Annotated in this window: 88 protein-coding genes, 2 rRNA genes and 2 riboswitches (1 of these 92 running past the window's edge); of the genes, 35 read left to right on the plus strand and 55 right to left on the minus strand. The window is 65.6% G+C overall.

The genetic code is table 11. The annotated features are described in order from the left end of the window. Positions 1–30 precede the first annotated feature (30 nt). From EJI00_RS14455 to ahcY, 4 genes are all read right to left on the minus strand, one after another. Positions 31–627, minus strand: coding sequence for a septal ring lytic transglycosylase RlpA family protein (locus EJI00_RS14455; protein ID WP_126748206.1), 597 nt, complete (start codon positions 625–627; stop codon positions 31–33). 86 nt (positions 628–713) lie between these two features. Continuing rightward, positions 714–1,538, minus strand: coding sequence for a methylenetetrahydrofolate reductase [NAD(P)H] (gene metF / locus EJI00_RS14460; protein WP_126748207.1), 825 nt, complete (start codon positions 1,536–1,538; stop codon positions 714–716). A 10-nt stretch (positions 1,539–1,548) separates the two neighbouring features. Continuing rightward, a complete protein-coding gene (locus EJI00_RS14465) occupies positions 1,549–2,337 on the minus strand; it encodes a TlyA family RNA methyltransferase (protein WP_126748208.1) in 789 nt (262 codons plus the stop codon). After that, on the minus strand, positions 2,338–3,777 hold the full coding sequence (ahcY, locus tag EJI00_RS14470) for an adenosylhomocysteinase (protein ID WP_126748209.1): 1,440 nt from the start codon (positions 3,775–3,777) through the stop codon (positions 2,338–2,340). Between the two features lie 67 nt (positions 3,778–3,844). Continuing rightward, positions 3,845–3,913, minus strand: a riboswitch (S-adenosyl-L-homocysteine riboswitch). A gap of 237 nt (positions 3,914–4,150) precedes the next feature. Between ahcY and phaP the strand changes: the two genes are divergently transcribed. The 5 genes from phaP (at position 4,151) to EJI00_RS14495 (ending at position 11,723) form a co-directional block, all read left to right on the plus strand. Next, complete coding sequence (gene phaP / locus EJI00_RS14475; RefSeq protein ID WP_126748210.1) at positions 4,151–4,663, plus strand: TIGR01841 family phasin; 513 nt, start codon at positions 4,151–4,153, stop codon at positions 4,661–4,663. A gap of 228 nt (positions 4,664–4,891) precedes the next feature. Beyond that, entirely contained in the window at positions 4,892–6,880 is a 1,989-nt protein-coding gene (locus EJI00_RS14480; protein ID WP_126748211.1) for a serine protease, read from the plus strand. 83 nt (positions 6,881–6,963) lie between these two features. Next, complete coding sequence (locus EJI00_RS14485; RefSeq protein WP_126748212.1) at positions 6,964–9,144, plus strand: hypothetical protein; 2,181 nt, start codon at positions 6,964–6,966, stop codon at positions 9,142–9,144. A 100-nt stretch (positions 9,145–9,244) separates the two neighbouring features. Then, positions 9,245–10,879 (plus strand): peptide chain release factor 3, encoded by a 1,635-nt coding sequence (locus tag EJI00_RS14490; RefSeq protein WP_126748213.1) that lies wholly within the window; start codon positions 9,245–9,247, stop codon positions 10,877–10,879. Positions 10,880–10,886: 7 nt separating this feature from the next. After that, the gene (locus tag EJI00_RS14495) at positions 10,887–11,723 is read left to right on the plus strand and encodes an HAD-IIB family hydrolase (protein ID WP_126748214.1); all 837 of its coding nucleotides are present in this window, start codon (positions 10,887–10,889) and stop codon (positions 11,721–11,723) included. 20 nt (positions 11,724–11,743) lie between these two features. Here the strand turns inward: EJI00_RS14495 and EJI00_RS14500 are convergent, their stop codons facing one another. The 4 genes from EJI00_RS14500 to uvrA form a co-directional block, all read right to left on the minus strand. Next, positions 11,744–12,709, minus strand: coding sequence for a Bug family tripartite tricarboxylate transporter substrate binding protein (locus EJI00_RS14500; RefSeq protein ID WP_126748215.1), 966 nt, complete (start codon positions 12,707–12,709; stop codon positions 11,744–11,746). Between the two features lie 97 nt (positions 12,710–12,806). Next, positions 12,807–13,853, minus strand: a complete 1,047-nt coding sequence (locus EJI00_RS14505; RefSeq protein WP_126748216.1) for a histone deacetylase family protein — start codon at positions 13,851–13,853, stop codon at positions 12,807–12,809. Positions 13,854–13,860: 7 nt separating this feature from the next. Next, on the minus strand, positions 13,861–14,910 hold the full coding sequence (locus EJI00_RS14510) for an ornithine cyclodeaminase (RefSeq protein WP_126748217.1): 1,050 nt from the start codon (positions 14,908–14,910) through the stop codon (positions 13,861–13,863). 122 nt (positions 14,911–15,032) lie between these two features. After that, positions 15,033–20,882, minus strand: coding sequence for an excinuclease ABC subunit UvrA (gene uvrA, locus EJI00_RS14515; RefSeq protein WP_126748218.1), 5,850 nt, complete (start codon positions 20,880–20,882; stop codon positions 15,033–15,035). Positions 20,883–21,055: 173 nt separating this feature from the next. On the opposite strand from uvrA, the gene EJI00_RS14520 reads away from it, so the two are divergent. Beyond that, complete coding sequence (locus EJI00_RS14520) at positions 21,056–22,162, plus strand: ABC transporter substrate-binding protein (protein WP_126748219.1); 1,107 nt, start codon at positions 21,056–21,058, stop codon at positions 22,160–22,162. Positions 22,163–22,318: 156 nt separating this feature from the next. Next, positions 22,319–23,440, plus strand: a complete 1,122-nt coding sequence (locus tag EJI00_RS14525; protein ID WP_126748220.1) for an ABC transporter substrate-binding protein — start codon at positions 22,319–22,321, stop codon at positions 23,438–23,440. Positions 23,441–23,444: 4 nt separating this feature from the next. Here the strand turns inward: EJI00_RS14525 and EJI00_RS25095 are convergent, their stop codons facing one another. The 12 genes from EJI00_RS25095 to EJI00_RS14580 all read right to left on the minus strand — a co-directional run bounded on the left by EJI00_RS25095 (position 23,445) and on the right by EJI00_RS14580 (position 33,790). Further along, entirely contained in the window at positions 23,445–23,618 is a 174-nt protein-coding gene (locus tag EJI00_RS25095) for a hypothetical protein (protein WP_185868141.1), read from the minus strand. Between the two features lie 119 nt (positions 23,619–23,737). Then, on the minus strand, positions 23,738–25,432 hold the full coding sequence (locus EJI00_RS14530) for an MFS transporter (protein ID WP_126748221.1): 1,695 nt from the start codon (positions 25,430–25,432) through the stop codon (positions 23,738–23,740). 169 nt (positions 25,433–25,601) lie between these two features. Then, a complete protein-coding gene (locus EJI00_RS14535; protein ID WP_126748222.1) occupies positions 25,602–26,246 on the minus strand; it encodes a 2-hydroxychromene-2-carboxylate isomerase in 645 nt (214 codons plus the stop codon). Beyond that, complete coding sequence (locus tag EJI00_RS14540; protein ID WP_126748223.1) at positions 26,243–26,509, minus strand: DUF1289 domain-containing protein; 267 nt, start codon at positions 26,507–26,509, stop codon at positions 26,243–26,245. Before EJI00_RS14540 ends, EJI00_RS14535 begins: the two co-directional genes overlap by 4 nt. Further along, positions 26,506–26,994, minus strand: a complete 489-nt coding sequence (locus EJI00_RS14545; RefSeq protein ID WP_126748224.1) for a YbaK/EbsC family protein — start codon at positions 26,992–26,994, stop codon at positions 26,506–26,508. The genes EJI00_RS14540 and EJI00_RS14545 overlap by 4 nt, the downstream gene beginning before the upstream one ends. Positions 26,995–27,025: 31 nt before the next feature. Beyond that, complete coding sequence (locus EJI00_RS14550; protein WP_126748225.1) at positions 27,026–27,946, minus strand: hydroxymethylglutaryl-CoA lyase; 921 nt, start codon at positions 27,944–27,946, stop codon at positions 27,026–27,028. Positions 27,947–28,094: 148 nt separating this feature from the next. After that, a complete protein-coding gene (locus EJI00_RS14555) occupies positions 28,095–29,264 on the minus strand; it encodes an acyl-CoA dehydrogenase family protein (RefSeq protein ID WP_126748226.1) in 1,170 nt (389 codons plus the stop codon). Next, positions 29,261–30,484, minus strand: a complete 1,224-nt coding sequence (locus EJI00_RS14560; RefSeq protein WP_126748227.1) for a CaiB/BaiF CoA transferase family protein — start codon at positions 30,482–30,484, stop codon at positions 29,261–29,263. The genes EJI00_RS14555 and EJI00_RS14560 overlap by 4 nt, the downstream gene beginning before the upstream one ends. A gap of 121 nt (positions 30,485–30,605) precedes the next feature. After that, a complete protein-coding gene (locus EJI00_RS14565) occupies positions 30,606–31,616 on the minus strand; it encodes a Bug family tripartite tricarboxylate transporter substrate binding protein (RefSeq protein ID WP_126748228.1) in 1,011 nt (336 codons plus the stop codon). A 26-nt stretch (positions 31,617–31,642) separates the two neighbouring features. Continuing rightward, on the minus strand, positions 31,643–32,026 hold the full coding sequence (locus tag EJI00_RS14570) for a cupin domain-containing protein (protein ID WP_126748229.1): 384 nt from the start codon (positions 32,024–32,026) through the stop codon (positions 31,643–31,645). Between the two features lie 7 nt (positions 32,027–32,033). Next, a complete protein-coding gene (locus EJI00_RS14575; protein ID WP_126748230.1) occupies positions 32,034–32,771 on the minus strand; it encodes an IclR family transcriptional regulator in 738 nt (245 codons plus the stop codon). A 98-nt stretch (positions 32,772–32,869) separates the two neighbouring features. Further along, complete coding sequence (locus EJI00_RS14580; protein WP_126748231.1) at positions 32,870–33,790, minus strand: 2-hydroxyacid dehydrogenase; 921 nt, start codon at positions 33,788–33,790, stop codon at positions 32,870–32,872. A gap of 135 nt (positions 33,791–33,925) precedes the next feature. Between EJI00_RS14580 and EJI00_RS14585 the strand changes: the two genes are divergently transcribed. Next, entirely contained in the window at positions 33,926–34,240 is a 315-nt protein-coding gene (locus EJI00_RS14585) for an EthD family reductase (protein WP_126748232.1), read from the plus strand. 1 nt (position 34,241) lies between these two features. On the opposite strand, the gene EJI00_RS14590 is transcribed toward EJI00_RS14585, so the two are convergent. The 6 genes from EJI00_RS14590 to EJI00_RS14615 form a co-directional block, all read right to left on the minus strand. Continuing rightward, entirely contained in the window at positions 34,242–36,332 is a 2,091-nt protein-coding gene (locus EJI00_RS14590; RefSeq protein WP_126748233.1) for an acetyl/propionyl/methylcrotonyl-CoA carboxylase subunit alpha, read from the minus strand. After that, the gene (locus tag EJI00_RS14595; protein ID WP_126748234.1) at positions 36,325–36,996 is read right to left on the minus strand and encodes a DUF4126 domain-containing protein; all 672 of its coding nucleotides are present in this window, start codon (positions 36,994–36,996) and stop codon (positions 36,325–36,327) included. Before EJI00_RS14595 ends, EJI00_RS14590 begins: the two co-directional genes overlap by 8 nt. A 9-nt stretch (positions 36,997–37,005) precedes the next feature. Continuing rightward, complete coding sequence (locus EJI00_RS14600; RefSeq protein ID WP_126748235.1) at positions 37,006–37,797, minus strand: enoyl-CoA hydratase/isomerase family protein; 792 nt, start codon at positions 37,795–37,797, stop codon at positions 37,006–37,008. 354 nt (positions 37,798–38,151) lie between these two features. Beyond that, positions 38,152–39,777, minus strand: coding sequence for a carboxyl transferase domain-containing protein (locus EJI00_RS14605; RefSeq protein ID WP_126748236.1), 1,626 nt, complete (start codon positions 39,775–39,777; stop codon positions 38,152–38,154). Then, positions 39,774–41,456, minus strand: coding sequence for an AMP-binding protein (locus EJI00_RS14610; protein ID WP_126748237.1), 1,683 nt, complete (start codon positions 41,454–41,456; stop codon positions 39,774–39,776). Before EJI00_RS14610 ends, EJI00_RS14605 begins: the two co-directional genes overlap by 4 nt. Before the next feature lie 151 nt (positions 41,457–41,607). Continuing rightward, positions 41,608–42,780: an isovaleryl-CoA dehydrogenase gene (locus EJI00_RS14615; protein WP_126748238.1), complete on the minus strand. Its 1,173-nt coding sequence runs from the start codon at positions 42,778–42,780 to the stop codon at positions 41,608–41,610. A gap of 140 nt (positions 42,781–42,920) precedes the next feature. Here EJI00_RS14615 and EJI00_RS14620 point away from each other — a divergent pair, with 140 nt between their 5' ends. Continuing rightward, on the plus strand, positions 42,921–43,949 hold the full coding sequence (locus EJI00_RS14620) for an AraC family transcriptional regulator (protein ID WP_126748239.1): 1,029 nt from the start codon (positions 42,921–42,923) through the stop codon (positions 43,947–43,949). Positions 43,950–44,263: 314 nt separating this feature from the next. Here the strand turns inward: EJI00_RS14620 and EJI00_RS14625 are convergent, their stop codons facing one another. The 4 genes from EJI00_RS14625 to EJI00_RS14640 all read right to left on the minus strand — a co-directional run bounded on the left by EJI00_RS14625 (position 44,264) and on the right by EJI00_RS14640 (position 47,967). After that, positions 44,264–44,590: a thioredoxin family protein gene (locus EJI00_RS14625; RefSeq protein WP_126748240.1), complete on the minus strand. Its 327-nt coding sequence runs from the start codon at positions 44,588–44,590 to the stop codon at positions 44,264–44,266. Positions 44,591–44,684: 94 nt separating this feature from the next. Next, entirely contained in the window at positions 44,685–45,377 is a 693-nt protein-coding gene (locus EJI00_RS14630) for an HAD family hydrolase (RefSeq protein WP_126748241.1), read from the minus strand. Positions 45,378–45,432: 55 nt separating this feature from the next. After that, positions 45,433–47,319 carry a phosphomethylpyrimidine synthase ThiC gene (gene thiC, locus EJI00_RS14635; protein ID WP_126748242.1) on the minus strand — a complete coding sequence of 629 codons (1,887 nt, stop codon included), beginning with the start codon at positions 47,317–47,319 and terminating at the stop codon, positions 45,433–45,435. Positions 47,320–47,406: 87 nt separating this feature from the next. Continuing rightward, a riboswitch (TPP riboswitch) is annotated at positions 47,407–47,512 on the minus strand. A 26-nt stretch (positions 47,513–47,538) separates the two neighbouring features. Continuing rightward, complete coding sequence (locus tag EJI00_RS14640) at positions 47,539–47,967, minus strand: YchJ family protein (protein ID WP_126748243.1); 429 nt, start codon at positions 47,965–47,967, stop codon at positions 47,539–47,541. A gap of 133 nt (positions 47,968–48,100) precedes the next feature. On the opposite strand from EJI00_RS14640, the gene EJI00_RS14645 reads away from it, so the two are divergent. After that, positions 48,101–48,838 carry a helix-turn-helix transcriptional regulator gene (locus EJI00_RS14645; RefSeq protein WP_126748244.1) on the plus strand — a complete coding sequence of 246 codons (738 nt, stop codon included), beginning with the start codon at positions 48,101–48,103 and terminating at the stop codon, positions 48,836–48,838. A 16-nt stretch (positions 48,839–48,854) separates the two neighbouring features. Here the strand turns inward: EJI00_RS14645 and iaaH are convergent, their stop codons facing one another. The 9 genes from iaaH to EJI00_RS14690 form a co-directional block, all read right to left on the minus strand. Further along, positions 48,855–50,363 carry an indoleacetamide hydrolase gene (gene iaaH, locus EJI00_RS14650; RefSeq protein ID WP_221885042.1) on the minus strand — a complete coding sequence of 503 codons (1,509 nt, stop codon included), beginning with the start codon at positions 50,361–50,363 and terminating at the stop codon, positions 48,855–48,857. Positions 50,364–50,451: 88 nt separating this feature from the next. Then, positions 50,452–51,264, minus strand: coding sequence for a metallophosphoesterase (locus tag EJI00_RS14655; RefSeq protein ID WP_126748245.1), 813 nt, complete (start codon positions 51,262–51,264; stop codon positions 50,452–50,454). Continuing rightward, complete coding sequence (locus EJI00_RS14660) at positions 51,261–52,391, minus strand: acyl-CoA dehydrogenase family protein (protein ID WP_126748246.1); 1,131 nt, start codon at positions 52,389–52,391, stop codon at positions 51,261–51,263. The genes EJI00_RS14655 and EJI00_RS14660 overlap by 4 nt, the downstream gene beginning before the upstream one ends. Before the next feature lie 59 nt (positions 52,392–52,450). After that, the gene (locus EJI00_RS14665) at positions 52,451–52,978 is read right to left on the minus strand and encodes a hypothetical protein (RefSeq protein ID WP_126748247.1); all 528 of its coding nucleotides are present in this window, start codon (positions 52,976–52,978) and stop codon (positions 52,451–52,453) included. 61 nt (positions 52,979–53,039) lie between these two features. Then, positions 53,040–54,290 (minus strand): glutamate carboxypeptidase, encoded by a 1,251-nt coding sequence (locus EJI00_RS14670; protein WP_126748248.1) that lies wholly within the window; start codon positions 54,288–54,290, stop codon positions 53,040–53,042. Between the two features lie 81 nt (positions 54,291–54,371). Beyond that, positions 54,372–55,556, minus strand: a complete 1,185-nt coding sequence (locus tag EJI00_RS14675) for an acetyl-CoA C-acyltransferase (RefSeq protein WP_126748249.1) — start codon at positions 55,554–55,556, stop codon at positions 54,372–54,374. 51 nt (positions 55,557–55,607) lie between these two features. After that, on the minus strand, positions 55,608–57,428 hold the full coding sequence (gene aceK, locus EJI00_RS14680) for a bifunctional isocitrate dehydrogenase kinase/phosphatase (protein WP_126748250.1): 1,821 nt from the start codon (positions 57,426–57,428) through the stop codon (positions 55,608–55,610). A gap of 4 nt (positions 57,429–57,432) precedes the next feature. After that, positions 57,433–58,197 carry a carbonate dehydratase gene (gene can / locus EJI00_RS14685; RefSeq protein WP_126748251.1) on the minus strand — a complete coding sequence of 255 codons (765 nt, stop codon included), beginning with the start codon at positions 58,195–58,197 and terminating at the stop codon, positions 57,433–57,435. A 39-nt stretch (positions 58,198–58,236) separates the two neighbouring features. Next, complete coding sequence (locus EJI00_RS14690) at positions 58,237–58,644, minus strand: MerR family transcriptional regulator (protein WP_126748252.1); 408 nt, start codon at positions 58,642–58,644, stop codon at positions 58,237–58,239. Positions 58,645–58,764: 120 nt separating this feature from the next. On the opposite strand from EJI00_RS14690, the gene EJI00_RS14695 reads away from it, so the two are divergent. The 4 genes from EJI00_RS14695 (at position 58,765) to EJI00_RS14710 (ending at position 62,917) form a co-directional block, all read left to right on the plus strand. Further along, a complete protein-coding gene (locus EJI00_RS14695) occupies positions 58,765–59,835 on the plus strand; it encodes an MBL fold metallo-hydrolase (RefSeq protein WP_126748253.1) in 1,071 nt (356 codons plus the stop codon). A gap of 17 nt (positions 59,836–59,852) precedes the next feature. Further along, the gene (locus tag EJI00_RS14700; protein ID WP_126748254.1) at positions 59,853–61,163 is read left to right on the plus strand and encodes a leucine-rich repeat-containing protein kinase family protein; all 1,311 of its coding nucleotides are present in this window, start codon (positions 59,853–59,855) and stop codon (positions 61,161–61,163) included. Then, positions 61,160–62,071 carry a pseudouridine synthase gene (locus EJI00_RS14705; protein ID WP_126748255.1) on the plus strand — a complete coding sequence of 304 codons (912 nt, stop codon included), beginning with the start codon at positions 61,160–61,162 and terminating at the stop codon, positions 62,069–62,071. Before EJI00_RS14700 ends, EJI00_RS14705 begins: the two co-directional genes overlap by 4 nt. Before the next feature lie 75 nt (positions 62,072–62,146). Then, positions 62,147–62,917, plus strand: coding sequence for an SDR family oxidoreductase (locus EJI00_RS14710; RefSeq protein ID WP_126748256.1), 771 nt, complete (start codon positions 62,147–62,149; stop codon positions 62,915–62,917). A 29-nt stretch (positions 62,918–62,946) separates the two neighbouring features. On the opposite strand, the gene EJI00_RS14715 is transcribed toward EJI00_RS14710, so the two are convergent. From EJI00_RS14715 to EJI00_RS14725, 3 genes are read right to left on the minus strand one after another with little or no spacing between them, the layout of a single operon-like run. Beyond that, a complete protein-coding gene (locus EJI00_RS14715; protein ID WP_260590729.1) occupies positions 62,947–64,794 on the minus strand; it encodes an IlvD/Edd family dehydratase in 1,848 nt (615 codons plus the stop codon). Continuing rightward, the gene (denD, locus tag EJI00_RS14720) at positions 64,794–65,810 is read right to left on the minus strand and encodes a D-erythronate dehydrogenase (protein ID WP_126748257.1); all 1,017 of its coding nucleotides are present in this window, start codon (positions 65,808–65,810) and stop codon (positions 64,794–64,796) included. The genes EJI00_RS14715 and denD overlap by 1 nt, the downstream gene beginning before the upstream one ends. Beyond that, entirely contained in the window at positions 65,807–66,655 is an 849-nt protein-coding gene (locus tag EJI00_RS14725; RefSeq protein ID WP_126748258.1) for a FadR/GntR family transcriptional regulator, read from the minus strand. Before EJI00_RS14725 ends, denD begins: the two co-directional genes overlap by 4 nt. Positions 66,656–66,825: 170 nt before the next feature. Between EJI00_RS14725 and EJI00_RS14730 the strand changes: the two genes are divergently transcribed. From EJI00_RS14730 to EJI00_RS14745, 4 genes are read left to right on the plus strand one after another with little or no spacing between them, the layout of a single operon-like run. Then, the gene (locus EJI00_RS14730; RefSeq protein WP_126748259.1) at positions 66,826–67,899 is read left to right on the plus strand and encodes an ABC transporter ATP-binding protein; all 1,074 of its coding nucleotides are present in this window, start codon (positions 66,826–66,828) and stop codon (positions 67,897–67,899) included. Between the two features lie 44 nt (positions 67,900–67,943). Continuing rightward, positions 67,944–69,275: an ABC transporter substrate-binding protein gene (locus EJI00_RS14735; RefSeq protein ID WP_126748260.1), complete on the plus strand. Its 1,332-nt coding sequence runs from the start codon at positions 67,944–67,946 to the stop codon at positions 69,273–69,275. 27 nt (positions 69,276–69,302) lie between these two features. After that, positions 69,303–70,211 carry a carbohydrate ABC transporter permease gene (locus EJI00_RS14740; protein ID WP_126748261.1) on the plus strand — a complete coding sequence of 303 codons (909 nt, stop codon included), beginning with the start codon at positions 69,303–69,305 and terminating at the stop codon, positions 70,209–70,211. 10 nt (positions 70,212–70,221) lie between these two features. Continuing rightward, positions 70,222–71,097 carry a carbohydrate ABC transporter permease gene (locus EJI00_RS14745; RefSeq protein ID WP_126748262.1) on the plus strand — a complete coding sequence of 292 codons (876 nt, stop codon included), beginning with the start codon at positions 70,222–70,224 and terminating at the stop codon, positions 71,095–71,097. A 33-nt stretch (positions 71,098–71,130) separates the two neighbouring features. Here EJI00_RS14745 and EJI00_RS14750 read toward each other — a convergent pair whose 3' ends face one another. The 5 genes from EJI00_RS14750 to glyQ are packed head-to-tail and all read right to left on the minus strand — an operon-like array spanning position 71,131 to position 76,572. Beyond that, on the minus strand, positions 71,131–72,090 hold the full coding sequence (locus EJI00_RS14750; protein WP_126748324.1) for a YgjP-like metallopeptidase domain-containing protein: 960 nt from the start codon (positions 72,088–72,090) through the stop codon (positions 71,131–71,133). Positions 72,091–72,128: 38 nt separating this feature from the next. After that, positions 72,129–72,899 (minus strand): lysophospholipid acyltransferase family protein, encoded by a 771-nt coding sequence (locus EJI00_RS14755; RefSeq protein WP_126748263.1) that lies wholly within the window; start codon positions 72,897–72,899, stop codon positions 72,129–72,131. Further along, positions 72,899–73,477 (minus strand): D-glycero-beta-D-manno-heptose 1,7-bisphosphate 7-phosphatase, encoded by a 579-nt coding sequence (gene gmhB, locus EJI00_RS14760; RefSeq protein ID WP_126748264.1) that lies wholly within the window; start codon positions 73,475–73,477, stop codon positions 72,899–72,901. The genes EJI00_RS14755 and gmhB overlap by 1 nt, the downstream gene beginning before the upstream one ends. Before the next feature lie 29 nt (positions 73,478–73,506). After that, positions 73,507–75,663, minus strand: coding sequence for a glycine--tRNA ligase subunit beta (glyS, locus tag EJI00_RS14765; protein WP_126748265.1), 2,157 nt, complete (start codon positions 75,661–75,663; stop codon positions 73,507–73,509). A gap of 3 nt (positions 75,664–75,666) precedes the next feature. Next, a complete protein-coding gene (glyQ, locus tag EJI00_RS14770; protein WP_055808465.1) occupies positions 75,667–76,572 on the minus strand; it encodes a glycine--tRNA ligase subunit alpha in 906 nt (301 codons plus the stop codon). A gap of 234 nt (positions 76,573–76,806) precedes the next feature. Between glyQ and EJI00_RS14775 the strand changes: the two genes are divergently transcribed. The 3 genes from EJI00_RS14775 to EJI00_RS14785 are packed head-to-tail and all read left to right on the plus strand — an operon-like array spanning position 76,807 to position 79,425. Next, on the plus strand, positions 76,807–77,772 hold the full coding sequence (locus EJI00_RS14775; protein ID WP_126748266.1) for a diacylglycerol/lipid kinase family protein: 966 nt from the start codon (positions 76,807–76,809) through the stop codon (positions 77,770–77,772). Next, complete coding sequence (locus EJI00_RS14780; protein WP_126748267.1) at positions 77,769–78,593, plus strand: metallophosphoesterase family protein; 825 nt, start codon at positions 77,769–77,771, stop codon at positions 78,591–78,593. The genes EJI00_RS14775 and EJI00_RS14780 overlap by 4 nt, the downstream gene beginning before the upstream one ends. 10 nt (positions 78,594–78,603) lie before the next feature. Then, positions 78,604–79,425: a phosphatase PAP2 family protein gene (locus tag EJI00_RS14785; protein ID WP_126748268.1), complete on the plus strand. Its 822-nt coding sequence runs from the start codon at positions 78,604–78,606 to the stop codon at positions 79,423–79,425. A 118-nt stretch (positions 79,426–79,543) separates the two neighbouring features. Here the strand turns inward: EJI00_RS14785 and EJI00_RS14790 are convergent, their stop codons facing one another. After that, positions 79,544–80,614 (minus strand): asparaginase, encoded by a 1,071-nt coding sequence (locus EJI00_RS14790; protein WP_126748269.1) that lies wholly within the window; start codon positions 80,612–80,614, stop codon positions 79,544–79,546. Positions 80,615–80,763: 149 nt separating this feature from the next. On the opposite strand from EJI00_RS14790, the gene EJI00_RS14795 reads away from it, so the two are divergent. Next, positions 80,764–81,441, plus strand: a complete 678-nt coding sequence (locus EJI00_RS14795) for a TetR family transcriptional regulator C-terminal domain-containing protein (protein WP_185868143.1) — start codon at positions 80,764–80,766, stop codon at positions 81,439–81,441. Positions 81,442–81,464: 23 nt separating this feature from the next. On the opposite strand, the gene EJI00_RS14800 is transcribed toward EJI00_RS14795, so the two are convergent. Next, positions 81,465–82,406, minus strand: a complete 942-nt coding sequence (locus EJI00_RS14800) for a LysR family transcriptional regulator (protein WP_126748270.1) — start codon at positions 82,404–82,406, stop codon at positions 81,465–81,467. A 111-nt stretch (positions 82,407–82,517) separates the two neighbouring features. Between EJI00_RS14800 and EJI00_RS14805 the strand changes: the two genes are divergently transcribed. From EJI00_RS14805 to EJI00_RS14840, 8 genes are all read left to right on the plus strand, one after another. Then, on the plus strand, positions 82,518–83,741 hold the full coding sequence (locus tag EJI00_RS14805; RefSeq protein WP_126748271.1) for an MFS transporter: 1,224 nt from the start codon (positions 82,518–82,520) through the stop codon (positions 83,739–83,741). Between the two features lie 113 nt (positions 83,742–83,854). Next, complete coding sequence (locus EJI00_RS14810) at positions 83,855–84,442, plus strand: NAD(P)H-dependent oxidoreductase (protein WP_126748272.1); 588 nt, start codon at positions 83,855–83,857, stop codon at positions 84,440–84,442. Beyond that, positions 84,439–85,713 carry an amidohydrolase family protein gene (locus EJI00_RS14815; protein WP_126748273.1) on the plus strand — a complete coding sequence of 425 codons (1,275 nt, stop codon included), beginning with the start codon at positions 84,439–84,441 and terminating at the stop codon, positions 85,711–85,713. The genes EJI00_RS14810 and EJI00_RS14815 overlap by 4 nt, the downstream gene beginning before the upstream one ends. A gap of 17 nt (positions 85,714–85,730) precedes the next feature. After that, positions 85,731–86,594: a creatininase family protein gene (locus EJI00_RS14820; protein ID WP_126748274.1), complete on the plus strand. Its 864-nt coding sequence runs from the start codon at positions 85,731–85,733 to the stop codon at positions 86,592–86,594. A gap of 76 nt (positions 86,595–86,670) precedes the next feature. After that, positions 86,671–87,651 (plus strand): ABC transporter substrate-binding protein, encoded by a 981-nt coding sequence (locus EJI00_RS14825; protein WP_126748275.1) that lies wholly within the window; start codon positions 86,671–86,673, stop codon positions 87,649–87,651. A gap of 10 nt (positions 87,652–87,661) precedes the next feature. Further along, entirely contained in the window at positions 87,662–88,492 is an 831-nt protein-coding gene (locus EJI00_RS14830) for an ABC transporter ATP-binding protein (protein ID WP_126748276.1), read from the plus strand. After that, the gene (locus EJI00_RS14835) at positions 88,489–89,295 is read left to right on the plus strand and encodes an ABC transporter permease (protein ID WP_126748277.1); all 807 of its coding nucleotides are present in this window, start codon (positions 88,489–88,491) and stop codon (positions 89,293–89,295) included. The genes EJI00_RS14830 and EJI00_RS14835 overlap by 4 nt, the downstream gene beginning before the upstream one ends. Before the next feature lie 10 nt (positions 89,296–89,305). Beyond that, on the plus strand, positions 89,306–90,679 hold the full coding sequence (locus EJI00_RS14840; RefSeq protein ID WP_126748278.1) for an FAD-binding oxidoreductase: 1,374 nt from the start codon (positions 89,306–89,308) through the stop codon (positions 90,677–90,679). Positions 90,680–90,695: 16 nt separating this feature from the next. On the opposite strand, the gene lnt is transcribed toward EJI00_RS14840, so the two are convergent. The 4 genes from lnt to EJI00_RS14860 form a co-directional block, all read right to left on the minus strand. Beyond that, complete coding sequence (gene lnt, locus EJI00_RS14845) at positions 90,696–92,285, minus strand: apolipoprotein N-acyltransferase (protein ID WP_126748279.1); 1,590 nt, start codon at positions 92,283–92,285, stop codon at positions 90,696–90,698. Continuing rightward, a complete protein-coding gene (locus EJI00_RS14850) occupies positions 92,285–93,163 on the minus strand; it encodes an HlyC/CorC family transporter (RefSeq protein WP_126748280.1) in 879 nt (292 codons plus the stop codon). Before EJI00_RS14850 ends, lnt begins: the two co-directional genes overlap by 1 nt. A gap of 89 nt (positions 93,164–93,252) precedes the next feature. Further along, positions 93,253–93,981, minus strand: a complete 729-nt coding sequence (locus tag EJI00_RS14855; RefSeq protein WP_126748281.1) for a GNAT family N-acetyltransferase — start codon at positions 93,979–93,981, stop codon at positions 93,253–93,255. A gap of 109 nt (positions 93,982–94,090) precedes the next feature. Then, positions 94,091–94,564, minus strand: coding sequence for an Lrp/AsnC family transcriptional regulator (locus EJI00_RS14860; RefSeq protein ID WP_126748282.1), 474 nt, complete (start codon positions 94,562–94,564; stop codon positions 94,091–94,093). Between the two features lie 170 nt (positions 94,565–94,734). Here EJI00_RS14860 and hppD point away from each other — a divergent pair, with 170 nt between their 5' ends. The 5 genes from hppD to EJI00_RS14885 all read left to right on the plus strand — a co-directional run bounded on the left by hppD (position 94,735) and on the right by EJI00_RS14885 (position 100,359). Next, on the plus strand, positions 94,735–95,862 hold the full coding sequence (hppD, locus tag EJI00_RS14865) for a 4-hydroxyphenylpyruvate dioxygenase (protein WP_126748283.1): 1,128 nt from the start codon (positions 94,735–94,737) through the stop codon (positions 95,860–95,862). Positions 95,863–95,890: 28 nt separating this feature from the next. Then, complete coding sequence (locus EJI00_RS14870) at positions 95,891–96,685, plus strand: transporter substrate-binding domain-containing protein (RefSeq protein WP_126748284.1); 795 nt, start codon at positions 95,891–95,893, stop codon at positions 96,683–96,685. 16 nt (positions 96,686–96,701) lie between these two features. Then, positions 96,702–97,583 (plus strand): phenylalanine 4-monooxygenase, encoded by an 882-nt coding sequence (gene phhA / locus EJI00_RS14875; RefSeq protein WP_126748285.1) that lies wholly within the window; start codon positions 96,702–96,704, stop codon positions 97,581–97,583. A 154-nt stretch (positions 97,584–97,737) separates the two neighbouring features. Beyond that, positions 97,738–99,429 (plus strand): AMP-binding protein, encoded by a 1,692-nt coding sequence (locus EJI00_RS14880; protein ID WP_126748286.1) that lies wholly within the window; start codon positions 97,738–97,740, stop codon positions 99,427–99,429. Next, positions 99,430–100,359, plus strand: a complete 930-nt coding sequence (locus tag EJI00_RS14885; protein WP_126748287.1) for an MBL fold metallo-hydrolase — start codon at positions 99,430–99,432, stop codon at positions 100,357–100,359. 110 nt (positions 100,360–100,469) lie between these two features. Here EJI00_RS14885 and rrf read toward each other — a convergent pair. Together rrf and EJI00_RS14895 are read right to left on the minus strand one after the other, a co-directional pair. After that, positions 100,470–100,582, minus strand: a 5S ribosomal RNA gene (rrf, locus tag EJI00_RS14890). A 142-nt stretch (positions 100,583–100,724) separates the two neighbouring features. Then, a 23S ribosomal RNA gene (locus EJI00_RS14895) occupies positions 100,725–102,500 on the minus strand (it continues 1,098 nt past the right edge of the window).

The following is a 102,500-nucleotide window of genomic DNA, read 5'->3' on the forward strand; positions in this document are numbered from 1 at the left end:
GCGCCCTTCGCTTTCTTCTTTATCCGGTATTCAGCGCCGGCGGCGCGCCGGCACATTCACCTTGCGGCGCGGGGCCCCTGGTGCGGACGCCAGCGCTGGCTCGGCCGCCTCCACGTCGGCACCACCGCAGCGCATGCCGTCGCGATCGATGATCGTCAGTGCCACCTGCTTGATGCCGAGACCGATCATGCCGATGCGCTCGGCCGCGGCACGGCTCAGGTCGATGATGCGGCCCTGCGCATAGGGACCGCGGTCGGTAATGCGCACCAGCACTTCGCTGCCGGTGACCAGGCTGCGCACGCAGACGCGGGTGTTGAACGGCAAGGTCTTGTGGGCCGCCGTCATGGCCATCATGTCGAAGCGTTCGCCGCTCGCAGTCTTGCGCTGGTGAAACGGAATGCCGTACCAGGAAGCCCCGCCGCGTTCATAGATCTCGCGGGGACCACCGTCGCCGGGCACGCCGTCGTCGGGCCCCGACTCGCCGGGCCCGGGCGCCGCGAGGTCGTAACGGACCGAAGGCACGTTCGAGCGCGCCGGCGCGCCTGCGGGTACAGCCAACTGGCGCGGCAATGGCGAAAGCTCTGCGTCTTTCGGGTCAGCCGCCGCGCCTTCGGTGGCCGGGGGCATGGCACAGCCGGCCAGCGCGCAGGTTGCTGCGACAAGGGCCACTCGCAAGGCCCCGCGCAGCGAGCTTGCTGCTTCCGCGCGCCCCCTCAATCGAGACGCTCCAGCACAGCCAGTGTCGGCGCCGACTGGTTCATCGTGTAGAAGTGCAGCGCCTGCGCGCCGCCATCGCGCAGGCGGGCGCAGAGGTCGGCCACCACGTCGAGGCCAAAGGCCTTGATGGATGCCGTGTCGTCGCCGAAGCCCTGCAGCCGCAGGCGAATCCAGCGCGGAATCTCGGCGCCGCAGGCGTCGGAGAAGCGCATGAGCTGCGTCGAGCTGATGATCGGCATGATGCCCGGGACGATCGGTATGTTGAGCCCCAGCTTGCGGGCGTCGTCGACAAAGCGGAAGTACGCCTCGGGGCTGAAGAAATACTGCGTGATCGCCGAATCGGCGCCAGCCTTCACCTTGGCGGCGAAGGCCTGCAGGTCGGCCTCGGGCGAACGCGCCTGCGGATGCACCTCGGGGTAGCAGGCCACCTCGATGTGGAAGTCGCATCCGGTTTCTTCGCGAATGAAGGCCACGAGATCGCTCGCGTACAAGAATTCGCCGCCGATGCCGTAGCCGCTCGGCAGGTCGCCGCGCAGTGCGACGAGGCGCTTCACGCCCATGGCCTTGAGCTCGGCCAGCTGTTCGCGCACCGTGGCGCGCGTGGCGCCAATGCACGAGAAGTGGCTTGCGGCGTCCACGCCCTCTGACAGGATCTCCTGCACCGCACCGAACGTGCCCTGGTGCGTGGAGCCGCCCGCGCCATAGGTGACCGAGCAGAACTCGGGCTTGCACGCATACAGCTGCTGGCGCACGGCGCGCAGCTTGACCGCGCCTTCGGGCGTCTTGGTCGGAAAGAATTCGAAACTCAGAGGAAGGCGCACCTGCGTCTCCTTAAGAGCCGTTCGCGCGAGCAACGCGCACGGCGTGAATGAAAAACTCGCGGTTGCCGTCGCCGCCGGCAATGGGGCTGTCGAACCACTGCAGCACGCGAAGCTCGAGCGCTTCGCAGGCATCGCGCAGGCGCTTTTCGACCACCGCATACATCGACTCGTCGCGCACGATGCCGCCCTTGCCGACCTGCCCCGGCTGCAGTTCGAACTGCGGCTTGACCAGCACCAGCAGGTGCCCGTCGTCGGCCAGGAACGGCACCACGGCCGGCAGCACCAGCGTTTGCGAGATGAACGACAGGTCGCCGACGATGAGGTCGAAACGCAGTTCGGAAGGCTCTTCGCCTTCTTCTTGAAGGTCGTCCGGCGACAAGGCTCGCGCATTGACGCCTTCGATGGCGACCACGCGCTCGTCCTCGCGCAACCGCGCATGCAACTGCCCGTGGCCCACGTCGACGCCCACCACCTTCGCAGCGCCGCGCTGCAGCAGGCAATCGGTGAAGCCGCCGGTCGATTGGCCGACGTCGAGGCACAGCTTGCCCGATGGGTCCAGGCCGCTTGCGGCCAGCGCACCTTCGAGCTTGAGGCCGCCGCGGGACACGTAGCGGGCCTCGGCCGCGTCGTCGAGTTCGACTTCGGCCGATTCGGGCACTTCGTCGCGGTTCTTCACGACGGAGCGCCACGCGTCGCCCGTGCCAGCATCGCGCCAGCGCATGCCGCCGGCAATCAGCCGCACGGCCTGCGAGCGCGACGCGGCAAAGCCGCGTTCCACCAGCAATTGATCAGCGCGCATTCAGTACCGGTACGTGTCCGCCTTGTACGGACCCGCCTTGTTCACGCCGATGTAGGCGGCCTGTTCGTCCGTCAGTTCGGTGAGCATCGCGCCGACCTTCTTCAGGTGCAGGCGCGCAACCTTCTCGTCGAGGTGCTTGGGCAGCACGTAGACCTTGCCGGCCTGGTAGGCATCGGGCTTGGTGAAGAGCTCGATCTGCGCGATGGTCTGGTTGGCGAACGACGACGACATCACGAAGCTCGGGTGGCCCGTGCCGCAGCCCAGGTTCACGAGGCGGCCCTTGGCCAGCAGGATGATCTTCTTGCCGTCCGCGAAGGTGATGTGGTCGACCTGCGGCTTGATCTCTTCCCACTCGTACTTCTCGATCGACGCCACGTCGATCTCGTTGTCGAAGTGGCCGATGTTGCAGACGATCGCCTGGTCCTTCATGGCAACCATGTGCTCATGGCGGATCACGTCCTTGTTGCCCGTGGTGGTCACGAAGATGTCGGCCTTGTCGGCGGCATATTCCATGGTGACGACCTTGTAGCCTTCCATCGCAGCCTGCAGTGCGTTGATGGGGTCGATCTCGGTCACCCACACCTGGGCGCTCAGTGCGCGCAGCGCCTGGGCCGAGCCCTTGCCCACGTCACCGTAGCCGGCTACACACGCCACCTTGCCGGCGATCATCACATCGGTGGCGCGCTTGATGCCGTCCACCAGCGATTCGCGGCAGCCGTACAGGTTGTCGAACTTGCTCTTGGTGACCGAGTCGTTCACGTTGATGGCGCGGAACAGCAGCGTGCCCTTGGCGCTCATCTCGTTCAGGCGGTGCACGCCGGTCGTCGTTTCCTCGGTCACGCCGATGATCTCGGCCGACTTGCGGGTGTACCAGGTCGAATCGACAGCCAGCTTGGCCTTGATGGCCGCGTAGAGGATGCGTTCTTCCTCGCTGGTCGGGTTGGCGAGCACGCCCAGGTCCTTTTCGGCGCGCTGGCCCAGGTGCATCAGCAGCGTGGCGTCGCCGCCGTCGTCCAGGATCATGTTGGGGCCTTCGCCCTTCGAACCCTTGGGTCCGAAGTCGAAGATGGCATGCGTGTAGTCCCAGTAGTCCGTCAGCGACTCGCCCTTGATCGCGAACACCGGCGTGCCGGCGGCTGCAATGGCCGCGGCGGCGTGGTCCTGCGTCGAGAAGATGTTGCACGAAGCCCAGCGCACGGTGGCGCCGAGCGCTTGCAGCGTCTCGATCAGCACGGCGGTCTGGATCGTCATGTGCAGCGAGCCCGTGATGCGCGCGCCCTTGAGCGGCTGCGCCTTCGAGAACTCCTCGCGGATGGCCATCAGGCCGGGCATCTCGGTTTCCGCGATGCGGATTTCCTTGCGACCCCAGGCGGCCAGCGACAGATCGGCAATCGCCTGGTCGGCGGAGGAAACGGGGGTGGGCTTGAGAACAGCGCTCATGAGAACTCCAACAAAGCTAGTTTGAAAGGTGCCACTGCGTTCGGGGAAAAAGACTCACCGCGAGAACAGCGGGTGAGCGTGGTTGCGATGTAGTCCGAGCCTCACGCCTGACGGCGCTGCAACGCTCCTCGGAACCGGGGATTGTAAACGGGGTGGGGAGGCGAGCCAATCGCCCGGGCATCCCACATGCCGGAATGCTAGGGCGTGCACGCCTCTTTTGGGTTACCAGGCAAGACCAAGGGAAATCCCGCAGGCAAATTTGTTGCCGGACCCATCGCCCGCGAGGCCGGCCCGGCGTATCGTGCCGAGGGACTTCGCCGTCCGGCCGGTCCTTGCCATTCACCCGTTCACCCGACACAGGAGATACCGCACCATGGCCACAGCCAAGAAAGCCGCCGCGAAGAAGACCACGGCCAGCAGCAGCGACAACAGCAACGGGAGCACCAGGGCATCCGCCCCCGATGCCGCCGACATGCTGAATCCGCTGAAGAATCTCAAGGCCATGACCGATCGCCTGCAGGGGCTCAACCTGACCGGCGGGGCAAGCAAGCTGCTCGAAAGCGGCCAGAAGGATCTGCAAGCGCTGATGCAGGCCAACGAAAAGTCCTACCAGGGCCTGCAGACCGTGGTGCAGCGGCAGACCGAGATGATCAAGAGCGCCATCACCGAATGGCAGACGGCCGCCAAGGAAATGCCCGGCAAGGACCCGAAGGCCAACTTCGCCAAGCTCGACGAACTCGGCCGCCAGTCGTTCCAGCGCGCCATCGACGACATCAAGGAGCTGGCCAACCTGGCCGCCAAGTCGCAGGCCGATGCGTTCGAACTGGTGCGCCAGCGCATCCAGGCCAATGTGGACGAAGTGAGCAAGATGCTGCAGCGGAAGTAAGGCAAGCAGCGATGGGGCCGGGCGAAGTCGCCGCGCGCACAGCCGCCTCCCGCAAGACACATCACAGCGCTCCGCCGCGGCCGGACTGCTGTTGCATGAAATCCACCCGAGCCCGCAATTTCCATGCGCGTGTGAGTTTTCGCATACAACACCCTGCCGCATTTTCGGGCATACGCCAACATTCATTCAAAATGACGTGTCGAATAGCAACAAATCAGGGGGTAAGGAATGCGCACGAGTCTTGCATTGGGATGGAGCACGGTCTTTTTGTCAGCGCTACTGACGGCGTGCGGTGGATCGAGCGGCAGTGGCGCCGGCACCAGTGCTGTTCAGCTGCCGTCGAAATCGAGCAGCTCCGAAACAGCGCCCAAGGCCGAGCAACCAACGCAGACCCCCTCCAACGCCCCCCCCGTCCTCATCGAGCCCAGGATTCAGACCCCGGAGAGCGCGTCCGTCGACGTCAGCCCGTTCAAGGACCGCGTGCTCCATCGGGGTCCGGTGCCACAGCAGGTGGTACTGCCCGCGTTGCCCCCGGAGAGCACTTTCCCGCTGAAGGCCGCGCCAGCGATGTTTGGTGTTCCGGCCAAGATCGGTGTTGCCCGTCAGATCGCGCAGAGCGCCAGCGCCGAAGCAGTGGCTGCCATGACCAGTTGGACTCCCTCCGACCGTGGCGGGAACCTGGCCGCGTGGCGCATTGTTTCTCCGAAGGCCAAGGGCGTTCGTCTCGGCCTGCGCGTTGAACACCTTCCGCTGGGCACCCTGGTCCGTTTCTATAGTGATGCGGGCGAAAAGATGTATGAGGTGTCAGCGCACGAGATCGCCACGGTCATTCAACGCAATCTCGATGCGGGCGATTCGAGTGAAAACGCACGAATTTACTGGTCACCCAACATGGGCGGCGAGGCCCTCACGGTCGAGCTCGAAATCCCGCCGAACGCCGCGCCGGAATCGGTCAAGATCGCGCTTCCTATGCTGTCGCACGTGAATATCGACATTACCAATCGGGAATCGTTCGACAAGATCGGCGAAGCGGGCAGCTGTAATCGGGACGTGAGTTGCGAGTCTCAATACGATGCGCTCAGCAAGTCCGTCGCATTGATGGACTTCGTCAAGGATGGAAGCAATTACGTGTGTACCGGCACATTGCTCAACGACCGCATGTCGACGGGGACGCCGTATTTCTTGAGCGCCAACCACTGCATCTCCAGCCAGACGGTCGCGTCGACGCTCTACACCTTGTGGTTCTACAAATCCGCGAGTTGCAACAGCACGCAGGTCAGCCCCGCACTGGCGGCCATGACCTCCGGCGCCACGCTGCTGTACGCACAAGCCGATACCGACACGTCTTTCATGCGACTGAACTCCCAGCCTCCAGCGGGAGCGCTGTTCGCAGGATCCAGCCCATTCGGACCCGACCTCTTCAACGGCCTCTCGAACGACGTCTATGGCGTCCACCACCCTGAGGGTGACCTGCAAAAAATCAGCGAGGGCACATACGTCGGGACGGCGGCCTGCGATACCGACAGCTGCAGGCTTTCATCGAGCAGTGCCGCAAAGCACCTGGCAGTGAGGTGGTACCGGGGCGTCACAGAAAGCGGCAGCAGCGGGTCCGGCCTCTTTCGCAGGCTGAACGGCAAGGACTATCTTGTCGGGCAACTGCAAGGAGGCTCGGCATCCTGCAGCCGGCCCCTCAGCTACGACTTCTACGGACGTTTCGACATCCCCTTCCAAGCCGTGCTGCGGCAGTGGCTCGACGCCCCTTCGACGACCGTGCGTACAACCGTTTATCGCTTCTACAACACCCGGACCGGTGCGCACTTCTATACCGCCAACGTGCCAGAGCGTGATCTCGTAATTACGAAGCTGCCGGAATACAACTACGAAGGCCCCGCCTTTTTCGCATTCGGTGCTCAGGCCCCCGGGACCACGCCGGTGCACCGGTTCTACAACACGCGTAATGGCACGCACTTCTACACCATCGATGAGCAGGAGCGCGCCAACATCGTCGCCACGCTGCCGTGGTACCACTACGACCACGTGACCTGGTTCGCCAGCACCTCCGAAGGCAACGGAGCGCAGCCGATGTTTCGCTTCTACCATGCGCGCAATCAAACTCACTTCTACACGATGAATGCAAGTGAGCGCGACAGCATCCGGCAGAACCTTCCCGAATACGCCTACGAAGGGCCCCGATATTTCGCCTGGGGCAGCCCATGAGCTGACGCGGAGCCTGGCACCGTGTTGGCCCGCGCAATGGTGGAATGCGTGGAGTAGCAAGAAAACAGAGAACATCGGCCTCTATGCGAAGAAAATTAACCGGCTTTTGCGCCCTGCTGCTTTGCAGCCTCATGCTTGCAGGCTGCGGCGGGGGGACCGAAAACGCACCGAGCGGCTTCGGGGTGGCGGGTCTTTCGGCAAAGGCCGCAGTTCCCGGCGGGTCGGGATCTACCGATGGGAGCGCACTTGCAGCGACAGCCGCGCGCGCAGACGGCAAGGCCGATGAGCTTTTCCCGGCCAATCGCCCGCTCGCAAGAAGCCCCTTCGCGTTCGCACGAAACGGTCAGTTCCATGTCTATGCCGCCAACGGTTCGCGGAAACGCCTCGAACTTAACTTTGATACCAAGAGCTACACGGTAGCGGACAATTTGGGGCACGGCACCTCCGGTACGTTCAGCGAGGATGCGACGGAACCGGGGACTTACATCTTCGCGAACACGCGCATCACGAGCGTCGTCAACACGGCACGCTTTCGCATCACTGCCGATGCAATCGTTGGCGCCTTCCCATTCGAAAAGCCTTGGTCGAATCCGGCCAGCTATGAGGTAGTGCCATTCATCGGGGCACGCGCTTTCGTTACGAATCCGGCTGAGCTCGATGGTTCTTACAACCGATTTGGCATCAGTCACAACAGCAATGGCTTTTCGGACTCGCAGATCCTTGCCATGCGAATTTCGGGGCACGGCACTGTGCTGGAGATGTGCTTTAACAACATCATCTATGCGATCGATGCCTGCCCTACCGCCTCGAAGCGGACCTACACCGTCACAGCATCGCCCGATTCCGTGTGGACGGCAACCGGCACAACACCTGCCGATCTACTTCAGTTTCGAATGGCGCGCATCGACGGGGAGAACGTCTGGTTGTCGGGTGGTTATACCGACTCGGCGACCGATGTCCGCGTCTTTCGTGTCGGGCTGCGCAATACTCCGAATTGGCCAAAGATCAGGTACATCGGAGCTTCGACGGAAGGCAGTTGGGGATCCAATGTCTTCGACACTGCAACTTCTGTGCGAAGAGCAATTACGCCGGAAGGTGGCACCAGCGACGTCATTCTCCCATTCACATCCATAAGCGGGCCTCAGGGCATTCGAAGCCTGAACGCCGCGGGACCGAAGAAATATTTCGCCATGCAGAACGGCGTGCTCTCCGTTATCGTGGGATCACGAAATCCCGATACGCAGGGATATATCCAGGTCAACCTGTTCAAGGAAGCGTTGGATGTGCGCAGCGGACGCTACACCGTGTTCGCAACGAATGGCACCGAGCAGTTGCTGGACGTCGATTTCGATACCCGACGATACGCGATGACGGCGCCCGGCGGTGACACTGCGACCGGGCCGTTCACCGAGGATCCGAACGATCCCGGAACCTACATCTTTTCGAACGAGCGCATCACCACGTTCTCGAACACCGCACGTTTCAGGGTAACGACCGATGCCGTCGTCGGTGCATTTCCGTTCGCTATTTTCAAGTCGGCACCTGTAGCCTATGCAGCGCAGCCATTCATCGCCGCTCGATCCTTCGTGACCAATAAAAGCGAACTGGCTGGCCTCTATGACGTGCTGATTGCATCAGGAAGCTCCAACAATAGCGGGTATATGGGGGCTTACTGGCAGTTGCGTGTTAATGACTCAGGGACCATCGCAACTCAGTGCTCCGCTGGCACATCGCCCTGCCAGGCACCGGCCGCTTCCCCGATTTCCTATGACTATTCGATCGCCTCGGGTGCATCCCCAGGCATATGGCTGCTCATGTCGAGTAACGGAGCGCCAACATTCGCTGTTCGCGTTGCGAAGATCGGAAGCCGGAAGATTCTACTGGAGGCGAAAGAATTCCTCAATATCTCAACGGAGCCGAACGCCCCGCAGCCCGCTTGGCTACTGCTAACAGGATTTCGCCAGCCGGCTCCCGGAAGCGTTGATGCCTCCTGGCCCACACTGGCCATGCACAGCGTCTCCACAGCGTCCACCTTTGGTACCGCCCTCACTGACGCGAGCAGCTACACAACCCAATACGTTCAGCCAAATGGGGCATTAACCACCGTGGCATCAACACTTCAGTCCGACCCGACCAGCTCTCAAGTACGAGTGGGGACGGATGTCGGCGGCGCCAGGTTTTTGGTACTTCAGAACGGGGCTATGGCTCTCATGATGCCGATGGGCCCAGCTATCAATCATTTGCATATTGGCCTCGCCAACTGACTCAACCATTCCAGAATGCAAGAATTGGTAGCGATGTTTGAGTCCACGGAGGAACCTCCAGAATCCCAGTCTGCGAAAATCGCGGGTTCTTGGAGCCCCCGTGTCATCACCTTTTGTTGCCGAAACCCGCCGCCGTCGCACCTTTGCGATCATTTCCCACCCTGACGCCGGCAAGACCACGCTGACCGAGAAGCTGCTGCTTTTCTCCGGCGCGATCCAGATCGCCGGCTCGGTCAAGGCGCGCAAGGCCTCGCGCCATGCCACGTCCGACTGGATGGAAATCGAAAAGCAGCGCGGCATCTCGGTGGCCTCGTCGGTCATGCAGATGCTGTACCGCGACCACGTGATCAACCTGCTCGACACGCCCGGCCACAAGGACTTCTCGGAAGACACCTACCGCGTGCTCACCGCGGTCGACTCGGCCCTGATGGTGATCGACGCGGCCAACGGCGTGGAAGCGCAGACGCGCCGGCTGATCGAGGTTTGCCGCCAGCGCGACACGCCCATCATCACCTTCGTCAACAAGATGGACCGGGAAGTGCGCGAGCCGCTCGACATCCTCGATGAGGTGGAACGCGAGCTCGGCATGCCCTGCGTGCCGATGACCTGGCCGGTGGGCCAGGGCAAGAGCTTCCGCGGGATCATGAACCTGCGCACGCAGGCGATGACGGTGTTCGAGTCGGGCAGCGAGCGGCTGCCGCACGACTTCGAGACCATTGCGCTCTCGGAGCGCGACACGCTCACCCAGCGCTTCGGCGCCGATTTCGAATCCGCCATGGACAGCATGGAGCTGGCCACCGGCGCCTCGCCCACCTGGGACCGCGAGGCGTTCCTCGCCGGCAAGCAGACGCCCGTGTTCTTCGGCTCCGGCGTGAACAACTTCGGCGTGATGGAAGTGCTCGACGCGCTTGTCGACTTGGCACCGCCGCCGCAGTCGCGCACCAGCACCACCATGGTCAACCGCCAGCCGGTGGTGAAGGAGATCCAGCCCGAAGACAAGGACTTCGCGGGCGTGGTCTTCAAGGTGCAGGCCAACATGGACGCCAACCACCGCGACCGCATCGCCTTCGTGCGCATGGCCTCCGGCAAGTACACGCCGGGCATGAAGCTCAAGGTGCAGCGCACCGCCAAGGAGCTGCGCCCCACCAGCGTCGTCACCTTCATGAGCCAGCGCCGCGAGGCGGTCGAAGAAGCCTATGCGGGCGACATCGTGGGCTTTACCACCCACGGCGGCGTGCAGTTGGGCGACACCATCACCGACGGTGCGAGCCTGCAGTTCACCGGCTTGCCCTTCTTCGCGCCCGAACTCTTCATGACCGTGATCCTGAAGAACCCTCTGCGCACCAAGCAATTGCAGCAGGGCCTCGCCCAGCTCGGGGAGGAAGGTGCCATCCAGGTGTTCCGCCCCGAGATCGGCGGCCCGATGCTGCTCGGCGCGGTTGGCCAACTGCAGTTCGAAGTGGTGCAGCACCGGCTGAAGGCCGAGTACGACGCCGACGTGCGGCTAGAGGGTTGCCAGTACACCGGCGCACGCTGGATCACGGCCGACTCGCCGGCCGAACTGCGCGAGTTCGTCAACGCCTATCCGCAGCGGATGGCAAAGGACGCGGCCGATACGCTGGCCTTCCTGTGCACTTCGCCCTACGACGTGCGGCTGGCGCAGGAGCGCTTTCCGAAGATTCACTTCCATCCGCTGCGCGAGCACGCGGGGCTGGCGCTGCAGAGCGCGGGCTGAGCCGGGCATGCGCCAGCCGTCCTCCCCGCCGCCCTCCTCCACCCACCTGCTGCCACTGGCGCAATGGCCGGTGGCGGCGCGCGGCAACCTGATCGGCGTGTTCACCGACATCGACGACACGCTCACCACCGAAGGCGCCATCACGCCCGATGCACTGAAGGCACTGGCCGACCTGAAGGCGGCCGGCCTCCATGTCGTGGCGATCACCGGCCGTCCGGTCGGCTGGAGCGTGCCTTTCGTTTCGGCATGGCCGGTCGATTCCATCGTCGCGGAGAACGGCGCGGTCGCCTTGCTGCCCCCGCAGGAAGACAAGCTGCAGAAGCGCTACCAGCAGGACGCGGTAACCCGCGCTGCCAATTTCGACCGCATGCAGACCGTGCTGGCCCGTATCGAGCGCGAGATTCCAGGCGCCCGACGCGCTACCGATTCGCCAGGCCGCGAGACCGACATCGCCATCGACCACAGTGAGTTCACGCAGTTGAGCGACGAAACCATCGCACAGGTGGTGGCGCTGATGCGAAGCGAAGGCATGCACGCCACCGTGAGCAGCATCCACATCAACGGCTGGTACGGCGACAACGACAAGCTCGAAGGCGCACGCTGGATCGTGCGCGAGCTCTGGGGCCGCACGCTCGACGACGAGCTCGACCGCTGGGCCTATGTGGGCGATTCGACCAATGACCAGCTGATGTTCCGCATCTTTGCAAGCAGCATCGGCGTGGCGAACGTGGCGCGCTTCGTGCCGCAGCTGGAGCATCTGCCCCGCTACATGACCGAAAGCGAGCGCGGGGCGGGTTTCAGCGAAGCGGCGCGAGACGTACTGGCCAGCCGCACCGCCGGCTGACGGCAGCGGGCCGCCCGTCCTCAGTTCTTCGCCAGGCCCAGCTTCTCGATGACAGCCTTCTCCTTCACCACGGTCTCCTGCGCAAACTTGGTATAGGTTTCCGAGCTCATGTAGTTCGGCAGCATGTCGTAGCGGCCGAGCGAGGCCACGTAGCTCGGCTCTTCCATGGCCTGCTTGAACGCGTCGTGCAGCTTCTTCACCACCTCGGGCGGCGTGCCCTTGGGGGCGCCGATGCCGAACGGCGAGTTCTGCACCAGGTCGTAGCCCAGTTCCTTCAGCGTCGGCGCATCGGGGAACTTGGCCAGGCGCTTCTCGCCCCAGGTGTTCAGCACGCGCAGCTTGCCGGCCTCGACTTGCGGCGCAAAGCCGGTGCTGTCGGCGGCGGCCATGAGCTGGCCGCTGACCACCGCGAGCATCAGGTCGGCGCTGCCCTTGTAGGGCACGTGCTGCAGTTCGATGCCGGCCTTCTGCGCAATGATTTCGGTTGTGAGGTGCGGACTGGTCAGGTTGCCGGTGGAGCCGTAGGTGAGCTTGCCGGGGTTGGCCTTGGCGTAGGCGACGAAGTCGGCCCAGGTCTTGAAGGGGCTGCTGGCCGGCACCACGATGCCGAAGGCGTAACCCGTCACGTTGATGACGTAGCTGATGTCCTTGAGCGGATCCCAGTTGATCTTCGTGGTGTAGCCAAGGCGGAACACGCCAAGCGGAATCTGCGCGACCGTGTAGCCGTCGGGCTGCGAGGTTTGCAGCGCCTGCGCGGGCAGCGTGCCGCCGGCGCCGGGCTTGTTGTCGACGATGACGGGTTGGCCGAGGATCTTGCTCGCGTTGTCGGCCAGCTGGCGCATGGTGATGTCGGTCGGGCCGCCCGCCGGGAAGGCGATGACCAGCTTGATCGGCTTGCTGGGAAAGGCCTGGGCAAGCGCCGCCAGCGGAAAAGCAAGACCGCACGCGGCAAGCGTGGCGGCACAGAGAAGGGAACGGCGGGACATGGCGGAGGACTCCTGAAACTGAAATGAACCGCGCATTGGGCCTTGCCCCGCCGCCGCCCGCAATCGGGGCTCACCCGACTGCTGTCGCCGAGGTTCCTCAGCCGGCCGCCTGGCCGAATCCTTCGAGCACGTTCGCGGTGTTGATGCCCACTTCCGCGACCGCGTAGCCGCCTTCGAACACGAACACCGTGGGCAACCCCGCGCCAGCCAGGTCTTCGCCCATGCGCAGGTAGTCCTCGCTTTTCAGCTGGAACCCGGAGATCGGGTCACCCTCGAAGGTGTCGACGCCGAGCGACACCACGAGGGCACCCGCCTTCACTCTCGCGATGCCGTCGAGCGCCGACCTGAGTGCCGCGCGCCAGATGGAAAAATCGGTGCCGCGCGCGAGCGGCAGGTTGTGGTTGAAGCCCTCCCCTTCGCCCGCGCCGCGCTCGTCGGCATGGCCCAGGTAATACGGGTAGTCGGTGAGCGGGTCGCCGTGCAGGCTTGCAAAGTGAACATCGCTCCGCTCATAGAAGATGGCCTGCGTGCCGTTGCCATGGTGGTAGTCCACGTCGAGCACCGCAACGCGCTCCACATCGGCGTCGCGCAGCGCCTCCGCGGCGACGGCGGCATTGTTGACGAAGCAGTAGCCACCGAAGAAATCGGCGCCCGCATGGTGGCCCGGCGGCCGCGTGAGCGCAAAGGCGGAGCGCCGCCCGCCGATGACGCGCTGCGCTGCGGTCCATGCGCAGGCGGCGCCATGCCGCGCCGCGGCCCAGCTGCCGGCCGTGAGCGGCGTGCCAGCGTCGAACGAGAACAGGCCCAGGCGGGCCGGAAAGCTCTGGGGCAGCACATCGGTCCGCATGCCGCGCGTGGGCCAGTACGAAGGCAGCGCATCGCGCGAGGCATTGGCCGCGTCGAGCGCCACCCACTCCTCCCAGGCATGCGCAATGAAGTCCAGGTAGCGCGGCGCATGCACCTTGGCCAGCAGGGCTTCGTCGAAATCATCGGGCGCCTGCAGCGGGCCCAGGCCCCGGCGATCCAGTTCATGCTTTACGTGGTCGACGCGGTCGGGCACCTCGAAGCACGGCACCAGCTCGCCGCGGAACATCTCGACTTTGCCCTGGTGAAGCGCGTGCTGGTCGTTGTAGATGGTAAGCATGCCTCGATCATGCCGCACGCCGCAGCACCGCGCGGCGCCGGCCCGACGCGGTCAGGCCGAACAGATCCTTCGGGTCGTCCAGCTCGGGCACCAGCGCAATCTGCTGGCCCACACCCCGCTCGATGGCCAGCTGGTGGATGTAGCGCAGCGCGGTGTAGTCCTCGAGCGCGAAGCCGACCGAATCGAACACCGTGACCTGGTCGGCGGTTTCGCGGCCCGGCACGTCGCCGACAAGCACCTTCCAGAGTTCGTGCACCGGAAAGTCGGCCGGCAACTGCTGGATCTCGCCCTCGACGCGGGTCTGCGCCTCGTACTCGACGAACACGCGCGCGAGGCGCAGCACGTCGGGGTGCAGCTCGGTCTTGCCGGGCGAATCGCCGCCCACGGCGTTGATGTGCATGCCGGGCTCGATCATGTCGGGCGTGAGGACGGTGGCCTGCCCTTGAAATGCGGTGACGGTGGTGACGATGTCCGCGCCGCGCACGGCGTCCGCCACGGAGCGCGCGCGCACCACGTCCAGCGGTGTGCAGGCGGACAAGTGGCGCACCAGCTTGTCGGTTGCCTGGGGGTCGATGTCGAACACGCGCACTTCCTCGATGCCCAGCAGCGCATGAAAAGCCAGCGCCTGGAACTCGCTTTGCGAGCCGTTGCCGATCAGCGCCATGCTGCGCGAGCCAGTCGGCGCCAAGGCCTGCGCCGCCATGGCCGAAGTGGCGGCGGTGCGCAGCGCGGTGGTGAGCGTGAGTTCGGACAACAGCACCGGGTAGCCGGTGTCTACCTCGGCCAGCACCCCGAAAGCCATGACCGTGGGCAGCCCGACCGACGTGTTGTGCGGATGCCCGTTGACGTATTTGAAGGCGTAGGCGCCGTCGTCGGCCACGGGCATCAGCTCGATCACGCCGAGATGCGAATGGCTGGCCACGCGCGCTTTCTTGTCGAACTCGCGCCAGCGCAAGAAATCGTCGCGCAGCGCGTCGGCCAGCGCCTTGAGAAATTGCGGGACGCCGGTTTCGTCCACCAGGCGAACCAGGCTGTGAACATCGATGAAGCGGGTCATGACATGGCTCCTTGCGTAGCCCGGCACGGCGCGTCATCCCGTCACACGATTCACTCACTCCACCATGGCTGATTCAGGATGCGCCTGCGCCAGGGGTCGAGGCCATTGTGCGCCTGCTTGCGTCAACGTGCCAGCACTGGCGCCAAGGCCACGCCCGTGTGGGTACCCAGCCGCACCACCTCTTCCGGCGGCGCCGCGGCCACGATGCGCCCGCCGGCATTGCCGCCTTCCGGGCCCAGGTCGATGATCCAGTCGGCCTCGGCGATCAGGTCGAGATCGTGCTCGATCACCACCACGCTGTGGCCACCGTTCACCAGCCGGTGCAGCACGTGGATCAGCTTCTCGACGTCGGCCATGTGCAGGCCAACTGTCGGTTCGTCGAGCACGTAGAGCGTGTGTGGCGCCTTCTGCCCGCGGCGCGTGATGTCGTCGCGCACCTTGCTGAGCTCGGTCACCAGCTTGATGCGCTGCGCCTCGCCGCCCGAGAGCGTCGGCGAAGGCTGCCCCAGCGTGAGGTAGCCCAGGCCGACGTCTTTCAGCAGTTGCAGCGGATGGCTGATGTTGGGCATGGCGGCGAAGAACTCTACCGCCTCGTCCACTTCCATCTGCAGCACGTCGCCAATGCTCTTGCCGCGCCAGCTCACGGCCAGCGTCTCGGGGTTGAAGCGCGCGCCGTGGCACACCTCGCAAGGCACCTTCACGTCGGGCAGGAAGCTCATCTCGATGGTGCGCACACCCGCGCCCTCGCAGCCGGGGCAGCGGCCTTCGCCCGTGTTGAAGCTGAAGCGCGCCGGGCCGTAGCCGCGCGCCTTGGCCTCGAGCGTGTCGGCAAACAGCTTGCGGATGGTGTCCCAGAAGCCGATGTAGGTGGCCGGGCAGCTGCGTGGCGTCTTGCCGATGGGGGTCTGGTCGACCTCCAGCACGCGGTCGATGGTTTCGTAGCCCTCGACGCGATCGCAGCCGGACCACGCCGGGCGCTTGCCCGCGGCATCGGCGTCGCGCCCGGCCTTGGTCATGCGCTGGATCACGACCGCCTGCACGCTGGCCAGCAGCACGTCGCGCGCAAGCGTCGACTTGCCCGAGCCGCTCACGCCGGTGACCACCACCAGGCGGTGCAGCGGCAACGTGGCGGTCACGTCCTGCAGGTTGTGCAGGTCGGCGCCGTGCACGGTGAGCCAGTTGCCGCTGTCCTCCGCCTTCGGGTCCGGCGAGGGAATCAATCGGCGCGCCTGCAGCGGGTGCTTGATGGCGTCGCGCAGGTAGCGGCCGGTTTGCGAATCGCCCGCCGATTGGATGTCGGCCACCGAGCCTTCCGCCACGAGGCGGCCGCCCCGTTTGCCGGCGCTGGGGCCGATGTCGATGATGTGGTCGGCACGGCGGATGGTGTCTTCGTCGTGCTCCACCACCACCAGCGTGTTGCCCTTGTCGCCGAGCTTGTGCAGCGCGTCGAGCAAGATCTGGTTGTCGCGCGCATGCAGGCCGATGGTCGGCTCGTCGAGCACGTAGCACACGCCCTGCAGGTTGCTGCCGAGCTGCGCCGCGAGCCGAATGCGCTGCGCTTCGCCGCCGCTCAGCGTGGGGGCGCCGCGGTCGAGCGTGAGGTAGCCCAGGCCCACCTCTTCGAGAAATTCGAGCCGGCTCTTGATCTCGGGCACCAGGTCGCGCGCAATCTCGGCTTCGCGGCCTGTCAATGCGAGCCCTTCGAACCACTGCCGCACCTCGGTCACGCTCATGCGCGCGAGTTCGGTAATGCCGATGCCGCCCATGCCGTCCGCCAGCGATGCGCCGAAGCTCACCGCGCGCGCCGTGGCATTGAGCCGGGTGCCTTCGCAGGTGGGGCACGCCACGTCGGCCAGGTCTTCCACCTCGGGCTCCGCAAAGGTCTGCTCACGGCCCTTGTTGTCGTCGTCGCGAATCGAGTCGTCGAAGACCTTGCGCTGGTCCTTGCTGAGCTTGACGCCGGTGCCTACGCAGTCGGGGCACCAGCCGTGCTTGCTGTTGTAGCTGAACAGGCGCGGGTCGAGCTCGGCATAGCTGGTGCTGCAGATCGGGCAGGCGCGCAGCGTGGAGAACACGTTCACGCGGCCGATGCCGTGCGCCGATACGCCCGCCATCATCGCGGCCTTCAGGCCGTCGAGCTCGCTCAGCACGTGCACCACGCCCTTGCCGTGCTCGAGCGCCTTGGTCAGCGCCTCGCGCAGTTCGGTTTCCTTCGACGGCAGCACGTCGAGGCTGGCCACCGGCAATTCGATGCTGTGCTCCTTGAAGCGGTCGATGCGCGGAAAGCCCGTGGTCGGAAGAAACTCTCCGTCCACACGCAGGTGCGTAAAGCCGCGCGGACGGGCCCAGTCGGCGAGCTCGGTGTACACGCCCTTTCGGTTGCTCACCAGCGGCGCCAGCAGGCCGATGTGCTGGCCCTTGAAGTTGCGCATCAGCTGCGCCGCAATGCTGTCCGGCGTTTGCGGCTGCACCGCCGCGCCGTCGTGCGTGCAATGCTGGATGCCCAGCTTGACGTACAGCAGGCGCAAAAAGTGCCACACCTCGGTGGTGGTGCCCACCGTGCTCTTGCGGCCGCCGCGCGACAGGCGCTGCTCGATGGCCACCGTGGGCGGAATGCCGTACACCGCATCCACTTCAGGCCGGCCCGCGGGCTGCACGATGCTGCGTGCATAGGCGTTGAGCGATTCGAGATACCGCCGCTGCCCCTCGTTGAACAGAATGTCGAAGGCCAGTGTCGACTTGCCCGAGCCGCTGACGCCCGTCACCACGCTGAACTTGCCGCGCGGAATATTGACGCTGAGGTTCTTCAGGTTGTGCTCGCGCGCGTTGACGATCTCGATCGCGTTGCTGCCGGGTGCCGTCTTGGCATTGGCGACGTAGCGCCGCGCTGCACGCTCGGCCACCTTGTAGGCCTCGGGACCGACGGCCAGTTCATAGTCGGCCAGCGCCGCGCCAGTGAGCGAAGCGCGGTTCTCACGCAGCTGCTCCGGCGTGCCCTCAGCCACCACTCGGCCGCCGCCCTCGCCGCCTTCGGGGCCAAGGTCGATGCACCAGTCGCTCGCGCGGATCACGTCGAGGTTGTGCTCGATCACGATCAGCGAATGCCCCGCGTCCAGCAGCTTGCGCAGCGCGCGCATCAGGCGCGCAATGTCGTCGAAGTGCAGTCCGGTGGTCGGCTCGTCAAAGAGAAACAGCGTGCCCTTGCGCGCGACCGACTGCTTGCTGGCCGTGCCGTTCTTTGCCGCTTCCGCCAAAAAGCCCGCGAGCTTCAGGCGCTGCGCCTCGCCGCCGCTCAGCGTGGGCACGGGCTGGCCGAGCTTGACGTAGTCGAGCCCTACGTCGGAAATAGGCTGCAGCACGCGCAGCACGTCGCGGTCGGCCTCGAACACGGCGGCCGCTTCGGCCACGGTGAGCTCGAGCACGTCGGCCACGTTGTAGCTCTTGCCCCTGCGCTCGACCTTCACTTCGAGGATTTCAGGCCGGTAGCGCTTGCCGTCGCAATCGGGGCAGCGCAGGTACACGTCCGACAGGAACTGCATCTCGACGTGCTCGAAGCCCGAGCCCCCGCAGGTCGGGCAGCGCCCGTCGCCCGAGTTGAAGCTGAACTTGCTCGCGGTGTAGCCGCGCTGGCGCGAGAGCGCCGCGGTGGCGAAGATCTCGCGAATCGCGTCCCAAGCGCCCACGTAGCTCGCCGGGTTGGAGCGTGCCGTCTTGCCGATGGGCGACTGGTCGACAAAGACCACGTCGCCCAGGTGATCGGCGCCCAGCAGGCGGTCGTGCGCGCCGGGCGTTTCGGTGGCTTTGCCAAAGTGCCGCATGAGCGCGGGTGCCAGCACGTCCTGGATCAGCGTCGACTTGCCCGAGCCGCTGACGCCGGTCACGCACACCAGGCGCGCGAGCGGAAACTCGACCGCCACGTTCTGCAGGTTGTGCTCGCGCGCACCTTCGAGGATGAGGCGGTGCGTGTTCTCGCTCACGAGCCGCTTGAAGCCCATGCCGATTTTCTTGCGCCCGCCCAGGTACTGGCCGGTGAGCGTGTCGGCATCGCGCAGCTGGTCGGTGGTGCCGTCGAACACGATCTGCCCGCCGCGGATGCCGGGGCCGGGGCCCATGTCGATCACGCGGTCGGCCGCCAGCATCACGGCCGGGTCATGCTCGACCACCACCAGCGTGTTGCCGGCATCGCGCAGGCGCAGCATGGCCTCGGTGATGCGGTTCATGTCGCGCGGATGCAGGCCGATGCTGGGCTCGTCGAGCACGAACAGCGTGTTGACCAGCGAGGTGCCGAGCGCGGTGGTGAGGTTGATGCGCTGCACCTCGCCGCCCGAGAGCGTGCGGCTCTGGCGGTCGAGCGTGAGGTAGCCGATGCCCACGTCGTGCAGGTAGCGCAGGCGTGTGGTGATTTCTTCGAAGAGGAGCTTGAGGGCCTGGGCTTCGCCCTGCCTTGCACCTTCCCCCGCTGGGGGAAGGTGGGGATGGGGGCTCCCGGCCTCCACCACCGCCACAGCTTTTGCAGAGGCCGCGTGCCCCCACCCCAGCCCTCCCCCAGCGGGGGAGGGAGCCAAACCCATGCGGTCGAAAAACTTGCGCAACCGCTCGATCGGCAGCAGCATCAGGTCATGCAGGCACAACCCCGGCAGCGCTTCGAGCTGCGCACGCGTCCACTTGGCGCCGGTCGGCATGAATCGCTTGGCGGGATCGAGCACCGCGTCGGCGTCTTCCTTGCTGCCGATGCGCCACAGCAGGCTGTCGAGCTTGAGCCGGGCGCCGCTGCAGACCGGGCACGGCGTGTAGCTGCGGTATTTCGACAAGAGCACGCGAATGTGCATCTTGTAGGCCTTGCTCTCCAGGTAGCCGAAGAAGCGGCGCACGCCGTACCACTGCTTGTTCCAGTTGCCTTCCTTGTAGTTGGGCGTGCCCTCGATCACCCAGTGCTTCTGCTCGTCGGTGAGCTTGTTCCAGGGCGTGTCGCGCGGAATGCCGGCCGCCTCGGCGTGGCGCATGAGGTCGTCCTGCGCTTCTTTCCAGGCGGGCGTCTGAATGGTCTTGATCGCGCCGGCGCGCAGCGTGAGCTTGTCGTTCGGAATCACCAGGCCCAGATCGACGCCGATCACCCGGCCGAAGCCGCGGCAGGTGTCGCAGGCGCCCACGGCCGAGTTGAACGAGAACATCGACGGGATCGGGTCGGTGTAGCGAATGTCGCTTTCGGGGCAGTGAAGGCCGGTGGAGAACTTCCATACGTCCGTCGGCGCGCTCTCATCCGCGCCCGTGGCATGCACGGTGACACGCCCGCTGCCGCGCTTGAGCGCCACTTCGATGGCTTCGACCACGCGCGAACGTTCGGCGCTCGAAATGCGGAAGCGGTCGGCCACCACATCGAGCATCTTGCGCGGCCCCGTGGGCGTGGCCACTTCGCGCTCCGCCTGCACGCGCGTGAAGCCGCTGGCCGACAGCCACTGCGTGACTTCGTCTGCCGTGGTGCCCGCGGGCAACTCGACCGGAAAGGTGACCACCAGACGCGGATCGCCCGCCGCAGCCGCCCGTTCGGCAATCTGCGCATAGATGCTGTCCGGCGAATCGTGGCGCACAGGCAACGCGGTTTCGCGGTCGAACAGCTGGGCCGCGCGCGCGTAGAGCAGCTTCAGGTGGTCGTTGAGCTCGGTCATGGTGCCGACCGTGGAGCGCGAGGAGCGCACCGGGTTGGTCTGGTCGATGGCGATGGCGGGCGGCACGCCCTCCACCTTGTCGACCGCCGGCTTGTCCATGCGGTCCAGGAACTGGCGCGCATAGGCGGAGAAGGTCTCCACATAGCGCCGCTGGCCTTCGGCATAGAGGGTGTCGAACACGAGGCTCGACTTGCCCGAGCCGCTGGGCCCGGTGACCACGGTCATCTCGCCTGTGCGGATGTCGAGGTCGAGGTTCTGGAGGTTGTGCTGGCGCGCGCCGCGAATCCGGATGGAGCCCTGTGTCATGAGTGCCTTGGGGGTGGGGCAAACATTCTAGGGAGTGGCTGGTGACGAATTCGTGCACTCCGCCACATGGACTCTGCCCGTGCAGGGGTTTATACGGATTCAGTCGAAGACACTTTGAGTAACAAATAGACGATTTTATTTACGTTTACTCGAACACCTCCGGACGACCACCCATGAAGACGCTGCACGCGCTTTGCGCCGCCCTCCTGACGATGGCCGCTACGGCCGCTTCGGCCCAGATCCTGATCGGCCAGACGACCGGCGTGACCGGCTCGGTGGCTGCCAGCGTGAACGAAGCCCTGGGCGGCGCCCAGCTGGTGATCGACGCCGCCAACGCCCAAGGCGGCATTCACGGCGAGAAGATCGAGATCCTCCGCATGGACGACGCCTTCGACGTGAAGCGCGCCAGCGAGAACGCCCGCGTGCTGATCGAAGACAAGAAGGTGCTGGCGCTGTTCCTGAGCCGCGGCACTCCGCACTCGCAGGCCATCGTGCCGTGGCTCGACAAGCACGGCGTGCCGCTCATCGCACCCTCCACCGGCGCCATGGCGCTGCACAAGCCGGTTCTCAAGCATGTGTTCAACGTGCGCGCCACCTACCAGCGCGAAGCAGAGAAGGCGGTTCAGCACCTGCTCACCACCGGCCTTGCGCGCATTGCGGTGGTCTACGTGACCGACTCCTTCGGCCAGGACGCGCTCGAAGGCGCAATGACCGGCTTTACCAAGGCCCAGGCCAAGCCCATCGTCACCGTGCCGGCCGACCGCGAGAAGCCCGACTACAAGTCCATCGTGCCGGCCATCAAGGACGCCAATGCACAGGCGGTGCTGTGGATCGGCTCGGGCACTGCGGTGGTCGAGGGCATCAAGGCGCTGCGCGCGTCCGGCTCCTTCGCGCAGGTGGTCACCTTGTCGAACAACGCCTCGTCGGGTTTCATCAAGCAGTTGGGCGATACGAGCAAGGGTGTGATCGTGACCCAAGTGTTTCCCAACGAGCGCTCCATCAGCTACCCGATGGTCAAGGAAGCCATGGCGCTTGCGCAGGCCAAGGGCCAGACAGAACTCTCGCCCGCGGCGCTCGAGGGCTTTGCGTCAGCCAAGGTGCTGGTGGAGGCACTGCGCCGCGCCGGGCCCAAGCCCACGCGCGCCAAGGTGCTTGCGGCGCTTGAAACCCTGCGCGCCTATGATCTCGGCGGCCTGGAGGTGAGCTATTCGCCGCAGGACCATTCGGGCATCGACTTCGCCGACCTGGCCATCATCAGCGACGGCCGCTTCAAGCGGTAAACCGCGCCCGCGCGAGCCACGTTGTTGCGGAGCTCCCTGCCCGTTCCATAGGAAACTATGGTTTGACAGGGTTTCCACGAGCGAGTGAACGCCACTCGCTGCAACACATTGCGCATCTTCCGACGGAAGCATCCGCTTCGCGTAAAGGCTCGTTCGATGAAGATGTACAGGTTCCGCGCCGCCGCGCTTTTCTTGGGCGTGGCCTTGGCCATGGCGGTCTCCGGCGCATCGGCGCAGATCGTCATCGGCCAGTCGGCCGACCTGTCGGGCCCGGCGGCGGTGGGCGTGAAGGAAACGATCATGGGCTCGCAGCTGGTCATCGACCATGTGAACGCCCAGGGCGGTGTCCACGGCCAGCAGATCGAGGTGATCCGGCTGGACGACGGCCTGGACCCCAAGCGCTCGCTCGAGAACACCCGCATCCTCATAGAGGACAAGAAGGTGCTGGCGCTGCTGCTCAACCGGGGCACGCCCAACACCCTTGCCGTCATTCCCCTGCTCGACCAACACGGCGTGGCGCTGGTCGGCCCTTCGACCGGCGCCATGGCGCTGCACAAGCCGCTGCAGAAAAACGTATTCAACGTGCGCTCGACCTACCAGCGCGAGGCCGAAACGGCGGTGCAGCACCTGTACACCACGGGCATCCAGCGCATTGCCGTGGTGCAGGCCGACGACTCGTTCGGCAGGGACGCAATGGAAGGCGCGAGCCGGGGCTTCGAGCGGGCCGGGCTGGCGCCGGCCGTGCTCGCGCTGGCCGACCGCAGCAAGCCCGACTACGCGGCGATCGTGCCGCAGCTCATCAGGGCCAACGCGCAGGCAGTGCTGTGGATAGGCTCCGGCACCGCGGTGACCGATGGCGTGAAGGCGCTGCGTGCCGCGGGCTCGGCGGCGCAGATCATCACGCTGTCGAACAACGCGGCGTCAGGCTTCATCAAGGAACTCGGCTCCGCCAGCACCGGCGTGATCGTGACGCAGGTGCTGCCCTACGAGCGCGCGCTCGGCCATCCGCTGGTGAAGGAAGCGATGGCGCTCGCGCAGGCCCGGGGCCAGACCGAGCTGTCGCCGGCATTCCTCGAAGGCTTTGTGGCCACCAAGGTGCTGGTGGAAGCCCTGCGCCGCACCGGCCCCAGGCCGACCCGCGCCAGGCTGATCGCCACGCTCAACCGCTTTCGCTACGACGTGGGCGGCAAGCTCGACGTGAGCTACTCGCCGCAGGACCACACAGGCATCGACTACGTCGACCTGTCGATCGTCAGCGAAGGCCGCTTCAAGCGGTAGCGGCTTACTTGGCGGGCGCAACAGGCGCTGCGGGGGCCGCCGGGGTAGCGGGCGCGGGCTCGTGCGTCACATCGCCGCCGTGCTTCTCGCCGGACATGTCGATCTTGTCACCGCCCTTCGAAATCACGTAAAGGGCAATAGCGGCAAAGATGACGAAGCCGACAACGAGTTTCCACATGGGTTCAATCTCCTGATGGGGGTTCAATGGGTTCAAGAAAAAGGCCTCATGCCGACGGCATGAAGCCCCTTTGTTGAACGGAGGGCCGGCTTGCGCCCTCCTGTCGAACATGCCTCGCGTCAGTCGTTCGCGTAGATATCCACGTCCTTCGTCTCGCGGATGAAGAGCATGCCGATCACCAGCGTCATTGCTGCAATGATGATCGGGTACCAGAGGCCGTTGTACATGTTGCCGGTGGTCGCCACGATCGCGAAGGCGGTGGTCGGCAGCAGGCCGCCGAACCAGCCGTTGCCGATGTGGTACGGCAGGCTCATCGAGGTGTAGCGGATGCGCGTGGGGAACAGCTCGACCAGCATGGCGGCAATGGGGCCGTACACCATGGTGACCAGCAGCACCAGCCAGAACAGCAGCGCCACGACCATCAGCTTGTTCATCTTGGCGGGGTCGGCCTTGGCCGGATAGCCCGCCACCTTGAGGTCGTCGGCCACGGCCTTCTTGAAGGCTGCGATTTCCTTGGCGGACGATTCGTCGAACTTCAGGTTGACCACGTTGCCGACCGGCGCCTCGATGGTCTTGGTGCCGATCTTGACCACGGCCTTGGAGCCGGGGGCGCCTTCGACGTTGTCGTAGCTCACCGAGTTCTGCACCAGGTAGCGCTTGGCAATGTCGCAAGAGCTCCTGAAGTCGATTTCGCGTGCCACCGGATTGCCCTGGAACGAGCACGACTTCGGATCGGCCGTCACCGTGACGCCGGCGGTCGCTTGCGCGCGGGCCAGGTCGGGGTTGGCATATTCCGTGATCATCTTGAAGACCGGGAAGTAGGTCACCACGGCCAGCAGGCAGCCCGCCATGATGATCGGCTTGCGGCCGATCTTGTCGGACAGCGTACCGAACACCACGAAGAACGGCGTGCCCAGCAGCAGCGAGGCGGCGATCATCAGGTTGGCGGTGGTGCCGTCGACCTTCAGTTGCTGCGTCAGGAAGAACAGCGCGTAGAACTGGCCCGTGTACCAGACCACGGCCTGGCCGGCGGTCAGGCCGACGAGCGCCAGGATCACGATCTTGAGGTTTTTCCATTGGCCGAACGATTCGGACAGCGGCGCCTTCGAGGTCTTGCCCTCGGCCTTCATCTTCTGGAAGGCGGGCGACTCGGAAAGCGACAGGCGGATCCACACCGAGATGCCGAGCAGTGCGATCGACACCAGGAAGGGAATGCGCCAGCCCCAGTCGCCGAACGCCTGTTCTCCGAGCCAGGTGCGCACGCCCAGGATGACCAGCAGGCTCAGGAACAGGCCGAGCGTTGCAGTGGTCTGGATCCACGAGGTGTAGGCGCCGCGCTTGCCGTGCGGCGAGTGCTCGGCCACGTAGGTGGCGGCACCGCCGTACTCGCCGCCGAGCGCAAGGCCCTGCAGCATGCGCAGCGCAATCAGGATCACCGGCGCGGCAACGCCGATGGTCGCGTAGCTGGGCAGCAGGCCGACGATGAAGGTCGACAGGCCCATGATCAGGATGGTGACCAGGAAGGTGTACTTGCGCCCGATCATGTCGCCCAGGCGGCCGAACACGATGGCGCCGAACGGCCGCACCAGGAAGCCCGCGGCAAATGCCAGAAGCGCAAAGATGAAGGCGGCGCCCGCATCGAGGCCGCTGAAGAACTGCTTCGCGATGATCGCGGCCAGCGAACCGTAAAGGTAGAAGTCGTACCACTCGAACACCGTGCCAAGGGAGGAAGCGAAGATGACCTTCTTTTCCTCCGCGGACATGGGCCGGGGGGCCGGATGCGGCATCCCCTTCGAATCCAGTGTTGCTGCCATTTGCGTCGTCTCCTGTGTATGCGTTCGTTCAGCCCCGGCAATCGGGACCGTGGGGCATTCTTGGAGGCGCGACTGACCCGAGCCTTTCGCGAAACTGAACCGACGCTTACGGATTAAGGTGAAACCCGCAGGGCTCGTTTCAGGTTGTAAGAAATCGGGAAACCACTAGTCAGTTTTTGCTGCTGCGCAGCATCGAAGGCCGCTGGTCGGCGCCGGCCCATTGCGGCCCTTCGAACCACGTGTCGCCGCCCAGGTAGGCACGCAGCATCGCAAGCCCGTCGAAGCCCCAGAACAGGCGACCGTCCACCACATAGGCGGGCGTGCCGAACACGCCGGCCTGCAGTGCTTCGTCGGTGTTGCGCTTGAGCAGGGCCTTGTTCTCGTCGCTGTTCATGTCGCGCTTGAGCTGCAGTTGCGCAGCCAGCGCGGCCAGCCGCGTGGCATCCCCGGCCTCTTCTCCGCCGCGCCACACGATGCGAAGGATCGTCTCGGCCGTGAGGCGGCTGATGCTGCCGTCCTCCGAAGTCGAGACCGCAAGCCGCAGGTGCGGGAGCGGGTTGTAGGGGTGCGACGCCGGCATCTCGATGTGGATGCCGTTCGCATGGCCGAGCCAGAGCACATGCCGGTAGGTCCAGGCACGCTTGGCTGGAATCTCCGCGGGGCCGAGCTGGCCGTGGTGCTTGAGCAGGGCGCCGAGCAGCACGGGTTTGTAGGCCACGCTGTAGCTCAGGCCTTCGAGCGCCTCTGGCAGGTGCTCGAACGCAAGGTGCGCGTAGGGCGAGATGAAGTCGAGATAAAAGTCGATGTGCTTCATGCGTGCTTGTCTCCAAATGCCTCGGGGATGCGCCAGATGCCGGCGCGCGCCCGCAACTCTATGGCACGCCACACGCCGCGCCGCGCTGCGTCGTCCATCTTGCTCCAGGCCGCAATCTCGGAAATGGTGCGCAGGCACCCTTCGCAAAAGCCGCTCTGGCGGTCCATGCGGCAAACCGAGGTGCAAGGCGAAGGCGCATCGCCCGCCGAGCGCTGTACGGCGGTGGCGCGCTCGGCCAGCAGTTCCGCAGCGTCGAAGTTCACACCACGTCCGCCACCGGCGCACCGGTGAGCTTCTCGAGGTCTTGCGGGCGCAGTTGGAACACCGCATGCGGGTGCCCGGCCGCCGCCCATATCTCCTCGAACCGGAACAGCTCGCGGTCGATCAGGACCACCGGCTTCGTCGCATGCCCTACCGGTGAGACCCCGCCGATGGTGAAGCCGGTGCGCGCCTTCACGAACTCTGCGTCGGCGCGGCCGGTCTTGCCGATGAGTGCGTCGACCTTCTTCTCGTCGACACGCTTGTCGCCCGAGGTGATGACCAGCACCGCCGCGTCGTCGCTCTTGCGCCGGAAGATGATGCTCTTGGCGATCTGCCCGACCAGGATGCCGAGCGCGTCGGCCGCCTGCTGCGCGGTGCGGCAGGCATCGTCGAGCATGCGCGGCGAATGAGGGTGGCCCGCGTCCTGCAGCACGCGCGAAACGCGCTGCACGCCTTCGGGCAGCGAATGAAGTTCAGCGCCGCACATCAGATGGCCTCCACGCTTTTAGTTGCTCTCATCAACCGGCCCTCTTGGTACGTATCGCCTTCGACGCCCGCGAATTCGGTTCGCGCCCCAGCGCCTCGCTGATGTACACGCCCGCGTCGATCAGCTTGTCCAGTTCGATGCCGGTCTCGATGCCCATGCCGTGCAGCATGTACACCACGTCTTCGGTCGCCACGTTGCCCGTCGCACCCTTGGCGTAGGGGCAGCCGCCCAGCCCGGCGGAGGACGACTGGAAGTTCCAGACTCCCAGCTCCAGCGAGGCCAGCGTGTTGACCAGCGCCTGGCCATAGGTGTCGTGGAAGTGGCCCGAGATGTGGTCCACGCCGAAATGCGCCAGCGTGGCCTCGATGGCAGCCCGCACCTTGCGCGGCGTGCCCACGCCGATGGTGTCGGCCACGTCCACGCGCTGCACGCCGATGTCCTTCATCAGCTTCGCCAGCATGCCCACGCGCTCGGGGGCAACCTCGCCTTCGTACGGGCAGCCCACCGTGCACGACATGGCGCCGCGCACGTCGATGCCCTTCTCGCGAGCCGCGGCCACCACCGGCGCAAAACGCTCGATGCTCTCGGCAATCGAGCAGTTGATGTTCTTCTGGCTGAAGGCCTCGCTCGCGGCGCCGAACACCACGATCTCGTCGGGCCACTCTTCGCGCGGCGCGGCAATGGCGGCCTCGAAGCCCTTCATATTGGGCGTGAGCACCGAGTAGCGCACGCCCGGTTTGCGCTTTATGCCATGCATCACCTCGGCGTTGTCGGCCATCTGCGGCACCCACTTGGGGCTCACGAAGCTCGTGACCTCGATCTCCTTCAGGCCGGCGTCCTGCAGGCGATGCACGAGCCCGATCTTGACTTCAGCCGAGACCGGCTGCTTCTCGTTCTGCAGTCCGTCGCGCGGACCGACGTCGACGATCTTGACCTTGGCGGGGAGTTTCATGGCGTGTCTCTGGAGTTCGCAGGAAGAAGAAAAATAGGCCGTCCGTCGATTGTCGGCCACCTGCGTCCGCCGTGCTCGGCCGGGCTGTTGCGCGGGGTTGCAATGCCCGCCACCGGCGTTGCAAATCGCGCCAGCGCAGCAACATCGCTCAATACGACTTGGGCAGGCCGAGCGCCTTTTCCGCGATGAAGTTCAGGATCATCTGCGGGCTCACCGGCGCAATGCGCGGAATGTAGCTCTCGCGCAGCAGCCGCTCGACATGGTATTCCTTCGCATAGCCCATGCCGCCCAATGTGAGGACGGCGTTCTGGCAGGCATCGTGCGCCGCTTCGGCCGCCAGGTACTTGGCGGCATTGGCCTCGATGCCGCAGGGCTCGCCCGCGTCGTACAGCGTGGCGGCCTTGAACACCATCAGGTCGGCGGCCTCGAGGTTGGCCCAGGCGCGCGCGAGCGGATGCGCCACGCCCTGGTTCTGGCCGATGGGCCGGCCGAACACGACGCGCTCCTGAGCGTACTGCGAGGCGATGCGCAATGCGGCGCGGCCAATGCCGATGGCCTCGGCCGCAATCAGGATGCGCTCGGGGTTGAGCCCGTGCAGGATGTACTCGAAGCCGCGGCCTTCCTCGCCGATGCGGTCTTCTTCCGGCACTTCGAGCCCGTCGATGAAGAGCATGTTCGAGTCGACCGCCGCGCGTCCGAGCTTGTGTATCTCGCGCACCTCGACCTTGCTGCGGTCGAGCGGCGTGTAGAACAGCGTGAGGCCTTGCGTGGGCTTCTTCACCTGGTCGACGGGCGTGGTGCGCGTGAGGATCAGCATGCGATCGGCCACCTGGGCGGTCGATATCCAGATCTTTCGGCCGTGCAGCAGATAGCTGCCGTTGGGCTGGCGCACCGCCTGCGTCTTGAGGCTGGTGGTGTCGAGCCCCGCGTCGGGCTCGGTCACGGCGAAGCAGGCCTTCTCGGTGCCGGCGATCAGCGGCGGCAAGAAGCGCTGGCGCTGCGCCTCGCTGCCGAACACCACCACGGGGTTGAGTCCGAAGATGTTCATGTGCACGGACGACGCCCCCGACATGCCCGCACCCGACGCGCTGATGGCGCGCATCATCAGCGCGGCTTCGGTAATGCCGAGGCCCGCGCCGCCCTGCGCCTCGGGCATGGCGATGCCGAGCCAACCGCTGTCGGCGACAGCGCGATGGAACTCGTGCGGGAACGCGGCCCGGTCGTCGTGGTCGCGCCAGTAGTCGGCGGGAAAGTCTTCGCAGAGGCGCTCGATGGCCGCCACCAGCGAGCGCTGGTCTTCGTTCAGGGAAAAGTTCATTCGCTGTCCTTCGTGGGTTCCGGCTGCAGCGTGACGCCGCGCGCGAGCATCCGGTCGATCTCTTCGCTTGCATAGCCGGCTTCGCGCAGCAGCTCGACACTCTGTTCGCCGATGCGCGGCGCTGGCCGGCGAATGGCGGCGGGCGTGGCGCTGTAGCGGCCGACCGGCGCGAGCGTGCGGATGCGGCCCTCGCTCGGATGGTCGAGTTCCGGAAAGAAACCGACTGCGCGCAGGTGCGGGTCGTCCAGCAGGCTCTCGGTGCTGTGCAGGCGCGCGACCGGGATGTCGGCTGCTCCGAGCACCACCATCCATTCGTCGCTGCCACGCGTGGCCATCACCTCGGCCACGAACGCGTAGACCGCACCGATATTTGCCGCGCGCGCCGTGTGCGTGCCGAACATCGGCGAGTCGCGCAGCTCGGGCCGGCCGATCACATCGAAGAAGGCCTGCCAGTGCTTGTCGTTGTAGATCAGCACGCTCAGGTAGCCATCGGCCGTGGCGTAGGGCTTGCGGTGCGGCGCGAGCAGGCGCGCATAGCCGGTCGGGCCGAGCGGCGGCTCGAAGCTGTGGCCGCCCAGATGGTCGCCCATCACGAACTGCGAGAGCGCCTCGAACATCGGCACTTCCACCGCCTGGCCCTGGCCGGTGCGCTGCGCATGCAGCACGGCAGCCAGCAGCGCGATGGCTGCCTGCAGGCCCACGGCGCGGTCGGCCAGCGTGACCGGGGCGTAGCGTGGTGCGCCGCCGCTTTGCTGCGCAAAGAGCGAGGCAACGCCGGCCGCGCCCTGGATCAGGTCGTCGTACGCGGGCTTGCCGGCATACGGGCCTTCTTCGCCGTAGCCGAACGCGCCGAGATAGACGATCTTCGGATTGGCCGCAGCCACCGCTTCGTAGCCGAGCCCGAGCCGCGCCATCGCCTGCGGCCGTGTGTTGTAGATGAGCGCATCGCAACCCGCCGCGAGCCGCAGGCAGGCCTCGCGGCCTTCGGGCTGCTTGAGGTCGAGCACGATCGAGCGCTTGTTGCGGTTGAGGTGCAGCGCCATCGCGCCCATGCCGGCGTGGCGCATCGGGCCGACCGCGCGCAGGTTGTCGCCTGAGGGCGGCTCGACCTTGACGATGTCCGCGCCCAGGTCGCCGAGCGTCTGCGTGGCGTACGGCCCCATCACCACCGCCGTGAGGTCGAGGATGCGGATGCCGTCGAGAGGTCCCGTGGTGTTCATGTCTTTGCTCCTTCCCCTTCCGGGGGAAGGTTGGGATGGGGGCAGGCAGAGCGCTCGATGGATGTGCCGCGTGCCCCCACCCCTGCCCTCTCCCAGCGGGGTAGGGAGAAATACAGATTGCTCATTCGGGTTGAATGCCGGCGGCCTGGATCAGCTTCTTCCACTTGCCCAACTCGGACACAGTGAACGCCCCCAACTCCTCCGGCGTGCTGCCGAACGCATCGAAGCCCAGCTTCGCGACGCGTTCGCGGAACACCGCGCCGTTCGCCATCTCCGCCAGCGCCTTGTTGAGCTTCAGCACAATGTCGCGCGGCGTTCCGGCCGGCGCGAACACGCCGTTCCACGAGGTGATGTCGAAGCCCTTGAGCTCGGGCGTGTCGGCCAGCGGCGGCAGCTCCGGGAAGAGCTTGGTGCGCTCCTGCGTCGTGACCGCAATCGCGCGCATCTTGCCGGCCTTCACCGTGGCAAGCCCCGCGGCAAGGTCCACCACCATCATCGACACCTGCCCGCCGATCAGGTCGGCGATGGCGGGCGGCGTGCTCTTGTAGGGCACGTGCAGCATCGGCACGCCGCTCATGCGCGACAACGTGGCGCCGCTCACGATGCCGGTGCTGTTGCCGCTCGCATAGGTCAGCTTGCCCGGGTTGGCCCGACCCCAGGCCAGCAGCTCGGCCACGCTTTTCACCGGCAGGTCGTTGTTGACCACCAGCATGAACGGCAGGTTGCCCATGCGGCTCACGGGCGCGAAGTCCTTCACCGGGTCATAGGGCAGCGACTTCATCAGGCTCGGGTTGGCCGAGTGCGTGGTGTTGGTCGTCATGAAGAGCGTGTAGCCGTCGGGCGGCGCCTTGGCCACGAACTCGGCGGCAATCACGCCGTTGGCGCCCGCGCGGTTGTCGACGATGACCGAGGTCTTCAGTGCCTCGCCCAGCATCTGCGCAGTGATGCGCGCCACCGCGTCGGTGCCGCTGCCGGCCGCGAAGGGCACGATCAGCTTGATGGGCTGCTTCGGATAGCCCTCTTGTGCAAGGGCCCACGGCACCGCGCCGGCCAGGCCCGCTGCGGCACTGATGGAAATGAAACGGCGGCGGCTTGCCACCGCGACTGTTTCTGTCGCGTTCTTCGTCTGCATGGTTTTTGTCTCCGGGTGGTTGTCGTTCAGGGCCGGATCACGCGCTCCGGCGACTCTTCATACGGCGGGCTGTAGATGACCAGCACGCGCACCGGCTCGTCGCTCACCACCGTGAAGGTGTGCATTGCATCTGCCGGAAAAAAGCAGCTGTCGCCGGGGTGCAGCTCCTGCCGTTGGCCGTCGACCTCGGCGACCGCACGGCCTTCGAGCATGTAGCAGACCTGCTCGATGCCGGGGTGGGCGTGGGGCAGCGCGCCCTTGCCTTTCTGGATATGCCCCACCAGCACCTCGAGCTGCTTCGCGCCGACGGTCTCGGGGCCGATGAGCCGCTTGTTGAGCGTGCCGGTGTGGTTGGCCGGGTGGTAGCCGGCAATCTCGCTTTCGCGGACGAAGTAGCGTGGGGAGGTCATTGGTTTTTCAGCCTTTGTGTTCGATGGCCAGGCAGGCGGCGCGCAGCATGGCGGCCACGTCGTCGATGCGGGGCTCCAGCCGGTAGCGTGGGCCCGCCACCGAGATGGCGTAGGCCTCGCCGCCGATGCGCAGCGGCCATGCAAGGCCGACCAGATCGGGAATGCTTTCGCCGAGGTTGCCGTACCAGCCGCGTACGGGCGAGCGTTCGAGCTCCTGTTCGATGGCTTCGGCGGTGATCAGCGTGGCGTCGGTCAGCGGCGCCAGCCGGGTGGCTTCGAGCAGCTTGCGGCGCGCCTCGGGCGCGAGCGTGGACAGCAGCGCGCGGCCCATCGAGTTGGCATAGGCCGGGCGGGTTTCGCCCGACTCGGCGGAGTAGCGAATGCTCTGCGGCGCGCTCAGCACTTCGAGGTAGACGACCGTGTTCGGGTCGCGGAACCTGCCGAACAGCACGGTTTCGCGCGCGCCGTCGCGCAGCTCTTCGAGGGCGGGCCGCACGCGGTCGAGCACCGGGTCGTGCGCCGCGATGATCTGCGCCATGGCGAGCAGCCGGCCGGTCGGGTAGTAGCCCTGGCGGCGGCCGGTTTCGTACATGTAGCCCTGCTCTTCGAGCGTGCGGATGAGCCCGAGGCAGCTGGACACGGGCATTTCGAGCAGGCGCGCCATTTCGGACAGCGCCAGCGGCTGCTTCTCCCGGGCGAAGAGCTCGACGATCTCGATCACGCGAAAAGCAGTTTTCACAACCATGAAGGAATTTTCGCGTATGTGAAAAACTAAAGCGTCAGGGTTTGCCCCTTGCTGCGCCTCCTTTCAGCGTAATCGTCGGTAACGCATGCCGTTCGTTGTCAGTAGCCCCGGACCGGGTCGACCACACCGCTGACCGGCAGGCCCTGCTCCATGGCCCGGATCTTTCCGGCGATCTGGGCGATGGACTCCTCGCGCAGCGTGCGCGCCGAGCCGTGCGGCGTCACCGTGATCTTCGGATGGCGCCAGAAGGCGTGGTCGGCCGGCAGCGGCTCGACCTGGAACACGTCGAGCGTGGCGCCCGCCAGCTGGCCCGCATCGAGCATCGGGATCAGGTCGTCTTCGACCAGGTGCGCGCCGCGCGCAATGCTGATGAGATAGCCGCCCGGCCGCAGCTTGCCGAGCGTGTTGCGGTTGAGAATGCCGCGCGTGGCATCGGTCAGCGGCAGCAGGTTGACCAGCACGCGTGTGGACGACAGGAACTCGTCGAACTGCGCCTCGCCGCTGAACACCTTCACGCCGTCGATGGCCTTGGGCGAACGGCTCCAGCCCAGCACCGGAAACTCGAACTGCGCCACGGCCTTGGCAACCCTCTCACCCAGCACGCCCAGGCCCATGATGCCGACCGGAAAATCGCGCCGCAGCCGCGGCTTGCGGTAGCTCCAGCGTCCTTCGCGCGCATCGGCTTCATACACGTCGAATTCGCGGAAGTGCCGGATCAGCGTGTGGCACACGTACTCGGCCATCTGCACCGACATGCCGGCATCGTCGAGCCGCACGATGCGCGTCTGCGGCGGCACCTTCAGCTTGAGCAGCGCATCCACGCCCGCGCCGATGTTGAAGAGGCCATGGAGTTGGGGTTGTTCGTCGAGCAGTTGCTGCGACGGCGCCCACACCACGGCATGGTCGGCCTGGGCGGCACCCGGCTGCCAGGTCTCGATCTGCGCTCCGGGCAACTCGGCCTTGAGGCCTTCGATCCACGGGTCGGGGCGGTTGTCGGTGAGAGAGACGATGATTTTCATGGCTCAATCTTAGAGGGGCCGTCAGAGGGGCCGCCTTGCCGGGGCCATGACCATTGGCCGCTTGTGGCGCCCCAGGGCTTCTTCTATGCTGGTGCGCGACCGCCGAAGACATCGAAACACCAGGAGACCGAAGCAATGATCAAAGTCAGCGTGATGTACCCCTACACCGAGGGCGCCCGATTCGACCACGCCTACTACCGCGACACGCACATGCCGCTTCTGAAGGCCCGCATGGGAGACGCCTGCAAGTCGTACACCATCGACAAAGGGTTGGCCGGCGGCGCACCCGGTACGCCGCCGACCTATGTCGGCATGTGCCATGTGTTCTGCGAATCGACCGAAGCTTTTCAGGCCGCCTTCGGCCCGCACGCCAAGGAAATCCTCGGCGACATCAGGAACTACACCGACATCGCGCCGGTGATGCAGATCAGCGAAGTAGTGGTGGGCTGACTCAAGCCGCTGCCGCGGCCATTCGCAACAACTCGTCGCCTTCGGCCACCTGCTCGCCGGGGGAGAACATCAGCTCTTCCACGGTGCCGTCGGCCGGCGCGGCGATGGTGTGCTCCATCTTCATGGCCTCCATCACCGCAAGCGGCTGGCCGCGGCTGACCTTGTCGCCCGCCTTGACCGCGAACGACACGACCTTGCCGGGCATCGGTGCAGTGAGCCGGCCGCCTTCGGCATGGGTGTCGCCGGCATGGGCCAGCCGGTCGATGGTAGTGATCTTCGTCGCGCCCTTCGAGGCGAACACATGGGCCGTCGCGCCGTCCAGATGCACGTCGAGAGTCTGCCGCGTGCCCGCGAACTCGACTTCGAACTCGCCCGACGGGAACTGGCCCACGACCAGCGGGCCTTGCGCGCCCCCGGCTTCGAGCCAGAGGCTGCCGTCGCGCTTGTAGGTCAGCAAGGCCGCCTGCTCGGCGCCGCGAAACTCGAAGTCGAAGTGGCGCCGGTACTCGCCCATCGCGCGCCAGCCGTCCCGCCGCTCGAACGGATCGGGTGCGCCAGCCGGACGTTCGGTGATCAGCGTGCGGGTGATGGCGGCGGCAGCGGCCAGCGGCAGGCCCAGCGCCTCGCGGTCGAACAGCACGGCGCGTTCGCGCTCGATCAGCGCGGTGTCGAGGTTCGCCTTCGAGAACGACTCGGTCGCGAGAATGCCGCGCAGGAACTGCACGTTGGTCGAAACGCCCACGATCTGCACCTGCGCCAGCGCGGCATCGAGCCGCGCCAGCGCTTCGTCGCGCGTGCTGCCGTGCACGATGAGCTTGGCGATCATCGAGTCGTAGAACGGCGAGATCTCTCCGCCCTCTCGCACGCCGTCGTCGATGCGCACGCGGCTGCGCTGGAAAGCGGTGGCCTGCGGCTTTCGGTACACGCGCAGCGTGCCGGTGGCGGGCAGAAAGTTGTTGTCGGGGTTCTCGGCGCAAATGCGCGCTTCGATCGCGTGGCCATGGACCTGCAGCTCCTGCTGCTTGGCCGGCAGCGGCTCGCCCGAGGCCACGCGCAATTGCCACTCCACCAGATCGAGGCCGGTGATGGCCTCGGTCACCGGGTGCTCGACTTGCAGGCGCGTGTTCATCTCCATGAAGAAGAAGTTCATCTCGGGTTGGCCTGCCCCCACGCTCGGCACTGACGTGTCCTCGCTGCCCCCCGTGGGGGCGCTCGCTTGCTTGGGGCGGCCCGGCGCGGCGCTCGGCTCACGCTGCTCGACGATGAACTCGACCGTGCCCGCGCCCACGTAGTTCACGGCGCGCGCCGCAGCCACGGCGGCCTCGCCCATCTGCTTGCGCATCGCCTCGGTCATGCCGGGGGCTGGCGCTTCCTCGAGCACCTTCTGGTGCCGGCGCTGCACCGAGCAGTCACGCTCGAACAGGTAGACGTAGTTGCCGTGCGTGTCGCCAAACACCTGGATCTCGATGTGCCGCGGGCGTTGCACATACTTTTCGATCAGCACCGCATCGTCGCCGAAGCTGTTGATCGCCTCGCGCTGGCACGAAGCGAGCGCCGCCGCAAAGTCTTCCGCCTTGTCGACCGCGCGCATGCCCTTGCCGCCGCCGCCCGCGCTGGCCTTGATGAGCACCGGGTAGCCGATGCGGTCGGCCTCGCGCTGCAGCAGCGCCGGCTCCTGATCATGGCCGTGGTAGCCGGGCACGAGCGGCACGCCGGCCTTTTCCATCAGCTGCTTCGACTCCGCCTTCAGGCCCATCGCCTTGATTGCCGAGGGCGGCGGGCCGATGAAGACAAGCCCTGCATCAGCGCAGGCCTGCGCGAATTCTTCGTTCTCGCTCAGGAAGCCGTAGCCGGGGTGCACCGCTTCGGCGCCCGTGGCCTTGGCGGCCTCGAGGATCTTCTGCCAGCGCAGGTAGCTGTCTTTTGGCGCGCTGCCGCCCAGGTGCACCGACTCGTCGCAGGCGCGCACGTGGTTGGCATGCGCGTCGGCATCGGAGTACACGGCCACGGTACGGATCGCCATGCGACGGGCAGTAGCCGCCACGCGGCACGCGATCTCGCCACGGTTGGCGATCAGGATCTTCTTAAACATTCGGAGTGTCTCCCGGAGGATTCTTTTTCAGTTGAAATGCAGGCGTGACGCCCGGATCGGGTCGGCCGCTGAAGATGCGGGCCACGCGGCTGAACAATGCCTTCAGAAAGCGCCAGCTCTTGCGGATGAGCCACACGCTGAGCACAAGCACCAGCACAAAAATCACCAGGAAGACCAGCGGATGCGCCACCGCCAGCCACAGGCCGGCCGGCACCATGCTGTCTTCGACCAGCGAAGCGCCCACATTGGAAAACGGCTCGGGCGATGTATTGATGGCCGCGCGCGTGGTGGCCTTGGCCGCATGTGCGGTGGCCGCAAAGCCGCCGCCGAGCAGCGCCGCAACCACGGCCATGGCACCATGGTCGGCGCCGAACACGCTGGCCGCGAGTGCCGCGCCGGCCGGAATGCGAATGGCGGTGTGCACCACATCCCAGAGCGAATCAAGACCGGGGATCTTGTCGGCGAAGAACTCGATGACCACCATGAAGCCGCTCGCCGCAATGACGACCGGATGCGCGAGCATCTGCAGCCCGCCGGGCAGCGGCACCCAACCGAAGTAGCCGGCCAGCCCGGTGAGCAGCACGACCAGGTACAGCCGCACGCCGCTGGCCCAGCCGATAGCGGCGGCCAGGGCAAGCAGTTGGGGCATGTCGAGCGCGTTCATGGCGTGCGCTCAGCGGCCGAGCCAGGACGGCTTGCGTTTCTGCAGGAAGGCCTGCACGCCTTCACGGCCTTCGTCGCTTGCGCGGATGTCGGCGATGCCTTCGACCGTCTTGGCGATCAGCGCGTCGTCGATCTCGCGCCCGTCTACGTCGGCGATCAGCTGCTTGCAGGCGCGCACCGCGGCAGGGCTGGCACCGGTGAGCGCCTTCACGAGCTCGTCGACCTTGGCATCGAGCGCGTCGGCGCCCGCAACCACTTCGTGCACAAAGCCGATGCGATGTGCCTCGGCGGCGGTGAAGCGCTCGGCCGTCAGAAAGTAGCGCTGCGATGCGCGCGTGCCCATGGCGCGCAGCACATACGGGCTGATGGTCGCGGGCACGAGGCCGATCTTCACTTCGCTCAGGCAGTACCAGGCGGTATCCACGCTCACCGCCATATCGCAGGCCGCGACCAGCCCCATGCCGCCCGCATACACATCGCCCTGCACGCGCGCGATGGTGGGCTTGGGGCATTCGGCAATGGTGCGCAGCATGGTGGCCAGCTTGCCCGCGTCGGCGATGTTCTCGTCGCGCGTGTAGTCGGCCATGCGGCGCATCCAGTTGAGATTCGCGCCGGCGCAAAAAGCAGGGCCGTTTGCGCCGAGAACGATGGCCTTGACCTGCGGCTGGGTGCCGGCTTCGGTGAAGGCCTGCGTCAGTTCGGCGATGACGATGTCGTCGAAGGCGTTGCGTGCGTCGGGCTGGTCTAGCCAGATGCGCGCTACTGTGTCCTGGACTTCCAGTTTCAGTTTGGTGAAGGTCATGTCATTCGTCCGTGGTGCTGATGCGTAGTTCGCAGTGCTTTCGGGGCGTGTGCAAAGGCCACCGGGTACTCCCCTCCGCGAATGTCCCCCGGGGCTGCGCCCCTCCTCCTTTATTTCGCTGCGTGGAGCACCCGATGCCCTGTGCACTGGGGCACGCTCGTGGTGCACCGCTGATCAACGACTGCTCCTTACAACGCACCCGCTGGCGGGGTGCCTTGCGCAGCGAAATAAAGGAGGAGGCCGCAGGCCGGGGGACATTCGCGGAGAAAGGTACCCCGTCGGCGGGTGAGCGCCCTGAACGCCCCGAAACGCGACGCCCATACAGCCCAAAAGCAAATAAAGGATGAGCCACGGCTACATCCGGAAAATGCCGAACTTGGGCTCCGGAATCGGAGCATTGCGCGCAGCAGCAAGACCCAAAGCCAGCACCCGCCGCGTATCCGCCGGATCGATGATTCCGTCGTCCCACAGCCGCGCTGTTGCGTAGTACGGATGGCCCTGGTCTTCGTACTGCTGGCGAATCGGCGCCTTGAAGGCTTCTTCCTCTTCCTTGCTCCAGCTGCCGCCCTTCAACTCGATGCCGTCGCGCTTCACCGTGGCCAGCACGCTCGCGGCCTGCTCGCCGCCCATCACGCTGATGCGCGCGTTGGGCCACATCCAGAGAAAGCGCGGGCTGTAGGCACGGCCGCACATGCCGTAGTTGCCGGCGCCAAAGCTGCCGCCGATGATGATGGTGAACTTGGGCACGTTGGCCGTGGCCACCGCCGTCACCATCTTGGCGCCATGGCGCGCAATGCCTTCGTTTTCGTATTTGCGCCCCACCATGAAGCCCGTAATGTTCTGCAGGAACACCAGCGGAATCTTGCGGTGGCAGCACAGCTCGATGAAGTGCGCGCCCTTTTGCGCCGACTCGCTGAACAGGATGCCGTTGTTGGCGATGATGCCCACGGGCATTCCCTCGATCTCCGCAAAGCCGCAGACCAGCGTGGCACCGAAGCGGGCCTTGAACTCGTGGAACTCGCTGCCGTCGACGATGCGCGCGATGATCTCGCGCACGTCGAAGGGCTTGCGCGTGTCGGTCGGAATCACGCCGTAGAGCTCTTCGCGCGGGAACGCGGGTTCGCGCACGGCGGCCTTCTCGGCGCCTTCGGTGGCCGTCTTCGCATTGAGGTTGGCCACCGCCGCGCGCGCAAGCGCCAGCGCGTGCAGATCGTTCTGCGCCAGGTGGTCGACCACGCCCGAGAGCCGCGTGTGCACGTCGCCGCCGCCCAGGTCTTCGGCCGTGACGACCTCGCCCGTGGCCGCCTTCACGAGCGGCGGGCCGCCCAGGAAAATGGTGCCCTGGTTCTTCACGATGATCGATTCGTCGCTCATCGCCGGCACGTACGCGCCGCCCGCCGTGCACGAACCCATGACCACCGCGATCTGCGGAATACCCTGGGCGCTCATGTTGGCCTGGTTGTAGAAGATGCGGCCGAAGTGGTCGCGGTCCGGAAACACCTCGTCCTGGTTCGGCAGGTTGGCGCCGCCCGAGTCGACCAGGTAGATGCAGGGCAGGCGGTTCTGCTCGGCGATTTCCTGGGCACGCAAGTGCTTCTTCACCGTCATCGGGTAGTACGTGCCGCCCTTCACCGTCGCGTCGTTGCACACGATCATGCAGTCGACGCCGTTCACGCGGCCGATGCCTGCGATAAGGCCGGCGCCGGGTGCCGATTCGGCCCCCTTGGCGTCGAGGTACATCGCATGCGCAGCCAACGGCGCAATCTCGAGGAACGGTGTGCCCGGGTCGAGCAGCTCAGCCACGCGGTCGCGCGGCAGCAGCTTGCCGCGCGCCGTGTGCTTGGCGCGCGCGGCCTCGCCGCCGCCCTGCTCCACTTTTGCGAACTGCGCGTGCAGGTCGTCGACCAGTGCGCGCATCGCCGCGGCGTTGGCCTGGAAGTCGGCGGAGCGCGCATTCAATTTCGTTTCGAGTTTGCTCATGCTGTCTTTTCTTGCGTGAGACCGAGCTGCTCGGTCATGGCTTCACGGATCTTGAATTTCTGGATCTTGCCGGTCACCGTCATCGGAAACTCGGTGACGAACTGGATGTATTTCGGCACCTTGTAGTGCGCGATCTGGCCCTTGCAGAAATCGCGGATCTCGGTGTCGGTTGCGCTCTGGCCGGGCTTGACGATGATCCAGGCGCAGAGCTCTTCGCCGTACTTCCTGTCGGGCAGCCCAACCACCTGCACGTCCTGCACCTTCGGGTGGCGGTACAGAAACTCCTCGATCTCGCGCGGGTAGATGTTCTCGCCGCCGCGGATCACCAGGTCCTTGATGCGGCCGACGATGTTGACGTAGCCCTCGGCGTCCATGGTGGCCAGGTCGCCGGTGTGCATCCAGTGCTCGGCGTCGATGGCTTCGCGTGTCTTGGGCTCGTCTTCCCAGTAGCCGTGCATCACCGAGTAGCCGCGCGTGCACAGCTCACCCGACTGGCCGGTCGGCACGATGGCGCCGGTCTCGGGGTCGACGATCTTCACCTCGATGTGCGGCTGCACGGTGCCCACGGTCGACACGCGCTTGTCCAGCGGCGTGTCGGTGCTGCTCTGGCAGCTCACCGGGCTGGTCTCGGTCATGCCGTAGGCAATGGTGATTTCGCTCAGGTGCATTTCGTTCACCACGCGCTTCATCACCTCGATGGGACACGGCGAGCCGGCCATGATGCCGGTGCGCAGCGTGGAAAGGTCGAACTCCTTGAAGCGCGGATGGTCGAGCTCGGCAATGAACATCGTGGGCACGCCGTGCAGCCCGGTGCACTTCTCGGCCTGCACGGTCTCCAGCACCGTGAGCGGATCGAACCCGTCGTTCGGGTACACGATGGCCGAGCCATGCGTGAGGCAGGCCAGGTTGCCGAGCACCATGCCAAAGCAGTGATAGAGCGGCACCGGAATGCACAGCTTGTCGGCGGGCGAGAGCTTCATGCACTCGCCGATGAAAAAGCCGTTGTTCAGGATGTTGCGGTGCGTGAGCGTTGCGCCCTTGGGAAAGCCCGTGGTGCCGCTGGTGAACTGGATGTTGATCGGGTCGGTGGCTTTCAGCGTCTTCTGCACCTGCGCCACGCGCGGGTCGGCTGCATTGCCGCTTGCCAGCAACTTGCTGAAGCGCTGCATGCCGGGCTCTTCCACATCGGCTGCCGCGTTGCCGTCGATCCAGAAGGTGTGCTGCAGCTGCGGCAGGCGCTTGGCGCCCAGTTCGCGCAGCATGCCGAGGTAGTCGCTGGTCTTGAACCGCGCCATGGTCACCAGCACTTTGCAGCCGACCTTGTTGAGCGCGTACTCGAGCTCTGAAGTGCGGTAGGCCGGATTGATGTTGACAAGGATCAGGCCGGCCTTGGCGGTTGCGATCTGCATCAGCACCCAAGGCGCGTTGTTGTGCGACCAGATGCCCACCCGGTCGCCTGCGGCGAGGCCCAGGTTCAGCAGCGCGCTCGCCAGCTTGTTCGATTCAGCCTGCAGTTCGCGGTAGGTGAAGCGCAGGCCTTCGTGGCGGCTGATGAGGGCGTCGCGATCGGGTTGCCTCGCGACCATGCCGTCGAAGAAGTCGCCGATGGTTTGTTCGATGAGGGGGACGTCGGTGGCGCCCTTGCCGTAACTCTCGGTCAGCGCAGCAGTCATGCTCATTGTCCTTCCTTGTCTCCGTTTTGCCTTGCTCCTTCCCCTTCCGGGGGAAGGTTGGGATGGGGGCGAGCGGCGCTTGTTCGGTGCAGTGCTTCATCGAACGCCGCTTGCCCCCACCCCTGCCCTCCCCCAGAGGGGGAGGGAGAAAAACATCCTAGGCCGTTTCCGCGAACAGCTCACGCCCGATCAACATCCTTCGGATCTCGCTCGTCCCCGCGCCAATCTCGTACAGCTTGGCATCGCGCCACAGCCGCTCGACCGGAAACTCCTTGGTGTAGCCCATGCCGCCCAGCGCCTGGATCGCCTCGCCGGCCATCCAGGTCGCCTTTTCGGCCGAATAGAGAATGGCGCCGGCCGCGTCCTTGCGGAAGGTGCGCGCATGGTCGTTGCGGTCGCAGGCCTTGCCCACGGCGTACACATAGGCGCGCGTGGCCTGCCAGGTCGAATACATGTCCGCGAGCTTGCCCTGCATCAGCTGAAACTCGCCGATGCTCTGGCCGAACTGCTTGCGCTCGTGAATGAAGGGCAGCACCGCATCCATGCACGCGGCCATGATGCCCAGCGGGCCGCCCGAGAGCACGGCACGCTCGTAGTCGAGGCCGCTCATCAGCACCTTCGCGCCCATGCCTTCGCCGCCGAGCACGTTCTCTTCCGGCACTTCGCAGTTGTCGAAGAACAGCGGATAGGTGTTGGAGCCGCGCATGCCGAGCTTGTCGAGCTTGCTGCCGGCCGAAAAGCCCGTGAAGCTCTTCTCGACGATGAAGGCCGTCATGCCGCGCGCGCCCATCTCGGGTTCGGTCTTGGCGTAGATCACCAGCGTGTCGGCGTCGCCGCCATTGGTGATCCACATCTTGCCGCCGTTGAGCACGTAGTAGCCGTTCTTCTTCTCGGCCTTGAGCTTCATGCTCACCACGTCGGAGCCGGCGTTGGGCTCGCTCATGGCCAGCGCGCCGACATGCTCGCCGCTCACCAGCTTGGGCAGGTACTTCTTCTTCTGCGCGTCGCTGCCGTTGCGGTGGATCTGGTTCACGCACAGGTTGGAGTGCGCGCCGTACGAGAGGCCTACCGAAGCCGAGGCGCGCGAGACTTCTTCCATGGCCACGATGTGCGCCAGGTAGCCCAGCTCGGTGCCGCCGAATTCTTCCTTCACGGTCATGCCGTGCAGGCCGAGTTCGCCGAGCTTTTGCCACAGGTCGTGCGGAAACAGGTTGTCGCGGTCGATGTCGGCGGCGCGCGGCGCGATTTCGTTCGCGGCAAAGTCCTGGATGGCGCTGCGCAGCGAGTCGATGTCCTCGCCCAGGTCGAAGTTCAGGCCGGGATCGTGCATATGTCTTGTCTCCTCTGAGGGGTCGGCGCGCAGAGCTACCCACGCGGATTGGCGCTTGGAAGAAACACAGCTTACGCCTCGCCGCGCCGCAATTGGCGCCACAATGGTTGCAAATTGCGCCACGCACTGCTCGCCCGACCATGACCTCGCCCGCCTTCCTGAAACCCGCCCGAGCGGTCACGCCCATGGCCTTTGTGAGAGCCATCGTGAAGGGCTATGAGCGCTACGGCATCGACCCGGCGGAGGCCCTGAAAGCGGCACAGATCACGCCGCGCGAACTGGCGCGGCCGGGCGCGCGGGTCACTGCGGCGCAGTTCGAGGCATTGTCGGAACACGCCATGCAGGAGCTGGACGACGAGGCGCTGGGCTGGTTCTCGCGGCGCCTGCCCTGGGGCAGCTACGGCATGCTGTGCCGCGCATCGCTGAGCTCGCCCGACCTGGGCGTGGCCATCAAGCGCTGGTGCCGCCACCACCGGTTGCTGACCGAGGACATCGGTCTTGCGCTCGAGGTGGCGGGTGGCGTGGCCACGCTGCGCATTACCGAGAAGCGCCCGCTCGACGAGGCGTTTCGCGAGTTCTGCCTGGTGACCAGCCTGCGCTTCATGCATGGCTACATGTGCTGGGCCATCGACTCGCGCATTTCGCTGCGCAACGCCACCTTTCCGTTCGCGGCGCCGCCGCACCGAGACGCCTACGCGCCGATGTTCACGCCAGAGGTACGCTTCGAAGCGCCGCAGGCCACCATCAGCTTCGACGAGCGATATCTCGCCCTGCCCCTGCAGCGTGACGAGCGAGCACTGCGCGCCATGCTCAAGCGTGCGCTGCCGCTCACCATCCTTCAGTACCGTCGCGACCGCCTGCTGGGGCAGCGGGTGCGCGAGCTGCTGCGTTCGCGCGCCGGCGAAGCCACCACGGCGGAGGCGCTGGCCACGCTGCTGAACGTATCGGGCCGCACGCTGCACCGGCAACTGCACGAAGAAGGGACATCGCTGCAGGTGCTGAAGAACGAAGTACGCCACGAGATGGCGGTGGAGCAGCTGCGCCGGACCAATCGGCCGATCAAGCAAGTGGCGCTGTCGGTGGGGTTTCGCAACGAGAAGAGTTTTTCGCGTGCGTTCCTGCAGTGGACCGGGCACGCGCCGCGTGACTTTCGGGCGCTGGGGTTGTAGTTTATTTTTGCTGCTGTTCGGGGCGCTGCTGTTCAGGGCTTGTGCAGAGGCCACCGGGTACTCCCCTCCGCGAATGTCCCCCGCCTTCGGCTCCTCCTTTATTTCGCTGCGCGGAGCACCCGATGCCCTGTGCACATGGACGCGCTGCTGGTGTTCCGCTGATCAACGACCACTCTGTGCAACGCACCCGCTGGCGGGGTGCCTTGCGCAGCGAAATAAAGGAGGAGGGGCGCAGCCCCGGGGGACATTCGCGGAGTAAGGTACCCCGTCGGCGGGTGCGCCGCCCCGAAAGAAGCAGTGCTAAAACCGAGCAATCACCCCGGCTGAGCAATCAAAGCCAGCGCATCCGAAATCGACTGGCTGTCTTCCGGACGCACCAGCTTCGCGACTTCCTTGCCATCGCGCATGAACACCAGCGTGGGCCACAGCCGCACGTTGAACGAGCGCCCCAAGGGACGGCCGCTGCCATCCTCTACCTTGATGCGCGGGATGTCCGGATACTTGGCAAAAGCTTCTGCGATATTGGGCTGCGCGGCCTTGCAGATGCCGCACCAGTTAGTACCGAACTCGACCACCGCGGGGCCTTTCAGGGCATCGATTTCGGCGCGGGCCGGTTGCTCGGTCTTGTATTCGGAAGTCATGGCGATCTGGCTCCTTTCTTGGGTTGCTTGGTCCATTGCACCAAAATTTTGCGGGCTTGCTTGCGGCAGGGGCTTGGGTTAGCCGGCTGGTTTTTCAGGCGGGCTGCATGCCATGCGCCGCAAGCAGCGCCGGCAGCTCCCGCATGTCGCTGAACACCTGCAGCGCGCCCACACTGCGCAGCGCCTCGGGTCCGCTATGGCCTGATTCGCCGGTGCTGTAGCCGAACACCGTGGCGCCTGCGGCCACGCCGGCCATGGCGCCTGTGACGGTGTCTTCGACCACCGCGCAGCGCTTCGGATCGACACCCAGAGCCTCGGCGGCGGCAAGGTACACATCGGGGTGCGGCTTGGAGCGCGGCGTCTCGTGGCCGCTGAAGATGCGGCCCTGGAAGCAATCCAGCAGGCCCACCTTCGCCAGTTGAAGCTCGACCTTGTGGCGGTCGGCACCCGAGGCGCACGCGATGCGGCCCTTGAGCCTTGCATGAATTTCGCGGATGGCTGCGGGAGCGTGGGGAATGGCTACCAAGTCCCGTTCGAGGGCTTCGTTGCGGCGGGCCCTGAATGCCCTGAGCCACTCCTCGGTAATCCGGACGCCGGTCTTGGATTCGATGAGGTCCGTTTCGTCCTTCACGGCCTTGCCGGTGAAGGTGTTCATCGACTCTTCGGTGGTCAGATGCCAACCGAGTTCGCCGAGCATTTCGGCAAGCACGCGGTTGGTGATGGGTTCGGAGTCGACGAGAACGCCGTCGCAGTCGAAGAGGACTGCGGCGAAGGGAAATGGGGTCATTGCGCTGAAGGGGTTTCGGGGAGAGCCCCCATGGTAGCAACGACCCCGCGCACGCTCAGGCCACCGGCCGTATGGGGATGTAGATCTCCCCGCCACCCGCCATGAACTCCTTCGACTTTTCCTCCATGCCCTCGGCCATTGCTTCGGCCTCGGCCACGCCTTTCTTGGCGGCGTACTCCCGCACTTCCTGCGTGATCTTCATGGAGCAGAACTTCGGCCCGCACATCGAACAGAAGTGCGCCACCTTGCTCGAATCCTTGGGCAGGGTCTCGTCGTGGAATTCGCGCGCCGTGTCGGGGTCGAGCCCCAGGTTGAACTGGTCCTGCCAGCGGAATTCGAAGCGTGCCTTGCTGAGCGCATCGTCGCGCGAGCGTGCTCCGGGGTGTCCCTTGGCCACGTCCGCCGCATGCGCAGCGATCTTGTAGGCAATGATCCCCTGCTTCACGTCATCGCGGTCGGGCAGGCCCAGGTGCTCCTTCGGCGTCACGTAGCAGAGCATTGCGGTGCCGGCCCAGCCGATCATCGCGGCGCCGATGGCGCTCGCGATATGGTCGTAGCCCGGCGCAATGTCGATGGTCAGCGGCCCGAGCGTGTAGAACGGGGCCTCGTGGCAGTGCTTGATCTGCTCGTCCATGTTGGCCTGGATCATGTGCATCGGCACGTGGCCCGGCCCTTCGATCATGGTCTGCACGTCGTGCTTCCATGCGACTTGCGTCAGCTCGCCCAGCGTGCGCAGCTCGGCAAACTGCGCTTCGTCGTTCGCATCCGCACCCGATCCCGGGCGCAGCCCGTCGCCGAGCGAAAAGCTCACGTCGTACGCCTTCATGATGTCGCAGATGTCCTCGAAGCGCTCGTAGAGAAAACTCTCCTTGTGGTGCGCGATGCACCACTTGGCCATGATCGAGCCGCCGCGCGAGACGATGCCCGTCATGCGGTCGGCCGTCAGGTGGATGAACGGCAGGCGCACGCCGGCGTGGATCGTGAAGTAGTCGATGCCCTGCTCGGCCTGCTCGATCAGCGTGTCGCGGAAGATCTCCCAGGTCAGGTCTTCGGCCACGCCGCCCACCTTCTCCAGCGCCTGGTAGATCGGCACGGTGCCGATGGGCACCGGGCTGTTGCGCACGATCCAGTCGCGCGTGGTGTGGATGTTCTTGCCGGTCGAAAGATCCATCACGTTGTCGGCACCCCAGCGAATCGCCCACACCAGCTTTTCGACTTCTTCCTCGATGCTCGAAGTGACGGCCGAGTTGCCGATGTTGGCGTTGATCTTCACCTTGAAGTTGCGGCCGATGGCCATCGGCTCGACCTCGGGGTGATTGATGTTGGCCGGAATGATTGCGCGGCCGCGTGCCACTTCGTCGCGCACGAACTCGGGCGTGATGATGCGCGGAATGCTCGCGCCCATGGGGTTGCCGGCCACGCGCTTCGCGCGCTCCTCGTTGGCCAAGTACTCGGCCATCCACTCGCGCTTGCCGTTCTCGCGCAGGGCCACGTATTCCATCTCGGGCGTGACGATGCCGCGGCGTGCGTAGTGCATCTGCGTGACATTGGCACCCGACTTCGCGCGGCGCGGCGTGCGCTGCAACGCCGAGGCGCCGGCGCGCAGTTCGGCCAGGCGCTGGGCATCGTGGTCGTGCGCGTGCTTGAGGCCCTCATCGAGCGCCTGGTGCGAGCGGCCTTCGTAGCTTTCGGTGTCGTTGCGCTCGACGATCCAGGCGCCGCGCACGCCGGGCAGGCCCCGACGCACGTCGATCTCGACCTTGGCATCGGTGTACGGCCCCGAGGTGTCGTAGAGCGACACGGTCTCGCCGTTGGTGAGCAGCACGTCGCGCACCGGCACGTTCAGGTCGGGCCGGCTGCCCGGAATCAGGCACTTGTGCGAAGCGGGAAAGGGCTCGCGCGTGAGCGAGAGCAGGGAGGTGAACTTGTCGGGGGCATTCATGCGGGGCACTCCTTGTTGAGGGAAAGGGTGCTCCGCAATCGCTCGGTGGACTTTGGGCCGCCACGGTGGGTAGGTGGCGGGACCGGAGTCAGGGAGTGCAGCTCTTCTTACGCCGGTATGACCCGGATCAAGTTCGCGGGTCGGCAGCTTTGCCATCTCAGCACGCCACATGCGTGCACCCCGGAGCGAGGCCGATTGTGCGAGCCTCGGCCCGCCGAGTCAACCAGGAGTCTGCAAGTCGCCTTCGAGGTAGAACCAGCGATCGCCCTCGCGCACGAAGCGGCTGCGCTCGTGCAGCCGCGTGGCGGTGCCGGTGCTGCTGCGCTGCCGGGCGACGAATTCGACCTCGGCATGGTCGGCGTCGAGCACCGATCGCGAGCGGATGTCGAGCCCCAGCCATTTCACGCCCGGCTCGAACTCGATCGAGGCCGGCCGCTTCGACGGATGCCAGGTGGCGAGCAGGTAAGGCCCCCGCTCCAGCACGAAGGCCGTGTAGCGCGAACGCATCAGCGATTCGGCGTCCGGCGCGGGCATGCCCTCGAAATCTTCGAGGTAGCGGCCGCAGCACAGGGCATAGCCGATGGGCTTGTCTCGACGGTCCGTGCGGCCGCAGGGGCAAGGTCCGGTGGTGGGAACGGTGGCACTCATGAAGACCTCTATTGGAACACCTCGCGGGCCTCCCCTCGATGGGGCAACCCCGGGGCCGCCCCGGAGATCCACCCTTGGCGCGCCGCTTGCTAAACGTTAGCCTTACTTCGGCACACGAAAGAGCGAGGCGGCGATGTACCTGACAGGTTCCGAACAGCAGGCGCTGCGCGGCGTTTTCACGCTGCTGGCGGAAGACCGAGGCGAAGGCGACATTCGCGAGCGCCTTGGCTGGGCGCTGCTCGACCTGCTGCACGCGGACCAGTTCGCCTCTTTCGTGTGGAATGCCGAAAGCGGCCGATTCGACGGCCGCGTGGCGCTGAACATGGACCCCGCCAACCTCGACCGCTACGGTGAATGGCACCAGCACCACGACCCGATCACCTTCGTGCTGCAGTCGCACCGCCGCGCCACCCGCGTGACCGACGTGATGCCGCAGCGCGAACTGATGCGCACGGCGTTCTTTACCGACTTTCTTTCGCGCGACGGACTGCACTGGGGCATGAACCTGCATGCCTTCGAGGGCAGCCGCGCCTTGGGCGACCTGCGCATCTGGCGGCGCAAGGGCCGCGGCGATTTCGGCGACCACGAGAAGGCGCTGCTCGACCTGATCGAGCCCGCGTTCATCGGTGCGCTGCAGCGTGCGCAACGCACGGCGGCTGCCGTGCCGATGCCCGCCGCCGATACGGCGTGGCGCGCATTGAGCACGCGGGAGCAAGAAGTCGCGCGGGCCGTGTGCGAAGGCCTGACCGACAAGGAAATTGCGCGCCGCATGGCGGTGAGCGTGCCGACGGTGCGCACCTACCTGCGGCGCATTTTCGACAAGCTCGGCATCGAGCGCCGGTCGGCGCTGGCCGGTTTGGCTCAGCGCTGATACGGCCGGAGGCGCCCTACTTCGACTTCGGGGCCGGCAGCCGGCCCAGCACGCCTTCGACTGCAAGCCCCACGGCGAGCAGCTTGCGATCGCTGCCGGCGGGTCCGTCGAGTTCCAACCCCACAGGCAGCCCGCTGGTTGCGCCAAGGCCCGAGGGCAGCTGAATGCCCGGAATACCGGCGTTGCTGCCGGGGTCGGTGTTCTGGATCAGCGCGCCGAAGTTCTCGGGGCTGCTGGCCTCGGGCCCGGCGGCCAGCGCCACGCGCGGCACCGTCGGAAACACGAGTGCGTCGAGCCTGTTCTTCGCGAAGGTGTCGCGATAGAGCTTCTGCAATGCGGGCCGCGCGACACGCATCGCGTGGTCGTAGGCCGGCTTCGCGTCGACCACGCCGTTCGGCGCGGGCAGCTTGCGCGGGATCACGAAAGCTTCGAAGGTGCCCTTGACGTCGGGGCTTGCGATGCCGGCCGTCAGTTGCGCGATGTCGATGCCGGTGCGGTACTTCGCGAGGTAGGCCACCATGTCGTCGTGCGCCTCGTAGAGCGCCACCGGAAAGCCGATGGCGCCATTGAGTTCCATGAGCCTGGGCATCTCCACGTCCACCAGCGTGACGCCCGCAGCGCGCAGCTTGGCCAGCGCTGCGTCGGTCGCGGCGCGCGTGTCGGCGTCGAGGTTGGCGTAGAAAGCCGGCACCACGCCGAGCCGCACGCGCTTCAGGTCGGCAGGCTTCAGCGGGGCGCCACCTGCAATCACGCGGTCGAGCAGCGCGACATCGGCCATCGACTGCGCCATCGGTCCGGCGGTGTCGCGGGTGTGCGAGATCGGCGCGATGCCCCGCTGCGAGTAGCGGCCCATGCTGGGACGCAGCGAAGCGCAGCCGTTGAATGCGCACGGAATACGCACCGAGCCGCCCGTGTCGGTGCCCAGGGCCGCGGGCGCCATGCGCGCGCCGAGCGCCGCGCCGTTGCCCGACGACGAACCGCCCGCCACGCGGCTCGCGTCGTAGGCGTTGCGCACCCCCACCTCGGGTCCGCTCTGGAACGCGGGGTTGTAGCCGGTGACCCCAAAGGCCAGCTCGTGCATGTTCGTCTTGCCGAGGATGACGGCCCCCGCCGCCCGAAGCTTGGCCACCACCGGCGCATCGGCGGTGGGCACGAAGCCCTTGAGCGCAGGCGAACCGGCCGTGGCGGGCAGGCCCCGCACCTGGATGTTGTCCTTGATGACCACCGGCAGGCCGGCCAGCGGCTTGCAGGCGCCCCCGCGCTTGCGCAAGGCATCGGCGGCGCGCGCGGCCTTCAGCGCCCCGGCTTCGTCGAGGGTGATGAAGGCGTTGAGGTTCGCCCTCTCCTTGGCCTGCGCGAGGTAGGCCGTCACGAGTTGCTCGCTGGTCAGGGTGCCGGCGCAAAGCTGCTGCACGGCATCGCTCGCGGTCAGCGTGGCAACGTCAGCGGCGGCGGGCTGCGCCAGTGCGGATGCACCGAGGCACAGCAGGGCCACGGCGAGGGAAATGGATTTTAAAAAGGGCATGGCAAGAACCTCCGACGAAGAGGCCGCCATGCTGCGCCGCTGTCACCGTTCTGTCTGTCATCGAAACCGATGACACCGCATGAATGTCTTACTGGAACATCACCCACTCGGGCCGCATGTTGAAGCGCACCGGAAGAATGCTCACGCCCAGACCGCTGGTCACGTACATGCGCTTGTCCTTGTGCGCGATCCAGCCATAGGCCCACTCACGCGGCGCGCGCCCCGGCACCACCAGGGCGCCGTAGCCCGGCACACTGATCTGCCCGCCGTGCGTGTGCGCGGCCACCACCAAGCCTCGAGTGCGCGGCATGGTCGCGAAGCTGAAGGGGTCGTGCATCATGACCAGCGTGGCGGCGCCCTTCGGCACGCCGGCCAACGCCTTGTCCGGCTGCGAGTGGCCCGTCGAGTCGTCGCCGATGCCGACCACCCAGATGTCATGATCCGGCAGGCGTACCGATGCGTTTTCGAGCACGCGGATGCCCTGTGCAGACAAGGCCCGCGCCGTGCGTTCTCCGTCGTGCCACCAGTCGTGGTTGCCGAGCACCGCGTACACGCCCTGCGGCGCTTTCAGGCGGCCCAGCACGGCGGCCATCTCCTCGATGGACAGGTCTTCGTCGCCACCCGAACCCGCAAGAAAGTCGCCGGGCAGCAGGATCACGTCGGGCTGCGCGGCGTTGATCTGGTCGACGATGCGCGCGGCGCGCTCCACGCTGGTAATGCGCCATGCCGAGCGCGTGGTGAGATGCCAATCGCCCGCCATGGCCACCTTGAGTCCGGCGGGCGCCTGCCATTGCGCCGAACTCAGCGGCTCGACGGCTACGGTCCAGGCGGCCAGCGCCAGCAGCAGGACCGCCGCCGCGATCCGGAACACCGGCGGCCGGCGGCGCGTGCCGGAGCTCACGCCAGCGCGCGTTGAATGAGCAGCTTCTGGATGTCGGACGTGCCTTCGTAGATCTGACACACCCGCACGTCGCGGTAGATGCGCTCGAGCGGAAAGTCGTTCACATAGCCGTAGCCGCCCAGCGTCTGGATGGCGGCGCTGCACACACGCTCGGCCATTTCGCTGGCGAACAGCTTGGCCATGGCGGCCTCCTTCAGGCAGGGGCGGCCGGCGTCGCGCAGGCTCGCGGCGTGCCAGATCAATTGGCGGGCGGCTTCGAGCTGCGTGGCGCATTCGGCCAAGCGAAAGCCCACGGCCTGCTGTTCGAAGATCGAACCGCCAAAGGCCTGACGCTCCTTGGCGTAGGCCAGCGCCACGTCGAACGCGCTGCGCGCCATGCCCACGCTCTGCGCCGCAATGCCGATGCGACCACCTTCGAGCGCACCCAGCGCAATCTTGTAGCCCTCGCCCTCCGCACCGATCAGGTTTTCCGCCGGAATGCGGCAGCCGTCGAAATTGATCTGCGCGGTGTCGCTGCTGTGCTGGCCGAGCTTGTCCTCGAGACGCGCGACGCTGTAGCCGGGCGCATCGGTGGGCACGATGAAGGCGCTCATGCCGCGCTTTCCGGCACCCTTGTCGGTCACCGCAATCACGATGGCGACCTGGCCGTTCTTGCCGCTGGTGATGAACTGCTTCACGCCGTCGATCACATAGGTATCGCCATCCTTGCGCGCCGTGGTGCGCAGGCTCGACGCATCGCTGCCGGCCTGCGGTTCGGTCAGGCAAAAGGCACCGAGCATCTGCCCTTGCGCCAACGGTTCGAGCCACTTCTTCTTCTGCTGCGCGTTGCCGTAGCGCATGAGGATGGCGTTGACCGGGCAGTTGGTCACGCTGATGGCCGTGCTGGTGCCGCCGTCGCCGGCCGCAATTTCTTCGAGCACCAGCGCGAGCGTGAGGTAGTCGAGGCCCGCGCCGCCATGCTCTTCCGGCACGCAGATGCCGTAGGCACCCAGCGCCGCAAGGCCCTGGTGCGCTTCCTTCGGAAAGCTGTGCTCGCGGTCCCACTTCGGGGCGTTGGGCCAGAGTTCGGCCTGTGAGAAATCGCGCACCGCGTCGCGGATGGCTTCCTGGTCGGGGGTAAGCAGCATGAGTGTTTCCGAGCTGTTCGGTCGTTGGATTGTTGTCTGATGGCTCTACCGCAGGCTCTTCAACGGCGGCTCTGTCCTTCGATTGGCTGAGCGACTTGTGCTGCGTAGCCAGGCGAAAGACACGGCGGCTGGATCTGCCAATCTCCAGACGCCAAGACCTTCATCACTTCTGTCAGTCGAGTTCGCGAAAAGCGCTCGGCGCGAGCATCCAGGTCGGGGAAAGCCCATCGCATGCTCGAAAGAACGCTGCTGCTTATTTCCAGCGGCGCCATTGCGGCGTTCTTCTCGGTGCGCTGAATTGAAGTGATCGCATCGGGGCGCGCAGCCAGCATTGGGGCCAACTCATCGAGAAAGCCGCCACAACGAATGACCTGCGCCCTGTAGATCATGACGAGGTCCGATTCGACTTGAGGGATAGTGTCGATAGGGATCGCACTCCATTGAACAGAACCGCGAACCTTGTCGAGCAGCAGGGTTCCCAGCACATGAACAGAAATCTCACCGAGTTGCAGATTCGCCTTAGGTTGTTCGGCCAAAGCGCGCGCACATCCGAACGCCATCAGACCTAGTGCGGTGGACAACAACATCAGCCGATCAGTCCAACGGATGGATGCGCGAAGGCGCTTGCTCCTCATCATTCGACAGCCGTTACTTGCCGGCGCCCAAGTCCATGATGAGCCGCGCCGCCATGTACAGGCGCCGTGGAATGGCGCTGATGTCCACGTATTCGGCCTTGTCGCTGTGATAGTCGAAACCCGGCAGGCCCAGGCTTTCGATCACCGGCTTGCCCGAAAGCGCCGCGTAGGCCGCATCGGTGCCGCCGCCGGTGCGTTCTTCAACGCCCAGCGTGCCGCCGGCTTCCTTGTAGAAAGCTACGGCCTTCTCGACCAGCTTCTTGCCGCCCTCGCCTGCATTGAAGGCCGGGCGGCCGCGGGTGACCAGCACCTTGACGTCGGATTCGGGCAGCTTCTTTTGCTGCGCCTTTTCTTCCAGCGTCTTCAAGGCGGCTTCGAAGTCTTCGTTTTGCGCATAACGCACGTCGGCATTCAGCGTGGCGCTGGCGGGGATGATGTTCGACACGCTGCCGGCCTTGGCGATGGTCCAGTTGAAGCGCAGGTGCTTGGCCTTGTCGTCGATGCTCATGGTGCGCAGCACCAGGTCGGACGCCTCCACGAGCGCGTTCACGCCCAGGTCTGGCGCGGCGCCGGCATGCGAGGCCTTGCCGGTGATGTTGACCTGCACGTAGGCAATGCCCGAGGTACCCAGCGAAAGCTTTTCGTCGCCGGCCGAGGTGGGTTCGAACGAAAGCACGTAGTCGGCCTGCTTGGCTTCTTCCTGGATCAGGTCGCGCGAGCCGAAGGAGCCTTTTTCCTCGTCGGTGTTGAAGAGCACGGTGATGGTGCCGTAGTCGCGCACGCCGTAGTCCTTGAGCAGCTTCAGCGTGTGCAGGATGACGGCGTTGCCGCCCTTGTCGTCGGCAATGCCCGGGCCGTAGGCCTTGTTGCCCTCGATGCGGAAAGGCGCCTTCGCGAGCGTGCCCTTGAGGTAGACGGTGTCTATGTGCGACATCAGCAGCAGGTTCTTGCCGCCCCGGCCCTTGATCTTGCCGACGATGTTGTCGCCCACCGCGAGCCCGGCCGACTTGCTGCGCGTGACGGTGAAGCCGAGGTTCTTGAGTTCGGCCTCGAGGTAGTTGCCCGCGGCCGCAATGCCTTCGGCATCGCCGGTGCCGGTTTCGATGTTGACGAGCTGCTCCAGCGTCTTGAGCACCGCGGGCTGCGCATCGGTCGCGGCCTGGAAGAGCACGTTGTCGCGTTTCTGCGCCCAGCCGGCGGCGGGCGCAAGAAAGGCGCCGGCGAGCAAGGCCGTCATGACGGTACGTTGGATGGATGGGCGCATGAAGAACTCCTGGCGTCTGCGATATTTTGAAGAAGAACCACGAGGCGCGCCGGCAAGGGGCGCTTGTGGCGGTCGTTTTTATCAGAGCAATTCGAGTGCCACGGCGGTGCCTTCGCCGCCGCCGATGCACAGCGTGGCCACGCCGCGCTTCTTGCCGCGCGCCTTCAGCGCATGAATGAGCGTGACCATGATGCGCGCGCCGCTGGCGCCGATGGGGTGACCCAGCGCGCAGGCACCGCCGTTCACGTTGACGATCTCGTGCGACACGTCGAGCTCATGCATCAGCGCCATTGGCACGACGGCGAAAGCTTCGTTCACTTCCCACAGGTCGACGTCTTTCACGCTCCAGCCGGTCTTCTTGAACAGCTTGGCCACGGCGCCCACCGGCGCGGTGGAGAACCACTCGGGCTGCTGCGCATGCGTGGCATGGCCGACGATGCGCGCGATGGGCCTGGCGCCGATCTTCTTCGCATGCGATTCGGTCATCATCACCAGCGCCGCAGCGCCGTCGTTGATCGACGAACTCGATGCGGCGGTGATGGTGCCGTTCTCTTTCTTGAACGCGGGCTTGAGCGTGGCGATCTTGTCGAGCTTGACCTTGCCCGGGCCCTCGTCGATGGAAATGACGGTGTCGCCGCCGCGCCCCTTCACGGTGACGGGCGTGATCTCGTCCTTGAACGCGCCGGACTCGGTGGCCGCCTTGGCGCGCTGCACGCTGGCAATGGCAAAGGCGTCTTGCTGCTCGCGCGTGAACTTGTACTTGGCGGCGCAGTCTTCGCCGAAGGTGCCCATCGAGCGGCCCGGCTGGTAGGCGTCTTCGAGGCCGTCGAGCATCATGTGGTCATAGATCTTGTCGTGGCCCATGCGGTAGCCGCCGCGGCCCTTGAGCATGAGATAGGGCGCGTTGGTCATGCTTTCCATGCCGCCGGCCACCATTACCTCGTGCGTGCCGGCCAGCAGCAGGTCGTGTGCGAGCATGGCGGCCTTCATGGCCGAGCCGCACATCTTGCTGAGCGTGACCGCGCCCGCGCTGTCGGGCAAGCCGCCCTTGTAGGCCGCCTGGCGCGCCGGCGCCTGGCCTTGCCCGGCCATGAGGCAGTTGCCGAACAGCACTTCGCCGACGCTCTCGGTCGCAATGCCCGCGCGCTCGACGGCAGCCTTGATGGCGGCGCCGCCGAGGTCGTGCGCGGAGAGGGAAGAGAAGTCGCCCTGGAAGCTGCCCATGGGGGTGCGGGCGGCGCCGACGATGACGATGGATTCGGACATGGTGATCTCCTTCGGAAAGTTGAAAGGTGTCGCGGTGGACCGGGGTCTCAATCAAAAATGCGTCGCGTGCCCGTCGTGCGGAAAGCGCTGCGCTTCTTCGTACGGGAACACATCGAGCATTTGCCCGGCCTGGATGCGTTCCTTGTGGTGCTGCCAGAAGGCGGCGTCGAGCAGGTCGGCGTGGTGCGCCATGAAGGCTTCGCGCACCGCGTCGTTGCCGAGCAAAAAGGGGCCGAAGGTTTCGGGAAACACGTCCTTCGGGCCGACCGAATACCAGACCTCGCCGCTCATCTCGTCTTCCTCGTTGCGCGCCGCGGGCACCTTGCGGAACTGGCAATCGGTGATGTATTCGATTTCGTCGTAGTCGTAGAACACGACCTTGCCTCCGCGCGTGACGCCGAAGTTCTTCCACAGCATGTCGCCGGGAAAGATGTTGGCCGCCACCATGTCCTTGATGGCGTTGCCGTATTCGACGACCGCGTGCTCCAGCTGCTCCTTCGCGCGCTTGGCATGGGCCGGGCTTTCCGGGTTGGCCAGCGTGTCGAAGGCTTCCTGCAGGAAGATGTTGAGCGGAATCATGCGGCGCTCGATGTAGACGTGCTTGAGCACCAGCTCCATCTCCCCGTTGCCGTCGCGGTCGGCAATCTCGAGCTGGCTGGGCGCGAACTTCCGGATTTCCTCGATCAGCTCGGGCTCGAAGCGGTCGAGCGGAAAACCCACGTCGCTGTACTCCAGCGTGTCGGCCATGCGGCCCACGCGGTCGTGCTGTTTCACGAGCAGGTACTTGCCCTTGATCTGCTCGCGGGTGGTGTCCTTCTGCGGCGGATAGAAATCCTTGATGACCTTAAACACGAACGGGAACGAAGGCAGGTCGAACACCAGCATGACCATGCCCTTGATGCCCGGCGCAATGCGGAAGCGGTCGCTCGAATAGTTGAGGTGTGAAAGAAAGTCGCGGTAGAACAGCGTCTTGCCCTGCTTTGCAAGGCCCAGCGCGTTGTAGATTTCGGCGCGCGGCTTGCGCGGCATGAGCGAGCGCAGGAACTGCACGCAGGCCGAGGGCACTTCCATGTCGACCATGAAGTAGGCGCGCGCAAAGCTGAAGAGCATCTGCAGGTCGTCTTCGCCGAAGAGCGCCGCATCCACATAGAACTTGCCATGCCTGTCGTGCAAGATGGGCAGCGAGAACGGCAGCTCGACAAAGCCGTTCATGATCTTGCCGACCACGTAGGCGCCCTTGTTGCGGTAGAACAGCCCCGACAGCACCTGGATCTGGAAGTTGGCGCGCAGCTTCACCTGGTGAAAGCGCCCCATGATCGCGTGCGCCACGCGCTCGGCATCGCGCCGCTTGTTGGCGAATGTGCCCTGCAGCGCATAGTCATCGAGCATCTGCTCGATGGTGTCGGCCAGCGTGTCGTGCGAGGGGTAGTAGGGCCGATAAGTGGGCGCGCCGCGCGGCTCGATGTACTCGGTGCTGATGGCCGGCCGAACGAAGATGAAGTCGTTCTGGAAATAGGCGCGGTGCAGGATCTTCGTCGTGACCGAGTTGAAGAAACTCTCGGCCAGTTCAGGCTGGTGGTGGTCCACCAGGAGGCCGATGAAGTGCAGCTTGATCTGGTGCCACACCTCCATCGGCTGGTCGCCGGCCTTGTATTCTTTCTCGAGCCGGGCCACGGCCTCGTTCACGCGCAGGTCGTAGAACTCGATGCGCTCCCGCTGGGCGCGCTGCTGGCCGTGCCAGTCGGCCGTTTCGAAGCGGTGCTTGGCGCGCGCCGATTCAGCGCGGAACAGGCTGTAGTGGCGATTGAATCCATCGATCATCGCCTTGGCGATGTCGTAAGCCAGCGGCGAATCGAGGCGCTGCGGAAACATGGCTTCAGCCGGTTTTCGCGCCGCTGCCTTCCCCGGGCTGGACGAGCGGGAGGGCTTCGGTGGCTTCGGTCCCGTCGGCACCGGCCTGTGCGGACGGCGAGGCGCCCAGCGGCTTGCTCCATTTGTAGCGGATGCGCTGCACCGCCGCCTTGTACACCGCGTCCAGCGGCTTGGCGCCGTCCACGTTCAGGCCCAGGTCCTGCAGCAGGCCGTCGTGCACGCCGAAGGTCCAGCCGTGGATCTCGACCTTCTGGCCGCGGCCCCAGGCATCGACCATGACGGTGCTGACCGCCACGTTGACCACCTGCTCGGCCACGTTGAGTTCGCACAGCGCGTCGACACGCACCTCTTCGGGCAGGCTGTCGAGCATCACGGCGTGGCGGTCGCGCACGTCCTGGATGTGGCGGATCCAGTTGTCGGCCAGGCCGATGCGCTTGCCGCTGAGCGCCGCCTTGACGCCCGCGCAGCCGTAGTGGCCCACCACCATGATGTGCTCGACCTTCAGGTGCTCGACCGCGAATTGAATCGCCGAGAGCGCGTTCAGGTCGGAATGCACCACGATGTTGGCGACATTGCGGTGCACGAACACCTCGCCGGGCTCCAGGCCGGTGATCTGGTTGGCGGGCACGCGGCTGTCGGAACAGCCGATCCACATGTAGCGCGGCGTCTGCTGCTTCACCAGGCTGGTGAAGAAGCCGGGCCGGTCGCGTTCCATTTGTGCGGACCAGGCACGGTTGTGGGCGAACAGGTCATCAAGATTGTCGGACATGGGCATGATTGTCGATGAGTGGTGATTCGGTGCGGTATTTCAGGCCGTCTTGGCCGTTTTGGCCGTCCTTTGGGCTTTGGCCAGTGCCGCGCGGCCCTTTTTCTCGTGCTCGCGCACTTCGGCCAGGTTGGCCTGCAGTTCGGCGAGCTGCTCTTCCAGCTGGGCGCGGTGCGCGCCCAGCACGCCGAGAAACTTCTGCAGCTGCGCCACGGTGTCGCGCGGGCTGTCGTACATGTCGAGGATGTCCTTGGCCTCGGTCAGGCTCAGGCCAAGGCGCTTGGCCCGCAATGTGAGCGTGAGCCGCGCCCGGTCGCGCGCGCTGTAGATGCGCTGCATGCCGGCCCGCTCCGGTGTGAGCAGCCCCATGTCTTCATAGAAGCGGATGGCGCGCGTCGTGAGGTCGAACTCCTTCGCGAGCTGGCTGATGGTGAAGGTCGGCGCAGGCATGTGGCTGAAATCGGTCGAAAAGCCGTCTGGAGGGGCGTTGCGATGGCGACAGCAGGTTTGCCCCGGTCTCCCTACAATGATGCCCTTAACCCATGACGTTTACGTAAACGTCAATCTTACATGAACCTCCTCGAACGCGAACTCCACTACCCCTTGGGCGACACCCTGCCCGCCCCCGGCGAAGTACTGGAAGTCGCGCCGGGCGTGCGCTGGATCCGCATGCGGCTGCCATTCGCGCTCGACCACATCAACCTCTGGCTGCTGCGCGACAGCCTCGACGGGGTCGAGGGCTGGACGGTAGTCGACTGCTGCATTGCGCATGACGAAGCCCGTGCGCAGTGGGAACGCGTGTTCGAAACGCAACTGCAGGGCCTGCCGGTCCTGCGCGTGATCGTCACGCACATGCACCCCGACCACATCGGCCTGGCCGACTGGCTGTGCAAGCGCTGGAGCGCGCCGCTGTGGATCAGCTCGACCGACTACCACGTGGCCCGCGTGCTCACCTCCGCCGGCGACACGCTGGCCGGCGGCGACGCGGCGGCCAACTTCTTTGCGTCGCACGGCCTGACCGACCCGGAGGCCGTGGCCAAGATTCGCGCCCGCACCAACTACTACGCCAACATGGTGCCTTCGGTGCCCGAGCGCTTCACGCGCATGATGGACGGCGACACGGTATCGATCAACGGCCACGCCTGGCGCTGCATCAGCGGCTACGGCCATGCGCCCGAACACATTGCCCTCTACTGCGACGAACTGAAGCTGCTGCTGGGCGGCGACATGATGCTGCCGCGCATTTCCACCAACGTGAGCGTGCACTCGGGCGAGCCGGAAGCCAACTCGCTGCGGCTTTTCCTGGACAGCATCGACAAGTTCAAGGCGTTGCCGGCCGACACGCTGGGCCTGCCTTCGCATGGCAAGCCGTTCACCGGCATTCACCGCCGTGTGGACCAGTTGCAGGAGCACCACCGCGACCGCCTGGCCGAACTGCTCGAAGCCTGCACCGCCCGCCCGCTGACCGCCGCCGAGGGCCTGCCCATCCTGTTCAAGCGCGAACTCGACCTGCACCAGATGACCTTTGCCATGGGCGAGACCGTGGCGCACCTGCACCTGCTGTGGTTCTCGGGCCAGCTCAGGCGCGAACTGGGGTCGGACGGCATCTACCGCTTCGGAGCCCGCAGCGCCGCAGCGTAGGGATTTAGACTCGCCGGATGGACACGCTGGCTGAGCTGCGCGCCGGCCGGCTGGCTGGCGCCAAACGAATCGATCTCTCGTGCGGACTCACGGAGTTTCCGCGCGAAATTTATGACCTGGCGGATTCGCTCGAGGTCTTGAACCTTTCGGGCAACGCGCTCGATGCGCTGCCCGACGATCTTGGCCGGCTGCACCGCCTGCGCGTGCTGTTCTGCTCCGACAACCGCTTCACGCAGTTGCCCGAATCGATCGGCCGATGCCAGGAACTGGAGATGGTCGGCTTCAAGGCCAACCGCATCCGCACCGTGCCCACCGCGGCGCTGCAATTGCCCTTGTTGCGCTGGCTGATCCTGACGGACAACCAGGTCGAGACGATGCCCGAGTCGGTCGGCCAATGCACGCGAATGCAGAAGCTCATGCTCGCCGGCAATCGACTGTGCGCGCTGCCGGAATCTCTGGCGGCCTGCAGCGAGCTCGAGATGCTGCGCACCTCCGCCAATCGCTTCGATGTGCTGCCCGAGTTGGTGTTTTCGCTGCCGCGACTTTCGTGGCTGGCAGGCGCTGGCAATCCTTACGATGCACGAGTCGAAGATGCCGCCATTGCCGCGCAATCGGTGCCGCGCGTCCACTGGCGCGAACTGGCACTGGGCGAAAAGCTCGGCGAAGGCGCCTCGGGGGTGATCTACCAGGCGACGCTCGGCACGACGTCGAAGCCCGTGGCCGTCAAGCTGTTCAAGGGCGCGGTGACGAGCGACGGCTGGCCGCACAGCGAAATGGCTGCGAGTATCGCAGCCGGCGTGCATCCGACATTGATTGCCGCGCAAAGCCGTATCGACGGTCACCCGGAAGGCACCGAAGGCCTCGTCATGGCGCTGGTGGATCCATCTTTCCGCACGCTCGCGGGCCCGCCCAGCCTGGCTTCGTGCACGCGCGACGTCTATGCGGCCGATGCGCAATGGACTTCCGGCGTGGCTCTGGGCATTGCGCGCGACATTGCTTCGGCCATGCGGCATCTGCATGCGCGCTGCATTCTTCATGGCGACCTCTACGCGCACAACATCCTGTGGAGGGCGCAGGGCGGCGGGTTGCTTGGCGACTTTGGCGCGGCGTGGATGACGGACGCGCTCGATCCGGTGCAGATCGAAGCCTTGCAACGGCTGGAGATGCGCGCCTTTGGCTGCCTGCTGGAAGAGCTGCTCGACCGCTGCAGCGATGCCCCGCCCGAGGCCATGATGGCATTGAAAGACCGCTGCATGCAGCCCGACATTGCCGCGCGGCCGTCGTTCGCCGAGGCGCTGTCGCTGCTCCAGGGCGAGCTCTCGCAATGACGAGCCCGCGCTTGCCGCTGCCCACGCGCGATGGGGTCGGCCCGAGCTGCGTCGGCCTGCCGCAAGGCCACTGGCCCACCATCGTCGATTTTTTGATCGCACGCTTTCCGGCGATCTCGCGCGAGACGTGGATGGCCCGCATCGAGGCCGGTGACGTGATCGACGAGCACGGCGTGCCCGTGACCGCGCAGCGCCGCTACCAGGCGCCGCTGCGCGTGTACTACTACCGCACGCTCGACGCTGAGGTGCGCATTCCGTTCGACGAGCAGGTGCTGTTCCAGGACGACCAGCTCGTGGTGGTGGACAAGCCGCCCTTCCTGCCCGTGACGCCCACCGGCAAGTACCTGCAGGAAAGCCTGCTGGTGCGGCTCAAGCGCAAGCTGAAGCTCGACGACCTGGTGCCGCTGCACCGCATCGACCGCAGCACGGCGGGGCTGGTGCTCTTTTCGATACGCCCCGAAACCCGCGGCGCCTACCAGGCCATGTTTCCCGAGCGGCGCATCGCCAAGCACTACGAGGCAGTGGTGCCGTGGCAGCCGGGCGTGTCGTCGGTGCCCGGCACTTACCGCAGCCGGCTGGTCGACGATGAGCATTTCATGCGCGTGAAAGAAGAAGCCGGCGAGCCCAATTCGGAAACGCGCATCGCCGTGGAAGAGGCGGCCGACGGCTACGCGCTGCTGAAGCTTTCGCCGGTGACCGGCCGCAAGCACCAGTTGCGGGTGCACTGCATGGCGCTGGGCATGCCGATCGTCAACGACCCGATCTACCCCACACTCCTGCCGCCCGACAGCGACGACTTCGACAAGCCCTTGCAGCTGCTGGCCAAGTCGGTGGCGTTTCAAGACCCCGTGAGCGGCGAATTGCGCAGCTTCACGAGCCCCCGGAGCCTGGCCCTGCCGCCAAGGTGACGCGCTGCGCGCACGCGGCGCACTAAGCTCGTTTCCTGAAATCTTTCGTCATTTCATTCAGGAGACACCTGCACCATGGACACCACCCAACTCTTCTCGCTGAAGGGCCGCAGCGCCTTGATCACCGGCGGCTCGCGCGGCATCGGCCGCATGATCGCCGAGGGCTTTCTGGCCCAGGGCGCGCGCGTGTACATCTCAGCCCGCAAGGCCGCGCCCTGCGATCAGACGGCCAAGGAGCTTTCGGCCTTCGGGCAATGCGTATCTTTGCCGGCCGACGTGTCGACGCTGGAAGGTGCGCAGGCGCTGGTCGATGCGTATGCCAAGCATGAAGACTCGCTCGACATCCTGGTCAACAACGCCGGCGCGGCCTGGGGCGCACCGTACGACGAGTTTCCCGAGAGCGGCTGGGACAAGGTGGTGGACCTGAACCTGAAAACACCCTTCTTCCTGACCAAGGCGCTGACGCCGATGCTCAAGAAGGCTGCGACCGATCACCTGGCGAAGGTGATCAACATCGCGTCCATCGACGGCATCTCGGTGAACCCGCAGGAAACGTATTCGTATGCGGCCAGCAAGGCCGGGCTGATCCAGCTGACGCGGCGCATGGCACTGCGCCTTGCGCAAGACCGGATCGTGGTGAGCGCGATCGCGCCGGGCGCGTTCGCTTCCGACATGAACAAGGACGCGCGCGACCACGGCGACGAGGTCAAGGGCCGCATTCCCGCGGGCCGCATCGGCACGCCGGAAGACATGGCCGGCGCCGCCATCTATCTTGCCTCGCGCGCCGGCGACTACGTGATGGGTTCCACGCTGGTGGTCGACGGCGGCGTGACGCACGCGCGCTGAGCGCCTGAAGCGCCCACGCGGCGGCCACCTCAGTGGTTGTCGCGCGGCACGCCGAAGGTGGCGTGGATCTTCTGGTACTTCACCGCGGGCTTGAGCACCATGCCCTCGGAGAGCTCGTCGACCACCGCACGCTGGATCTCCTGCCACGGCGTCTGGCTCGGCGGGTACGGGTAGCCGCCCGAGGCCTCGAGCTTCTGGCGGCGCTTGGCCAGTTCTTCGTCGGACACCAGCATGTTGGCCGTGCGCTTCTTCAGGTCGATGCGCACGCGGTCCCCCGTCTTCAAGAGCGCCAGCGCACCGCCGGTCGCGGCCTCGGGCGAGGCGTTCAGGATCGACGGCGAGCCCGACGTGCCCGACTGCCGCCCGTCGCCGATGCAAGGCAGCGCGGTGATGCCCTTCTTCAGCAGGTAGGCCGGCGCGCGCATATTCACGACCTCGGCCGCACCGGGGTAGCCCACCGGCCCCACGCCGCGCATGAACAGGATGCTGTGCGCATCGATCTTCATCTTCGGATCGTCGATGCGACGATGGTAGTCCTCGGGCCCGTCGAACACCACGGCCGTGCCTTCGAAGGCCATCGGGTCGGCCGGGTTCTCCAGGTAGCGGCTGTGAAACTCGGGCGTGATCACGCTGGTCTTCATGATCGCGGAGTCGAACAGGTTGCCGCTGAAGTCGAGGAAGCCCGCGTTCTTCATCATCGGCTTGGCGTACGGGAAGATCACCCTGCGGTCTTCGGTGAACCGGCCTTCGCAGTTCTCGATGATGCTCTTGCCGTTGGCCGTGAGCGCCGGCTGGATCTTCCCCTTGGCGATCAGCTCGGCCACCACGGCGGGCACGCCGCCTGCGCGGTAGTAGTCCTCGCCCAGGTACTCACCGGCCGGCTGCAGGTTGACCAGCAGCGGCACCTTGTAGCCGTGCTTTTCCCAGTCGCCGGTGGTCAGCGGCACGCCGATGTGGCGCGCGATGGCGTTCAGGTGGATGGGCGCATTGGTCGAGCCGCCGATGGCCGAGTTCACGACGATCGCGTTCTCGAAGGCCGCGCGCGTCATGATGTCCGAGGGCTTCAGGTCTTCGCGCACCATCTCCACGATGCGCTTGCCGGTCATGTAGGCCATCTCCTGGCGGTCGCGGTAGGGCGCGGGAATGGCCGCGCTGCCGGGCAGCGTCATGCCCAGTGCCTCGGTCAGCGAGTTCATCGTGGAGGCCGTGCCCATGGTGTTGCAGTGCCCGGTCGACGGGGCCGACGAAGCCACGAGCCGCAGGAAGCCGGGCTCGTCGATCTCGCCCGCGGCCAGCAGCTCGCGCGCCTTCCAGACGATGGTGCCCGAGCCCGTGCGCTCGCCCTTGTACCAGCCGTTGAGCATGGGGCCGGAGTTGAGCGCGATGGCCGGAATGTCGACCGTGGCCGCGGCCATCAGCTGCGCCGGCGTGGTCTTGTCGCAGCCGGTGGTCAGCACCACGCCGTCCAGCGGATAGCCGTACAGGATCTCGACGAGCGAGAGGTACTGCAGGTTGCGGTCCAGCGAGGCAGTCGGGCGCTTGCAGGTCTCCTGGATCGGATGGATCGGAAACTCGAAGGCGATGCCGCCCGCATCCCTGATGCCCTCGCGCACGCGCTCGGCCAACACCAGGTGGTGGCGGTTGCAGGGCGCGATGTCGGAGCCCGTCTGCGCGATGCCGATGATCGGGCGGCCCGACTGCAGCTCCTCGAAGCCCAGGCCGAAATTCATCGTGCGCTCCAGGTAGAGCGCGGTCATGTCGGTATTGGCGGGGTTGTCGAACCAGGCCTGCGAACGCAGCTTCAAGGCGCCCGCGGGCTTCTTCGGGGTGCTCTTCGGCGCAGGGTTTTTCGGCGTGGTGCTTTTCTTCGTGCCCATCAGGACATTCCCTTCAGTGTTTCGGCCGCGTTCGGAAGCGCGGCGCAATCGGCGATGTACTGGCGAATGATGTCGGCGAAATTGTCGTGCGGATGCAATCCGAGCCGTGCGGCCCGCTCGGCCGTGGCGCCGCCGGGCCAGTTGGCCACGATGCCGGCGATGCGCTCGTCGCGCTCGAAGCGCACCAGCGCGCGCACCTTCGGCCCGGCCACTTCCTCGAGCGCATCGAGCATGTCGCTCACGCGCACGTTGAGCGCCGGCAGGTTGAGCGCGGCGCGGCCGCCGAAGGCCTCGCGGCTGGCCTCGTAGACGGCGATCAGGCCCTCCACCGTGCGGGCCGGCGAGGTCATCGGGTGCGACACGTCGGGCGACACCGGGCAGACCGATTCCACACCCGCCAGCGGCTCGCGGATGATGCCGCTGAAGAACGACGAGGCGGCGCCGTTGGGGCGGCCCGGCCGCACGGTCACGGTCATCAGCCGTGCTGCGCGGCCGTCGATGTAGCCCTTGCGCGTGTAGTCGGCAACGAGGTGCTCGCAGACCAGCTTCTGCGTGCCGTAGGAGGTCTGCGGCAGCGGCAGCGTGTCGTCGGCCACCAGGGCGGGGAGCGGCACCGAAGGATCCGGGCCGAACACCGCGACCGAGCTGGAGAACACCAGCCGCGCCACCTTGCCGCCCGCTCCGACGTTGGCGCGAAGGGCATCGAGCAACGCACGCGTGCTGTCGAGATTGGAGCGCAGGCCCAGTTCGAAGTCGGCTTCGCATTCGCCCGAAACGGCCGACGCCAGATGGAACACGCCGTCGAAGGCCTCGGTCTTCAGCGCCTCGGCCTGCGCGAGCAGCGGGCCGGTGCGGGCCTCCACGCGCGCATCGGCCAGCAGGTCGGCCGGCGGCGGCGCGATGTCGGTCAGCACCATGCGTTCGATGCGCTGGCCCGCCAGCGTGCCGCGCGCCAGCAGTGCGCGCGCAAGGCGGGCGCCGACAAAGCCGCCGCCTCCGGTGATCAACAGTTTCATGATTTTTTCCTCTTGGTCCTTTGGGTGGTCACGGTAGTCACGGTTGCTTCGGTGGTGCGTTTCGCGCGGGTGGCGGTGGCCGGCATGGCGGCTCGCGGCGCGGCGCGGCGGCGCTGACCGGTGATGACGCCGCCTTCGATCAGGCGCTGCTCGCCACGGATCAGATGCTGGGTCGCATGACGGCGCGCCGCCACCGGGTCGCGCGCCGCAATGGCTTCGACGATGGCGCGGTGCTCGCTCTGCACTGCCTCCATGAAGTCGAGCCGCCGCGCTTCGTTGCCGCGCGTGATGCGCATGCCCTCGCGCAGGTACTGCTCCAGGAAGCCGAGCAGCAGGCGGAACTGCGGATTGCCGGTCGCTTCGCCGATCACGCGGTGGAAGGCGAGGTCTTCGGCCACGCCGTCTTGCCCGGCCGCGGCGGCTGCGTCGATGGCCTTGAGGGCGCGACGCAGCGCCGCGATCTGGCTGCGGCTCGCGCGCTGCGCCGCCAGCGCGGCGATCTCGCCTTCGAGCACGCGCCGCACCTCGACCACATGAACGACCGACTGCACAGACTCGAGCACCGCGGGGTCAAAAGCCAGCGGACGGTTCAGCGGCGCCTGCGCGACGAAACAGCCCAAGCCCTGCCGCGAGCTGACCAGCGCCTGCGACTTGAGCTGGTGCACGGCTTCGCGCACCACGGTGCGCGATACCCCGTGCGAGGCCGCGAGTTGCTGTTCGGTGGGGAGCCGGTCACCGGGGCGCAGCGCGCCGGAAGCGATCTGCGCGGCCAGCCGCGAAGCGAGCCGGTCAGACAGGCGGTCCGTGACCAGAAGAAAGGATTCTGAGAGGGCGGGAGCCTGCACGGCAGCGGAAAAGTGGAGCACGGTTATCGGGTCATCATACAAGTCAACCGGGATTTTCTCGTACCGGTTTGCCCTGATACCGGTTTCAAAAACCAGTGCCGATACTGCCCGGGCTGCGACGCGGAGGTCTCCGCGCCGCTCCCTTCCCGCGATTTGACAGGACTCCTTGCATGGCCAGTGTCACGATTCAGGCGGTCAAGAAGCGATTCGGCGAAGTCGCCATCCTTCACGGGGTGGACATCGACATTGCCGACGGTTCGTTCACGGTGCTGGTGGGCCCCTCGGGCTGCGGCAAGTCGACCTTGCTGCGCATGATCGCGGGGCTGGAAGAAATTCACGGCGGCGAGATCCGCATCGGCGATCGCCGCGTGAACGACTTGCCGCCCAAGGAACGCGACATCGCGATGGTGTTCCAGAACTACGCGCTCTATCCGCACATGACGGTGCGCGACAACATGGCCTTCGCCCTCGCGCTCGCGAAGATGGACAGGGCTGCCATCGACGCCAAGGTGCAGCGCGCGGCGGAAATCCTGGCGCTCAAGCCGCTGCTCGAACGCTATCCGCGGCAGCTCTCGGGCGGCCAGCGCCAGCGCGTGGCGATGGGCCGCGCCATCGTGCGCGATCCGCAGGTGTTCCTGTTCGACGAGCCGCTGTCCAACCTCGACGCCAAGCTGCGCGTGGCGATGCGCAGCGAGATCAAGGAGTTGCACCAGCGGCTGAAGACCACCTCCATCTACGTCACGCACGACCAGATCGAAGCCATGACCATGGGCGACAAGATCGTGGTGATGCGCGACGGCCGCATCGAACAGACCGGCAGTCCGCTGGACCTGTACGACCACCCGGCCAACCAGTTCGTTGCGGGCTTCATCGGCTCGCCGGCCATGAACTTCCTGCCCGGCACGCTGCGGCGCACGGGCGGCACGGCGCATGTCGAACTGCCCGACGGCACCCGGCTCGATGCGCCCATTCATGCAGGCGGCACCGATGGACAGCCCGTGGTGTACGGCACGCGCCCCGAGCACCTGTCGCTGAGCGACAGCGGCGGCATTCCGTCGCGCGTGGTGGTGATGGAGCCCACCGGCATGGACACCTTCGTCGCGTGCCGCCACGAGGGCGCCGAGCTCTCGGCCGTGTTCCGCGAGCGCTACGACTTCGCACCCGGCAGCACCATCCATCTCTTGCCCGACCTCGAACGCGCGCACCTGTTCGATGCCGAAAGCGGCCTGCGCCTGGCCGCCTGATTTTTTGGTTCACACCGGTCCGTTCACAACGAAGGAGACAGCTCATGAGTGATTTCAATCGCCGCAGGTTTCTCGAGAGTTCGGCCGGCGTTGCCGCCGCCGCGACCGTCGGCACGGGCAGCGCGCTTTTCGCGCCTTTTGCACAGGCGCAGCAGACCATGACCTTCAAGCCCGAGAAGGGCGCCAAGCTGCGCGTGCTGCGCTGGAGCCGCTTCGTGCAGGGCGACATCGATGCCTACATGGCCAACGTCAAGAAGTTCACCGAAACCACCGGCGTGGAAGTGCGCGTGGACAACGAAGGCTGGGAAGACGTGCGCCCCAAAGCCGCCGTGGCCGCCAACACCGGCGCGGGCCCGGACATCATTCTGTCGACCAACGACGACGCCAACCTCTACCCCGACAAGCTGCTCGACGTGACCGACCTGGCCGAATACCTCGGCAAGAAATACGGCGGCTGGTACCCCGCTGGCGAGGCCTTCATGCGGCCCGACGGCAAGAAGTGGCTGGGCCTGCCGCTGGGCGCCTCGGGCTCGCTCATCGTGTATCGCGAGAGCATGGTGAAGGCCGCAGGCTTCGCGACCTTTCCCAAGACCACCGACGAGTTCCTGAAGCTCTACAAGGCGCTGAAGGAAAAGGGTACGCCCGGCGGCATGGCGCTGGGCAACGCGACCGGCGACAGCACCTGGTGCAACTGGCTCATCTGGTCGCACGGCGGCAAGCTGGTCGACAAGACCAACAAGGTGGTGATCGACAGCCCCGAGACGCTCAAGGCGCTGGAGTACGCCAAGGAGCTGTATGCCAACTTCATCCCCGGCACGCTCTCGTGGCTGGACCCGAACAACAACAAGGCCTTTCTCGACGGGCAGATCAGCGTCACCAACAACGGCATCTCGATCTACTACGCGGCCAAGAATTCGGCCGACCCCAAGGTCAAGGAAATGGCCGCGGACATCAACCACGCGGTGTTCCCCATCGGCCCGGTGGGCGTGCCGACGGAGTCGCACCTGTTCTTCAACCAGATGGTCATGAAGTACACGAAATTCCCGCAGGCGGCCAAGGAGTTCCTGCGCTTCATGATGGAGAAGGAACAATTCGATCCGTGGCTGCAAGGCGGTGGCGGCTACGTGGCGCAGCCCCTGCGCTTCTACGAGAACAGCGCGATCTGGAGCTCGGACCCGAAGAACCTGCCGTACCGCGATTCGGTGAAGAACCTGCGCCCGGGCGGCTACGACGGCAAGCTGGGCTACGCCTCGGCCGGCGCGGCGGCGGACTTCATCGTTCCGAACATGGTGGCCGAAGCAGCGAGCGGATCGAAGACGCCCAAGGAAGCGGCCGAGCGCGCGCAGAAGCGCGCCGAGCGGTACTACAAGGTCTGATTCTTCCACCTCCAAGCCGTCCATCCCATGACACTTTTGGCCAGGTTCCAGAACAGCCGCAACGCCCTCGGGCTCGCGTTCATGCTGCCCGCGGCGGTGTTGCTGCTGCTGTTCCTGACCTACCCGCTGGGGCTGGGCACCTACTTGGGCTTCACCGATGCCAAGGTGGGCCGCTCGGGGGAGTGGATCGGCCTGGAGAACTACGAGTACCTGTGGGGCGATGCCGTGACGCGGCTCGCCCTCTTCAACACGCTCTTCTACACGGCGGTGGCGAGCGTGCTGAAGTTCTTCCTGGGCCTGTGGCTCGCGATCTTGTTGAACCGCAACATCCGCTTCAAGACCTTCTTCCGCGCGGTCATTCTGCTGCCCTACATCGTGCCCACCGCGCTCTCGGCGATCGCGTTCTGGTGGATCTACGACTCGCAGTTCTCCATCATCAGCTGGGCGCTGGTGAAGATGGGGCTGATCGACCAGTACATCGACTTCCTCGGCTCGCCGTGGAATGCGCGCATCGCGGTGATCATCGCCAACGTATGGCGCGGCGTGCCCTTCGTGGCGATCACGCTGCTCGCCGGGCTGCAGACGATCTCGCCCTCCTACTACGAAGCCTCCGCCATCGACGGCGCGACGCCGTGGCAGCAGTTCCGCCACGTGACGATGCCGCTGCTCACGCCGATCATCGCGGTGGTCATGACCTTCTCGGTGCTGTTCACCTTCACCGACTTCCAGCTCATCTACGTCATCACCCGCGGCGGCCCGCTGAATGCCACGCACCTGATGGCCACGCTGTCGTTCCAGCGCGCGATTTCGGGCGGTGCGCTCGGCGAAGGCGCGGCCATTGCCATCGCGATGGTGCCGTTCCTGCTGGCCTGCGTGATGTTCAGCTTCTTCGGCCTGCAGCGCCGCGCCTGGCAACAGGGCGGATCTGACAAATGAAAGAACTTCCATGAGCAATGCAGGCCAGGTCGACACCGTCGGCATGAGCTACCTCGACACGATCCCTCGCAAGCTGGTGACCGTGTACCTGCCGCTGCTGGTCTTCTTGATCGTGCTGCTGTTCCCGTTCTACTGGATGGCCATCACCTCGGTGAAGCCCGATGCCGAGCTGCTCTCGCGCGAAGGCAATCCGTTCTGGGTGATCAACCCGACGCTCTCGCACTTCCACAAGCTGCTGTTCGGGACCTCGTACCCGCAGTGGCTGTGGAACACGGTGCTGGTGTCGGTGGTGTCGACCTTCGTGTCGCTCGCTGCCTCGGTGTTCGCGGCGTACGCCATCGAGCGGCTGCGCTTCAGGGGATCGAAGCACGTCGGGCTTTCGATTTTCCTCGCGTACATGGTGCCGCCGTCGATCCTGTTCATTCCGCTCGCGAACGTGGTCTTCAACCTCGGACTTTTCGACACACGCTGGGCGCTCATCCTCACGTATCCGACCTTTCTCATTCCCTTCTGCACGTGGCTGCTGATGGGCTACTTCCGCTCGATTCCCGCCGAACTCGAAGAGTGCGCGCTCATCGACGGCGCGAGCCGCTGGCAGATTCTCGTGAAGATCGTGCTGCCGCTGGCGGTGCCCGGACTTATCTCCGCGGGCATCTTCGCGTTCACGCTGTCATGGAACGAGTTCATCTACGCACTCACGTTCGTCTCGTCGTCGGAAGTGAAGACGCTGCCGGTCGGCGTGGTGACGGAGCTGGTGCAAGGCGACGTGTACCAGTGGGGGCCGCTGATGGCGGGCGCGCTGCTCGGCTCGCTGCCGGTGGCGTTCATCTACTCGTTCTTCGTCGAGTACTACGTCTCGGGAATGACCGGGTCGGTGAAGGAATAGCGCGGCACGCCAGCCAGCCGGTCCGGCAGCCAGTCAGTTCCAGCGAGGAACCGCTTCGTCTTTCAGCTGCTGGCGCAGCAGGCCGTAGTCGGGTACCACGCTCTCGACGGTTTCCCAGAAGCGCTGCGAATGGTCCATCACCCGCAGGTGTGCCAACTCATGCGCGACGACGTAGTCGATCACCGGCAAGCGGAAATGAATGAGCCGCCAGTTGAGGCGAATCGAACCGTCCGCGCTCGCGCTGCCCCAGCGCGTGGCCGCATTCGAGAGCGAGAGCTTCTGCCAGCGCACGCCGAGCCGCGGCGCGAAGTGGTCGAGCCGATCAATGAACAGTTTGCGCGCCTGCCGCATCAGCCACGCCTGCGCGGCATCGCGGATCTGCGAAGGCCCGGCGTTCTGCGCCACGGCCAAGCGCAGGATGCGCGGGCCGCCCATCGCATCGGCCTCATCGAGCGTGCCTCCGACACTTGCGAAGCCATGCTTCGGGTCGAGCCGGATCACGACCGGCTCGCCCATGAAAGGAAACTCCGCCCCGTCTTTCCAGTCGATGCGCGTAGCCTCCACGCGTGCGTGGCGTTGCCGCGTTTCGAGCAGCTTGCGAATGATCCAGTCGGCTTTTTCCTGAATGGCGGCATCGACGTCGCGCAGCGTGACCCAGCGCGGCGCGCGCACCGACAGCCCTTCGGCGCCGACCACGAATCCGATGGTCTTGCGCTTGCCGCGCTTGAACTCGTAGGCCACCCGCGCCGAACCCAGCACCGTTTCGCGCGTGGCGAGGGGATGCGCGAAGCTCGCGAGCGTCAGGGTGTCGCGCAGCGGAACCGCGGGCAGCGCGGGGCCGGCGCTATTGGCTTGCGGCTGCACATCGGTCACCGGAGGCGCAGCCATGGGCGTCACCATCGGCGGTGCCGCCTTCTTCTTGACTCTTCCCGGTTTGCGCTCGGGCGGCTTGGCCGGCGCAAACTCGTTGCCCAGCCCTTCGAACAGGTCCATCGTGAACTGAAGCAGTCCCCGCATCTCGGGCTTTCTCTTCAGTGCACTTCTGGCGCCGCCTGCAGCGGCGGGCTGTCGCGATAAGCCTCGGGGTCGAGGCGGCGCATCTCCGATTCGATCCAGGCCTCGACTTCGCGCATCAGCTCATCGGGCTTGCGGCCGACGCTGGGAATGGCCGGGCCGATCGACACATCGACCACGCCGGGGCGCTTGATGAACGCCTTGCGCGGCCACACCTTGGCCGAGGTGACGGCGACGGGAATCACCGGCACGCCGGTCTCGCATGCGAGCCGCGTGCCGCCGCTCTTGTAGGTGCCCTTCTGGCCGCGCGGAATGCGGGTGCCTTCGGGAAACATGATGATCCAGATGCCCTGCGCAAGCAGCTTGCGGCCCTGGTTCACGACCTTGTTGAACGCCTGTGCGCGCTGGCTGCGGTCGATATGAATCATGTCGAGCCGAGCCATGGCCCAGCCGAAGAAGGGCACGTAGATCAGCTCTTTCTTGAACACGAAGGCCAGCGGATGCGGCATCAGCGTGGGCATGAGGAAGGTCTCGAAGGTCGACTGGTGCTTCACCAGCAGGATCGCGCCGGCAAGCTTGTCGGTCGGCAGGTTTTCCATGCCGGTGACGCGGGTCTTGATGCCCAGCAGCACGCGCGCCCCGCCGATGGCCCAGCTGAGCCACTGCACCGCCATCCAGTAGAGCGGAATGCCGCGTTTCCAGAGCGAGCTGACGCACATGATGATGCCCCAGGGCACCACGGTGACGAGCATCCACAGTGCATGGACAACGGAACGGAAAAACGCCATCAGACAGCCACCTGCAGTGCGGCCTGCGCTTCGCGCGCAAGCAAGAAGTCGACAAAGGCGGCGAGGTTCTCGTGAACCATGGTGTTCGCCGGGTATTCGGGGGGCAGCGGGTCGACGCCGATGCAGGCGGCCCCCATGCCCGTGAGCAAGAGATGCGGCTCGCAGCCCGCGGCGGCGCCCGCCTGCAGGTCGCGCAGGCTGTCGCCCGCGGTCGGCACGCCCTGCAGATCGATGCCGTAGCGGTCGCCGATCTGCAGGAACAGGCCCGGCTTCGGCTTGCGGCAGTCGCAGTCCTCGTCGGGGCTGTGCGGGCAATAGAACACGGCATCGACCTTGCCGCCCACGGCCGCGAGCATCTTGTGCATCTTGGCGTGCATGGCGTTGAGCGACGCCATGTCGAACAGGCCGCGGCCCAGGCCCGACTGGTTGGACGCAATCACCACGTGCCAACCCGCATGGTTGAGCTTGGCCACGGCTTCGAGCGCACCGGGCAGCGGCGTCCACTCGATGTCGCTCTTGACGAAGTCTTCGCGGTGCACGTTGATCGTGCCGTTGCGGTCGAGGATGACGAGTTTCATGGCGTTGGCAAAAAAGCCCGTGCTTCGCTTCAGACTGCCAACCGTTCGAGTTGCGCCACGCGGTTCATCGCGGCGTGCAACGACATCAGCAAGCCCAGCCGGTTGAGGCGCAGATCGGCCTGTTCGGCGTTGACCATCACGCCGTCGAAGAAGGCATCGACCGGCTCGCGCAACGCAGCCAATGTCTGCAGCGACGCGGTGTAGTCGCCGGCCTCGAACTGGGCGTTTGCGGCGGGCACCACTTCGGCCATGGCGGCATGCAGCGCCTTCTCGGCGGGCTCCTGCAGCAGCAGTTCGCTGACGTGCGCGTCGGCCTCGGGCGCCTTCTTGAGGATGTTACCGATGCGCTTGTTGGCTGCGGCCAGCGCGGCGGCCGCCGGCAATGCTGCAAAGGCGCGCACTGCCGCCAGCAGCTTGGGCACCTCGCCCAGGCGCTGCGGGCGCGGTGCCAGCACGGCGTCGACTTCTTGCGCACTGGCGCCCTGCTCGCGCAGGCTGCCGGCAAGACGGTCGAGAATGAAGTCTTGCAGCGCGACCGTGGCCTTGCCGCTGTCGAAGCCTTCGATGTCCTTGAACTGCGCGGCGGCGTCCTGCAGCAGCGCGTCGAGCCCCAGCGGCAGGTCTTCCTCGATCAGCATGCGGATCACGCCCAGCGCATGGCGGCGCAGCGCGAACGGATCGCGGTCGCCCGTCGGCAGGTTGCCGATGCCGAACATGCCGACCAGCGTCTCGAGCTTGTCGGCCAGCGCAACCACCAGGCCGACGGTGTTGCGCGGCAGTTCGTCGCCGGCAAAGCGCGGCTTGTAGTGGTCTTCGATGGCGTCGGCCACTTCGGCGGACAAGCCGTCGTGCAGTGCGTAGTAGCGGCCCATCGTGCCCTGCAGTTCCGGGAACTCGCCGACCATGTCGGTCACGAGGTCGGCCTTGGCAAGCTGCGCCGCCTGCACCGCGTGCGCGGTGAGCGTGGCATCTGCCGATTGCTCCGCTTGCGCCAGTTGCGCCGCAATGCCGCGCGCAATGCGCATCACACGCTGCACGCGCTCGCCCTGCGTGCCCAGCTTGTTGTGATAGACCACCTTGCCGAGCGATTCGACGCGCGAGGCCAGTGATTTCTTGCGGTCCTGGTCGAAGAAGAACTTGGCGTCGGCCAGGCGTGGGCGCACCACGCGCTCGTTGCCGCCGACCACCGCGCTCGCATCCTCGGGGCTGATGTTGCTGACCACCAAAAACTTGTTGGTGAGCCTATTCGACGCGTCGAGCAGCGGAAAGTACTTCTGGTTGGCCTTCATCGTGAGGATGAGGCACTCCTGCGGCACTTCGAGAAACTCGCGCTCGAAGCTGCACACCAGCACATTGGGCCGCTCGACCAACGCCGTCACTTCGTCGAGCAGCGCGTCGTCATGAATGGGCACCGTGCCGCCGCCCACCCGCACGGCCGCGGCCGCGAGCTGGCGCGCAATTTCGGTGCGGCGGGCCTCGAAGCTCGCGATGACCGCGCCGTCGTCCTGCATCTGCAGCGCGTAGCTGTTGGCATCGCGCAGCACCACCGGGTCGACCGCCGCCTCGAAGCGGTGGCCGTGCGTTTCGCGGCCCGCATGCAGGCCCAGCACCTCGACGGGCACCACAGCGTCGCCATGCAGCGCCACCAAGCCGTGCGCGGGGCGCACGAAGCTCACGCTGCTCCAGCCCGGCAGCTCGCAGCCGCTTTCGAGCTGGTAGCTCATCACCTTGGGGATCGGCAGCTTGGCAATGGATTCGGCCAGCGCCTTCTGCAGGCCTTCGGTCAGCGTGGCGCCCTTGGCGGTGCTTTCGTAGAACAGGACTTCGGCCTTGCCGTCCGCCGCGCGCTTCAGGCCGGGCACGGCCGAGGCATCGGCGCCAAGGGCGGCCAGCCGCTTGAGCAGCGCGGGCGTGGGCCGGCCCGAGGCATCGAGCCCCACGGCCACGGGCATGAGCTTTTGCGACACGGCCTTGTCGGCGGCGCGCTCGGCCACGTGCGTGAGGTGCGCGGCCAGGCGGCGCGGCGATGCGTAGGCAGTGAGCACCGAGCCCGGCTCGGCGAGCCCCTGCGCCACGAGCTGGTCGCGCAGGCCGTTGGCGAAGGCATCGCCGAGTTTCTTCAACGCTTTGGGGGGCAGCTCTTCAACGAAGAGTTCGACCAACAGATTCTTTTGCACGCTCGTCATCGCTCAAGCCGCCTTCTTCGTGATTTGTGCAACCCACTCGCGCGGCGCCATCGGGAAACCGAGCCGCTCGCGGCTCTCGTAGTAGCTCTGCGCCACGCTGCGCGCAAGGTTGCGGATGCGGCCGATGTAGGCCGCGCGCTCCGTCACGCTGATGGCGCCGCGCGCGTCGAGCAGGTTGAAGCTGTGCGCGGCCTTGAGCACCTGCTCGTAGGCCGGCAGCGCGAGCTGCTCCGTCATGAGGTGCTTGGCCTGCTTTTCATGCGCATTGAAGGCGGTGAACAGGAATTCGGCGTCGCTGTGCTCGAAGTTGTAGGTCGACTGCTCGACCTCGTTCTGCTTGTACACGTCGCCGTAGCTCAGGCCTTCGGTCCACGTGAGGTTGTAGACGTTGTCCACGCCCTGCAGGTACATGGCCAGGCGCTCCAGGCCGTAGGTGATTTCGCCGGTGATGGGCTTGCAGTCGATGCCGCCTACTTGCTGGAAGTAGGTGAACTGCGTCACTTCCATGCCGTTGAGCCACACCTCCCAGCCCAGGCCCCAGGCGCCGAGCGTGGGGTTCTCCCAGTCGTCTTCCACAAAGCGGATGTCGTTCTTCTTCAGGTCGAAGCCCAGTGCCTCCAGGCTGCCGAGGTACAGCTCGAGGATGTTGCTGGGTGCCGGCTTGAGCACCACCTGGTACTGGTAGTAGTGCTGCAGGCGGTTGGGGTTCTCGCCGTAGCGGCCGTCCTTGGGGCGACGGCTGGGCTGCACGTAGGCGGCCTTCCAGGGTTCGGGGCCGAGCGCCCGCAGGAAGGTGGCGGTGTGCGAGGTGCCCGCGCCCACTTCCATGTCGTACGGTTGCAGCAGCGCGCAGCCCTTGTCGGCCCAGTACGACTGCAGTTTGAGAATGATTTGCTGGAAGGTCAACATGAAGCTGGCCGGCGTGGGCCGGACATTTGGACGGTAGCGCGGCAATGCGCCGCGAAAGCGGACGATTTTACGGTCGGAGGGCAACTCTCCCACAGCAAGCCGGGATGCCGGCTGCCGGCGCCGCGGCCTGGCCCGTGCGACAAAGGCGGGCCGGTTGCATGCAATCGCCTTTTATCGGTCTTTTTCCGGCCTTTTTTTGCCCGCCGGGCGTCCTTCCTCCCTGCCTCCACCGACATGCCGCCGCCTCAAATCGGTCCGAACTCTCCTCTGTTCATTGTTCTCAACGCCGGTTCGGGCAGCGCGGACACCGCCGAAACCCGCCGGATCATCGAGGAGGGCTGCACCGTGGCCGGCCGCAAGCACCGCATCTTTCTTGTGGATGGGCGCACCACGGTGCAGGCGCTGGCGCGCGAGGCCGTGGAGCGGGCCCGCGCCGTTGGCGGCGTGGTGGTGGCCGCAGGCGGCGACGGCACCATCAACGCGGTGGCGCAGGCCACGCTCGGCAGCGGCCTGCCCTTTGGCGTGCTGCCGCAGGGCACCTTCAACTACTTCAGCCGCGCGCATGGCATTCCAGGCGATACGGCCGAGGCGCTGCAACTGCTGCTGACCGGCCAGCCGCAACCCGCACAGGTGGGACTGGTGAACGACCGCGTGTTCCTGGTCAACGCAAGCATGGGGCTGTACGCCGAGCTGCTGGAAGAGCGCGAAAGCTACAAGGCGCGCTACGGCCGCCACCGGTGGATTGCGTTTTTCGCGGGGCTTGTGACCGTGTTGCGCGGGCACCGGCTCTGGAACCTGCGCATGGCCTGGCGTGGCCAGGAGCGCGATATTCGAACACCGACGCTTTTTGTCGGCAACAACCCGTTGCAGCTGCTGCAAGTCGGCATCGAACATGCCGACGCGCCCGAAAACGGTCAGCTGGCGGCTGTGGTGCTGAAGCCGACAGGCGTTCTGGCAATGCCCGGCCTGCTGGTGCGCGGCGCGCTGGGCCGCCTTGGGAGCGCCGACGAGGTGCTGAGCTTTCCGTTCGAATCGATGACGGTGAAGACCGGCCGGCTGCATTCCCCCCGCCGCGTGAAGGTGGCCACCGACGGCGAGATCGCCTGGACCGAGATGCCGCTGCTGTTTAGGGTGTCGCCCGAGCCGCTGTGGCTGGTGCGGCCCGATTCCGCGCCCGAACTGGAGGCCGCCAAGCAATGAGCTGCCTGCTCCAGATTTCAGATACGCATTTCGGCACCGAGCAGCCTCACGTGATGGAAGCTTTGGAGCAGCTTGCGCGTTCCCTGTCGCCGCAAGTGGTGGTGCTCTCCGGCGACATTACCCAGCGGGCCACGCGCCCGCAGTTTGCGGCGGCCCGCGCCTTTGTCGACCGGCTCGCGGCGCCGGCGGTGGTGGCCATCCCCGGCAATCACGACATCCCGCTCTTTCACATGGCGGCGCGCCTGTTCTCGCCTTATGAAAGGTACACCGAAGCCTTCGGCGCCGACCTGGAGCCGGTGTTCGAATCCGCCGAATGGCTGGTGGTTGCGGTCAACACCACACGCTGGTACCGGCACGAGGACGGCGAGGTTTCGCCCGCACAGGTCGAACGGGTCGAGGCCCGGCTGGCCGCGGCATCGCCTTCGCAATTGCGCGTGGTGGTGACGCACCAGCCGGTGATGGTCACGCGGCAGGAAGACATGCACAACCGGCTGCACGGCCGCGAAACGGCCGTGGCGCGCTGGTGCGCTGCCGGCGCCGACCTGATCCTGGGCGGCCACATTCACCTGCCCTTTGTGCGCTCGCTGCACGACGCCTATGCGGGTTGCCCGCGCACCACGTGGGCGGTGCAGGCCGGCACGGCCGTGTCGTCGCGCGTGCGCGCGGGGCATCCCAATTCGGTGAACGTGCTGCGCATGGAAAACATTGGTGGTACCCGCGTTTGCCAAGCGGAGCGGTGGGACCATTCGGCGGCTCACAAGGCCTTTGTGTGCGGCAAAGTATTGCGGCTTCGGCTTGCCAGCGGCGCGGTGCTCCCTTAGGGTGCCCCGCATGCCAATGGAAGCCCCTGCCCTCGTTCTTCTCGCCCGCCAGTTGGGCGAACATGCCCTTGCCTGGTTCCTGTGTGTTTTCGCAGTGTCGGTGCTGGGCGCCGGCCTCGCCTGCCAGCTTCTTCAGCGCCGCCGCGCCAGGATTTCGTCGAGCGACGAGCCCGACGAGCCGCGCGTGGCTGTCGGGCTGGCACTGGGTTTTGTGCTGATTCTCGCGGCGGCGAGCCTGGTGGCCTACATCGCATCGATGCTGGGCGACGGGCGCTTGCTCGGCCTGGCCGACCAGGCGCTGGCCGATGCGATCGGCGAGCATGTGCCGTGGGCGGCCCTGGTGGCTTTCAGCTGGCTCACCCACCTGGGCGATGCCGAACTGCTGGCGCCGGTGTGCGTGGTGCTGGCCTTGGTGCTGTGGCGCAACGCGCACCGCGGGCTCGCGCTGGGCTGGGTGATGGCGCTCGGCGGCATCGTGCTGCTGAACCCCGCGCTCAAGCGCATCTTCGCGCGGGCACGGCCGCTGCACGACCATGGGCTGGCGCTGGAGACGAGCTTCAGCTTTCCGAGCGGCCACAGCGCGGGCGCGATCGTGAGCTACGGCATGCTGATGTACTTGGCGCTGCGCCTGTTGCCGGCGCGCTGGCATGTGCCGGCGGCCATGGCGGCCGCCGCAGCCATCGTCACCATTGCGTGCAGCCGCGTCTTTTTGCAGGTGCATTTTGCAAGCGACGTGGTGGCCGGCCTGCTGACCGGCCTCGCCTGGCTGCTCGTGTGCGTGAGCAGCCTCGAATACGCGCGGCACCGCAAGCGCCGGCGCATCCGCCCCTGAATGGAATAGATCGAGAAGGTCTTCGCCAGGAACACCGCGGAACCGGCTTTGCCGGGCCGCTGGTGTTGCCCCCTTGAGGGGGAGGCGGCTACACGAAGTGAGCCGCTTCGGGGGTGGGTCAATACTCCCAGAAGATGCGCTGGAGTTCCTTGGTGTCGCTGGTCTTCGTCAGGGCGACCATCGCCAGGATGCGGGCCTTCTGCGGACGCAGGTCGTGCGCCACCACCCAGTCGTACTTGTCGTCGGGCTGCTCGGCATTGCGAATCACGAAGCCGTCGGCCACGCGCGAGCTGCGGATGATGATGGCGCCGTCGGTGCGCGCCTTCTGCAGGTTGGGCACGATGCGGTTGGCGACCGAGCCGTTGCCCGTGCCGCCATGCACGATCGCCTTCACGCCGCTCTTGGCGAACGCGTCGATGGCGATGGACGAAACACCCTCGTAGCCCATCGCAATCTCGACCACCGGCAGCGTGCTGATGTTGTCGATGTCGAACTCCGAGTTCATGGTGTGGCGCTTGACCGGTGCACGGAACCAGTAGTTCTTGCCCTCGACCACCATGCCGAGCGGACCCCACTGGCTGGAGAAGGCGCTGGTCTTGATGTTGACGTTCTTGCTCACGTCGCGGCCGCTGTCGATGTTGTCGTTCATCGTCACCAGCACGCCCTTGCCCGCTGCATCCTTGCTGCCGGCCACGCTCACTGCGTCATACAGGTTGAGCGCGCCGTCGGCCGAGAGCGCCGTGCCCGGACGCATCGAGCCGACCACGACGATCGGCTTGTTGGTGCGCACGGTGAGCGTGAGGAAATAAGCGGTTTCTTCCAGCGTGTCGGTGCCGTGGGTGATGACGATGCCGTCCACGTCGGCCTGCTTGGACAGTGCGGACACGCGCTTGGCGAGCGTCAGCAGGTTGTCGTTGGTCAGGCTCTCGGAAGCGACCTGGAACACCTGCTCGCCGCGCACGTTGGCGATTTTCGAGAGCTCGGGCAGGCCGGCAATCAGCTTGTCGACGCCGACCTTGGCGGCCGCGTAGGTGGCGCTGTTCACGGCCGAGGCACCGGCCCCCGCAATGGTGCCGCCGGTGGCCAGGATGACCACATTGGGCAGCGCCTGCTGGGCTTGCGCGAGCGCACTGGCCGCAAGCAATGCGGCGCCGGCCGCGAAGGCCCTGAAACGGGGAGAAAGGTACATGAGGGAACTCCTTTGTCTTGGATGAATTTCTGGAAGCGGCGAGAAGATACATGAACCGTGCCCGCATGCTCTTCGCTTCCATGCCGGCATGGCATGCGGCCATGCGCCAAGGATTACCATCGCCGGGCGCACCGCCGCAACACATGCCAATGAACGCCGATCCCGCCGCCCTTCCCCCGACCGCCGCCCAGGAAATGCCCGCTCCCGAGGGCCCGCTGTCGCGCGCGCGGCCAGGGCGCGAGCGCATCATGGCGGCCATCCGCACGGCGGCCGTCACCGAGTTCAGCCTGCACGGCCTGAAGGGCACCTCCACCCAGGCCATTGCCGCGCGCGCCGGCCTTACCAAGCCCCAGCTGCACTACTACATCGCCGGCAAGGAAGAGCTCTACGAAGAGCTGCTGATGCAAGTGCTGCATGCGTGGAAGGTGGTGTTCTCGTTCGAGGACGCGAGCGACCCGGGCACGGTGCTGGGCGACTACATCCGCAAGAAGCTCGACCACGCCTTCGACAACCCCGATATCTCGCGCATCTTCACGCGCGAGGTGCTCGACGGCGGCCGCAACCTCGACCGCTACTGGCCCAATGCGCGGGCGTGGACGCAGAAAAAAGTCGACGTGATCAACGGCTGGATCGCGCGCGGGCAGATGCGCCCGCTCGACGCCCGTCTGCTGCTGATGCACATCTGGGCCATGACCCAGAGCTATGCCGACTACGCGATACAAACGCGCGTGATGCTCGGCCTGCCGCCGGATGCGCCCATCGACCGCGAGCCGATTGCGCGCGAGCTGGTGGCTTTTGTGCTGGGCGGCTGCGGCATCAAGGCCTAGCCGCGCCGTCCCTGAGGCGCCGACTACGACGCCCCAGCTTCCCAGGCGCGGCCGGTCGGGTCGGCCAGCGCGAGCCGCATCATCTCGATGAAGCGGCGCAGCCGCGCCGGCTGGAACCGCGCATGCGGATAAATCAGATAGACGGGTAGCGCCGCCACATGCCACTGCGGCACAAGCTGCACCATGCGGCCAGTGGCAATGTCGTCATTCATGAGCCAGGCCGAACCCATGCAGGCGCCAAGACCCATGCGCGCCGCGCTTTGCAGCGCATAGAGGCTGTCGGTGCTCATGCGCGGCCGGATGGGCACGTGCGCAATCTCCCCAGACGGACTGTAGGTGAGCACCACCTCGTTGCGATAGAAGGTGCGCAGCGCGATCCACGGCAGTTCGGCCAGTTCCGAGGCATGCGTGGGCGGCTTGCGCCCGGCCAGCACCGAGGGCGCCGCCACCACCACGCGCGGCACCTCCGAAAGCTTGATGGCCACCGCCATCGTGTCCGTGACTTCGCCCACCTGAATGGCGCAATCGACGCCTTCGGCGATGAAGTCGGGCCGGCGGTCGTTCAACAGCCATTCGACGGACACCCGCGGGTACGCACGCAGGTAGTCGGCCAGCGGCCCGACCAGCAGCAACTGCCCCAGCGCATGCGGCGCCACCACGCGCAGCGTGCCCTCGGGCTCGTCACCCACGCCGCGAAGGTCGGCCTCGAAGGCGTGCCAGTCGGCAATCAGTTCTCGCGCCCGCTCGTAGCAGCGCTCGCCGTCCTCGGTGAGCTTCATGGCGTGGGTGGAACGGCGCAGCAGCCGCACACCCAGCGAACGCTCCAGCGCCTGCAGCCGCCGGCTCACGGTGGGCTGGGTGGCGCCCATCTGCTGGGCGGCGGCCGAGAGGCTGCCGGCCTCGACGATGTGAACGAAGGTCTGCATCAGCTCGATGCGGTCGGCGGCGGGGGAAGAGGTCGACATGTGCTGTCTTTATGCGTGTGACGTATAGACATTGTGCGATCTCCAGGGCTACCAAGTCACGCCTCAGAGGCGCACATTTCAACCCTCGCTCAGTATTCAAGGGTTAACGCCATGTCTTTCATTCAACAGACGCATGCATCTGATGCCACTGCACCGGCCACACGCGACCTGCCGGCCTCGCTGGTGCTGCTGCTCGCCACGGGCGCCGGGCTGTCCGTGGCCTCGCTCTACTACGCCCAGCCGATGCTCGGCGTGCTGGGCGCGGACATCGGCGCCTCCGCGCGGTCGGTAGGGTTCATTCCCACGCTCACTCAGCTTGGCTACGCGCTGGGCATCCTGCTGCTGGCACCGCTGGGCGACCGCTACGACCGGCGCCGGATCGTGCTGGCCAAGGCGGCCGCGCTGTGCGCCGCGCTGCTGGTGGCCGGGGCCGCGCCGTCGATCGGCATGCTGCTCGCGGCCAGCCTGGCCATCGGCCTGGCGGCGACGATGGCACAGGACATCGTTCCCGCCGCCGCCACGCTGGCGCCCGAAGCCTCGCGGGGCAAGACCGTGGGCACGGTGATGACGGGGCTGCTGCTCGGCATCTTGCTGTCCCGGGTGGTGAGCGGCTTCGTGGCGGAGCACTTCGGCTGGCGCGCGATGTTCATTGCGGCGGCAGCCAGCATCGCGCTCATTGGCGCGGCCGCCTGGCGCGGCCTGCCGCGTTTCAGGCCAACCACGCACCTGGGCTACGGCGCGCTGCTCGGATCGCTGGGCACGCTGTGGTCGCGCCACGGCGCCCTGCGCCGCGCTGCGCTGGCGCAGGCGCTGCTGGCAGTGGGCTTCAGCGCCTTCTGGTCGACGCTGGCGGTCATGCTGCACGGCGAGCCGTTCCACCTGGGCAGCGCGGCTGCCGGCGCCTTCGGCCTGGCCGGCGCCGCGGGCGCGCTGGCGGCGCCGCTGGCCGGAAGGCTGGCCGACCGCCGCGGGCCCGAACTGGTGACGCGGCTCGGCGCGGGGCTGGTGGTGGTGTCGTTCGCGGCCATGGGGTTTGCGCCGCTGCTGCCGCCGCATGCGCAACTCTGGCTGCTGGCGCTTGCCGCAATCGGCTTCGACCTGGGCATGCAGGCGGCGCTGATCGCGCACCAGACCATCGTCTACGGCATCGAGCCCGGTGCACGCAGCCGGCTCAACGCGGTGCTGTTCACCGGCATGTTCATCGGCATGGCGGCCGGCTCGGCGCTGGGTGCGCTGGCGCTCGCGCAGTGGGGCTGGGCCGGTGTGACCTGGCTGGCAACCGGCACGGCCGCAGTGGGGCTGGGCGTGCGGCTCTGGCGAGGCAAGGCGGCGTAGCCGCCAACCTCTGAGCCGCGGGACAAGACTCCCGCCTCACCACTCCGGTGCATCCGGATTGGCACGCCGCTTGCATAGCCTGACCACTTGCTCTGATTAAGCGGTCAAACACCATGCGCGTGCTCGTCGTCTACTGCCACCCGGTCGAAACCAGCTTCCATGCGGCCCTGCACCAGGAGGTGCTGAAGAACCTGCGCGCGGCCGGGCACGAGGTGGACGACTGCGACCTGTACGCCGAGGGCTTCAACCCGGTGCTTTCGCGCGAGGAGCGGCTGGGCTACCACGACGTGCCGCACAACCAGTTGCCGCTCAAGCCTTATGTGGAGCGCCTGCAGTGGGCGGAGGGCATCGTTTTCTGCTTTCCGACCTGGTGCTTCGGCTTGCCGGCGATGCTGAAGGGCTACTTCGACCGGCTCTTCATGCCCGGCGTGGCGTTCGACATCAGCGACCCGGCCAACGTGAAGCCGATGCTCACGCACATCAAGCGCATCAGCGCCGTGGTTACCTATGGCCGCCCGCGCTGGATGGCCTGGTACATGGGCGATCCGCCCCGCAAGATCGTCACGCGCTACATGCTGCGGCTTACCGGCCGGCGCGCCAGGGTGGACTACCACGCCCACTACCACATGAACGTGGCGACCGAGCCCCAGCTCAAACGCTTCATGGCGCGGGTCGGCACCGCAATGGCGCGCTTCGCATGATGGCGCCCGCTTTTCTCGACAACGCTCGGCTGCCGCGCTGGCTGCTGCCCGCCGACTGGCCGCAGCAAGGCGGCGTGCCGGTGCTGGCCCGCATTGAACTCGAAGCCGGGCGCGTGCAGCCGGTGCGGCCCGCGTCCGATGGCATCGCGGCTTCCCCGCAGGCTTGGGACCTTGCCGGGACGCTGGTGCTCCCCGGTTTTGTAGATGCGCACACGCACCTCGACAAGGCGTTCACGCTGCCACGCATGAAAGAGGTGCAGCCCGGCCTGCTTGGCGCCATCGACGCGATGCTGAACGACCGCGTGCACTGGAGCGCCGCCGACGTGCGCGAGCGCGCCTCTCGCGGCCTGCAGTGGGCGTGGGAATACGGCACCACGCATGTGCGCACGCATGTCGACTGGTGGGAGCCCGATGCGGTGCCGCTCGCCTGGCCGGTGATGGCCGAACTGGCACAGGAATGGGCTGGCAAGGTGCGGCTGGAGCAGGTCAGCCTGATCAAGCTGCCGCTGTTTGAAGATGCGGCACAGGCAATGCGGCTCGCGCAGCAGGTAAAGGCCACCGGGCCGCAAGCGCTGCTGGGCGGCTTTGTGCACTCCACCAACTGGAGCGAACGCGCGCTGCGCAACCTGCTGGTGTCGGCGCAGGCCTGCGACCTGGACGTCGACCTTCATGTCGACGAAGAACTGAATCCGGCAGCGGTCGGCTTGCAGACGGCCGCCCGCATCCTGCGAGAGATCGGCTTCGAAGGCCGCGTGGTGTGCGGCCACATCTGCGCGCTGGCCGCACAGCCGGAGGCCCAGGCCTTTGCCACGCTCGACGCGGTGGCGCGCGCGCCCATCACCGTGGTGTCGCTGCCCGCCACCAACCTGCTGCTGCAAGACGCCGTCACGGGCCGCACGCCGCGCATGCGCGGCATCACGCTGGTGAAGGAGGCGCGCGAACGCGGCATTCCGCTGCTGATTGCGAGCGACAACGTGCAAGACCCGTTCTGCCGGCTCGGCAGCTTCGACCCGGTCGAGGCACTGGGCACCGCCGCGCTGGTGGCGCAGCTCGACGAACCTTTCGACACTTGGTCGCAGGCGCTGTGCCGCGGCGACTGGCTTCAGCGCGGGCCGGCCACGGCGGCGCCCACGCTCGTCGGCGCCAAGGCCGACCTGGTGCTGTTCACCCAGGCCGACCGCCACGGCTGGCCCTCGCGCAGCGCGACCCGCGTGGTGCTGCGCGACGGCCGCGTCACGCACGGCGACGCGTCGCTTTTTCATTCCCGCTAAAGAACCAAGGACCTCCCATGCTCCACGGCTACATACCGCCCCATCGCTTCCTGCCCTACCTGAGCTGGACAGAAATTGCCGCGCTGCCTGATCGCGAGAACACGGTCATCGTGCTGCCGTGTGGCGCTATCGAACAGCATGGTCCGCACCTGCCCTGCTCGGTCGACAGCGTGATCGCCTCGGGTGTGATGGGCAAGGCGCTCGAAAAGCTGCCGCCCGAAGTGCGCGCCTTCGCGCTGCCGACCATCACCTATGGGAAGTCGGAAGAGCACCTGCACTTTCCGGGCACCATGACGCTCACCGGCACCACGTTGTTGTCGACGGTGACCGAGATTGGCGAATCGGTCTACCGCGCGGGCTTTCGGAAGCTGCTCTTTGCCAACGGCCACGGCGGCCAGCCGCAGGTGCTGGAGATGGCGGCGCGTGAACTGCGCCTGCGGCACGGCGACTTCGTGGTGGTGCCGCACGGCGTCTCGCGCCTGCCGAATGCATCCAGCAAGCAGATCAGCGAGCAGGAAAAGCGCCTGTCGATGCATGCCGGCCATTCCGAGACCGCGCTGATGCTCGCGCTCGCGCCCGACACGGTGCACATGGAGCGCGCGGCAGCCAACTTTCCGCCGCCGTTCCCGATCAAGCTGCTGTCGGCCGACGGCCGCCCCGCCTGCGCATGGACTGCGCGCGACTTCGGCCCGAGCGGCGTGATCGGCGACCCGACCAGTGCGACGCGTGAACAGGGCGAAGAGATCCTGGACACGCTCTCCGACAGCTGGGTGCAGGCACTGACCGAGCTGCATGCGCTGCGATGGCTTATGCGCGAAGAGGCGACCTGGGAGCGCGGCCACCAGCAGGGGTTCATCCAGCAATCGTTCGAGCCCGCCTGAGGCCCGCTCCTTGCATCGGCCCATCGGCTTCCTTCTTCTTCAACTGTTCTTCCACCAGCCTCGAGAGGTTCCCAGCATGCGTTCTTTCGCTCTTTCCATGGCCGGCGCCGCCGCGCTCGCGCTGTTCTCCACCGCCACATCGGCGCAGGAGAAGTTCACCTACATGACCAACTGGTACGCGCAAGCCGAGCATGGCGGCTTCTATCAGGCGGTGGCACAGGGCATCTACAAGAAGCACGGGCTCGACGTGACCATCAAGATGGGCGGCCCCCAGGTCAACATCACGCAGATGATGGCTGCGGGCCAGGCCGACTGCATCATGGGCTCGAGCGACATCCAGATGATGCAGGTGCGCGAAGGCGGCGTGCCGGTGGTCAACGTGGCGGCCTTCTTCCAGAAGGACCCGCAGGTGCTGATTGCGCACGACGATGTCAAGAAGTTCGAAGACCTGAAAGGCAAGACGCTGCTGATCGGCGCGCAAGCCAACCGCGGCTACTGGCCATGGCTCAAGGCCAAGTTCGGCCTGACCGACGAACAGACGCGACCCTACACCTTCAACATCCAGCCCTTCGTGGCCGACAAGAACACCGCGCAGCAGGGCTACCTGACGTCGGAGCCCTATGCGATCCAGAAAGCGGGTGTGAAGAGCACGGTATTGATGTTCAGCGACCACGGCTTTCCTGCGTACGCCACCACGGTGTCGTGCATGGAAAAGACCGTGAAGGACCGCAGCAAGCAGGTGGCGGCTTTCGTGAAAGCCTCGGCCGAAGGCTGGAAGAGCTACCTCGCCGACCCGGCGCCCGCCAACGCGCTGATCAAGAAAGACAACCCCAACATGACCGACGACCAGCTGGCCTACAGCGTCGCCAAGCTCAAGGAGATGGGCATGATCACCGGCGGCGACGCGGCCAAGCTCGGCATCGGCGTGATCACCGACGCACGTTCAAAGGCGAGCTACGACTTTCTCGTGAGCGCCAAGCTGCTCGACCCGGCCAAGGTGGAGCTCGCGAAGACCTACACCACCGAGTTCGTGAAGGACGCGAAGGTACTGCCTTGAGTCTTGCGCCATGAACCGCATCGAACCCCACACCCTTGCGCCGCCCGGGGTGCCTGCCGTGCCCGCGGTGGAAGTGCTCTCGGCCGAGAAGACCTATCCCAACGGCACGCAAGCGCTGCTGCCGGTGGACCTGTCGATTGCCGAAGGCGAATTCGTCACGCTGCTGGGGCCTTCGGGCTGCGGCAAGAGCACGCTGCTGAAAATGATCGCGGGCATGCTCGAGCCGAGCGACGGGCGGCTGCTCGTCTGGCGCAAGCCGGTGGCGGAGATCCACAGCTGCCCGCACAAGCTGTCGTTCGTGTTCCAGTCGGCCACGCTGATGCCGTGGGCCAGCGTGCGCACCAATGTGCGGCTGCCGCTCGACCTGGCCGGCGTTCCGCGCAAGGAGGCCGATGCGCGCGTGATGGAGTCGCTTGCACTGGTGGGACTGGAGAAGTTTGCCGATGCATTGCCGCGCGCGCTTTCAGGCGGCATGCAGATGCGCGTTTCGATTGCGCGCGGCCTCGTGACGCAGCCTGACCTGCTGCTGATGGACGAGCCCTTCGGCGCACTCGACGAGATCACGCGGCACAAGCTCGATGCAGACTTGCTCGACCTGTGGCGCAAGAAGAAGCTCACGGTGATCTTCGTGACGCACTCGATCCACGAGGCGGTGTTTCTCTCGACCCGCGTGGTGATGATGGCCGCGCGGCCTGGCCGCGTGGTCGAGCAGTTCCACATCGGCGAGCCCTATCCGCGCACACCCGACTTCATGGTGACGCCCGAATTCGCGCGCCATGCCAGGCGCCTGCAGGACAGCCTGCTGCGCGCGAGCCAGGGCGACGAGGAGCATGCGCAATGAAAAAGAGCACGCCCCTTCTGAGCCAACCGCGCGTGCAGCGCGTGCTCTACCCCGTGCTCATCGGCGTGGTGCTGGTCGCGCTGTGGCAATGGATGGTGGTGGCGATGGAGCTGCCGCCATACCTGGTGCCCTCGCCCATCCTAATGGTGCAGACGCTCGTCACCGACTGGACGCCGCTCGGCAATGCGCTGCTCGTCACGCTCAAGATCACGCTGCTGTCGTTCGCGCTGGCCACGGTCGCGGGCGTGCTGATATCGTTTCTTTTCGTGCAGAGCAAGCGCATCGAGACCGCGCTCTTTCCGTATGCGGTGCTGTTGCAGGTGACGCCCATCGTGGCGGTGGCGCCGCTCATCATCATCTGGGTGAAGAACCCCGTGGCGGCGATGACGGTGTGCGCCGCGCTGGTGGCGCTGTTCCCGATCATCAGCAACACCACGCTCGGGCTGCGCAGCATCGATCCCGACCTGCAGAGTTATTTCAAGCTCAACCGAGCCACACGTTGGCAGCAGCTGGTGCGGCTGCGCATTCCGAGCGCGCTGCCTTACTTTTTCGGTGGGCTGCGCATTTCGAGCGGCCTCGCGCTGATCGGCGCCGTGGTGGCCGAATTCGTGGCCGGCACGGGCGGCTCGGGCGCGGGGCTGGCGTATCAGATCCTGCAGGCCGGCTTTCAGCTGAACATTCCGCGCATGTTCGCGGCCCTGCTGCTCATTTCGCTGACCGGTGTCGCGCTCTTCGTGCTGATGGCCTGGCTCACCAAGCTGGCGCTGGGCTCGTGGCACGCGAGCGAACTTTCCCAGGATTGAACCCTTGACCATGAACGCTTCCATTTCCGCCATCGAACAGCTGCTGCTCGAACTGCCCGAGCTCGACTGGATCACCGACGAAAGCCGGGTGACGCGGCTGTCGCAAGACTTCTCGTGGTTCAGCCCGGTGCTGAACCGCCAGCTGAAAGACAAACGCGCCGACGTGGTCGTGCGTCCGCGCACCGAGGACGAGATTCGCGCAGTGGTGAGCGCCTGCGCGCGCCGCGGCGTGCCGATCACCCTCCGCGGCAGCGGCACCGGCAACTACGGCCAGACCACGCCGCTCGCGGGCGGCGTGGTGCTCGACATGACGGGCTACAACGCCTTTCTTTGGGTGAAGCCCGGCGTGGCGCGCGCGCAAGCCGGCATTCGCCTGGGCGAGCTCGAGAAGCAGACGAAACCTTCAGGCCAGGAGATGCGCTGCGTGCCTTCCACCTACCGCAGCGCCACGCTGGGCGGCCTGTTCGGCGGCGGCTTCGGTGGGGTGGGCTCTATCAACTACGGACCGCTCGGTGCGCCCGGCAACGTGCTCGGCATTCGCGCGATGACCATCGAGCCCGAGCCGCAGATGGTCGAACTGCGCGGCGCCGAGGCCATGCGCATGCACCACCTGTGGGGCACCAACGGGCTGGTACTTGAGCTCGAGGTCGCGCTCGCGCCGGTACATCCCTGGCTCGAAACGCTGGTGACCTTCGACCAGCTTGAAGACGCACTGCACTTCGCCGACAAGCTCGCGAATGCGCCCGGAATCGTGAAGCGGGAGATCGCTTTTTTTGCCGCGCCGATTTCCGATCATCTGGCGCAGCTCGCGGCGCACCTTCCCAAGGGCTGCCACACGGTGCTGTCGCTGGTGGCGGAGTATTGCGAACCGGCGATGCTCATGCTGGCCGAAGCGCACGGCGGCACCGTGAGCTACCGCAAGACGGGGGCCGAAGTGCAGAAGAGCAACCGCACGCTGATGGAGTTCACCTGGAACCACACCACGCTGCATGCGCTGAAGATCGACCCCACGCTGACCTATCTGCAGAGCGGCTTCGTGCCCGGTCGGCACGTCGAGCAGATCATCGAGATGGAAAAACTGCTCGGCGGCGAGGTGATGATGCACATCGAGTTCATCCGCAACGTGGCGGGGCTCATGACCTGCAGCGGGCTTCAGCTGGTGCGCTTCAGCACCGAAGAAAGGCTCTCGGAAATCATCGACATTCACCGTGCCCACAACGTGCACATCAACAACCCGCACGTGAACATTGTGGAAGACGGCAAGGCCGGTGGGCCGCTGCCGCCCGAGTTCATCGAGATGAAGAAGCGCTTCGATCCGCTGGGGCTGCTGAATCCGGGCAAGCTGCGCGGCTGGCCTGTGAAGGCGGTGCCGGCAACAGCCTGACGACGATCGCCCTGCGTCAGCCGTTGCGGCGGCGCAGCGCGAAGGCAATGGCGACGACAGCCAGCGCCGAAATCCACAACGGCCAGAGCCCGAACGGCGCCACCCAGCGCGCATAGGGCGTGAGCCCCTTGCGGCCTTCGACCGGCGCCTCGAGCACGCCGCGCGTCAGGCGCGGCAGCTGGTGCGTGACGCGGCCTTCGGCGTCAATCACCACGGTTGCGCCGGTGTTGGTGGCTCGCACCATCGGCCGCGCGAATTCGAGCGAGCGCATGCGCGAAATGGCCAGGTGCTGGTCGATGGCGACCGAATCGCCGAACCACGCGATGTTGCTCACGTTGAGCAGGATGGTCGGCGCCGTGGCCTCGTTCTTGAAGTTGGCGCCGATCTCGTCGCCGAACAAGTCTTCGTAGCAGATGTTCGGCGCGATGCGCTGGCCTTGCCAGGCGAAAGGCGCCTGCGCGAGCCCGCCGCGGGCGAAGTCGCCGAGCGGAATGTTCATCATGCGGATGAACCAGCGAAAGCCTGGCGGAATGAACTCGCCGAAGGGAACGAGGTGGTGCTTGCTGTAGCTGTAGGGCTGCGCGGCGCCGGGCTGAAAGCCGAGCACCGCATTGCTGTAGGTGCCCTGGCCGCCCATCGGAAGCCCGACGATCGCGGCTTGCGCGCCCTGGCTGTAGCGCGCCTGGATGGCTTCGAGGTAGCCGGCGGGCAATTGCTGCGGCAGCAGCGGCAATGCGGTTTCGGGCGTGACCACGAGCGAAGCCTTGGCATCGCGCAGCTGCTCGCCGTACCAGCGCAGCGCCAGGTCGATGCCGCCGCCGGGGATGAATTTTTCGTCTTGCGGGATGTTGCCTTGGAGCAGCGCCATCTGCAGCTTGCCGCTGGAACCTTTTTCGCCTCGTGCCTCGGCGGGCAGCGGATTGACCAGGTGCGGCGCCACGAAGACGGCGGCGATCACTACCAGCGACTGCGCGAGCGCCGCGGTGCGCGCGGGCCGTGTGAGCGCGACCAGCGCGGCTGCGATGGCGGCGACCGCACCAATACCGTACACGCCAATCCACGGAGCCCACGCTGCCAGCGGTCCCTCGACGTGCGCGTAGCCGCCGGCACCCCACGGAAAACCGGTGAACCAGCTGCCGCGCACGAGCTCGGCCAAGGTCCACAACGCCGCGAACACCAGGGCACCGGCCACAGGCCCGCGCGGCCCGCGAACGACGAACCAGGCGCAGGCCACCGCGTAATAGAGCCCGAGCGCGGCCGCGAGCGAGAGCACCGCGATGGCCGCGAGCGGCGCCGGAAGCCCGCCGTAGGTATGCATCGAGATGAAGAGCCACCAGAAGCTGCCGGTGAGCCAGGCCGTCGAGAAGACCCAGCCATACAGGCCGGCGCGGCGCCAGCCGGCGCCTTCGGCGCGCAGCCGGTCCAGCAGGCCGACGAGCACGGCCAGCGAGATGAGCTGCAGCCACCACAGCGGGTGGCCGTTCGCGGGCCAGGCAATGGCGGCGGCCTGCGCGAGACCGGCAAAAGCGAAGCCGAGGAGGCGCAGCAGGCCCACGGCGGAAAAGGTTGGTGACGTGCGGAGCGTGGCCGCTGCGGGCAACGGCATCAGTCGGCCGCGTCGCTGCCGCGGGCCGGGGACACCTTGAACCAGCGCACGGCGCCGCCCTTGGTGTGCAGCACCACGAAGTCGAAGCCGCCGATGGCGTGGTGCTCGCCGCGCTTGGGCACGTGGCCCATCTCGTGCGCGATGAGGCCGCCGATGGTGTCGAAGTCTTCGCTCAGCTGTTCTTCATCGAAGACGATGCCGAAGGCCTCGGCCACGCGCTCAATGGGCGTGTCGCCCGAGACGCGATAGGTATGGTCGGCCAGGCCGAAGATGTCGCCTTCGTCTTCGGCAATGTCGAACTCGTCTTCGATCTCGCCGACGATCTGCTCGAGCACGTCCTCGATGGTGATGAGGCCGGCCACGCGGCCGAACTCGTCGATCACGATGGCCAGGTGGTTGCGGTTGCCGCGGAACTCGCGCAGCAGATCGTTCAGGCCCTTGCTCTCGGGAACGAAGGTGGCCGGACGCAGCAGCGCACGGATGTTGAGGCCCGGCGCGCGCTGCAGCTTGAGCAGGTCTTTCGCGAGCAGGATGCCGATGATGTTTTCTTTTTCGCCCTCGTACACCGGGAAGCGCGAGTGCGCGGTGTCGATGACGAGATGCAGCAGCGCGTCGTACGGCGCGTCGATGTTCACCAGGTCCATGCGCGGGGCGGCAACCATCACGTCGCCGGCCGTCATGTCGGCCATGCGCAGCACGCCTTCGAGCATCACGCGCGACTCCGCGCCGATCACCTCGTTGTCCTCGGCGTCGGCCAAGGTTTCGATCAGCTCGTCGCGCGAGTCGGGACCGGGGTGGATGAATTCGGCCAGCTTCTGGAGAAAGCCGCGCTTGTCTTCCCGTTCAACGGGAGCGCGTTCAGGGTGAGGTTCGGCCACTGCGGGAGGCGTAGTTGAAGAGATACAAGGATACCGGATTGCGTGTGACAGGCACTACCGCGTGGCCGTCACAGGCCCTTTTCGGGTATTCAGGGCGCAGATTTGCTGCGTGCGTCCCGCATGCCGCTGCGCACTTCCTGCAGGCTGGCGAGAAAAGCCCAGAACTGCTTGGCGCGGGTCTTGAGGTGGTAGTCGACCGCCGCGTAGTGCTCGAGCGCAATTTCGCTCATGCGGCTGTCGAAGGTGGCGCTCGGCAGTTGCAGATGCGCCTCCGACTCCGAACCGCTGCGCACCACGGTGGCACCGGCGTTGCGTGCAATTTTCAGCATGGCGGCGTTTTCGCTCAGCGCATGAATGAAGAGCATGCCCACGCCTTCGTTGCGCGCCACGACCACGGCGCGCTCGAACAGGCGGGCCCCGTAACCGCGGCCGCGTGCATGCGCCGCCACCGAGACGCCGAACTCGGCGCAGTCGCTGTGCTGGTCGTCCGGCGCGAAGGCCAGATGGGCCATGGCGATCAGGTCGAGGCGGCGGTTGTAGATGCCGAAGAGCTCATCGCGATCGAAGTCGAGACCGTCGACGTAGCGCTGCACCTGCTCGTCGGCCGCGGCATAGCCGAAACGCAGGTAACGGTCATGGGGGGTCAGCGCCAGCAGGTGGCGCGCGATGCGGTCGCGTTCGCGCGGGCCGATCGAGCGGATCGGCACCATGACGGGCTGGGGCGCGAAGGTCGCGCGCGGTTGTGCCTCAACCATCGGCGCCTTCAGGAAAGAGCCGAGGCCGAGAGACGCTTGAAAAAGGGTCTTGGCGGTGAGCATGGCTCAAATATAAGGGTTTTCCCTTAACCACCAAGGTTGAATGTGTACTTCCAGTTCTCATTCGTGAACCAATACCAGAGGGTGTGTTGTTCAAGCAACTGATCCGTTGCTAAACCGGCACAGCTGTTGTGGCCTTGACACGGTCGAGCACGAAGCTGGTCTTGCAGTCTTCAACGCTGGGGTGCTTGAGCAGGGTGTCCATGATGAAGCGGCTGTAGTGGCCCATGTCCGCGACCACCACGCGCAAGAGGTAGTCCATCTCACCGGTCAGCGCGGCGCATTCGACCACCTCGGGCCAAGTCTGGACGCTGGCCCGGAACAGGTCCATGGGATTGCGCTTGTGGCTTTCGGTGTGCTTTTCGAGCCGCACATTCAAATAGGCGGTGAGGCCAAGGCCTATGACTTCCGGGCGAACCAGGGCGACATAACGGTCGATGACGCCGCTTTCCTCCAGCCGCTTGACCCGCCTGAGCACGGCGCTGGGGGAAAGGCTGACCTCTTCCGCAATCTGGTCGTAAGTGGCGCGCCCGTCTGCTTGCAGCGTGCGCAATATGAGCCGATCAATCTTGTCGAGTGCTTCCATATCTGAATTTTTGCAGTTTTACTGCGCCATAGCCACCCGCAGCGCCCAATAACGCTGAAAACATGAGTGGCATCCGCCCTACATTGCTGCAAAGGCCGCTCTCGCGTGCTTTTTCGCTTTTCTGCACCGCAATTTCCTTGTCATTCGAACCCACTTCTGGAGACCCACCCATGAGCCATACCGACGCCCCCGCCTTCACGCCCTGGGAGAACCCGATGGGGACCGACGGCTTCGAATTCATCGAGTACGCGGCACCGGATCCGGTCGCCATGGGCAAGGTGTTCGAGCGCATGGGCTTCACGGCTGTGGCCAGGCACCGCCACAAGAACGTATTGCTGTACCGCCAGGGCACGATCAACTTCATCGTGAACGCCGAGCCCGACTCGTTCGCGCAGCGCTTTGCGCGCGAACACGGCCCGAGCGTCTGCGCTATCGCTTTCCGCGTGCAAGACGCCAAGCAGGCCTATGAACGTGCGATTGGGCTGGGCGCTTGGGGTTTTGCCGACAAGGCGGGCCCGGGGGAACTGAACATTCCCGCCATCAAGGGCATCGGCGACAGCCTGATCTACCTGGTGGACCGCTGGCCCGGCAAGAACGGCGCGAAGCCGGGCGACATCGGCAACATCGGTTTCTATGACGTCGACTTCGAGCCGCTGCCGGGCGTGGCCTCGCAGGATGCGCTGGCACCCAAGGGCAATGGCCTCACCTATATCGACCACCTCACACACAACGTGTACCGCGGCCGGATGAATGTGTGGGCCGGCTTCTACGAGAAGCTCTTCAACTTCCGCGAGATCAAGTACTTCGACATCGAAGGCCAGGTGACGGGCGTGAAGAGCAAGGCCATGACCAGCCCGTGCGGCAAGATCCGCATCCCGATCAACGAGGAAGGCAAGGAGCAGGCGGGCCAGATCCAGGAGTACCTGGACATGTACCGCGGCGAAGGCATCCAGCACATTGCGATGGGTTCGGACAATCTGTACGAAACCGTCGACGCGCTGCGCGCCAAGGGCGTGACGTTGCTCGACACCATCGACACGTACTACGAACTGGTCGACAAGCGCATTCCCGGGCACGGCGAAAGCGTGGCCGAACTGCAGAAGCGCAAGATCCTGATCGACGGCAAGAAGGACGCGTTGCTGCTGCAGATCTTCAGCGAGAACCAGCTCGGCCCGATCTTCTTCGAGTTCATCCAGCGCAAGGGCGACGACGGTTTCGGCAACGGCAACTTCAAGGCGCTGTTCGAAAGCATCGAGCTCGACCAGATGCGCCGAGGCGTGCTGGCGGCCCCAAAATAAGCGCCTCTTTCATTGCCCAGGAGCCTCCATGCGCAGCACGTTTTCGATCGGCTTGACCCTCATCGCGGCGGCCGCCGTTCTTTCCGGTTGCGCGATGGCGCCGGCCGCGCCCGCGACCGTGTCGCACCTGGACACGGTGCAGAAGGCCGCCGTGCTGCGCATCTGCACGCCGGGCGACTACAGACCCTTCAGCTTTCATAAGGCCGACGGGTCGTTCGAAGGCATCGACGTCGACTTGATGGCCGGCTTCAGCACCAGCTTGGGCGCTAAGCCCGAGTGGGTCAAGACCACCTGGGCCAACCTGTTGCCCGACCTCACGGCCGGTAAGTGCGACATCGCGGTCGGCGGTGTTTCGGTGACCACCGATCGGCAAAAGCGCGCCTTCTTCAGCGCACCCTACATGGTGAACGGCAAGGCGCCTATTGCACGCTGCGCCGACGTTGCCAAGTACCAGAGCGTGGCCGACATCGACAAGCCTTCCACCCGGGTCATCTTCAATCCGGGCGGCAGCAACGAGCGCTTTGCGCGCGCCAACTTCAAGCAGGCCAAGCTCACGCTGCACGGCGAGAACGTGACGATCTTCGACGAGATCCTTGCCAACCGGGCCGACGTGTTCGTGACCGAATCCGCGGAAGCCATCACGCAGCAGAAGCTCAAGCCGGGGCTCTGCGCAATCAACCCCGAGAAGCCGCTGCAGTACGGCGAAATGGCCTGGATGCTGCCGCGCGACGACGTGGCCTTCAAGGCCTATGTCGACCAATGGCTGCATCTGCAGCAAGCCGGCGGCGACTTCCAGCGCGTGATGAACCGCTGGCTCAAATAACCAGAGAAACACCCTGATGGACGACACCCCTGCCGCCGCCACCGCCGTCAAACCTGCCGTCTACGGCGCTTCGGATCGCCCGCCGCGCGGCGACTACTCGCGCGGCGGCGCGGTGCATGCCGACTACACCTGCCCGCAGGACTGGGCCAGCTACACGCCGGCCGACCACGACACCTACAGGCGCCTGTACGAGCGGCAGGCCGCGCAGTTGCCGGGCCTGGCCTGCGACGCGTTCATCGAGGCGCTGCCTTTGCTCGGCGTGAAGGACCGCATCCCGCGCTTCGAGGAAATCAACGAGCGGCTGCATCGCGCCACCGGATGGGAAATCGTCGCGGTGCCGGGGCTGATTCCAGAGCTGCCGTTCTTTACCTTGCTGGCGAACCGCAAGTTTCCGGTGACCGACTGGATCCGCAAGCCCGAGGAGTTCAACTACATCGTCGAGCCCGATGTGTTCCACGATCTGTTCGGCCATGTGCCGATGCTGTTCGACCCGACGTTTGCAGACTATGTGCAGCGCTATGGCGCCGGTGGAATCAAGGCGCACGAGCTGGGGGCCGGCGAAAAGCTGTCGCGGCTGTACTGGTACACGGTGGAGTTCGGATTGATTCGCCAGCCCGATGGCCTGCGCGCCTATGGCGCCGGCATCCTGAGCTCGGTGGGAGAGTTGAAGCACGCAGTGCTCAGCGACGAGCCGCGCCGACTTCCGCTGGACCTGCTGCGTGCCATGCGCACGCGCTACAAGATCGACACCTACCAGGCTAACTATTTCGTGATCAAGAGCTTCGCGGAGCTCTTCGAACTCACGGCGCCCGACTTCACGCCGATCTACAAGGCACTCGAAGTCGAGCCCGACATCGAAGCCGGCGTGCTGCTGCCGGGTGAATCCGGCAAGGCCTGAGAGCGCTCCTTTCCGGGGCGGCGCCACCACGCCCGCCCGAGGCCGGCCAAGCCGCGCAGCTATCGCGCGCGCGACAGTGCTTGCCGTTGCCCTAGGACAAGCCCGCTAGTGGTCGGGCGCATCTGGCTCCCACAATCCGCGCAAAGGAGCTTGCATGCAGACATCCGCGCGACAGAACTACCCGGCCGACGTGCCGCACGAGATCAATCCCGAGCAGTATCGGTCTCTGACCCACATGTTCGACGAGGCTTTCGGCCGCTACGCGGAGCGGCCGTTCTCCGTCTGCATGGAGCGCTGGATGTCGTACGGAGAGCTCGACACGCTCTCGAAGGCGCTGGGCGCCTGGCTTCAGTCGCTTGGCCTCGAGCCGGGCGCGCGAGTGGCCATCATGCTGCCCAACGTGCCCCAGTTTGCCGTCACGATGTGCGGCGTGCTCCGGGCCGGCTACACCTGCGTGAATGTCAACCCGCTCTATACGGCCCGCGAGCTCGAGCACCAGCTCAAGGACTCCGGCGCAACGACCATCGTCATCCTCGAGAACTTCGCCTCCACGCTCGAGCAGGTGATCGAGCGCACCCCGGTCAAGCATGTCGTCGTCACTTCGATGGGCGATTTGCTGGGCGGCCTCTATGGCGCATGGATCACTATTGCGGTTCGCCACTTGGCCAAGATGGTTCCGCCTTACAAGCTGCCGCTGAGCGGCGGCCGCACAGTCACGGAGTTTTCCAAGGCCATTGCCGAGGGACGCGGCCGGCCCCTCGGTCCAGTCCAGAGCACGCTCGATTCGATCGCATTCCTGCAATACACCGGCGGCACGACGGGTCTGTCGAAGGGCGCGGTGCTGACCCACCGCAACATCGTTGCGGCCACCCTGCAGGCGGAGGCGTGGTTCACGCCCGCACTGTCGCGGGCAGGCGACCTCTCCAAGGTCAACAGCATCGCGGCCTTGCCGCTGTATCACATCTTCGCGCTGACGCTGTGCCTGCTGGTCATCCGCCAGGGCTCGCACATGACGCTGATTCCCAATCCGCGCGACTTCGACAAGTTCATTGCGGTGCTCAAGAAGCGTCCCTTCCATATGCTGCCGGCGGTGAATACGCTGTTCAATGCGCTGCTGATGCATCCGCAGTTCAAGTCGATCGACTTCTCGACGCTGTTCGTGTCGCAGGCCGGCGGCATGGCCGCCTCGGAGGGCACGGCACAGCGATGGTTCGAAGCGACCGGCTGCCCGATGATCGAAGGTTGGGGCATGAGCGAGACCTGTGCGATCGGCACAAACAATCCGGTGTCGAACACGAAGTTCACCGGCACCATCGGCTTGCCGCTGCCGAGCATCGAGATTGCCATCAAGGACGATGAAGGCAACTCCCTGCCCGTCGGCACGGCTGGCGAGCTCTGCATCAAGGGCCCGAACGTGATGACCGGCTACTACAACCAGCCGGCCGAAACCGCGGCAGCCTTCACAGCCGACGGTTTCATGCGCACCGGCGACATCGCCGTCATGCAGGAAGACGGCTACAGCCGCATCGTCGACCGCAAGAAGGACATGATCCTGGTCAGCGGCTTCAACGTCTTTCCGAACGAACTCGAGAACGTGATCTCGCTGTGCCCAGGCGTTGTCGAATGCGCCGCCGTGGGCGTGCCGGACGAAAAGCAGGGCGAGGCGATCAAGGTGTTCGTCGTGCGCAGGGATCCGACGCTGACCGAAGAGGCGGTGCTCCAGTACTGCAACAGCCAGCTCACCGGCTATAAGCGGCCCAAGCACATCGAGTTTCGGGAAACCTTGCCGAAGACCAATGTCGGGAAGATCCTGCGCCGTGAGCTTCGAACCAGCGCGAGCGCCTGAGTGAGCGAGCTCGCCGCGGCTGGGCTGCCGGCGAACCTCGTCGTCTTCGAGCGCGGCTGGCTTTCATCGAACAACATTCTGTTTGTCGGGGCCGACGAGACCGCGCTGGTCGACACCGGGTATGCCACGCATGCCGATCAAACCTTGGCGCTTGTCGAATCGACGCTCGGGACGCGGCCGCTCCATCGGATATTGAACACCCATCTGCATAGCGATCACTGCGGCGGCAATGCGGCACTGCAGCGGCACTACCCCAAGGTGGTAACAGAGATTCCGCCTGGGGAGGCGAATCTTGTGGAGCAGTGGGACGAAAGCGGCCTGAGCTTCCGTGCGACAGGACAGGTATGCCCACGGTTTCGGTTCGACGGGCTGCTGCGGCCTGGGACGGAATGCATGCTCGGGGACAGGGCTTGGCAGGTGCACAGCGCACCAGGCCACGATCCGCATTCGATCATTCTGTTCGACCCCGTCTCGCGAACACTGATCTCGGCCGATGCCCTTTGGGAGAATGGTTTTGGTGTCGCCTTTCCAGAACTGGCAGGCGAGCCGTCGTTCGGAGATATCGCGGTCACCTTGGATCGCATCGAGGCGCTCGCGCCGCTTCAGGTGGTTCCTGGCCACGGGCGCGTCTTCACTGACGTCAGCAATTCCCTGGCTACCGCGCGCCGTCGACTTGACGGGCTCCAGCGGGATCCGGTGAAGCATGCACGGCATGCCATCAAAGTGCTGATGAAGTTCAAGCTGCTCGAGGTGCAGTCCATTGCGCTGAATGAATGGACCGACTGGCTTCGGAGCGCGTCATATTTCGGTGTTATCCGCGAGCGCTTCTTCGCAGACACGGAGCTGGATCAATTGGCCGAAGATATCTTGGCTGAATTGGTCGCCGCCGGTGCGGCCGAGACCGATTCGGCGCTCATACGAAATACTTGACGCTTGCCACTCGGCAATAAAAAAGCGCGTTACGGTGAGGTGACGCGCTTTTTATCAATCCAAAAGAAAAAAGCCCAACACGCTGTGTTGGGCTTTTCCTGGCTGTAAGAGCCTGACGATGACCTACTTTCACACGGGAACCCGCACTATCATCGGCGCTGACGCGTTTCACTGTCCTGTTCGGGATGGGAAGGAGTGGTACCACGTCGCTATGGTCATCAGGCATAACTTGTTGTCTGGTTGATCACGTGATCAATCAAACGAATTCATAGAGTTTGGAATCAGCACGCAATGACTGCGCTGCTTGAATGTATTTTGAATGCGTCAACTTGGCATAACACCTTGATCAGACTGATCAAAGTTATAGGGTCAAGCCGCACGAGCAATTAGTATCAGTTAGCTTAACGCATTACTGCGCTTCCACACCTGACCTATCAACGTCCTGGTCTTGAACGACTCTTTAGGGGGCTCAAGGCCCCGGCAGATCTCATCTTGAAACGAGTTTCCCGCTTAGATGCTTTCAGCGGTTATCTCTTCCACACTTAGCTACTCGGCAATGCCACTGGCGTGACAACCGATACACCAGAGGTGTGTCCACTCCGGTCCTCTCGTACTAGGAGCAGGCTTCCTCAAATCTGCAGCGCCCACGGAAGATAGGGACCAAACTGTCTCACGACGTTTTAAACCCAGCTCACGTACCTCTTTAAATGGCGAACAGCCATACCCTTGGGACCGGCTACAGCCCCAGGATGAGATGAGCCGACATCGAGGTGCCAAACACCGCCGTCGATATGAACTCTTGGGCGGTATCAGCCTGTTATCCCCAGAGTACCTTTTATCCGTTGAGCGATGGCCCTTCCATACAGAACCACCGGATCACTATGTCCTGCTTTCGCATCTGCTCGACTTGTCAGTCTCGCAGTTAAGCACGCTTATGCCATTGCACTATCGTCACGATGTCCGACCGTAACTAGCGTACCTTCGAACTCCTCCGTTACGCTTTGGGAGGAGACCGCCCCAGTCAAACTGCCTACCATGCACTGTCCCCGATCCAGATAATGGACCTAGGTTAGAACCTCAAACACACCAGGGTGGTATTTCAACGTTGGCTCCACAAGATCTAGCGACCCTGCTTCAAAGCCTCCCACCTATCCTACACAGATCTGTTCAAAGTCCAATACAAAGCTACAGTAAAGGTTCATGGGGTCTTTCCGTCTTTCCGCGGGGAGATTGCATCATCACAAACATTTCAACTTCGCTGAGTCTCAGGAGGAGACAGTGTGGCCATCGTTACGCCATTCGTGCAGGTCGGAACTTACCCGACAAGGAATTTCGCTACCTTAGGACCGTTATAGTTACGGCCGCCGTTTACTGGGACTTCAATCAAGAGCTTGCACCCCATCATTTAATCTTCCAGCACCGGGCAGGCGTCACACCCTATACGTCCACTTTCGTGTTTGCAGAGTGCTGTGTTTTTAATAAACAGTCGCAGCCACCGATTTTTTGCAACCCATTCATGCTTCGTTGTTCACTACACACTAATAGGGCACACCTTCTTCCGAAGTTACGGTGTCAATTTGCCGAGTTCCTTCTCCTGAGTTCTCTCAAGCGCCTTAGAATACTCATCTCGCGCACCAGTGTCGGTTTGCGGTACGGTCGTATATAGCTGAAGCTTAGTGGCTTTTCCTGGAACCTCGTTCAGTCACTTCACGGACAAGTCCGCTCGATCGTTGGCCTCGGTATATGTGCACCGGATTTGCCTAATGCACGCCTACATCCAACTAAACCAGAATAATCCAATAACTGGATGACCTATTAAGATCCGTCCCCACATCGCACTATATATCGGTACAGGAATATTGACCTGTTTCCCATCAGCTACGCATCTCTGCCTCGCCTTAGGGGCCGACTCACTCTACGCCGATGAACGTTGCGTAGAAAACCTTGCGCTTACGGCGAGGGGGCTTTTCACCCCCTTTAACGCTACTCATGTCAGCATTCGCACTTCTGATACCTCCAGCACGCTTTACAACGCACCTTCACAGGCTTACAGAACGCTCTCCTACCACTTGCAATAAATTGCAAATCCGCAGCTTCGGTAACTGGCTTAGCCCCGTTACATCTTCCGCGCAGGACGACTC

The sequence above is a fragment of the Variovorax sp. DXTD-1 genome, from assembly GCF_003984625.1.
Taxonomy (GTDB): domain Bacteria; phylum Pseudomonadota; class Gammaproteobacteria; order Burkholderiales; family Burkholderiaceae_C; genus Variovorax.

Excerpts from the sequence above, each read along its gene's own strand:
- EJI00_RS14705 (WP_126748255.1), top strand. The coding sequence starts at position 61,160 with ATGACGAGCCCGCGCTTGCCGCTGCCCACGCGCGATGGGGTCGGCCCG.
- EJI00_RS25095 (WP_185868141.1), bottom strand. The coding sequence starts at position 23,618 with ATGTGGAAACTCGTTGTCGGCTTCGTCATCTTTGCCGCTATTGCCCTT.
- EJI00_RS14550 (WP_126748225.1), bottom strand. The coding sequence starts at position 27,946 with ATGAAACTCCCCGCCAAGGTCAAGATCGTCGACGTCGGTCCGCGCGAC.
- ahcY (WP_126748209.1), bottom strand. The coding sequence starts at position 3,777 with ATGAGCGCTGTTCTCAAGCCCACCCCCGTTTCCTCCGCCGACCAGGCG.
- EJI00_RS14455 (WP_126748206.1), bottom strand. The coding sequence starts at position 627 with ATGCCCCCGGCCACCGAAGGCGCGGCGGCTGACCCGAAAGACGCAGAG.
- EJI00_RS14665 (WP_126748247.1), bottom strand. The coding sequence starts at position 52,978 with ATGTTGTTGTCCACCGCACTAGGTCTGATGGCGTTCGGATGTGCGCGC.
- phhA (WP_126748285.1), top strand. The coding sequence starts at position 96,702 with ATGGACGACACCCCTGCCGCCGCCACCGCCGTCAAACCTGCCGTCTAC.
- EJI00_RS14820 (WP_126748274.1), top strand. The coding sequence starts at position 85,731 with ATGCTCCACGGCTACATACCGCCCCATCGCTTCCTGCCCTACCTGAGC.
- EJI00_RS14570 (WP_126748229.1), bottom strand. The coding sequence starts at position 32,026 with ATGACCTCCCCACGCTACTTCGTCCGCGAAAGCGAGATTGCCGGCTAC.
- glyQ (WP_055808465.1), bottom strand. The coding sequence starts at position 76,572 with ATGTTGACCTTCCAGCAAATCATTCTCAAACTGCAGTCGTACTGGGCC.
- EJI00_RS14485 (WP_126748212.1), top strand. The coding sequence starts at position 6,964 with ATGCGAAGAAAATTAACCGGCTTTTGCGCCCTGCTGCTTTGCAGCCTC.
- EJI00_RS14600 (WP_126748235.1), bottom strand. The coding sequence starts at position 37,797 with ATGACCTTCACCAAACTGAAACTGGAAGTCCAGGACACAGTAGCGCGC.
- EJI00_RS14800 (WP_126748270.1), bottom strand. The coding sequence starts at position 82,406 with ATGTCGACCTCTTCCCCCGCCGCCGACCGCATCGAGCTGATGCAGACC.
- EJI00_RS14675 (WP_126748249.1), bottom strand. The coding sequence starts at position 55,556 with ATGTCCGAATCCATCGTCATCGTCGGCGCCGCCCGCACCCCCATGGGC.
- EJI00_RS14840 (WP_126748278.1), top strand. The coding sequence starts at position 89,306 with ATGAACGCTTCCATTTCCGCCATCGAACAGCTGCTGCTCGAACTGCCC.
- EJI00_RS14585 (WP_126748232.1), top strand. The coding sequence starts at position 33,926 with ATGATCAAAGTCAGCGTGATGTACCCCTACACCGAGGGCGCCCGATTC.
- EJI00_RS14480 (WP_126748211.1), top strand. The coding sequence starts at position 4,892 with ATGCGCACGAGTCTTGCATTGGGATGGAGCACGGTCTTTTTGTCAGCG.
- EJI00_RS14745 (WP_126748262.1), top strand. The coding sequence starts at position 70,222 with ATGAGCAATGCAGGCCAGGTCGACACCGTCGGCATGAGCTACCTCGAC.
- EJI00_RS14545 (WP_126748224.1), bottom strand. The coding sequence starts at position 26,994 with ATGTGCGGCGCTGAACTTCATTCGCTGCCCGAAGGCGTGCAGCGCGTT.
- EJI00_RS14740 (WP_126748261.1), top strand. The coding sequence starts at position 69,303 with ATGACACTTTTGGCCAGGTTCCAGAACAGCCGCAACGCCCTCGGGCTC.
- iaaH (WP_221885042.1), bottom strand. The coding sequence starts at position 50,363 with ATGCCCTTTTTAAAATCCATTTCCCTCGCCGTGGCCCTGCTGTGCCTC.
- phaP (WP_126748210.1), top strand. The coding sequence starts at position 4,151 with ATGGCCACAGCCAAGAAAGCCGCCGCGAAGAAGACCACGGCCAGCAGC.
- EJI00_RS14775 (WP_126748266.1), top strand. The coding sequence starts at position 76,807 with ATGCCGCCGCCTCAAATCGGTCCGAACTCTCCTCTGTTCATTGTTCTC.
- EJI00_RS14510 (WP_126748217.1), bottom strand. The coding sequence starts at position 14,910 with ATGACCCGCTTCATCGATGTTCACAGCCTGGTTCGCCTGGTGGACGAA.
- EJI00_RS14860 (WP_126748282.1), bottom strand. The coding sequence starts at position 94,564 with ATGGAAGCACTCGACAAGATTGATCGGCTCATATTGCGCACGCTGCAA.
- EJI00_RS14630 (WP_126748241.1), bottom strand. The coding sequence starts at position 45,377 with ATGACCCCATTTCCCTTCGCCGCAGTCCTCTTCGACTGCGACGGCGTT.
- EJI00_RS14715 (WP_260590729.1), bottom strand. The coding sequence starts at position 64,794 with ATGGGCACGAAGAAAAGCACCACGCCGAAAAACCCTGCGCCGAAGAGC.
- EJI00_RS14555 (WP_126748226.1), bottom strand. The coding sequence starts at position 29,264 with ATGAACTTTTCCCTGAACGAAGACCAGCGCTCGCTGGTGGCGGCCATC.
- uvrA (WP_126748218.1), bottom strand. The coding sequence starts at position 20,882 with ATGACACAGGGCTCCATCCGGATTCGCGGCGCGCGCCAGCACAACCTC.
- EJI00_RS14670 (WP_126748248.1), bottom strand. The coding sequence starts at position 54,290 with ATGCGCCCATCCATCCAACGTACCGTCATGACGGCCTTGCTCGCCGGC.
- aceK (WP_126748250.1), bottom strand. The coding sequence starts at position 57,428 with ATGTTTCCGCAGCGCCTCGATTCGCCGCTGGCTTACGACATCGCCAAG.
- EJI00_RS14465 (WP_126748208.1), bottom strand. The coding sequence starts at position 2,337 with ATGCGCGCTGATCAATTGCTGGTGGAACGCGGCTTTGCCGCGTCGCGC.
- EJI00_RS14620 (WP_126748239.1), top strand. The coding sequence starts at position 42,921 with ATGACCTCGCCCGCCTTCCTGAAACCCGCCCGAGCGGTCACGCCCATG.
- EJI00_RS14625 (WP_126748240.1), bottom strand. The coding sequence starts at position 44,590 with ATGACTTCCGAATACAAGACCGAGCAACCGGCCCGCGCCGAAATCGAT.
- EJI00_RS14560 (WP_126748227.1), bottom strand. The coding sequence starts at position 30,484 with ATGAACACCACGGGACCTCTCGACGGCATCCGCATCCTCGACCTCACG.
- EJI00_RS14495 (WP_126748214.1), top strand. The coding sequence starts at position 10,887 with ATGCGCCAGCCGTCCTCCCCGCCGCCCTCCTCCACCCACCTGCTGCCA.
- thiC (WP_126748242.1), bottom strand. The coding sequence starts at position 47,319 with ATGAATGCCCCCGACAAGTTCACCTCCCTGCTCTCGCTCACGCGCGAG.
- EJI00_RS14580 (WP_126748231.1), bottom strand. The coding sequence starts at position 33,790 with ATGAAAATCATCGTCTCTCTCACCGACAACCGCCCCGACCCGTGGATC.
- EJI00_RS14730 (WP_126748259.1), top strand. The coding sequence starts at position 66,826 with ATGGCCAGTGTCACGATTCAGGCGGTCAAGAAGCGATTCGGCGAAGTC.
- EJI00_RS14710 (WP_126748256.1), top strand. The coding sequence starts at position 62,147 with ATGGACACCACCCAACTCTTCTCGCTGAAGGGCCGCAGCGCCTTGATC.
- glyS (WP_126748265.1), bottom strand. The coding sequence starts at position 75,663 with ATGACGAGCGTGCAAAAGAATCTGTTGGTCGAACTCTTCGTTGAAGAG.
- EJI00_RS14660 (WP_126748246.1), bottom strand. The coding sequence starts at position 52,391 with ATGCTGCTTACCCCCGACCAGGAAGCCATCCGCGACGCGGTGCGCGAT.
- EJI00_RS14640 (WP_126748243.1), bottom strand. The coding sequence starts at position 47,967 with ATGAGTGCCACCGTTCCCACCACCGGACCTTGCCCCTGCGGCCGCACG.
- EJI00_RS14815 (WP_126748273.1), top strand. The coding sequence starts at position 84,439 with ATGATGGCGCCCGCTTTTCTCGACAACGCTCGGCTGCCGCGCTGGCTG.
- EJI00_RS14735 (WP_126748260.1), top strand. The coding sequence starts at position 67,944 with ATGAGTGATTTCAATCGCCGCAGGTTTCTCGAGAGTTCGGCCGGCGTT.
- EJI00_RS14805 (WP_126748271.1), top strand. The coding sequence starts at position 82,518 with ATGTCTTTCATTCAACAGACGCATGCATCTGATGCCACTGCACCGGCC.
- EJI00_RS14520 (WP_126748219.1), top strand. The coding sequence starts at position 21,056 with ATGAAGACGCTGCACGCGCTTTGCGCCGCCCTCCTGACGATGGCCGCT.
- EJI00_RS14610 (WP_126748237.1), bottom strand. The coding sequence starts at position 41,456 with ATGAGCATGACTGCTGCGCTGACCGAGAGTTACGGCAAGGGCGCCACC.
- EJI00_RS14795 (WP_185868143.1), top strand. The coding sequence starts at position 80,764 with ATGAACGCCGATCCCGCCGCCCTTCCCCCGACCGCCGCCCAGGAAATG.
- EJI00_RS14755 (WP_126748263.1), bottom strand. The coding sequence starts at position 72,899 with ATGGCGTTTTTCCGTTCCGTTGTCCATGCACTGTGGATGCTCGTCACC.
- EJI00_RS14525 (WP_126748220.1), top strand. The coding sequence starts at position 22,319 with ATGAAGATGTACAGGTTCCGCGCCGCCGCGCTTTTCTTGGGCGTGGCC.
- EJI00_RS14695 (WP_126748253.1), top strand. The coding sequence starts at position 58,765 with ATGAACCTCCTCGAACGCGAACTCCACTACCCCTTGGGCGACACCCTG.
- EJI00_RS14605 (WP_126748236.1), bottom strand. The coding sequence starts at position 39,777 with ATGAGCAAACTCGAAACGAAATTGAATGCGCGCTCCGCCGACTTCCAG.
- EJI00_RS14595 (WP_126748234.1), bottom strand. The coding sequence starts at position 36,996 with ATGAACGCGCTCGACATGCCCCAACTGCTTGCCCTGGCCGCCGCTATC.
- EJI00_RS14575 (WP_126748230.1), bottom strand. The coding sequence starts at position 32,771 with ATGGTTGTGAAAACTGCTTTTCGCGTGATCGAGATCGTCGAGCTCTTC.
- EJI00_RS14855 (WP_126748281.1), bottom strand. The coding sequence starts at position 93,981 with ATGCTCACCGCCAAGACCCTTTTTCAAGCGTCTCTCGGCCTCGGCTCT.
- EJI00_RS14615 (WP_126748238.1), bottom strand. The coding sequence starts at position 42,780 with ATGCACGATCCCGGCCTGAACTTCGACCTGGGCGAGGACATCGACTCG.
- EJI00_RS14835 (WP_126748277.1), top strand. The coding sequence starts at position 88,489 with ATGAAAAAGAGCACGCCCCTTCTGAGCCAACCGCGCGTGCAGCGCGTG.
- EJI00_RS14830 (WP_126748276.1), top strand. The coding sequence starts at position 87,662 with ATGAACCGCATCGAACCCCACACCCTTGCGCCGCCCGGGGTGCCTGCC.
- denD (WP_126748257.1), bottom strand. The coding sequence starts at position 65,810 with ATGAAACTGTTGATCACCGGAGGCGGCGGCTTTGTCGGCGCCCGCCTT.
- lnt (WP_126748279.1), bottom strand. The coding sequence starts at position 92,285 with ATGCCGTTGCCCGCAGCGGCCACGCTCCGCACGTCACCAACCTTTTCC.
- EJI00_RS14825 (WP_126748275.1), top strand. The coding sequence starts at position 86,671 with ATGCGTTCTTTCGCTCTTTCCATGGCCGGCGCCGCCGCGCTCGCGCTG.
- EJI00_RS14870 (WP_126748284.1), top strand. The coding sequence starts at position 95,891 with ATGCGCAGCACGTTTTCGATCGGCTTGACCCTCATCGCGGCGGCCGCC.
- EJI00_RS14810 (WP_126748272.1), top strand. The coding sequence starts at position 83,855 with ATGCGCGTGCTCGTCGTCTACTGCCACCCGGTCGAAACCAGCTTCCAT.
- EJI00_RS14690 (WP_126748252.1), bottom strand. The coding sequence starts at position 58,644 with ATGCCTGCGCCGACCTTCACCATCAGCCAGCTCGCGAAGGAGTTCGAC.
- EJI00_RS14785 (WP_126748268.1), top strand. The coding sequence starts at position 78,604 with ATGCCAATGGAAGCCCCTGCCCTCGTTCTTCTCGCCCGCCAGTTGGGC.
- EJI00_RS14750 (WP_126748324.1), bottom strand. The coding sequence starts at position 72,090 with ATGGACCTGTTCGAAGGGCTGGGCAACGAGTTTGCGCCGGCCAAGCCG.
- EJI00_RS14700 (WP_126748254.1), top strand. The coding sequence starts at position 59,853 with ATGGACACGCTGGCTGAGCTGCGCGCCGGCCGGCTGGCTGGCGCCAAA.
- EJI00_RS14590 (WP_126748233.1), bottom strand. The coding sequence starts at position 36,332 with ATGTTTAAGAAGATCCTGATCGCCAACCGTGGCGAGATCGCGTGCCGC.
- gmhB (WP_126748264.1), bottom strand. The coding sequence starts at position 73,477 with ATGAAACTCGTCATCCTCGACCGCAACGGCACGATCAACGTGCACCGC.
- EJI00_RS14530 (WP_126748221.1), bottom strand. The coding sequence starts at position 25,432 with ATGGCAGCAACACTGGATTCGAAGGGGATGCCGCATCCGGCCCCCCGG.
- EJI00_RS14645 (WP_126748244.1), top strand. The coding sequence starts at position 48,101 with ATGTACCTGACAGGTTCCGAACAGCAGGCGCTGCGCGGCGTTTTCACG.
- can (WP_126748251.1), bottom strand. The coding sequence starts at position 58,197 with ATGTCCGACAATCTTGATGACCTGTTCGCCCACAACCGTGCCTGGTCC.
- EJI00_RS14505 (WP_126748216.1), bottom strand. The coding sequence starts at position 13,853 with ATGCTTACCATCTACAACGACCAGCACGCGCTTCACCAGGGCAAAGTC.
- EJI00_RS14780 (WP_126748267.1), top strand. The coding sequence starts at position 77,769 with ATGAGCTGCCTGCTCCAGATTTCAGATACGCATTTCGGCACCGAGCAG.
- EJI00_RS14500 (WP_126748215.1), bottom strand. The coding sequence starts at position 12,709 with ATGTCCCGCCGTTCCCTTCTCTGTGCCGCCACGCTTGCCGCGTGCGGT.
- EJI00_RS14790 (WP_126748269.1), bottom strand. The coding sequence starts at position 80,614 with ATGTACCTTTCTCCCCGTTTCAGGGCCTTCGCGGCCGGCGCCGCATTG.
- hppD (WP_126748283.1), top strand. The coding sequence starts at position 94,735 with ATGAGCCATACCGACGCCCCCGCCTTCACGCCCTGGGAGAACCCGATG.
- EJI00_RS14565 (WP_126748228.1), bottom strand. The coding sequence starts at position 31,616 with ATGCAGACGAAGAACGCGACAGAAACAGTCGCGGTGGCAAGCCGCCGC.
- EJI00_RS14880 (WP_126748286.1), top strand. The coding sequence starts at position 97,738 with ATGCAGACATCCGCGCGACAGAACTACCCGGCCGACGTGCCGCACGAG.
- EJI00_RS14535 (WP_126748222.1), bottom strand. The coding sequence starts at position 26,246 with ATGAAGCACATCGACTTTTATCTCGACTTCATCTCGCCCTACGCGCAC.